This is a genomic window from Paralteromonas sediminis, assembly GCF_003820355.1.
GTDB classification, from domain to species: Bacteria; Pseudomonadota; Gammaproteobacteria; order Enterobacterales; family Alteromonadaceae; genus Alteromonas_F; species Alteromonas_F sediminis.
Genome location: NZ_RPOK01000004.1, coordinates 517,381 through 631,654, shown reverse-complemented (window position 1 = coordinate 631,654; position 114,274 = coordinate 517,381). Strand labels below are relative to the sequence as shown.

Here is a 114,274-nt window from a genome sequence, read left to right as displayed (position 1 = left end):
AAAGACGCGATTCAGGCCATATTAGCCGGTGATATATGGCTACCCGAAAACATCTCAGATAAGGTGGAGTCGGTAGACGAGTCCTTCTCGCAACTGGCCGAGCAGGTGGCTAGCCTGACCCCCTCTCAGTATAAAGTACTGTGCTACATGCGCGACGGTCTACTCAACAAGCAAATTGGCTACAATCTAGATATTGCTGAAGCGACTGTAAAGGCCCATGTCACGGCTATTTTCAGAAAACTAGGCATCAACAACCGCACACAGGCGGTACTTATCGCCTCTCAGTTAGAGCTTGAACCTCCCGCCCATTAACAGTTTTCTACTTTATTGCCATGCTCAGACGCTGCAGTAATGCCCTGAGCTTGGCGGGCTTCAATGGTTTGTGAAGCAGGTGGATGGTAGACGCCTCACAGCGTGCTTTTAGATCTTCTTCCTGTGAGGCAGTTATCATTACGGCTGGAACCGCAAGCCCGAGTTTCTCACGGATAGCATTGGTCAAATCAATGCCGTTCTCATCCGGACTCAGGTAGTAATCTACGATAAGTACATTGGGTTTAAATGTCTTAACCGTCTCCAGCGCCTCGTGTTGAGAGGAGGCCAGAGCAACCTTGACCCCCCACTTAGTCAGCAAGGTTTCCAGTGCGTCCAGATTTTCGCGCTGATCGTCAACACAGAGAATTTCAAATTGCTCGAAGGCGGCCGTCTTACTGATTATTGAACGACTCGGTTCAGCCGCGGCCTGTGCGATGGGTAATTCAAAATGAAATGATGTGCCTTTTCCTTTGCGTGAGCGCATGGTTAACTGAATACCCAACTGCACGCAAAAACGTTTAACAACACCCAGCCCTAAACCTACACCTGTTTCACCTTGACTATCACAGCGGTAAAAGTCTTCAAAAATATGACTTTGCTCTTCATCAGTTAGCCCTACACCGGTATCCATAATGCTAAAGTGGGCGCGATTATGACGTTTTCTAACAAAGAATATAACTTTGCCACTTGGTGTGTATTTTACTGCATTTGACAGCAAGTTAAGTACAATTCTATACAAATAAGTGCTATCTGAAGAAACTGAAAGCGCGTGCATTTTGCCTTTAAATACCAGGCCTTTCTCGTTGGCTCGCAGGGTAAATTCATGCATAAGTGGCTGCAGGAGTGTGTGCAGATTAACCGTCTCAATAGATGGCTGCATTCTCCCCTGATCAAGACGAGCGATATCCAATAACGTACCTATCAGTGTTTCACTGGCATTTAGGCTTTGTGAGAGCTTTTCTACGGTAGCGTGAGTATCGGCTTCCAATGGCGTTTCAATGAGCGAAGAGGCATACAGCTTCGCGGCATTGAGCGGTTGCAATATATCGTGGCTAGCCAATGCCAGGAAACGGGTTTTACTGTCATTGGCAAACTCAGCAGCTTCGCGGGCCCGAATAAGTTCAGCTTCTACTTCTTTACGCTTCTCAATTTCCAAACGCAGCTCAGCATTAATAGAGTGGACTTCTTCGGTGCGCTTTTTCACGCGGTGTTCCAAATCAATTTTGGCCTCTTCAAGGGCTTTTTGAACCTCCATATAGCTAGTAATATCGGTAAAGCTGGCAACGAATCCACCGCCCGGAAGGGGGTTGCCTACCATCTCGACGACCCGACCATCCGCTCGTTGCCGTGTAAATCGATGATGGTTACCAGCGCGAAGGTGTTTCATACGCTTTTCAACGTGCTCCTCAACAGGTCCAGGTCCAAATTCTCCGTTTGTGGCATTGTGACGGATAAGTTTTTCAACCGGCGTACCCGTTGCCAAAAGGTTATCAGGATATTGATAAAGGGCGGCGTATTGCTTGTTCCAGGCGACCAGCTCCAAGTTCTTGTCAATCACGATAATGCCTTGGTCGATGTTCTCCAGCGAGGTGATCAATGCGGTCATGTTTTGCTGAACGGTTTGGGCGGTGTCGTCAAAAAAGCTGATCACGTCTGTGAAGTCTAACTTTTTACTTTTCAACACACTGTCGATGAGTGTTTTCGCACTGGCCGCACCAATAACTCCGCCCAGTGCTCGCTCACAAAAGGCCAAAAACGCAGGTTCAGGATCACCTTCTTTATTCAGTGTGTAGTTGTTATGTCGCTCGAATTCATTGATAAGCTGGTCACAGCGCCCCGTGCCCATGAAGGTTGAAAGCAATGTAACCAGGTCGCCAGCGGTAACATTAACTCCCGGCGATTTTTTAAAGGCCGCAGTACGGGTTTCATTTGGAGAGACAAACGCAGCGGCCTGGAGGCGGTCGATCAGTCTAGGCTGGGCAAAGTAGGAAAAGGCAATGTAAAAAATGATGTTGACAGCCAGGCTGAGCATCGCCCCTTGGCTAAGTAGCATGCCCTGCTGCATACCGGGTTCAGCTTCTATAATAAGCGGCAATACCAGCCAGCTAAACCACACAACCAAGCCCGCAAAAAGCCCCGCATACACGCCCTGAGCATGACCGCGTTTCCAATAAAGCCCCCCAATAATAGCGGGCAAGAGTTGAATAACTAATGAAAATGCAATCAGTCCAATTGAATGCAAAGAGCGGGTATTGGCTAACTGTTCATAATAAATAAATGCGAATAACAAAATAAAGCCAATGACCACGCGACGAATAAGACGAATATTTCGGCCTAGATCTCCGCTTTTTACCCGCTGATTAGAGGTTAAAAAACGCGGCAATATTACATCATTGGTTAGCATGGTGCTTAAGGTCAATGTAGCGACAATAATCATGGCCGTTGCCGCTGACAAGCCGCCCACAAATACCAGAACTTGTAAGAACAAGGAATCTACATAGCCGGCCAGCGCAATCACATAGGTGTCGGGTTCAATACCCTGGCCGGCAAAAAGCGCATCACCACTGGCCGCAATAACAGGGATCATGGTTGCAATAGCAATGAGATAAACCGGAAACAGCCAGCGTGCCGTTTTTAAATGACCGAGATCTAAGTTATCAACAATCGCGATGTGAAATTGCCTGGGTAAACAAATCACCGCGGCCGCGGCCATGATCGTCTGAAAAATAAAGTTTGTACTGGAAAATTGAGCAATGGCTTCCTGCGTAACGAAACTGGCTAACGCATTACCTTGATGTTGCGCTTGCCATGTCAAATAGCCGACAAATGCTATGCATACTAAAGCAAGTAGCTTAAGACACGACTCAAAAGCAACCGCCAGTATCAGCCCTCTGCGGTATTCGGTGACATCAGTTTGCCGGGTACCAAAAAACATCGCAAATAAGGCCATCCCTACTGTTGTTACCATAGCGATAAGCGCACCGTTTTCACTTTGCGTTAATACCATAAAGGTCGAACCGATGGCTTTTATTTGTAGGGCGATATAGGGAATAGTGGCTAGTAATGCCAGCAGCGTCACAACTAAGGCAACCGTTTGACGTTTGCCGTAACGCGACGCAATAAAATCAGCAATAGTATTAATGTGCAGTTTTTTACTGACCAGTGTCATTTTAAAAATAAACCGGTAACCAAACACATACACTAAAACCGGCCCTAGCAGAATAGGTAAATACGCCCATTGATCACGAGAAGCTTGTCCTACAGAGCCCAAAAATGTCCACGCTGTACAATAAATAGCAAGGGCGAGTGAATACACCATAGGGTGCGACGTAATGCGCCTTGCAAGGGGAGTATCTTTGTCTCCCCAGGACGCGATATAGAACAGTAAAGTTAAGTAAACTAGCGCGAGCGCTATCCATCCAAACGTCATTGATTACCAACAATTAATTTACATTTCACAGGCAGTATAACCGCCAGTACGACCTAAGCACTACGACTATAGTCTCATTTTAAGCTGTGCTCATGCGGTCTAGAGTGATATTACGCAGCAAGAGCACAGTGTGCAGGGCGCTGTGATGAAAATGTTAAAAATTCGAATCATAACCTGTGAGGAGCGAACAATGGCATTTAAGAACGAGACAGATAAAAAAGCCTATTGGCGGGAAAACCTCCGCCTGCTTTTAATATTATTAACGATTTGGTTTGTGGTGTCATTTGGCGCTGGCATTCTTTTTGTTGATGCCTTGGATCAAATCCAGTTTTTCGGTTTTAAACTGGGATTCTGGTTTGCACAACAAGGGTCAATTTACGTATTTGTAGCGCTGATTTTTGTATATATGAGCAAAATGAATGCACTAGACAAAAAATACGGCGTAGACGAGGACTAAGACAATGGACGTACAATTACTCACATTTATTATTGTCGGTGCCTCCTTTGCGCTGTACATAGGCATCGCTGTTTGGGCGCGTGCTGGATCAACGAACGACTTTTATGTTGCAGGTGGCGGTGTACCACCTTTCATGAACGGTATGGCTACAGCGGCCGACTGGATGTCAGCAGCATCCTTTATTTCTATGGCTGGCCTTATCAGCTTTATGGGTTACGACGGTGCGGTTTATCTAATGGGATGGACCGGCGGTTACGTGCTGTTAGCCTTGTGCCTTGCACCCTACTTGCGCAAGTTTGGAAAGTTCACCGTGCCAGACTTCATCGGTGACCGTTACTACTCACAAACTGCCCGTACAGTTGCCGTGTTCTGCGCCATCTTCATCTGCTTTACTTATGTGGCAGGTCAAATGCGTGGTGTAGGTGTGGTATTTAGCCGCTTCTTGGAAGTAGACATTGTTACCGGTGTTATCATAGGTATGGGTATTGTGTTCTTCTACACAGTACTCGGTGGTATGAAAGGCATAACCTATACTCAGGTAGCACAATACTGCGTATTGATTTTCGCTTACATTGTGCCTGCGGTATTCATTTCAATGATGGTTACCGGTCACATTCTTCCGCAAACTGGTTTTGGAGCAACGCTGGCTGACGGTTCCGGTGTTTACATGTTGCAAAAACTCGATGGGCTATCTACACAGCTAGGCTTTAATGAATATACTTCCGGCACTAAGAGCACGGTGGACGTATTCTTCATCACTTTCGCTCTGATGGTAGGTACAGCAGGTTTGCCTCACGTTATTGTGCGTTTCTTCACAGTACCTAAAGTCCGTGATGCGAGAAAAAGTGCTGGTTGGGCGTTGTTACTGATTGCTGTGCTTTACACTACTGCACCGTCTTTGGCTTCTTTCGCTCGTGTGAACATGATTGAAACCATCAATGGTTCAGAAATGACAGGTACGGAGTATGCATCAGCCCCATCGTGGATTAAAAACTGGGAAAAGACCGGCTTAATCGCGTGGGATGACAAAAACAACGATGGCAAGATGTTCTATTCAGGTGATGATCGCAACGAAATGAAAGTTGACCGCGACATCATGGTATTGGCCAACCCTGAAATTGCGAACTTACCTGCGTGGGTTATTGCATTAGTTGCAGCCGGTGGTGTAGCGGCGGCGTTATCAACGTCTGCAGGCTTGTTATTGGTTATCTCCACCTCAGTGTCACATGACCTGTTGAAAAGGACATTTGCGCCAAATATCAGTGATAAAGCCGAACTGGGCTATGCCCGACTCGCTGCTGCGATTGCCATTTTAATAGCGGGTTACTTCGGTATTAATCCGCCCGGCTTCGTGGCCCAGGTGGTGGCATTTGCCTTCGGATTAGCAGCGTCAAGCTTCTTCCCGGCCATTATCATGGGTATCTTCTACAAGCGTATGAATGATAAAGGTGCTGTAGCAGGTATGTTAAGTGGTATTACGTTCACTGCTGCTTACATCATTTACTTTAAATTCATCAACCCAGGTGCGAACGTACCCGCTAACTGGTGGTTTGGTATTTCACCTGAAGGTATTGGTACACTGGGTATGCTGGTTAACTTCGTGGTTGCCTTTGCGGTCTTTAAAGTAACCGAAGAAGCACCAGAAGAAATCCAACAGCTTGTTGAAGACATTCGTTATCCCAAAGGTGCAGGCGAAGCCTCAGCACACTAAATGGAAACTTGTGTTTTTCGATTAAGGCCCGCTCGCGGGCCTTTATTCGTCCTAGCGTAAATTGTCTGGAGAGATAACATGACAGCCTTGCCAACCGCTATCGATACCTTGTTGAACGACACAGCGCCGTTTGACCAGTTGTCTGCAGAGCGCAAATACAAAATAGGTACAGAATCTGATTGGGTGTACCTGGCCAAGGACAGTTTGGACGAGTTTATCGCGACACACAGTAAAGATGTTTGTGTGATCCACAGTGGTCAGTTTCTGGTGGATGACAACGAGTCAGGTGTGCGTCATCTAAGTGAAGGTGATATTTTTGGGTTTGCCCAACACATTCAGAACACGCCTCACCCATTGCGAGTAGAGGTTGATGTGGCGGGGCTCATTCTGTGCATACCGCCAGAATTGTTCGCCTTGTGTATGCAGCAAACGATGTTTGCCCGATTCTTCAAACAAGGGCAAGACGATGCGCTCACTCAGTCACCGGTTAATGATGCACAAGCGATGTGGATGTACCGCACTTTGGGCGAAACACAACATCACGAGCCCATCTGTATCGATGTATCAGCGAGTATTTTTGATGCTTCAAAACGCATGACTGAGTCAGGGGTATCGTCTCTGCTTGTCACCGAAGAGGGGAAACTGGTCGGTATTTTAACTGACAGAGATCTTCGCAGCCGTGTGCTGGCAGCCCAGCGTAACCCTGACGACCCTGTTACCACGGTGATGACGGAAAACCCCCACAAAGTTCAAAATGACAGAACCGTGTTTGATGCCATGTGTGTCATGAACGAGCATGCTATTCACCATTTGCCCATAGTGGCAGAAGACAACATCACCCCGGCAGGTATAATCACAGCCACAGACGTAATCCGCTTGCAACGCAGTAATGTGTTGTATTTGGTCAGTGAACTAGGTAAAGCAACAAGCCTGTATGCGTTGTCGAACGTCGCCTGGCAAATCCCACACTACTTTGCGTCAAATGCCAAACGTCCAAGCGATTTTGATATTGCAGGCAAAGTACTGTCTCAAGCCACTGACATTATGACCCGTAAGCTGATTGGATACTTTGAGCAGGCAAATGGTCCAGCACCTATGGCCTACGCGTGGTTGGTGTATGGGTCGCAGGCGAGGGAAGATCAAACGTTAGGCTCTGATCAAGACAACGCTTTGTTACTTGCAGAGGAACCCAATGAAACACAAGCTAGCTATTTTGCGCAGATGGCCAGTTATGTCTGTGAAGGCTTGCACAAATGTGGCATTAAGTTGTGCAGTGGCAATATTATGGCCTCTAATCCACAACTCAGAGTGTCGCTAAAAGGTGCCATAACAGAAGCGCAAAAATGGGTAAGAGAGCCCACCTTGCAGGCTATTTTGCATTTTAATATTTATCTGGATGTACGCCATATCGCAGGCAATAAGCAGCTTTTTGACCAGCTCGCTGAAGCCCGGTCACCCTTGCTGAAACAAAAGCAATTTGTGGCAGCCTTGGCCAGGCAAACCAATGATGTGACAGTTCCACTTTCCTTGTTTAATCGGTTCGTGTACACCAAGCACGGTGAGCACGAGCACTGTATTGATGTGAAAACACAAGCGGTGGCCATTATTAACAGTATTGTGAGGAATTATGCATTGTCAGCAGGCGTTCGCGAACCCAGCACGATTGAAAGACTGAAAGTTCTGCCTGAGCTAACCACGCTGTCAGCACGCGATGCTAAAAATTTAAAAGAGATATGGCTCTTTCTGAACCGGTTGCGTTGGCGTCACCAAATTCAAAATAGCGTGACAGACAATTTTATTCGTGTGGACGATTTGTCTTCCATTGAAAAGCATCAGTTAAAGCAAGCATTTAAAGCCATAGAACGCGCTCAGCAGGCAGCGCTTAATCACTTCGCGGGTGGTATGGGGTAGGGCGAGATGGGGTTAATATCACGACTAAAACAATGTTTCGGTCAACAATCACTGCCTGCAAAGTGGGCCAATTTACCAATCAGAGATATTCCTTTGCTCGCTCTTGATTTGGAGCTCACATCACTAGATACAACGTCGGCTAAAATCACCTCAATAGGCTGGCTTTGTGGAAAGCACCTTCATTGTTATTTGCATTCGGCACGTCATCACGTGGTCAGAGCGTCTGGCTCTTTGCAGCAGAGTCCGGTCATTCACGGAATTACGCAGGAAAAGCTATGGCAAGGTGAAAAGTTGGCCGATGTTATTGAAACCCTAGTCCCCCTATTACCCGATCATATTCTTGTACTGCATCATGCTCACTTAGACATGGCTGTCATTAAACGCCTTGCAACGAAGCTTGAGCTTAACGTTGACGAGGTATGGGTAATCGACACTCTGATACTATGTAAGTACTTACTTAGCAAAACGTCTTTGGTGATAAAACCCGACAGCTTAACGCTTACTAATTGCCGCGCCCGATACGCGTTGCCGGCAATTAACGCACATAATGCACTCGACGATGCTATGGCAACATTGGAGCTATGGTTTGCCTGTCAAAGTGCCATGAACATAAAGCCAAGCGATACACTAAGAAGCCTTATGCACACTGGGGCACTAAAACCATATCGCCTAATTCATCCGAATTGATAGCATAAGCTCAGTCAAGCGTTTCTTCCATGCCCTCAACGGTGAGTTCGTGTTGCTCTTCAACTACAGGCAGGCGCTTTACCACATTGATTTTTCGCAGGTCTTCAATTTTAAACAGCATTTCGCCTTGGTAGGTATCATCTTCATAGGGATGAACAGCATTGTCAGACCAATAGTGCACGTCTGTCAGGCGCAGAAAACCCTTATCAACTTCATTTGCATAAATGGCCTTATATAGCGTTTCAGACATGCGCCCATAATACCAATAAGACTCCATGGCCTGATCTTCTTCTGGCACATTGAACTGAGAAAATACCCAAATTAGCTTTTCGGGAGGCGTTGGCGCGGGTGGGTTTTGTGTCTCTTGATTACAGCCAATTAACAAAACGCTGAGCGTCAAGACTAAAAATAGCGTCCTTAACATCACTTTGTCCTTTTATTTTCGTTTTCCCCGTTTGTGAAAACGCTATGTATGTTCCCAAAAAGTATCTGACTTTTCTATTGTTATTTTCTCATTAAATCAATGGTACATAGACACGGTTATTGGTCACAATATCCGCCTAACGCTTTCTAGCCTTCTTAATATTGGTGTCAAAGCGAAAATCGGTTTAGGCTCACATACTAGTGAGACGCTTACGCCAGTTTCCCTGATGCTGCCTATTACAGTCTTCTTCTGTGTCGAACAGAATATGCTTCTTAGGGTTTTTTAATGAAACACCAATATCGTTTAGTGCCCTCGCAATTGAACTTTGCAACGTCTGTTTGTTGTCAGAACGCAGATATTCTTGGAGGTGCTCATCCGTATCAAAAACGCAAATTACACATAAACTTTGAGGAAAATGGTCGTAATTAACAGTGTGAGTAAGCCACCGAAAACCAGGTATGTCTTTCAGGGCAAGCTCACACACCTGCGTGAGCGATAAACGAATAGCGTTGTCTGTCTTTTTATCAGATTTACGCATTAAGACAGTTTGTTTATTTGACTGCTGATTTTAATGGTTTTAAAAGCTCCCCAAGCCATAATAATGGCACCAACCGCCAGCATAAAGTTCACCGTACTTGGGTCATTTAACAGAGGCAAAAAGGCGTCACCATTGGCACCAAACTTTCCATACAAGCCTAAACCAACCATGATTGCTCCCGGTGCCTCGATAAGCTGGGTTTTTATCAAGCTGGCTTTCAGTGCTTTAATTTGTTCGCTATTTTTTTGTGATGACATCTTTTGCTCCTGCAATGTTTAATCCCGAGTAATACCGGGGCGGTAATCTCCCAATGACCACAACAACAAGCCCAATGGTAACAAGCCTATCAGCAAGGTCGTTTTTAGTTGCTGTACCGTAAACTCAATACCAAGCAGTGCCAATGTTTCAGCCTCTCGACCTGAGCTTCGGATGAAGTCAGTGTCTGCGCCTCCATAGAGCACAGCGTAGGCCCAGTAGCAGATACAACACACACCGGCTATCCGCCATAGTATAGGAAACATAGTGTAAGCCCATAAATAAAAACTACTATCCTAACGTGCTTGATTGACGATCGCGACTCACAGGCCCGGAATTATTCATCAAACGCGGCGCTAGACCGTCTAATAATATTTACTTGTAAAGGCTTCTTACGGAGTTGCCATTTCGGTCTTTCAATACCCGGTTTTTAAGCGTCGTCTTATGTCCTTAATACACACTAACTCTTGTCACTCTGGTTGTTATTGCGTTCTTGCTCAAGAATATGAGAAATCTTTTTATTTTCCCAAGAGGCGCCAAAGGGTTGAAATACAGTGATGGCATGACCACAAATTAAGATAACAAATGAAATGAATACCACAATCAAAGGGCCTAAATTTTCACCGTCATTGTAGTTAGGCACCATAAACAATACAAAAATCGCCGTTAAAAATGTAGAAGAGAGATAAAAATACTTAATCGACTTGGCTTTTTCTCGCGCTTTTTCGCGTTCCGTATCATCAATTCGGGTATTATCTTGTACTGATTCTGGCGGGAGGCCCTGATCTTTAATCGACTGAATAAGCGCGTCGGTGGAAATTTCAAAAACGGCCGCCAAGGCTTTGAGACTTTCAATGCCGACACTTTCCCCTTTTTCTACACGTTGGATAGTACGCACATTCAGTCCGCTAAGCTGTGCCAGTTGCTCCTGAGACCAGTGTTTCTTGACTCTCAATGATTTCATTAGGGTAACCTTTATTTATAGAAAGCCCAGTATTCTATAGTACGCCTTTGGTGTCGGTAGTGACAAACACATGACAGCGGCCTGACAGATGCCAGACATCCCGTTGCGGCTTACTGTGCGTTGGTTGACTACCTTCGTTTTGCTCGGAAGAAATAAACCAACTGCAATACTCTTAAGCCTCAATCGCGCTATGTTTCTCTACGCTGAGGCTCCAGTCCATGAATAAACGCGCCGTACCCGTCTATTGGGTGAGGCACCCTGGCTAAGTCTAATGCATGAGCAATGTTTCCACGATGGTAAGACCCATGATTAATAATGTGAAACAAAATTTCACCAACTGACATTTTTCCTCTTTGACCATCAACAAAAACAAAAGAGATTTCTGGTGTTAAGTCTTCGCAGCTGGTAATAAATTCTACATACCAAGTACCGGATGCGATGAGCCTGCGTTGCAGTGTGTCGAATGAGGGGATGTGTGCACTATTTGTAGCCGAGTGAGGAGAGGGTAAGGCGCACAGCCTGCTTTTAAACAATTCTTCGACGATCACCATATGGCTTATTTGTTGAAGCGAAAAAGAGTAAGCATTAGCAAACATCGTTCGGTCAATACTGCTTATGGCGTCAAGGGTACGTTGATCAGCCCATTGTTTATATTGATACGTTTTTACATCCATTACATGCTCCAGAAAATCGAGTGCTTTATTTCGTGCTTGCTCGTATTTTTGCTGCTCTAACCTCTAATCCCCTATCTATTTTTGTAATTCGAGCGTTCAAAACGAGGGAGCCTTGCATGTCTGCGTCCCAGCTCAAGGGTTGGGCGACTTGAGCGCCTATATTTAACCAAATGAAGCATAAAGAACAATTCCCTCTTCGTTAAAGTTTATATTACAGCTAGCCAAGCGAAGAACAAGCCAACTACTGTGAGATATGCTTTTACCCGCTTGATTATCTGCCAGTTTATACGAAGACAGTTTTGCTGTGTCTAGCTGTGAACGCACACTAGAGAGTGATATGCCTTCTTTAAAGTTGCCACAGAGGAAATAGATCTCTTTTCTTGCCTCATTGGAAAAAAAGCCCAGAATTACTAGCGCCAACACGCAGGTAAAGCTGATGATAACTTTTCGGTTTAATAAGGTTTTACCATTCATTTTATCGATGCTTCTAAGAAACTTAACTTTAAGCTAAAGGGTGAAGCCGCAGCGCGTTTGTGTCCCAAGGCACGAAGTGAGTGACTTAAGGGCTTTGTTATGCGCCATTGACTTACGGAGTGCATGTACCATAATTAGGTATATATTGGTATTTAAGGCTTTCGATATGGCTAAAAACACAAGCATTACTCTTGGTGATCACTTTGACAGTTTTATAGCAAACCAAATCCAAAGTGGCCGTTATGGCTCCGCAAGCGAAGTTATTCGCAGCGCATTACGTTTATTAGAGGCACAGGAAACCAAAATTAACACATTGCGTCAATTATTGGTTGCTGGTGAGCAAAGTGGTGAATCTGATTATGATTTAGATAGTTTAATTGCAGAAATTGATAGCGAATCCAAAAATTGAAGCTATGCAAACTGTCGGTGCTGGCAAAACAGGACTTAAAAGATATTGCTATATTTACGCAACAAAAATGGGGCCGAGAGCAAAGAAATAGTTATTTAAAGCAGTTTGATGATTCGTTTAGGTTGCTGGGAGAAAACCCCGATGTAGGAAAAGCGTGTGATGAGCTTATGCAAGGCTACAAGAAATTCCCACAAGGTAGTCATATTATTTATTACAAGCGAATGAATGGCTATGTCTTAGTGATTAGAATTCTTCATAAAAGTATGGACGTCAATCCTGTTACTTTTGGCGCATAATGCCCGCATTTTCGGCTGTTTTGTAGTGCAGCGGATAACCACTCCGACAACATGCGCTTGTTAGCAACCTTTCTTCATAGCATTTCGGATCCGAGCCTTTACAGATGGAGCGTCATCACGCATGGCCATTTCGAAATATTTCTTCGTTTCAACGACGTACTTTGAGTGCTGCCTACTTAACTCATAAAAGCCGTTGTATGACCAAGCACGTACGAATTTATTTGGAACAGTGAGCGAGATTCTCAAGAAGGCATATAGATTACCACTCACGGCATCAGTGATTGGCATTAAAGGTATACTTTGAAGTACATGCAACTTTGCTTCCCAGTGGTTCAATTGGTCGATGGAACCATATATTTTTTGACCTGGGCTTGCTCTAACTCATTTCCAGCTTCAAGCCATGCCTTTAGCAACCAAGTGGCTCCTTTTTCACAGTCTTCTATTAATGAAAGAGCTATTAATGTGTCGGAAAAGTTATCTTCTGCATTGTGCGCATCATATATCGCCTTAATATCATCAGCTGATTTTCCGTCCCACGACGCTATTTCTTGTTCAATGTGAATAAGTCTACCATGGGTTTCTAACGCTAAGCTAACGGGCAGTGACGTGGAGGTATAATCGCGAAGCGCTGTTGCGTTACTGGCCCAGTGACCGAAGGGAACGTGTTTAGCGCCTTGTTAGAGTGCGTTGCCAGCATGTTATTCAAGATGCTGATATATCCTTTGTAGATTGTACTTTAATACCATCTTGTCTAATGGTGACAGATTGAGAAGATTTATCGTTGAATCTTGAAGTTCGTAGGTCCCGGATTTTTCAATAACGTACTTACTTAAATCTAATGCGTTCTTAAAGTGAGTAAATGTCTTTGATAATTTCTGATCAGTGATTTGTATTTCACTAACAGACCACGACCACTCCTCTCTTTTTATTACAAATAAGTTGCTTAGTTTTGCTGTATTGCCGTTCAATTTATAAGACAGGCCAACCTTAAGATAGTCCTCAGTAAGGAATGGTATCCAGTATTGATTCACTTCTGTTTCAAAACCAATATCTTCGGTTTGTTTGAAATCGGAATTTGATAAAAGAGATACCATAAAAAGGAAATTCTTGTCTTCGCAAGACAAGCCTCGGGTAACAGCTTCATGTTGCGGAAGGAGCTTGACTGGAATACATGACGAAGAAAAGTTACCAGCAGCTAAATCTTCTATGAAAGTTTGTATGATTTCCCTAGCTCTATGGTTTTCACCTAAGAGACTTGCAGACAATAGCAATACAAAAATAGGAAAGACTAAAGTCCCTAGTAGCAAATGTTTCTTATTCAAGTTGTATCAATTCCTTTTGAGCACTCTAACGCAGTTTTAATTTGCCGAATTAAGCGAAGCGGAATTTGGTCAAATTGCAAACTTTGTTAGCTGCAATCTCAAAGTGCAATAGGACCATCAGTTTCGCCCTCCAACTTAGAGGATATTTCATTTAAAGAGATATTTTCTTTAAATATACAATCCTCTAGAAATCCAGAGTTCTTTTTAAAAGCAAACTCTATTGCATCCGAGTATTTGCTTAAAAGGTATTCCTGACGATCTATATCTTCACATTCTACAATATCTTTAACAATTTCTAATGCCACACTCTTATTTAAAGAGTTGCCATCACAAGGAATTATTGCAAGGCTTCTGCAAAATTCTTCGAGACTACATGATCCATAATATTCGTTGACTTCAAACTCACCAACTTTCACTATTTCATTGATCTGCTCTAGTACAGACTCTCTTTCACTCGAATCTGTTTTGGATTCGTATGCCTCCATCAAAGATAATATTTTTTTGTACCTATCTTTCTCTATGTCGTTCATATTCTTAGCTTTTGTAGTTTCAGCTAACGGGCAGTGACGTGGCACGAAAATGGCGAAGCTGCAGCAAGTAGGCGTCCCTGCGAGCGCAGTGAGTGGCTTGAACGGTTTGTTATGTGTCATTCATTCCTCAAGTTTATCTCCTTCAAACTCTCTTATCATTGAATCTCTCCAGACTATCACATTAGTCCATTTTTCATCCGTTGAGCCATTGTGAGACCAATAAACCACTTCTCCTAATTCATTCAAATAATAATAGTCACCATTGTCTTTACAAATTGGCAAGCCGGTTTTTGGAAATCCATCTCTTTCATGGGCCTCTTTTGTCGCAATATAAATGTCAGCATAAGATGGTGGGTCAACTATTTCGAGAGCATCTATCGGTATATCACCTAAATCATAACCAGATTTCAAAAATTCAATATATTCAGGCGGAAATTTGAAATTGAGCTTCTCTTGAGCTTCATCAATCTCATTATCAGTAGGGGGCACAATAGGAAATTCATCCATTAGAAATTCAATCCTCCAAATTATTCAAGACACATAACTTTTCAATAACGGGCGCAGGCACGTAGGGCATAATGACGAAGTCGCGCTGCGTGTATGCGTTCCAGCGAACGAAGTGAGCGAGTTAATTGAGTTGTTATGTACGTTACTCAAAAAGATCTCCTGCTGCGGCTTCTATATCCCCACAATCAGATATTAAGTCCCCATCTTCTCCGAAGATTTTATAGGTTTGTTGATCACCGCCAATTTGAGCACAGCCGTCTAACGCCAGAAGAAATGTATATGCAGTATCGTTTAACATTACTTCCGCAACTTCCCAGAAAGTTTTCTCTTGTTCAGGTGTAAGGTCTAATTTTTGATACAGAGCCTGCACTAAAGACTCTTGATTTGGGTCTTTGTACAGATTTAATGAAGAATCTATTTCTTCTTTCCAGAGGCTGACAAACTTCTTTGCATTCATTTTATATCCTTGAGTACATAACGCTAAGCTAAGGGCCAATTACGCAATGCGATAATGCCGAAGGCGCATTACGTAATTGTCCCAGTGACCGAAGGGAACATGTTAAGAGCTTTGTTATACGAATTTTCCACTCTACACATCACGGCTCATAAAGTGGCTGTTTGGATCTAATTTATAGTCGCTAAATGGTCCACAGTCTGAAAAGCCAAATTTTTTATACAGGTTACGAGCAGCAGAGAAATAATCTTGAGTCCCTGTTTCCAAACATATTGTTTTATACCCTTGGTCTTTTGCAAAATTAAGAACAAACGCTAAGAGTTCTGATGCTACACCTTGTCCTCTAAACTGATGAGATGTACGCATTGATTTAATTTCTGCACTATGTGAGTCAAGGTTTTTAATAGCAATACACCCAGCAAGAGAACCATTTGACCACGCACTGAAAAAAATAATATTGGGAGATTTGAGCGCTTGGACGTCCAAAGCGTGAACACATTCTGGAGGAGAAGTGGCATACATATCAGAGAGATGTTCTTCCAATAATGCAATGACTTTGCTGCCGTTTAAATTATCCCTTTTTATTTCCATCTCAAAACTTCCTTAAAATTTGTATAACACTAAGCTAATGGGCAAATGCGTGGGGCGAAAATGCCGAAGGCGCGCCACGTTAACGTCCCAGCGAACGAGGTGATCGAGTTAGCACCTTGTTATGTTCACTGCATATTCGAAGAGAATCTGACTTTTGGGCCACTAAATTGATTGAATAGTTCTTCATGCGCTGCTTTGCTAAATGTATCGTTTCGGCTTTCGTATTGTCTTATCCAAGTGATGAGCATATTCAAATTAGCATCTTGAGCTTCCTTGGATTCGTATTTATGAGGCTCCCACGGTCTGTCCTTGGCGTTTTCAACACAATGCTCGATTGGAAGAGCAAGGTAAATAGCCTTTGTTGCTTTTTCTAATGGAAATTTGAGCAAATCTGAGTAACAGCCTTCAATTACCCAGTTATCGTTGCTATCCATGAACTGACTAATAGATTCCATTGATTTGGCAATCGTTCGACGAACAGGCGGAGACACTGGCTCCCAAGCTAAAGTATCGAGGTCTAGGTGTGCAAGCGTATTTTCCCCTGGACAATTTAGCTGCCAGTGTAGATTTACCCGAGCCGGAGTTGCCAAAAATAACAATTCTTGTCATGGATTTCCTTGAATTACATAACGCTAAGCTAAGGGGCGCGAACATGCGGCGAAACTGGCGAAGCCGCGCCGCGTTTGCGTTCCAGCGACCGAAGGGAGTGGCTTGAGCGTTTTGTTAGCTGCCACTTGCGATTTTCTTCCATTCAGGATTAATGTTTTGCGACGAAGCATCCACATACTGGGTGAGTTTGGCACCTAGAAACAAGTACTCAATAGAATGTGGTTTAAAGTCCAACTTACCCTCAAATTCTAAGCCGCTTTCTTCAATTCTTGAGTGGCCTTCATAGGGTACGCTTCTTAGATTTTTTAGCATGAAAGCGCCATCTTTCCATTCAAATCTAAATCCTTCGAATGCTCCCAATTCCGATGTTCCCAGAATATGCTTTTTCCCATTCTTTGAAGACTCGATAGTAAGTTAGGGCTCCTTTTTTCTTTGTTAGCGTCGATTCCGAATAAAATAAATTCATGTCTAGCTGCGTTCCATACTCGGTACATTGCGCCAGATTCATTTGATGATTCGAAGTCCAAACTTTTAACTTCTAAAAACATGGTAAAAAAGCAGTCATCATCACAGTACACCAAAAAAGAATTTAATTCAGCTTGCCCAGCTGGAGTGTCGTGTTCTGACGGATAAAGAGTTTGCGCACCAGTAAAGTGCGCAACCAGGCAAAAAATAAACAAAAATTTTTTTACAAATCATCCTTGGGTGTTAGCTGCCACCTACTAGTAATGATAACGACACGAGATAACCGTAACCGCTGTATCATCCACGGCATATACCAAACGATTGGTATCATCTATTCTGCGAGACCAAAAACCTGAAAGATTTTCTTTGAGAGGTTCCGGTTTTCCAACCCCCGCAAATGGAGAGCGCTTAACATCGGCAATTAACTTATTTATACGTTTCAAGGTCTTCTTGTCTTGAGTCTGCCAATACACGTAACTACTCCAAGCTTCATCAGTCCATGATAATAACCTGTCACTCACCAATAAGTTCTCGCTGGGTTGTTTTACCCGCTTTAAACTGTGCTATTGAACGATTTAAGTGTTCAGCGTTCGCAGGGGAACGAAGTAAATGAACAGTTTCCATAAGGCTGTTGTAGTAATCCAATGACATAACAACAGCATCTTCAGAGTCACGACGGGTGATTACAGTAGTGTCCGCATCGTTAATTACATTATCTAAAACGGCTTTAAGTCCATTTCGGGCTTCGGTAAAAGAGACTATTCTCATTTTTCACCTCACATGTACAATATATGGAACAAGTTTAGTTTAAAATTAATTACATGTACAGGATGTTGTGCATTTCTTTGCCGTGGTAGCTAACGCTAAGCTAACGGGCGCGAACGTGGCGCGATAATACCGAAGGCGCGCCGCGCTTGTGTCCCAGTGTGGCACGCAGTGACACACGTGTTTAGCGCCTTGTTAGGCCCCACTACGCAGCTTCGAAGTCGTAAGGCGAAACGTTTAGTTTTTCTTTTTCCATTCTCGTTTGCCAAAGGTCGTATGCATTTTGAACACGTAACCAGTGATCTGCGTTTGGTTTAGAAAACACCAGTTCCAATCTGACCGCCATTTCTGGACTTATTGCTGCATTTCCATTAAGTATTTTGGATAGTGTTTTGCGGCTAACTCCAAGATGTTCTGCGGCGTCAGTAATAGTTACCCCAAGCGATTCTATAACCAATTCCTTTAGAATTTCACCGGGGTGTGCGGGATTGAAAATTTGCATTAGTGATAATCCTCATAGTTAACGATTTCGGCATTTTGACCTTTAAACCGAAAGGTCACACGCCAATTCCCACTGACTCTAACGGACCAGATTTCTTTCCTATTACCTTTTAGCTGGTGCAGGAATAGGCCAGGTAAATCCATATCGTCCGGTGAAATAGCCTGATCCAAGTTGGAGAGAATAAGCCGAAGTTTTTTCTTATGTTTCTTTTGAATCCCAGACGTTTTACCAGTGGAATAAAACTTCTCAAGACCTTTGTGAATAAAGCTAATAATCATAGTTTGATTGTAACCTCTGTGGTTACAATGTCAATGTTTGGTGGGCAAGGGCCAAACTTTTAAATAAGGGGCGCAGACATGTGGGGCATAATGGCGAAGCCGCCCCGCATGTCTGCGTCCCAGCGAACGAAGTGAGTGACTTAAGCGTTTTGTTATCTTCTTCCTTGATTGCCCAAAAGAAGCCCATTTATACTTAAATCCTCATCCAGTTGGGGCCAGTGAATACCTTCCCCATCCCCAAGTATTTCCCAATCTCTGAGTTGACTAGCTGTCGCAGATGACAGAGTTGGAAACCAAGCTAAAGGAACAGATAAAGTGCGCCCGTCTACCAGGCTGACAATAAGTGAATCGGTATCGAAACTTACTGAATGAGCAAGAGGATGATGTTCAACTGCTAAAGTAACCATTCCAAGCCTCCAAAAAAGTATCTTTATTTTCGACCACCAATTGTTCGAGTTCTCTCAACTCTTTTGGTGGAAAGCGAGTAGAGCTAGCCAGCGCGACTGGCTTTAGCCAGAATTTAGCAAGCATCTTCTCGCGTTGAATATGAATGTGAGCAGGCTCACCGTTTTCATTACTATAAAAGAAGAAACGATAAGGTCCTAGTCTTAATACTGTTGGCATAGTTGAAGGTTATCCCAGAAGAGCATAAATGCCAATCGGAAGATAACCTTAAGCTAATGGGCAATTACGCAATGCGATAATGCCGAAGGCGCATTGCGTAATTGTCCCAGTGGCCCGCCGCGCGGGCTACGACTTAAGCGTATTGTTATATGCCATGCTGAGAAGTGCTACGCATTAGATTGCTGTTTCAATGGGGCCAATAGCAAATAGAAGACCCATGCAAACCAAGAGATGAAGATGACTGCTAGTATCCATGCAACTTTTTCTCCTCCATGGGTTCTGTCTGACTTAGCAATCATTATGAGAGGGATGACCCAAAATAAAGCGAGTATTAGAAAAGAAAATAAAAAAGATATTCCCATGACTCTTCCTTGTTCTACTGTTTACATCTCCGATTTCTACTTAGCATAAAATTAAATTTAAAAAATGTCATTTATCTTTGACTATATAGAGGCATATAACACTTAGCTAAGGGGCGCGAATGTGCGGCGAAAATGGCGAAGCCGCCGCGCGTTTGCGTCCCAACGAACGAAGTGAGTGACTTAAGCGCCTTGTTATGTCCGTTTTCCAAAATCGTCCTTGAACCTGCTGAACTTATGCTCGTTTACTACAACAAGGAGCGTCACGTAAACGACGAGCAAAACAACAGCACCTATAATTTGTTGATTAGTTGACCATTCCAGATACTGCATAATTCTGAAAGATATGAATGCAATTACTGCACCGCGTAATATTTTCCACGCTTGGAACTTTTCATTTTTATATTCGTTAAACAGTTCTCTCATTGCTTCCTCAGACTTTTCCTTTTTTTGCGAATCAACCACGTTCGGCTTCGTATTTTGTTTCGCAAGTGCAGCGAGAAGATTCTCATACCTGTCTGGATACTTTTCTTTGTCCAAGCGTTCTTTGATTTCGTTTAACTCTTCCAGAGTATATTTAGAAAAATCAGGTTCCATCTAATCTCCAAGGACATAACGCTAAGCTAACGGGCAATAATGCTGCGCTAAAATATGCGAAGCATAGCGCAGTTTTATTGTCCCTGTGACCGAAGGGAACGAGTTAAGCGCTTTGTTAGGCACGATATTTTTTAAACCTCTTTTTCCAAACGGAAAAAGCACTGCATACGAATAACCACCCGATAACCCCAACAAATATATAAAACATTATCGGATTTTCTTCGCGTAAAAGGCCGTCACCTGAGCGAGTTGGGATTTTTCCAAAATACAAGTATAGAGAGCACAAGATTGCTCCGATAACGAGCGTTAAGATGCCACCTATGCGACCACCCCTGTCCATTTTTTCTCTCTCTTGTTCAGGAATATTATTTATACGCTCTTGTTCTTCTGCGTAGAGAGAATCTAATCTTTCTTGAATTATGGACACTCTTTCTGGATATTTGGAATGGTCAATGCTCCTAAGGCACTCTTCCAGTTCCTCTAAGTCATATTTTGAAAAATCTGGTTGCATCAGTCTTTCCTTGAAGTGCCTAACGCTAAGCTAAGGGGCGCTAATGCAGGGCGATAATGGCGAAGCCGCCCTGCGTTTGCGTCCCAACGAACGAAGTGAGTGACTTAAGCGTTTTGTTGTGTACCATTCTCAAAATATCCATTTGAAAAGATAGGGCAGAAATTCTGGCAAAAATACACCTAGAGCGAAACCCCAAGTAAATCCTTTAAAAACTCTTTCTTTGATTTTTCGTTCTGCTTTTTCCCGCCCAATAGCTTTTATTATTTCCTCAACAGAACCATTTTCTACAGCACTCCTATTTAATTTGAACTTGTACTTTTCAATGGGGAGGCAGTATTCCTTGTTTTCTTTGAAGAACTTTCTGAGTGACTCTTGACTGATGCCAGTCTTCAAGGAGAGAGAAATTAAACCGCTGCCATTTTCTCCGTGCTCACCGAGTGCTTCTATAATAGCTTTGGTATGGTCCGTCATATTAATAGTTACTCTGCTATTAGAACGTCAAGTGGTACACAACGCTAAGCTAACGGGCAGTGACGTAGCGGCATAATGGCGAAGCCGCCGCGCGTTTGCGTCCCAGCGAACGAAGTGAGTGACTTAAGCGCTTTGTTGTGTGCGTTACCCAAAATGAACCACCAGTGACGACAATATGAATCCCAAGCCAATGTATTTAAAAGCAGCTTGAAACTTAGTATTCACTATTTTTTCTACCTCTTGTAAAGAAGGCGAGGTTTGCTTCGCAACAACGCTAGCAATTAAAACATCTATGGTGCTTAGGCCAAGAAGTAGGAAGCCAATTGCCCCAAGCAAATAATTACTTTGATGGCCTTCCAAGAAATCTATGCCGTACTTTGCTGCAATAAATAAGAAGAATAAGCTACTCAGCCAATCGAATTTAACGTGTCCTGTTTTCGGAGGGCTCCAAAAACCAGTGTATTGTGCAGTCAAGAAATATATTCCAATTCCTATTAGCACCCATCCGATGCCACTCGAATATTCAGACACCAACTCCAAACTTCCCAAAACTACTGGGATTAATACGATTAAAATCCTCATTATTAAAAGTTCCTTCTAGCACATAACGCTAAGCTAAGGGGCGTGAACGTGCGGCGAAAATGGCGAAGCCGCCGCGCGTTTGCGTCCCAGCGAACGAAGTGAGTGGCTTGAGCGCTTTGTTATGTGCACGTGCCAACAACTCCAGCTGTTCTGAAATAGAAAAGAGGATAAGTTATCTACTCTTCTTCAATAGTTCGTTTGAAAAATAGTGTGTATTGTGTGCTAAGCCAGTGGTACTTAGTACTTACAAGTTCCCAGCCAATTTTTCCATTGCGCTCGCAAAGATCTTGGCATTTTTCGATATTATGAACTCTGGGCCCAAATAGATTACCAGCATTAACAACTTTGTATTCATACCTTTTCATTGTTTAATTCTTCCTTGTGTACATAACACCCCAATAAGGGGCAGTTGCTTGCCCGCGAAAATAGCGATAGCGCGGGCGAGTAACTGTCCCAGCGAGCGGAGCGAGTGAGCTTGATTGGTTTGTTATACGCATTGCCCACTAGTGCGCACCGCTATTTAGCATTATAAGCATGTAAAGAAGTAGCAAGCCAGTAAACGCCAATGGCAAAATATATAACCAAAGCTTTAGTTTGACTGGAACAGGTTTTGACTTAGCAAAGAGCAAAATACTAGTTGGTACTATTGCGATTAGAAATGGAACGATCGCTATTGCGACCAAGTAGCCGGTTAATTTTGCAATTTGATCTGCTAAATCTCCAATAATCCAGATCTGCAGCAGGAAAGTGAAAAAACAGATAAAGAATATTGATGTAATAAATTCCTTTTTACTCATGGTTTCCTTAATGCGTATAACTTTAAGCTAAGGGGCGTGAACGTGCGGCGAAAATGGCGAAGCCGCCGCGCGTTTGCGTCCCAACGAACGAAGTGAGTGACTTTAGCGTTTTGTTAGCTGCCAACGTTGTAGCCTGCAATTTTATCCCGTGCAAATTTCTGAAGTTCTTCATCTATTTCGTCGTCGAATGAAAAAGAATAAATCACCCAATTTTCTTCGGGTTTATAAAACACAAACTCTAACCTTACTGGTTGGCGCTCATAGAGTGCGAGGTAGGTAATGTGATAAAGCCTTTCTGCAATATGTTCCTCGCCTAATTTGACTTTGCTGTGAAATTTTCCAACCAAGCTGTTTAGGTTTTGAAGTTGAGATTTTACATGTTGAACGTCGTCTTTTTTTTGCAGAATCCATTTGTTGGATGAATAAATAGAATCTACAGCTTCAAGCACTTTCCCTGATTCATAGAGGCTAAAAAATTTATCTATTTCATCCTGATATGCAAATGACACCTGACTGAAACTTAGAAGGCATATAAGCGTAAAAATTTTCGTTTTCATAAAACTTCCTTTTAATTGAATAAAGCAGCTAACTTTAAGCTAAGGGGCGCGAATGTGCGGCGAAAATGGCGAAGCCGCCGCGCGTTTGCGTCCCAGCGAACGAAGTGAGTGGCTTCTTAAGCACCTTGTTAGGTTGCATTCTTTTTAAGTGGTACATGTCCCACCCTAAGTATTTTGGGGGGTTCTTGGCATATTACCTCTAAACATTCGTCGTTTGTGACGAGCATGTGCGACAACTCTTCTTGATGGCCCATGAAAAATGTTAAAGGACTTTCTTTGTGCCAACCATGATTTTTTACTAAGAAAGTATTCATTTGTGGCCTGTTGCTATTCCATATCTCAGTTAAACCATGTTCGTCTAAACAACGAAAACCGTTAACTACGCCATAGTAAACTTTGTACAAAGTTTCCGTATCTTCGTGGAAAATGCGGGCAACTAAGTCACAATCTAAATGGGTTTCCGAGCCACTAATTTCGTATTTCGAACCATCTGGTTTTGTAAGGGACCATGTTTCTGTTCCCCATGATAAGTCAACTAACCAAATTGTTCCGATTTCAAACGGAGTTGACCAAGTTTCGAATTCCATGTGCAACCTAACGCTAAGCTAAGGGGCGCGAATGTGCGGCGAAAATGGCGAAGCCGCCGCGCGTTTGCGTCCCAACGAACGAAGTGAGTGCCTTAAGCGCCTTGTTATGCACGCCTACCACTTAACCATATGACAACCATAACTGCTAATGGTAACGTTGCCAAACTATGAACCCAACCTATAGCAACGCTTTGCCATATTTGGCTGAAACCTGGGTCATTGATCCAGACCGAATGTGTCCACAAAAAGCCTGGTAAAACTGCAACAGCACCATGAATCCAATAAGACTGTGGGCGAAGATAGTGAATAAAGAGTGCAAGAGGAAAAGACAAGACGGTATTTATAATAAAGTCTTGAATGAACAAAAGTGGGCTAAACCATCCCGTTCCAGCAAAATGTTCTAACAGCCAATCCATTGTTGGGTTGTATAAAATAATTGGACGCCAAAACATAACCAATGCAATGTTGAGGTACAAATATCCTACAACTGCGGTTATCAACAAGGATTTAATATTGCTCATCTGCATTGCTCACTCCTTGCGTGCATAACAATTTAATAGATTTAAAAGTGGTGTAAATGCTTGCACCTAAATGGTGTGTTTTGTTGCGGCCACTTCCTTGTTTGGTTTCACTATAGCCGCATTGTGTGGCTTAGTTCAATATTTTGCTGAGGTTTTAATTGGCGTGAAATGCGTCAAACTGACAAGTTAATTTTTTGATTCAATCTGGGCTTTGGTTCAGTAGTGTAATTGTAATCGTTACCGTACATTGGTTGTATCCTCTGGTTAGCTGAATTGAACGGGTAGATGCGCTCAAAGTTTTTAACCTCTGTTCGCGACTTTATGGTGTTTAAACGCTATTCGCGGCGTACTGTAGAGCTCTACTTGAAATGGGTAGCTGACTTTATTCGTCACAATGATTACATTCACCCTAAAAAAATGGGCGACGAAGAGGTTCGCAACTATCTGACTCACCTTGCCGTTAAACGTAATTATGCCGCTAGTTCCCAAGCAAGTGCATTGAATGCACTTGTGTTTCTGTATGCAAAGTATTTGGAAGAACCGCTTAGTCTTGAACTTGATTTTGTGAACAGTTCTCGCCCTAAGAAACTGCCTGTCGTTCTGACCATGTTGGAAGTAAAAAAGTTGCTTGCCAATATCCCATCATCGAAATATCTACCTGTGGCTATGTTATATGGGAGCGGTTTAAGGCTGATGGAGTGCGTTCGTCTGCGTGTCCAAGACATCGATTTTGATTTTCGATGCGTCAAAATTTGGAATGGAAAGGGCGGCAAGCACAGGGTAGTAACCCTATCTGATAGCCTCGTACAGCCCTTAAAAACACAAATTGCGGTTGTACAAGGTATTTTGCAAAACGATTTGGACGTTGAGGATTATGCTGGCGTTTGGTTACCGTCGAGACTGGAAAAGAAGTTTGGCACGGCAAATAAAACGCTAGGCTGGCAGTATCTGTTTCCGTCCATAAAACTGTCTGTCGACCCTGAGTCGAATAAAATCAGACGGCATCATATTGACGAGAAGCAGTTACAGCGAACGGTGCGAAATACGGCCAGAGAAATTGGACTAGAGAAACAGGTTACGCCCCATACATTGCGACACTCTTTTGCTACGCATCTATTACTAAAGGGCGCGGATATTAGAACCGTTCAGGATCAGTTGGGGCATTCAGATGTCAAAACTACGCAAATCTATACACATGTGTTGCAGCGTGGCGGTAACGCGGTAGTTAGTCCATTAGAATCGATAGGCTAACGCAACAAAAAAGCGGGGCGCTTGGCCCCGCTTAATGAGTTAACAATAAGGTGTATTAAACGCGTTCAAAAATCGTCGCGATCCCCTGACCTAAGCCAATACACATGGTTGCAAGGCCAAGTGTCTTGTCCTCAGATTCCATTAAGTTAAGCAGAGTAGTACTGATACGAGAACCCGAGCAGCCTAATGGATGTCCTAGGGCAATAGCGCCACCGTTTAGGTTCACTTTCTCATCGTAATTGTCAATCCAGCCTAGCTGTTTGATACACGACAGAGCCTGCGCAGCAAAGGCTTCGTTAAACTCAGCCAGTTCGATATCATCCATGGTCAAGCCTGCACGTTTTAGTGCTTTTTGTGTCGCAGGTACCGGACCAAAACCCATAATCGCAGCATCACAACCCGCCACGGCCATCGCGCGAATTTTTGCACGAGGCGTAAGACCAAGTGCCTTGGCTTTGTCCGCTGACATGACCAGCATAGCTGAAGCGCCATCACTAATGGCTGAAGAGGTACCTGCGGTTACAGTTCCGTTAACGGGGTCAAATACAGGGCGTAGTGCGGCCATGCTTTCAACCGTTGAGTCTGGGCGTACCACCTCATCGTAGTCTACTTTGACTAGGCGCCCATCAGCATCGTGACCTTCAAGTGCGACAATCTCATTAGCCCAGCGGCCCTCAAGGTGCGCCTGGTGGGCGCGTTGGTGAGAACGTGCACCAAAGGCGTCTTGCATTTCACGGGTAATACCATTTTGGCGCCCGAGTAGCTCTGCAGTCATACCCATCATGCCAGAAGCTTTTGCCGTATATTTGGCCAGCCCAGGATGAAAATCAACGTTAAAGTTCATGGGCACATGGCCCATATGCTCTACGCCGCCGATCATATAAATATCACCGCGGCCAGTCATAATGCCGCTGGTGGCGTCGTGCAGAGCCTGCATAGACGAACCGCATAAACGGTTGACGGTCACTGCCGCAGTTGAGCGAGGAATGCGAGTCATCAACTGAGCATTACGCGCCACGTTGAAACCCTGTTCTTTGGTTTGCTGTACACAGCCCCAAATGATGTCTTCGACTTCCGCCGGATCGACATTGGGATTGCGGTCAAGCAAGGCGGTCATCAAGGCCGCAGATAAGTCTTCTGCGCGTACATTGCGAAAAACACCACCCTTGGAGCGGCCCATGGGGGTACGAATACAATCGATAACGACTACGTCTTTCATGTTGGTCTCCTAAGGGTTAAGCGAAGTAAGATTTGCCATTGGCGGCCATGTCACGTACACCGTCACTGATTTGATAAATCGGTCCCAGATGTGCGTACTTGTCGGCTAATGCAACAAAATTAGCCAAGCCCATGGTTTCAATGTAACGGAAAATACCGCCGCGGAAGGGCGGGAAGCCCAATCCGTACAACAGGGCCATATCGGCTTCTGCCGCACTGTCTACAATGCCTTCTTCCAAACAGCGAATCGCTTCGTTAGCCATTGGGATCATTAAACGAGCTATAATCTCGTCTTTATCAAACTCTTTACGCTCAGCGCTAACCGGGTTGATAAGTGCATAAGCCTCATCAGCGGCGGTTTTGGTGGGCTTACCACGTTTATCCACGCCATAATTGTAGAACCCTTTACCGTTTTTCTGACCAAGTCGGTCGGCTTTGTACATAAGGGTGCTCGGGTCATTATCCAAACGCGCCATACGCTCCGGGATACCTTCAGCCATCACATTGGCAGCGTGATCTCCGGTATCGATGCCCACCACATCCATCAGGTAAGCCGGGCCCATCGGCCAGCCAAACACTTTTTCCATCACCTTATCAACAGCCGTAAAGTCTGCGCCATCGAGTAGCAATTTGCCAAAGCCAGCAAAATAAGGGAACAACACGCGATTGACTAGGAAGCCTGGGCAGTCGTTGACCACGATCGGGGTCTTGCCCATCTTCAACGTAGTCGCCACAACCGCAGCGATGGTGTCATCTGAAGTATCTTTACCCCGGATGATCTCTACCAGTGGCATTTTATGCACGGGGTTAAAGAAGTGCATTCCACAGAAACGCTCAGGTTTTTCCAAGCTTTCGGCTAGCTGATTGATAGAAATAGTTGAGGTATTCGAGCAGATAATCGCATCATCGGCCACCGTGTCTTCTACTTCTTTAAGTACAATGCCTTTTACTTTGGGGTTTTCAACCACAGCCTCAATAACCATGTCGGCATCTTTCAATGTGCTGTATTCAAGTGTGGGGGTAATGGCATTGAGGGTGGCGGCCATTTTGGCTGCATCCACTTTGCCTCTCTGCATGCCTTTACCTAAAATAGTCGCCGCTTCTTTTAAACCTAAATCAAGTGCGTCGCGGTTAATGTCTTTCATGACCGCAGGAATGCCTTTCACAGCACTTTGGTACGCAATACCGCCACCCATAATGCCTGCACCTAACACAGCATTGAGTTTAACGTCTTTGGTTGCAGACTTAGCTTGTTTTTTGCCTTTGCTCTTAACCAGCTGGTCAGCCATAAAAATGCCAATCTGTGCTTTAGCGGCATCCGTTTTGGCTAGCTTTACAAACCCTTGATTTTCAAGGGTAAGTGCGCCATCTCTGTCCAGTGTCGAGGCTTTTTGCACTGTCTCTACCATCATATGCGGAGCCGGATAGTGCTTACCAGCCTGCGCGGCAACCATAGCGGCTGCGGTCGAGAAACTCATCATGCTCTCGTTTTTGTTTAACTGAAGCGGCGCTTTTTTCTGTGCGCGACGAGCTTCCCAGTTCAGTTTGCCTTCTGCCGCATCTTTTAGCATAGCAAGTGCGGCTTCACGTAACTTGTCAGCGCTCACAACGGCATCAACAGCACCTTCTTTCAGTGCTTTTTCACCGTTGCGGTCACGGCCTGTTGTCATCCACTCTAGCGCATTATCTGAGCCAATAACCCGTGGTAAACGAACTGTGCCACCAAAACCAGGCATAAGCCCCAACTTTACTTCTGGCAGACCAATACGAGTAGTGTTGTCGGCAACCCGCATGTCACATGCCAGGGCCATTTCACAGCCGCCGCCAAGGGCAAAGCCATTCACTGCGCATACAGTGGGGAAAGGCAAGTCTTCAAAACGGTCGAATACCCGTGAGGTATTGCCTACCCAAGTAAGCACTTCTTCATCGGGTAGCGCAAATAGGCTGGTGAATTCAGTGATGTCTGCACCTACGATAAAAGCGCCTTTATTACTGCGAACTAATACACCTTTAACGCCGCCATGGCTGGCGAGTGCGGCTGTGGCTTCATCAAGTTCCGAGACGGTTTGGCGGTCGAATTTGTTTACTGAACCTTTGGCGTCAAACACCAGTTCAGCAAAACCGTCGTCGAGCATCGACACGCTAAGACTGTCGCCTGAGTAGATCATAGATTTCTCCTTCGGCAAATGGCCTGAATGCTGTTCCCAAAAATGTAGGGTGAGGAAGCAGCGATGTAATGAGTAGCCGCATATTGTCACGGCTACAGAAAAATTCAATTAAAAATTCAAACAGGCGTTTGAAATGTGTAAGTCAATATGTGGCCTCTTAGGCAGAACACAAGGCATATACTGTTACAGGGAGGTTTTTTCTCATTAACCCAGTAAGAACAAACACCAAAATTAACAATTCAATACTTATCAACCCTACCCATTACGTGCTAATTTAGTGTTTAGCGCACAGAATAAGTTCCAAGGTGAAATGACAACCCAAAATCTGCTCGTTACCTTCATCATTCTGCTTATCGGAAGTACCTTCCACAATCCATCTTATGCGCAAGACACTTCCCTTGAAGCGCAGCGTGAACGTTATGCTTATTTACAAAAGCGCATAAGAAGTGTGCCCGTGAGTCGCCTGCATACACTGGAAGACGATGTTCAGGACATGGCCAGTTATCCTTTGTTTCCGTATCTTTATTATGAACTGGTCAACCGGCAGGTAAGTTACAACAATCGCAAACAAATCCGTGCGTTTTTACGTGATACCAAAGGCGTGCCCGTGCGTCGTCAACTGCTGCGAAAGTGGTTGCGATATCTTGCTAAACATCATTATCAAACGGTGTTTTTACAAGAATATGAGCCTGGGTTAGGCACTGAGCTACTATGTAGGCAGCTTCATTTTACTCGCAAAAAGCATGGTGCAGATGCTGCCTGGCACGAGCAGGTGGAAGTACTTTGGCTAGCAGGGTTTTCCCAACCAGAGGCATGTGATCCGGTTTTGCATTATTGGCGCACCAACGGCAAGTTAACGTCAGAATTGGCGATTCAGCGTATAGGCCTTGCCGGAGAGCAGGGGAAAACTGGCCTTACGCGATATTTAAGGCGCTACGCCCCCGAAAATGCTCGCTTTCTGTCAGACAAATGGGTGGATGTGCACCGCAATTCTGCCACTGTTCTGTCACCGCGTTCCTTGCCTTTTACTCTGCCTGAGCAAGAGCGAAAAATTGCCAAGTGGGGTTTAAATAAAGCCAGCTGGCGTATACCAGAACGGGTTGCTACTAACCTTCCAATATGGGAAGCCTCCGGAAAGTTGCCGCAAAACGATCTTCAGTCGATTACAGAAACACTGGCAATCAGCCTTACTCTCGATGCCCATCCGAGTTCTCAGCAATGGCTAGAGAGAGCGTCTACCGCAAATGCCGGTAATAACGTATGGCGCTGGCATTTGGCCCATGTCGTCAAACAGCAGCAGTGGAAAGCGGTACTTGACGTAGTCGAACAAGCGCCAGTATCGGTAAGAGAAACAGGCGAGTTCCGATACTGGAATGCCAGAGCGCTGGAATCGGTAGGGCGTATTGCAGAAGCCAATAACATCATGACAGCACTGGCTACAGAACGTCATTATTATGGGTTTCTTGCCAGTGCTAAACGGGCGGTCGCACCGTCATACAATCTCGCCGCTTTAGCGGTCGATGAGCAGGTATACAACAACATTATGCAGCACCCTCAGGCGCAACGAGCACGAGAGCTTTTTTATCACAAAGAATACACACCTGCCCGTCGCGAATGGTATGCACTGAACAGAGAGCTCAACGTTAATGAAAAGCGCGCAGCGGTAAAACTGGCGTCAGAGTGGGGGTGGCATGATCAGGCAATTGTGGGAGTGCTGAGAACCGGCGACCGCGATGCCGTCGACCTCAGGTTTCCGCTAGCTTTCGCAGATGAAATGGTGGAGCAGGCCAACAGGTATAACGTGGAGCCCGCCTTTTCACTGGCCATCGCCCGCAGAGAAAGCTCCTTTATGGTTGATGCTGTATCCAGCGCCAACGCGCGTGGACTCATGCAGGTATTACCCTCAACAGCGACCTATCTGGTTAAACACGCAGACGTGTTGTCACAAAGGTTGCAGAGAAAGCTCGACAGCGGGCCAATACAGCGTTATTTGTTTAACCCCGAAACCAACATCGAATTGGGGTTGGGGTACTTAAAATATCTAGAACAAAAGCTGGGCACAAACCCGGTATTAATCGCAGCTGCCTATAATGCGGGCTGGCATAAAGTGATCGAGTGGCTGCCGCGCGACAAGCCCGTTCCTATGGATATTTGGATAGACAACATTCCGTTCAAAGAAACCAGAGAATACGTAAAAGCAGTAATGGCATATCAACAAATTTACGAATGGCAACTTGGCCACAATAGTCATTTGTTTGCCAATCTGTCGGCTATGCAAGTGCCAGTTTACACGCAGTAAGGTCTGAACACTTTTACACAGTGCAATTCAGGCCTTACACTGTGCGCCTCAATTAACGAATAAAAAAGAGCCCTATGCAAAATCAGCCATCTGTTTCTGAACTGTATCGCCAGCATATCGACACCCTACAGCAACGCACGCGTGAGGCCATTGAGCGTGAAGGTATTGACGGTTTAGTTATTCACTCTGGTCAAGGCAAACGCTTATTTTTGGACGACAATCATTATCCGTTTAAGGTAAACCCTCAATTTAAAGCCTGGGTACCGATTGTAGACAATCCAAACTGCTGGCTGGTGGTAAACGGCACAGACAAGCCCACGCTGATCTTCTATCGCCCTGTTGACTTTTGGCATAAGGTACCGCCAGAGCCTTCCGATTTTTGGGCTGAATTTTTCGACATAAAGTTTTTAAAGCAGGCCGATGCAGTGGAAAAGTTACTGCCATTTGACAAAGCCCGCTATGCGTATATCGGTGAGTACTTAGAGGTGGCCAGAGCGTTAGGTTTTGACAATGTAAATCCAGACAGGGTCATGCATTACTTGCATTACCACCGAGCTTATAAAACCGACTACGAACTCATGTGCATGCGCATGGCCAATGACAAAGCCACTGCAGGCCATGTGGCGGCGAGACAGGCGTTTGAAAACTTCGAAAGTGAACTCAATATTCATTTGGCATATTGTCGTGCGGCGGCGCAGTCAGAAAACGATCTGCCCTACACCAGCATAGTCGCGCTAAATGAAAATGCCGCTATTTTGCATTACATGTTTTACGACAATCAGGCGCCCATTCAGCACCGCAGCTTTTTGATTGATGCAGGCGCAAGTTACAACGGGTACGCAGCCGATATTACTCGTACATACACGCCTAAAGGTACCTTGTTTGCGGAACTTATCGAACGCGTCGACAGGGTCACACTGTCGCTAGTGGATGCACTAAAGCCCGGCACCTTGTATTCCGATCTTCAGTTCTTCGCCCATGAAGGTATCGCGCAAATTTTGCAAGACTGCAACATCGTCAACCTAGATGCGCAAGCCATCGTCGATACGGGAATAAGCCGGACTTTCTTTCCCCATGGCATTGGCCATTATCTCGGTTTACAGGTGCACGACGTGGGCGCGCTGGTGGCTGATGACAGGGGCACTCCAAACCCTGCACCAGACGAGCATCCGTTCTTGCGCTGCACACGTCCCATAGAGTCAAAACAGGTGTTCACGATTGAACCTGGCCTATACATTATCGACTCGCTGCTTAAAGAGCTGCGCGCATCTGAAAACGGCAAGTATGTGAATTGGGACCAAATAGACGTGCTGCGTCCGTACGGCGGTATTCGTATAGAAGACAATGTCATTGTGCACAGAGACCGCAACGAAAATATGACGCGCGAAAGAGGCGTTTGATGATCTGAGCGGATAGGGGTACGTATTGCTATGCATTAAACACAAAACGGGCCCTAATTATGTTTGGATTATTTAAATCAGACCCCAACAAAAAACGTCGTAAACAACATGCGTCATTGCAAGAGCAAGCTATGCATGCCCAGCGCAATGGCGACATGAGAAAGTTTGCGGAGTTGACGTCTCAGGCCGAAGCCCTCTGGGCAGAAATAGAAGCCAGTGAAAAGAAAACGGGATAAGGTTAACTATCCCGTTTTGCTGCGATTTTTGCCAGTGCGATAAGGGCGTCTTTGTAATCGGAGTCAGGCACAGGAGACAGCGATGAAATCGCGTGTTCAGCCGCTTCATCGGCTTTTTTCTGTGTGTAAGTTAACGCATTGGTGTCGTGCATAATGCGCTGGATCTTTTCCAGGTGAGGCAGGCCATCGGCATTTTCTATTGCGCTTCTTATCAGTGCGGCATTGTCATCACTGGTATGCCACATGGCATAAAGTAGAGGTAAAGTCGGTTTACCTTCTGCTAAGTCATCGCCTGCGTTTTTGCCCATGTCGCCGCTCTGGGCGGTGTAATCGAGTATGTCATCAGCAAGCTGAAAAGCCGTGCCCAGATACTTGCCGTAATCCAACATGGCTTTTTCTACTTTTTCATCTTGCCCCGCAAGTACGGCTGAAAGTTGTGTTGCCGCTTCAAACAAACGCGCGGTTTTGCCGTAAATAACGTCAAAATAGCTGGCTTCTGTGGTGTTGGGATCGTTACAATTCATTAGCTGTTGCACTTCACCTTGGGCAATGCGGTTAGTGGCGTCAGACAGCACTTCCATCACTCGCATAGAATGTAAACTCACCATCATTTGAAAAGAACGAGAATATAAAAAGTCGCCAACTAACACACTGGCCTGATTACCAAAACGTGCATTCGCGGTTTCTCGACCCCGACGTAATGTAGACTCATCCACCACGTCATCGTGAAGTAACGTTGAGGTGTGAATAAATTCTATAATAGCGGCAAGCGTGTGATGGTCGTTGTTCTTTATTCCGGCTGCCCGTGCTGCCAACACTGTAATAAGCGGACGCAAACGTTTACCACCGCTGTTAATGATGTAAAATCCAAGCTGGTTGATTAACGCAACATCAGACGTAACTTGTTGTTGAATAAGTGAATTAACAGATTGCATATCTGCGTTTGCTAAATCACGTATCTTGGCAAGGTCCATCATGCAAAAACATTACCCGAATGAAGTGTAAATGATTGGTCGTGATTGTACCGAAAATGGCTGCGTAAGCCACCTATGGCTGTAACTTTTAGGCATTTGTTAGAAGAAACTTGTAAAAAGGGTAAAAAATAATCATTTTTCTATGATATCGGGCTTGTTATCGAAAATCCTTTCACGTACAATTCGCGCCCTGTTTTTGAAATGAAGCGTCAAGAGACGCAGAGCGGAGTAAGATATGTACGCGGTTTTCCAAAGTGGTGGTAAACAACACCGTGTGGCCGAAGGTCAAACCGTTCGTCTGGAAAAGATTGAAGTTGCCCCGGGTGAAACTGTTGAGTTCGACAACATCCTGATGGTAAGCAATGGCGACGACGTTAAAATCGGTACACCTGCTGTAGCGGGTGCTAAGGTAACAGCTGAAGTTGTTACGCACGGACGTGGCGATAAAGTTAAAATCGTCAAGTTCCGTCGTCGTAAGCATTCACGTAAACAAATGGGTCATCGTCAGTGGTTCACTGAAGTGAAGATCACAGGCATTAGCGCATAATAGGAGCACGAACACATGGCACACAAAAAGGCTGGTGGTAGTACCAAAAACGGTCGTGATTCAGAAAGTAAACGTCTTGGCGTGAAGCGCTTTGGCGGTCAATCTGTGCTTGCAGGCAACATCATCGTTAGACAACGTGGTACTAAGTTCCACGCTGGTGACAACATGGGTATCGGTAAAGACCATACTTTGTTTGCACTTAAAGACGGCAAGGTTCAGTTTGAAGTGAAGGGTCCTAAGAACCGTAAATACGTAAGCATCGTAGCTGAGTAATTTGGTTCGGGGTTTCCCTGAAAGAATTGAAAAACCCCGCTGATGCGGGGTTTTTTATGCTTGTCTTATTTTAAGGCATAGCTAGACTTTAATAACTTGTTTTGGCTGTTTGAATAAACACGCACTAAATAGGAGAAGGGTTTTGTTTTCTGCCACGCCGTGCACCCATCCATGGGGGCTCCGCTTCGGCATCCATGCCTTAGAGGGGCAGAAAACAAAACCCTTCTCCCATTCAGTGCTTCGCAAGCAGGTTTGCCAAATTTCTTCGAAATTAATTATAGAGTTTGGCTAATGGTAGATTTGTGAATCTATGCTTTTTAGCGAGCGCAGAACATGGTTAGATCGAGGATGTAAGAGAAGGAGCATTTTTATTACCCTTCCGAGGCATGGATGCCGAGGCAGAGCCCCCATGGATGGGTTTATGGCGTGGTAACAAAAATGCTCCTTCTCTTACATTCTTGATCGGATTCAAAACAATCAAGCGAGCAAAAAATGAAGTTTGTTGATGAGGCGGATATCCGCGTAGAAGCGGGCGATGGTGGTAATGGTACTATCGGTTTTCGTCGTGAAAAGTATATTCCCAAAGGCGGCCCTGACGGTGGTGATGGCGGTGACGGCGGCAGTGTTTATCTGCAAGCTGATGAAAACCTGAATACCCTGATCGACTATCGGTTTGAGCGATTCCACCGTGCTGAACGTGGACAAAACGGGCAGGGCAGTAATTGTACTGGCCGAGCGGGTGCCGACCTCACTATTAAGGTGCCTGTAGGAACCCGTGCTACCGATTCCGACACAGCGGAAGTATTGGGTGACCTGACCAAGCATGGACAACGTCTTAAAGTCGCACAAGGCGGCTATCACGGTCTGGGTAACGCCCGGTTTAAAAGTAGTGTAAACCGGGCGCCTCGACAGAAAACGAATGGCACGCCTGGTGAAATCCGCAACTTAAAACTTGAACTTATGCTTCTAGCTGATGTTGGTTTGCTGGGGTTGCCCAACGCAGGAAAATCAACCTTCATTCGTTCAGTGTCAGCAGCTAAACCTAAAGTTGCCGACTATCCCTTCACCACGCTAGTGCCTAATTTAGGTGTTGTAAGGCAAGATGCACAACGTAGTTTTGTGATAGCTGATATACCTGGTTTGATCGAAGGTGCAGCTGATGGTGCCGGGCTGGGGATTCGTTTCCTTAAACATCTTGAACGCTGTCGTGTACTATTGCACTTGGTCGATATCATGCCAGCTGACGGCAGTGATCCCGCACAAAATGCGCAAACCATTATCTCGGAGCTTGAGCAATATAATCCTAAGTTGGCTGCCAAGCCTCGCTGGCTAGTATTTAACAAGATAGACTTGATGCTTGAAGAAGAAGCAGAAGAGGTCTGCCAGCGCATCATAGAGGCACTTGAGTGGGAAGGTGAAGTGTTTCACATTTCCGCCTTCCAAAAAATCAATACTGACGAATTGTGTAAGCAGGTTATGAATTATCTGGAAACCCTGCCGGCAGAAGATACTACAGGCGAAGACGCTAAAAATACCGAATTCCAGTGGGATAGCTCAGCGCATGAGTCAGTTGACGATGGCCTTGACGACGACTGGGACGACGATGATTGGGATGACGAAGACGACGACGGTGTAGAGGTTATTTACCGCAAATGAGTAAACTGGCAATGATAGCCGCCATGGCGCACAACCGCGTGATTGGTGCAAATAATGATATGCCGTGGCACATGCCAGCTGACCTGAAACATTTTAAGCAGGTTACACTCGGCAAGCCTGTGATCATGGGCAGAAAAACCTATGAGTCTATTGGTAAGGCTTTGCCAGGGAGGCAAAATATTGTGATCACCCAACAGGCTGAATTTACGTTGCCCGACGCACAGGTGTTAAACAATATTGACGATGCAGTGACATTGGCCAGACAAAGTGACGCAGAAGAAATCATGATCATTGGCGGCGGTACGTTATATCAGGCCATGCTGCCCCACGCCGACAGGTTATATCTGACTTTTATCGACCTCGATGTCTCAGGAGACACTTACTTTCCTGACTATATGTCTGCTGCAAAGTGGCGTGAAACATCTAAAGAATCCCATCATGCGGATGAAAAAAATCCACACGATTATACCTTTGTTTGCCTGGAAAGAGCCTGAATTTACTCTTGGTTACGTTTTTTATACAGTGCCAGTGTATACAGGTAACCATATAACCCACTGAAAAATATCGAAGGCGCGACAGTGAGCCATAAATTAGGGGTGGCGTTAACCACGTTTACGCCTACGACCAAGGTAGATTGAATAAGCAGAGGCAAAAGAGGCGCAACAAAAACGGCTGGCCAGCATGTGCCCTTAAACCAGTTTGCAGCGTCGCTCAGTACGCGATTGAAGCTTTGTCTTATATAGTGAGCATGCTCAGAAGGGCTGTGCGGCAGGCAAACCAGAGGCACCACAAAAGCAAAAGAGAAATGCCGGGTGCCAACCTTTGCATAGGTAGTTTCCAACAGCCAGGTAAACAACAGCGTCACACCCCCGCTATACAAGCCTTGCACCAGCGCTGAGCGGATTACCAATTGCAGGTCGTTGCTAACAAGTTGGTTGGCGAAAAAACTCCAACCACCATAAAAAACGGTTGCAACAATGCCTGACAGCCAAAGTCGTCTAACGCGTTTACGGGGTGGTGTCATGCGTAATGCTCAAATAAAAAACCGCGCCTGAGCGCGGTTTCAATCTAAACACTCATGCGGTCAAACAGACTCTCTATACTGAGACCTTGATGGCTCAGAATATCTTTAAGGCGACGCAGTGCTTCTACCTGAATTTGTCTTACTCTTTCCCGGGTCAGGCCAATTTCTGCCCCCACATCTTCAAGGGTTGAGGGCTCGTATCCCATTAGGCCGAAGCGCCTTGCCAGCACTTCCCGCTGTTTGGGGTTGAGTTCGCCTAGCCATTTTACGATATTACTCTTGATGTCGTTTTCTTGAAGATTATCTTCAGGGCCACAGTCGTGCTCGTCGGCAATCACATCAAGCAAGGCTTTGTCGTTTTCACCCCCAATAGGTGTGTCAACAGAAGTAATACGCTCGTTCAGTCGCAGCATTTTGCTAACATCATCAATTGGCTTGTCTAATGCTTGTGCTATTTCCTCTGCAGAGGGCTCGTGGTCGAGCTTTTGTGACAGTTCACGCGCAGTTCGCAGATACACATTCAGTTCTTTTACAACATGTATGGGTAAGCGTATGGTACGTGTTTGGTTCATGATGGCGCGTTCTATGGTCTGGCGTATCCACCAGGTTGCATAGGTCGAGAAGCGGAAACCGCGTTCTGGGTCGAACTTCTCTACTGCGCGGATGAGGCCTAAATTGCCTTCCTCAATTAAATCTAACAGTGCTAGACCACGATTGTTGTAACGGCGTGCAATTTTCACCACCAGTCGTAAGTTACTGACAATCATTCGTTTGCGGGAGGCTTCACAGCCTTTCAATGCGCGTCGGGCAAAATATACTTCTTCTTCTGCACTTAGCAGCGGAGAATAGCCAATTTCACCTAAATAAAGTTGGGTAGCATCCAGATTTTTACTGTTTGCTTCTTGATTGAATAGAGAGCTTTGAGATTCTTCGACAGTGTCTGCCTCTGATGCAGTTTCACTTTCTTTGAACTCGTCGAGGCCTAAATCTGCCTCGATAGACTTATCGTTTGGTACAGCTTCGATCACAGCGTCTTGGTTTTTCACAACTGCATCTCCTGCTCAAATTTTGTTAATGTGTTATTGCTCCTGTCATTTCTTATTATTATTTCTTGTTATTGTTGTGACGGTAGGTAACGCATAGGGTCAAGTGACTTCCCGCGATACCGAACTTCAAAGTGAAGTTTTACCAAATTTGTTCCGCTATTCCCCATGGTGGCAATCTGTTGTCCGGCTGCCACCCACTCACGCTCGTTAACCAAAATGCGGTCATTGTGAGCATAAGCGCTCAAAAATGTATCGGTGTGTTTTATTATTATTAGATTACCGTATCCACGTAATGCACTGCCCGTATAAACTACCCTGCCAGCTGCAGCGGCAACGATGGGCGAGCCCTTGGAAGCTTGAATGTCAATTCCCTTGTTTACATCACCTTTAGCTTTAAAGCGCTCAATAACTTTTCCTTGAGCGGGCCATGTCCATTTGGCTACCCTTGCGGGGAATTCGCCTATCTTTGGTGTTGTGGTGGCAGCGTCATTCGGAACAGATGTTCGTTTATTAACCACCTCTTGATTTCCACCATACGCCTGCTTTTTAGAACTTGCAACAGGTGTTTTATGAGATTTTTCGCTGGTACGACCACTGGGGTTTTTTGCTACTGTTTGCGCCTCAGGAGGCCTTAATTGCAATTTTTGTCCTATTGAGAGGGTGTATGGAGGATAAATATTGTTCCATTTCGCCAGATCGCGATAATCATTCCCGCTGTACCACGCAACGGCAAACAAAGTGTCGCCTGCCACAACTTCATAGGTCTCTACGTCGAATGCTGAAGGAATGTGCTCTGGTTGGCTATTGAGAATGGACAATGGCGCAGGCGCTTTTCGGCTGCTGCACCCTGATACTATTAGAACAGTGGCTAACGCTAAGAGCCAATGTTTCACAATTACCAACGCAGTGTGGAAGCGATCATTGAATGGCACCTGCCACTAGGGGAACAAACCTTACCGCTTCGATTGTGTCAGTGCTTAGCTCGCCATCAATTTTGTCAATACATAACAGAGATTGCTGCATTTCACCCACGGGTACAATCAAGCGTCCGCCCTCATTCAATTGATCACATAAGACTTCAGGAAGTGCAGCAGCAGCTGCCGTTACGATGATGGCATCGTAATTGCCCTTGCTGGGCCAGCCTTGCCAGCCATCACCATGCTTCATTGAAACATTGTGGAGGTCTAGTTGGTTCATACGTCGTTTGGCTTGAAACTGCAGCGATTTGATGCGTTCTACACTGAAAACCTGATTAACGATCTGTGCAAGAATAGCCGTTTGATATCCAGAGCCGGTACCTATTTCTAGCACTTTTTCTGGCTTTTTGGCGGCATTTAGCAATAGTTCGGTCATTTTGGCTACAATATAGGGCTGAGATATAGTTTGCCCTTGGCCAATCGGGAGTGCGGTATTTTGGTAGGCCTTGTGTTTTAGTGCCTCTGGCAAAAATAATTCCCGCGGTGTGCTCGCAATGGCTTTAAGCACAGCTTGATTACTGATCCCTTCTGTAGCGAGCACTTGCGCAAGTGACTCACCTCGGCGTGTTATTCTCATTTACTGTCCAGCCAATTACTTAAATCACTGAGGCTATCGTAAGCCGTCATATCAACACTTAGTGGGGTAACCGACGCGTAACCGTGGGTTACCGCATAAAAATCTGTTCCTTCTCCAGCGTCTTGCTCACTGCCAACTGGCCCATACCAGTAGAGCGGTCTGCCAAAGGGGTCTGTATCACGTACCATGGTTTCTGCGCGATGACGGCGACCCATGCGCGTTACCTGTACGCCCTTTAGTGCCTCATAGGGTACGTCAGGAACATTCACATTCAAAATTTGATTCGCAGGCAGAGGATGTGCCGGTAGCTTTTGAACGATGTCAGCGACTACCCTGGCTGCAGTCTCAAAATGTTTGCCTTGCTTACTGGCCAAGGAAACTGCGATGGCAGGCAACCCCATATAGCGTCCCTCTGTTGCAGCTGCAACGGTACCAGAATATATCACATCATCACCCAGGTTGGCGCCGTGGTTAATACCAGATATGACCAGTTCAGGGTCTTCTGACATGAATTGGTTTATACCTAAATGTACACAATCTGACGGAGTGCCGTTCACGGAATAAAAATTATTATGCATTTTTTGAATTCGAAGGGGAGTGTGCAGTGATAGTGCATTACTGGCACCACTGCAATTGCGGTCGGGGGCAATAACGGTTAAATCATGGCTGCCGCTTAGCTGCGTGAATAGCACGCTCAGTCCGTGGGCAAATACACCATCGTCATTACTTAAAAGTATGCGCATTCTATTCGTTTCCCGATTCCTGTGTTTCATTGAGGTTGATACATTCTCGTAACACTGAAGTAGCAAAGCACCCAGACGGTAACCCAAAACCCACAATTAGGGTGTCATTGTCACGCTGCCAGGTGAGGTTTTCAGGCCACACTTTAATGGCCCGTCTAAGCGTTTTTACGCCTGCCGCTTTGAGGCTGTCTGCCAGTCGTTGGTAGCGTTCGATGATACTGCTTTCCCACTCACCAACCATCTCTTTTGTTGGGTTTTCACCTTCACCTACGAGTGGCGCTGAAGGCGATAAATCTTTGGCAATATAACGGCTATTGCTGTCAGAAAGAGTGTCTTCGGTAGCGATAAAAAAGCTGTTTGAACCCTGCAGCGAGCAAGCATCACCTAGGTAAACCTGATCAAACATACCGGCTTGAATACGTTCGCTAACCAAGGTGTTGAACAGGGCACTTCGCAGCGCTGAAATGGCCATGTTGCGTTTATTGCGGTTGCGAATTACTTCGCCCTCAACCATTCGCATAGCCAGTGTCAGGGTACCTCCCATAGAAACCGTTCCGTCATCGTTTCGGCGCACGCCAAAACGTTGATCGCCAAAGTAATTGGGTACACCTTGATGTTTGACTGTTTCCAAGCGCGCGATGGTGGCATCGATATCGTCAATGCCGCGCAAGGTGAGTGAAAAATGATTGCCTTTTAATCCGCCTACGCGCAGTTTTTTGTGATGTCGCGTGTGTGACAATACGGTAACGCCTTCAATGCGAAGCGTCTCTGGCGACATGGCTATGCCTTTGGGCGCGTGCAAACCAAACCACTGTCGGGTGAGCGCAAATTTATCTTTTCGCCCTGCATAGGTTACATTACGCAGCGGCAGACCGGTTTGTTTTGCCAGTTGTTCGGCCACAAATGCGGTGTTCTGGCCTTGCTTTTCTACCCATAAAAACACGTGTTCGCCGTCGCCACTGGGAGCATAACCCAGGTCTTCAGTAACAACGAAGTCTTCTATGTATTGTTTAAGTAAGCCAGAGGCAACAGGGCGCCCCAAGTTGTGCTGCCATTCTGAAAATGTCATGGCTGTCACTGTATTAACACCACCGCATGTGCTGCGATGCCTTCTTTGCGACCTGTAAAGCCAAGTTTTTCTGTGGTGGTGGCCTTCACGTTAATCGCATTGAGTTCAACCTTACAATCTTGTGCGATCTTAGTGCGCATGGTTTCAATATGCGGAGCCATCTTAGGCGCTTGTGCAATAATGGTCATATCAGCATTGACCAGCTGATAATCATGTTGTGCCAGTGTTGCGATCACATGGCGAAGTAACGCGCGGCTATCTGCGCCTTTGTAGGCGTCATCGGTGTCGGGAAAATGTTTGCCAATATCACCTAACGCGGCTGCGCCCAGCAAGGCATCACACAATGCATGTAGCAGCACATCGCCATCAGAATGAGCCACTAAGCCCTGATCGTAGGCAATGCGTGTGCCACCAATGGTGATGGGGCCCTCACCGCCAAAAGCGTGTACGTCATATCCGTGGCCAATTCGCATTAGTCACTCTCCTGTTGTAAATAAAATGCGGCAAGCGATAAATCATCGGGATGTGTAATTTTTATATTGCCAGCGTGTCCGTTAATCAGCTTGACCTTGTGCCCTGCGAGCTCCATGGCTGAAGCCTCATCGGTCACGGTTAAATGATTCAGATGAGCTTGCCGGTATGCATTCAGCAGGGTATGAGCGTGGAAAAACTGTGGGGTCAATGCCCGCCAAAGTTGGCTGCGGTCAACGGTATCAGACACATACCCATCGCTACCCCGCTTGAGTGTATCACTCACCGGTGAGGCCAGAATTGCACCGATTGTTGGACTTAAATCTTCGGTGTCAATAAGGCGTGTGATGTCTTTTTGGCAGACGCATGGCCGAGCGGCATCGTGTACCAGAGCCCAACTGTCATGTGGCAGCGCTTGCAACGCATTGCTCACAGACTCACTTCGCTCACTGCCACCTGTTACTGTGCTGATCTTAACATGCCGTGAAATGGGCAAATTAAAAAACAGGCGGTCATCGGGATGAATAGCAACCACAACAGAATCAACAAGCGAATGAGAGGAAAGCCTTTCCAGTGTGTGTTCTAAAATAGTTTTGCCGTGCAGTGTCAGATATTGCTTGGGTATGTCTGATTGCATACGGGTGCCGATGCCTGCTGCGGGGACAACGGCGACGATATGACGTGAATTCATGGTTAGTCACTGGGTAAAATGCGGTAAAACGTTTCGCCTTGCTTAATCAGTCCTAGTTCACTTCTGGCCCTTTCTTCTATTGCGTCCATGCCAAGCGTTAAATCTTCAATGTCAGCTTTTAGCAACGCGTTGCGCTGTGTAAGGTTGGCATTTTGCTGTGCTTGTTGGGCCACTTTATCAGTCAGGTTTTGATAGTCGGGCACGCTGTGTTTGCCAAACCACAAACGAGCTTGGAGAAGGATAAAACAAGTCACCAGTAGAATATTCACCCACTTATCGCGCAACATAGCCTTTGCTAACAGTTAAACAGTTTAGAACGTATTATGCCTCTATACCTTCCATTGTTCAGCAGTTTACCGCGTTGCGCAACTACTTCCTGTATGCCTGAGCACTGCTGTGTACTTTTATCTTGCTTTGGCACCTTCGTGATTGATAGTTCAAAAAGCTGTACGCTCTTTCAACATTATGACCTTACTGTCGAAAGACTTCTCTTTTAACCTCTTGTTTTGTTGGTACAATGCGTGATTGTTGAGGAGCACTAAAACAATAATAATCAACAAGACAATGAGGCCTAGGTGTTGGCGTTGAGTTGCGTTTCTTGAACGTATTCTTGAACCCTCCGAAGCTAATGTTTTTTTAAAGAAAAACCTACGACGTTATCGGACATAAAATGCTTTTAAACGACGAAATTTTGCACGCAACGCCATTGCGTCAAACCATTCGGGACTATTACCGCATCAGCGAAGAAAAAGCGGTTGATACAATCCTGCCAGAAGCCGAAGTTAACCCGCGAGCTCGCAGTCGTGCCTGGGAGCGTGCGCGTAAAATGGTGCTCAGGATCAGACAAGAGCAAGAAGGACATGGCGGTGTTGATGCCCTGTTAAACGAGTATTCGTTATCTACTGCCGAAGGCGTTGTGCTTATGTGTTTGGCCGAAGCCTTGTTGCGTGTACCCGATAAAGCGACGCAAGATGAGCTGATCCGCGACAAGCTCTCCCAGGGACAATGGACACCGCATTTAGGCAACAGCGACTCGTTGTTTGTAAACGCGTCGTCTTGGGGCCTCTTGTTCACCGGCAACATGGTGAATTATTCCGATAAGCGAAAGAAAGAGCAGTTCGGATTGTTGAAAAAAACCCTGGGACGCTTGGGTGAGCCGGTCATACGTCGCGCGATGAACATTGCTATGAAAGTAATGGGGCGTCAGTTTGTCATGGGAGAAAACATTCAGGATGCGGTGAAGCGTGCTGAAGAGAAAGAGCAAAAAGGTTATGTGTATTCCTATGACATGCTCGGCGAAGGTGCACGTACCATGGAAGATGCCAACCGTTATTACGACGCTTACATGAAAGCCATCGACGTTATCGGCAAGGCGGCCAAATCAAAAGGACCCCGCCTTTCTCCCGGCATTTCGGTAAAATTATCGGCGATACACCCAAGGTATGAGTGGACCCACTACGAGCGAGTCATGACAGAGATACCCGCTCGGCTTAAAGCATTGTGTCTCAAAGCCAAAGAGTACGATATAGGGCTGACCGTGGATGCGGAAGAAGCCGATCGCCTAGACATTTCCTTAGACATCATCGAAACCGTATTTCGTGACCCAGACCTGGCAGGGTGGGACGGTTTTGGCTTGGCTGTGCAGGCTTATCAAAAGCGCGCGCTCTACGTAATCGAGTGGCTGCGAGAACTCTCTCTGGATGTGGGGCGGAGAATAATGGTGCGCTTGGTGAAGGGCGCATATTGGGACACAGAAATTAAGTTAACACAGCAAGCTGGTCTTGAGGATTTCCCTGTATTTACCCGCAAATCATCGACCGATGTCTCTTACCATGCCTGTGCGAACCGGTTGCTTGATTACCGTGATTCAATCTATCCGCAGTTCGCAACCCATAACGCATACACGGCGTCTGTGATTATCGAGCTGGCCGGCGATGACAAAGAAGGTTTCGAATTTCAGTGTCTGCATGGCATGGGAGATACCTTGTATGATCAAGTGGTTTCTGATGAAAAAATTCAATGTCGCGTGTATGCGCCTGTAGGCATTCACGAAGATTTGCTTGCTTACTTGGTCAGGCGTTTACTTGAGAATGGTGCGAACTCTTCTTTTGTTAACGCTATTGTGGACGACACCAAAGCGGTGGAAACTTTGCTTGAAGATCCCGTAGAAAAGACGCAACGTCTGACGCAAAAAGCGAACGCGCAAATCAGTCAGCCTATTGCGTTGTACGCGCCCGAACGGGATAACTCCAAAGGCATTGATATTGCAGATATCAATGCAATGAATCAGTTAAAACAAGACGTCACACGCTTCGCAACTAAACATCAACAGGACATCAACAGCGTCCCCGAGTCAGCAGTGCCCGTCTTAAACCCGGCAAATCTTAGCGATGCAGTAGGTTTTCACCAATACGACTCTGAAACTTCAATGGTGGAAAAACTTGACAAGGTGAGTGAAGGGTTTAGCAGCTGGTCTCAGCTGAGTGTTGAAGAACGCGCTGCGATCCTCAACCGCACTGCCGATGCGCTTGAGCGCCATATGCCTGAGTTGATTACGTTGTGCATCCGTGAAGCGGGCAAGGTAACCCAAGACAGTATTGATGAAGTTAGAGAGGCAGTCGACTTTTGTCGCTATTACGCGGTGAGAGCAACAGAGCTTTCTGCTGATGACAGGTTAGCACCTCGAGGCGTCATTCTTGCTATTAGCCCGTGGAACTTCCCGCTGGCTATATTTTTGGGGCAGGTGGTGGCTGCATTAGTCACTGGCAATACGGTCATTGCTAAACCTGCTGAACAAACCAGTCTCATTGCACTTCGTGCGGTGGATATCATGCGCGAGGTGGGGTTACCTGACAACGCATTGCAACTCATTGTCGCGCCCGGTAAAGGGGTTGGAGAACTGTTACTACCTGATCAGCGTATTCAGGGTGTAATGTTTACAGGTTCAACCCAGACCGGAACATTGATTTCGCAGACGTTGGCCAAACGAGGTACCGAGCAGCTTCCGCTCATCGCTGAAACCGGTGGCCAGAACTGTATGATCGTTGACTCTACGGCCTTACCAGAGCAGGTCGTCGACGACGTGGTTCACTCTGGCTTTCAAAGTGCAGGGCAGCGGTGTTCAGCCTTACGCGTTTTGTTTTTACAAGAAGAAATAGCAGACCATGTGATTACTATGCTCAAGGGAGCAATGAAAGAGTTGCACATTGGCGACCCCAGTGTGTTGTCGACGGATATTGGGCCGGTTATTGACGAAAAAGCGCTGCGAGCATTATTGGCCCATGAGTCAAACATGAAAGACAAAGCCAAACTGCTTTATCAGTGTCCGCTGCCAAAAGCATGTGAAAACGGGACTTTCTATCCTCCGACCTTGTATGAGATAGACAGTATCGATGTGTTGCAAAAAGAGGTATTCGGCCCTGTGGTACACGTTGTGAGGTTCAAGGCTAAAGACCTAGACAACGTGGTAGACGCCATCAACGGGACAGGTTTTGGCTTGACCATGGGAGTTCATTCAAGAATTGAAGAAAGAGCCACCGACCTAGCCAGACGCAGCCGTGCGGGTAATGTGTATATTAACCGCAATATGATAGGCGCTATCGTTGGTGTACAACCGTTTGGCGGTAGAGGCTTGTCAGGTACAGGGCCGAAAGCGGGCGGCCCTAACTATCTCACACGTTTAATGGTGGAAAAAGCCACACCACAGCCTACACAGCTGGCGTCTGGTGATGATATCGATGATGCCTTATCGGGCGACCAGCGTGCGGCCGACGACGCTGCAGCAATGATGCTGGAGGCGCAGCATGCTGATAATGGCTGGCGTGGCAAAAAACTCATTGATCGCATATCCATGGTAAGGCAATTGCTCGCCAAAGTGGCACAGGTTGATATTGTCGAAGAGTTGGCAGACGACTTAAACCGCACCCTAGCAACTGCGCGTGGGCAGTTAATAGCCGTAGAAAAGCGCATGGCTAAGCCCAAAGTACTACCAGGTCCCACTGGCGAGAGCAATATGCTGTATCTTGAGCCCAGGGGCGCCTTGGTGTGTTTTGCTGACAGAGAAGTTACCTTTGAATACTGGACCTTGTCTATTGTAACCGCGCTGGCTACGGGCAACACAGTGGTAGCTGTTGTGTCTGACTTGTTTTACGAAGAAGCCAAAGCATTCCGAGACAAGTTTGTAGACGTGGGAGCAGAAAAAGGGGTATTTCAGGTCGCGCGACTTGCGCATTTGGAGGCTTTACTTCGGGATCCCAGCTTGGCCGGTGTAGTGGTAGACAGTAATACGCAAAGGACAGCGGATATCACGGCCATGCTCGCTGACAGAGAGGGTGCTATCTTGCCAGTAATCACGGCAGAATACAGTGACAAACTTATTATGCGCTTACTAACGGAAAAAACTGTGAGTATTGATACTACGGCGTCAGGGGGGAACACCTCACTGATGACGTTAGATGAGTCAGAGGAATAAGCGATAAAAAAGTGGCATTAACAATGCCACTTTTTTTTAACTGTAAATTTAGTTCATCCAGTTATCGCTTCGTTTGCGTCGTTTGGGTAAATAGGTCAGTAAAATACCCAAGATAATGCAGCCTACTGCTAGCCCTCCACCGTTGAGCAACCATTTCATTTGCAGGGCATCTTCGGCGTCCGACTGGGCCGATTGTAAAGCGGTAATGCGTTCGTTGGCGCTATCAAGTTCAGACTGTAATTGCTTAGTGGTGGCGTCTTTTGCTCTTACTTCTTGCTCTAGCGATGAAATACGCTGTTGCAATGGCGCAACCGATGCAAGGGCTTCGGTCAATTGCTCCTGAAGCTGAGGGAGTGTTTCGCGAAATGAAGGGGTAGTCACCAGATATTCAGACTCGATCCAACCTGTTCTACCTTGCGAGTCAATCACTTCCACAAAGTCGCCGGTTTCATCACTGTCGGTACGGGTTACGGGCATACCTGCAGCTACACTGCCAAGAATACGGTAATTTCTGCCTGGGCCAGCGTGCATAAAAATGAAGACTTCTTCGCTGATAAAGTGTGTCGCCGTATTGGGGGCTTGCTCACTGTTTTGCTGGGCAAAGCCAGTCGTCACGACGCACCACCCTAATATGACGGCAGCTAAAGCTCGCATAAAAAAACCTTTGTTAATTTACTCTTTTCCGATGGTAGGGAAGCAGGGCATAGAGTGCAAGTATAACCTTGCCCGAATTGCACTCCTAAGGCCAGCTAGGGTATTGTGACGACATAAAAAGAAACCTGCTAAAAATCATGTCAGAAATTGAGTTAGAACTAAAGTTTGTCGTCGGCCAGCCTGCTAGTTCTCTGTGGGATGATGCCCTTAGGCGCGCCCTGGAAAAAAACGACTTCACAGTTGTTGGTACGCAAAAATGCGAGTTGGAAAATACCTATTTTGATACAGCCAAACACATTTTTGAGCAGCATAAAGTAGGGATGCGAGTCAGAGGCAGGGACGGCCAGTATGAACAAACACTCAAAACACAAAAAGAAATAAAGGGTGGGCTTCATGAGCGCAACGAGTTTAATGTTGCCTTAGCCGATGCAACACCCGACTTAAGTGCATTTCCCGCACACATCTGGCAGGACCTCAGTTTTGCCATGCCGCAAAATGACGAGCTGGAGAGGCAGTTTACTACACATTTCACACGGCTAACTATCTACCTCAAGCATCCTTTGGGAGAGTGTGAGCTAGTGTTCGATGAGGGCAGCATTGCTTCAGACTCCGCCAAACAAGCATTGAATGAAGTGGAGATTGAACTGGTCAGCGGCAGTGCGGCGGTATTGCTGCAGGTGGCGCGGTTGTTCACAGACAAGCAGGTGCGCCTGAGTGATACATCAAAAGCTGCCCAGGGCTATCAGCTATTGCAGGGGCTTACTAACAAAACATTGCCTTTACCGTCACACTTGATGCTAGACGATCGCATGTCAACCGAAGCTGTATTTTGTTTGGGTTGTGAAACCGCTATGGCCCATTGGCAATACCATGAACATCGCTTCTTTGCCGCTGATTCAGCAAAAATGTTGCCTGAGATTCAGATGAGCTTGCGCTTGTTATTGCAGACATTGTCGCTTTTTCTGCCCGTATTACAGTGCCAACCCTTGTTGGATTTACAACAAAGGGTATTGGCATTTTCAGATAAATGGATATGGGTAGACGAGTTACAAAGCACGCGCTTTTTACTCTCAAAGAAAGGGCCGTTTCACAAAACGCTTGGTCGGCAAGGGGCAGTGGTGAGCTATTTACAAGGGCGCCAGACAGGCCTAATTAACTCACATATTCCCGAAAAGCTGCTGTGTAGCAAAGACGCGAATGAGATCAAGCTGGCCGTCATTGACATGCTGCTAACCAAGCCTTGGCGTGAACATGCGCAAGGGGTTGAGCAGCCCGTTATTGAGCATGCAAAAGGTTGGCTTTCCCAGGGGCGGCAGACGCTCCATCAGTCATTGCAGTCTGCAAGGCCATTGCCCGCTGCCAATTACATTGCGATAGAAACCTTACTCCGACAAACCTTGCTTAATGGCTTTCTATTGTCGGATTTATTCATGCATAGCCGGGCAGGTAGAGCGCCTTGGCTTGATATTTTGATAGGCATTGATGAAATTCGTGCGCTAGTCTTATTGAAACAGGCGTTGTGCGATGCTGAACTAGACTATGAGGAAGGGTTAATAGAATGGGTGGACGAAAAAATGAACCACTTGTTGCAAATAATGGAGCGTACGCGTCAGGTCGCGCTGAGCAAAGATGTTTATTGGTAAGGCAGCGCGTGTGATTTTAACCAGCGCCTATTTTATTATTCTGTTACTTTTGGTGTTCTGGCTCTACATTATTTATGTAGGTTGGCAACATACAGACAAACAGCAAGGCTCAGAGCAGTTGTATGCGGCCATTGCGCTGTGGCCGATGGGTCTGGTAGACAGCATTATTCGGGTGCTTTCCATTGAGGCATGGTTCCCTGTAGCGGGCGTTTTTCACTTTATACCCGTGGCTGTTGCGGGCGCCTTGCTGCATCATTTACATAACAAGACACAGCCTAAATACCGACGCGCCGGATGGATTACGGCTCTACTGGTTATTGCTAGCATAGGCGCGCAGGTCCCGCTATTGCTGCACCCTGTAAATGCCGAAAATTGGATAAGCACCGACCTGGCGGGCGCACCGATTCAGCTGTGGTGGATATACCTGCCCTACCTGGTGACACTGTGTTGTTTGCTTATCCTTTCTGGGCAAATGCTAGACATTGGACGGCGTTATCACAAGTATCTTCCCTGGCAATCAGTGGATATTCACAGGTATAAAATTTCCGTCATTATGCTGCTGGCGGGTTGTCTGTTAGCCGTGTCATTGACAGGGCTACTGATACTGGTGGTGATTGGTGCCGGTGGCGTTGCCATTGAGGGCTGGACCTTGGGTATTGACCTATTCTGCAACATGCTTCTGTTGTTTTTACTGTGGAGTACGGTGGTTGCTGTGCATGTGTTGCCATCGCCGATTGAATATAACCGCGTGTTTTCTGCCAGCATGAAAGCCACGGAAAGGGATACGGAAACCCTGAATCGGGCCGACAAAGTCATGATTTCTGGCAAGTGCTACAAATCCATTGGTTTGACCATTACTGAGTTTGCCAGAAAAGCGGGCGTAGAGCCTACCGACTTACTGATCGCACTAAAAAGAATCAAGAAACACGATTTTCGTGGCTATATTTTTCACTATCGAATGGAGTACGCCCGAAATGTAGTAATGAATACAGATACATCCATTGCAAATGTGGCCAAACGTTTGGGTTTTAACTCTGAAAAATTTCTCTCCGGAGCCTTCTTGCACTACCTTGAAAAACGTAAATAAAGCTGCTGCTATCAGTGCGATGTGAGTACGGCAAATTTTGGCTCTGTTAAACTGCTGATGTAGAGTTGTTCACCGACTTCGATTACCCCTGTTGTCATTCCATATTTGCCAGAGGGATCTTGCAGGCTTAGTTTGACAGTGCCCGCATCATCAAAATTGACCACATGCCCATAGCGCACAGGCTTGGGGCGCAAGGTGGCAGGCAAACGCTGAATAATTTTGCGCAGTTCAGGCCAGCTGGACAAGCCATCTAACAGCGTATTTCGTGGAGACGCCAGTCCCAGCCAATACGTGTTGTCGGAGCCTCTAGATAGGTTGTCAGGAAAGCCCGGTAGGTTGTCGATCAGAATACTTTTTTGGCCGAAGTTGTTATCGTCAATGGCCACACGGGTAACCCGGTAACTTCCGGTTTCTATGACCAGTACTGATGTTTGCTCATGCGAAACGGCAACGCCGTTGGCGAAGTTAAGGCCGGTAGCTACTAACCGGGTTGTCCCTTGGGCTGGATCATACTCCAGCAGTCTGCCATTACCGCTGTGCTCCATGATATCTAAAACACTTGCGGCTAGCGTGCCGCCATGCTCTGCAGGTGAAAAGCGCGTTGATGCGTCACTAAAATACACCTTGCCGTTGGCGGCAATATCAACATCATCTGCATACAGGATCGGCGTTCCTGCCATGTCAGTGGCCAGAGCCTGTATACGTCCCTCGGGTGATATCGACAGTAGCCCTTGGTACGCATCAGCGACAAGTAAATTGCCCTTTGCATCGAACTCAATACCAAGTGGTCTGCCCTTAGTATTCACCCAGCGGCTAAATGACTTTGTCGTGGGATTGAATATACCAATAAACCCTGAGTGCAAAGACATGAATATACGACCGTCGGGGTGCAGTGCAAAGTCTTCGGGGCCATGATCATCTTTGGTAGCATAAAACGTCGCATCAGAAAGTCCTTGGTTTTGTGCAAAGTCACCGGTTAATCCATTGTCTACAGGTGCTTCCCAAGCAACAGGTTGAATACTTACCGGCCACAAAAGTAAATACAATACACTCAAAAAAAGTATGAACAAAAGGGCTCGTTTTCCGGTTATCCGCATTGTCACTCCTGCTGATAAAAAGCGCGATGTAAAATGGCCTGTGTAAAGGTCTTTCGTAAATAATAACCCCGCGGTCGCGTTTTAATGCGTTGTCCTTCTTCACCAATGGCATCTGTAAGTACCCGGCCATTTGCGGCTTTCGGCCTCAGTTGCAACACTTGTCCGTGACGAGAGGTAATGCGTTCGATCTGACCGGCAATGATCAAATCGTTTAGCTCATTCCAATCCTGTTCAAGCAAACTGAGTTCTTCTTCTGTGGGCGACCAGAGCACAGCCGAGCCCACCCGTCTGTGTTCTACAGCAAGCGTACGTTCACCCTCTACCGGCACCCAAAGTACACAGCTGAGCTTGTTACGCACATTACTGCGTTGCCAGGATGAGCCAGGCACAGGCAATAGTGGGGTGTAACAGACATAGGTGGTTTCAAGCGGATTACCCGCCGCATCAATAGGAATCGTTTTTAGCTCGACGCCTAATTCGGGAAAGTCCTGTTGGGGTTTAGAACCGGCTGTCGCTCCAAGCCATAACTCGATAAGCTGTCCCGTCCAGCCTTTGTGCCGTTTGAAGTGCTTAGGTATCTCAATACCGGCCATAATTGCCAGCTCTCCAAAAGACCAGCCAGCAATACTGCGGGCCCGACTTAAAAGGTCCGATAGGTCGTCGGGGGGAGTAACGGGTGGTTGCACACTCAACCTCTTTGTAACATTAAAATATGTGGGCTATGAAAGATGCCAAGCTTATGCCAGAATGCAATTACATAAAAGTTTTGTATGCCCTGGAGTCTACGTGATAGATGCAGACGGATTCCGTGCGAATGTGGGCATAGTGATTTGCAACAAAATGGGACAAGTATTTTGGGCAAGGCGTTATGGTCAGCATTCATGGCAATTCCCTCAAGGTGGTATCGATGACGGGGAATCGCCACAGCAGGCAATGTATAGAGAGTTACATGAAGAAGTTGGGTTAAGCCCCAAGGATGTAACTTTGCTAAGCGTAACCCGCAACTGGGTGCGCTATAAATTGCCTAAGCGGTTAATCAGGCAGGGTTCTAACCCTGTGTGTATCGGCCAGAAGCAGAAGTGGTTTTTACTACAGCTAACCTGTGCCGAAAAAGACGTTGACGTACTCAAAACCGGTCACCCTGAATTTGATGACTGGCGCTGGGTAAGTTATTGGTACCCCATCCGCAATGTAGTGTCGTTTAAACGCGATGTTTACCGGCGGGTTATGAAAGAGTTTGCGCCTGTTGTGATGTCTGCGCAAACACGCCCACAGCACAATCAGAAAAGACACAGGCGACGTAAGCGAGGGTAAATAGCGATGAGCGTATTAGAAAAAAGCAATATGCTCGCCGTGCTCAAACGGTTGGTTCAGGAAGTAGCCAGAATACCGCATTTGGAGCAAGCTTTGTTACACCTAACCACGCAAGTAAAACAAGCTGTTGGTGTGGATTCCTGTTCTTTGTATCTTGCTGATTATGACAACCAGGCCTTTGTGTTGCGTGCTACAGACGGCCTGTCTGTGAATGCGATAGGTAAGGTATCAATTGGCTTTGCCGAGGGTCTCATAGGTTGGGTCGGACAGCGTGAAGAGCCGGTTAATATTGAAGACGCACCAAAACATCCCCGCTTTAAAGTCATCGATGAAGTGCAGGAAGAACACTATCACGCCTTTTTAGGTACGCCTATTATCCATCACCGAAGGGTGTTAGGCGTGCTCACGATGCAACAGGCAAAAAAGCGAAAGTTTAGTGAAGACGAAGAAGCTTTCTTAGTCACGCTTGCCGCACAGATTGCCCTTGAAATTGCCAATGCAGACATGCGTGGCGCATTAAATTTTGAACACTCAGGCACCGCGCAACAGCGACGACTCAATGGTATTGCAGGGTCGCCAGGTCTAGCCATTGGTAAAGGTGTCACTCCGGAATTAGCGACGAATTTGCGCAACTGGAGCTTGCGCAGAAGTACAGAACACGAGCAGGAAATTGGCTTCTATCGTAAAGCGGTAGAACAGACCAGAGAACAAGTGCGCTCGCTGTCAGGCGAACTTGAAGACGCTATACCTGACGACGTCAGAGCAATATTTCAGCTCTACCATCATCTGCTTGATGCCAACAGTCTCGGTAGAGAAGTGGAAGCGATGATCAAACAGGGGTGGGATGCAGCATCGTCATTGAAACAGGTAGTGGAAGATTATGCGGCCCGCTTCAGAGCGATGGAAGACAGTTACATGCAGGAACGGGCCATCGACATTATCGATTTATCCGATCGCATACTGGTAAATATTCTCGCCCTTGTTGAGGGCACAAAACCTTCAACATCAACGGTGAGTGAACCCAGTATTCTAGTAGCTGAAGAAGTTTCCGCGACTATGCTTGCTGAATTTCCAAGAGAATTTTTAAACGGTATTTTGTCAATCAAGGGCTCGAATAACTCCCACGCTGCCATTCTTGCCCGCGCAATGGGTGTACCCGCTGTCATGGGGGTGCAAAATGTGTCCCCCAGTTTGCTCAACGAGAAGCTCATCTTGTTGGATGGCTATTCCGGCGACGTCGTTGTGTCACCGCAAGGGGTGATACTCGAAGAGTTTGAGCAGCTAGTACAAGAAGAGCAGGTACTGGCTGAACGCATTGATGCAGAGGCAGGCAAGCCAGCCCAAACTCGCGATGGTCATGCCATCACACTCTTAATCAATGCAGGGCTATCGGCACAATCTGAAGAATTTCTGGCCAGTGATGCCAAAGGGATTGGGCTTTATCGAACAGAGATCCCCTTTATGTTGCGGGATCGCTTTCCTTCAGAAAGTGAGCAGATAGCACTCTACAAACGCATTTTTAAAGCGCAGCCCAACGCTGAGGTCACATTAAGAACATTAGATGTTGGTGGTGACAAACCCTTGCCCTATTTCCCAATTATTGAGGAGAATCCCTTTCTGGGATGGCGAGGGGTGCGAATGACCCTGGATCATCCAGAAATATTTCTGGTACAGGTTCGTGCTATGTTGCAGGCCAGTATTGGTCTGAAAAACCTCCAGATCATGTTGCCCATGGTTACGTCTGTCAGTGAAGTCATTGAAGCGAAGCGACTCATTGGACAGGCATTTCATGAGGTCTCAGAGGAAGCCAAGCTGCAGGGTAACACCCTGTATCAGCCTCGGGTGGGCATCATGCTTGAAGTACCCTCAGTGTTGTATCAACTGCCACAGCTAGCCAAGCTCGTTGATTTCTTCTCTGTTGGCAGTAACGATTTAACGCAGTATTTACTGGCTGTAGACAGGAACAATCCGCGTGTCGCTGAGCTGTTTACCAGTTATCATCCGGCAGTGTTGTCAGCATTAAATAGCATTGCCAAACAGTGTAGGGCAATGGGTGTGCCTGTAACCGTATGCGGAGAGTTTGCCGGTGAGCCCGGTGGCGCTTTACTGCTCATGGCGATGGGATTCACTAAACTCAGTATGAGTGCGCACAACTTGCGTAAAATTAAATGGGTGATGCGTAATATCGTATTAACTGATGCACAGGCTGTGTTGGAGCATGCCCTTCAGGCAGATACACATCTGCAAGTCTTAGAATCAACAAATTTCTACCTTGAGTCGCGCGGGCTAGGCGGATTGGTTAGAGCAGGAAATTAGCATTTGGATCCCATAATTTTGTTAGTCATAGCATGTCTGTTGACAGGCATCGCTGTGGGTTGGTTAGCCGGTTTACTGGGCATTGGTGGAGGCTTGATAGTCGTACCTGTGCTGGTTTGGTTATTTATCGAAAAGTTGGATATTGCATTGTCACTTGCCATGCCAATGGCCATCGCTACCTCACTTTCAACGATTGTCTTTACTGGTTTTTCTTCAGCGCGCGCCCATTATCAGCTGGGAAATCTAGACCGTTCATTAATCATTTTTTGTGGTTCTGGAGTGGCATTAGGCGCGGTTTTTGGTGCCATAGTGGCCAGTAAAATGAGTGGTGAGGTGTTGTCTTATATCTTTGCTGGGCTGGTCTTGTTGGTGGCACTTTATATGTTGTTTGGTAAGATACGTCACCGTGACCACCAGCCCGGAAGTGCGCTGTTAAGCGCGATTGGGACAGGTGCCGGTGGGCTGTCTGCACTGATGGGTATTGGTGGTGGTGCCATTTTAGTGCCTTGGTTGTCTTGGTTTGGTGTTCCTATTCGAAAAGCCATAGGGTGTGCGTCAGCCTGTGGTTTAGTCGTTGCGATATTTGGCGCGGCTGGATTTATTTATACGGGGTTAACACTCACGACGCGTCCAGACTTTAGTGTTGGCTATATTTATTGGCCTGCCACGATAAGTATAGCGGCCACCTCGGTGATGTTTGCGCCCATGGGGGCAAAGTTTGGGCAGAAGTTAGACACCGCAAAGTTAAAGAAGATCTTTGCTGTTTTCTTAATTCTGGTCAGTATTCGAATGATTTGGGGAATAAGTTAATACATGAATACATCTGACTATCTGGTTTTTGCCGGTATCGATCCGGTTATTTTTAGTATCGGCTTTTTAAGTGTGCGCTGGTACGGGTTGATGTATTTGATTGGCTTTATTGCTGCCTGGTATCTCGCACACCGTCGCTTGTCTCGAACGCCTTGGTCTAAAGAGCAGTTGGGTGACTTGCTATTTTGGTGTTTTGTGGGCGTAATTGTGGGAGGGCGCGTTGGCTATGTCCTGTTTTATCAGTTTGGTCTGTTTCTCGATAATCCGGCTTACCTATTCCAAATTTGGACCGGCGGCATGTCATTCCACGGTGGCTTATTAGGCGTATTAGCCGCGATGTTCTGGCGTGCCAAAAAAATGGGTGCGACCTTTCTCGAAGTGGGTGACTTTATTGCACCTCTTGTCCCAATTGGTTTAGGGGCGGGACGTATAGGTAATTTTATTAATGCCGAGCTATGGGGCCGGCCTACAGAGGTTGCCTGGGCCATTGTATTTCCCAACGCGGGGCCAGAACCCCGTCATCCTTCGCAGTTGTATCAGTTTGCGCTGGAAGGTGTGGTGTTGTTTTGTTTACTGTGGTTTGCCTCGGCAAAGCCCAGACAGCGCGGGTTTATCAGCGGACTATTTCTTATAGGCTACGGTATCTTTAGATTTGTCGTTGAGTTTTACCGCCAGCCAGATGCCCATATTGGCTTGTATGAAAGCGGGTTAAGCCAGGGCCAGCTATTATGTGTTCCCATGATTATTGCGGGCGCATTTCTAATGTGGCGTTCAAAAAGCCAGCCAGTCAGTAAAGCAACAGGAGGCGCTAAGGCATGAAAGAATACCTAACCCTTTTACAACACGTCCGTGACAACGGCATCAAAAAAGAAGATCGCACCGGCACGGGTACCCTGAGTGTTTTTGGTTATCAAATGCGCTTTAATCTTCAGGAAGGTTTTCCTTTGGTGACAACCAAAAAATGCCACTTGAAATCGATTATTCACGAGCTGTTGTGGTTTTTACAGGGTGACACCAACATCAGGTACCTGAAAGATAATGGAGTATCTATTTGGGATGAATGGGCAACCGAAGAAGGAGAGCTTGGACCCGTATATGGACAACAGTGGCGCAGTTGGCCCTGTGCGGATGGCACAACGATTGATCAGATCAGCGACGTCATTGAGCAGATTAAGCATAACCCTGATTCACGGCGTTTGTTAGTCAGTGCCTGGAACCCAGCGGTGCTGCCAGATTCGTCAATCTCACCTAAAGCCAATGCAGCACTTGGTAAACAGGCGTTACCGCCTTGCCATACTATGTTTCAGTTTTACGTGCTCGAAGGCAAACTGTCTTGTCAGCTGTATCAGCGCAGTGGTGATATCTTCCTCGGAGTGCCTTTTAATATTGCCAGTTATGCATTACTGACCATGATGGTGGCGCAGGTGTGTGATTTAGCGCCGGGAGATTTTGTGCATACATTGGGCGATGCGCATTTATATCTGAATCATTTGGAGCAAACCGACATACAACTGGCTCGTACGCCGTTTCCGCGCCCCACTATGCAGATCAATCCGCAAGTAAAGGACATCTTTTCTTTTTCATACAGTGACTTTACACTAGAGAATTATCAGGCCCATCCACACATAAAGGCGCCAGTTGCAATATAACGACAAAACACATTAGGCTCGGTATGACCACTCCTGTATTAATTTGTGACGACTCGAGTTTTGCTCGTAAACAAATGGCCCGTTCCATCCCAGACAGCTGGGATGTCGAAATTAGTTACGCTGAAAATGGTCAACAGGCTATTGAGCTGATTAAGCAAGGCAAAGCGGATGTCATGTTTCTCGACTTAAATATGCCTGTGATGGATGGCTATCAGACCATGCAGGTCATTCGAGAAAACGATTTACCTTGCCTGGTGATCGTGGTGTCTGGTGATGTTCAGCCACAAGCGAGGCAACGCATGCTTGAAATGGGTGCGCTGGACTTTATTCGCAAACCGATTGATAACAGTAAGCTGGTCAGCCTATTGCGTCAGTACGGTATTTATTCGGGTGAAGGTAGTGCAATAAAACGTCAGACCGAGACGTTAAAAGCACAGCCTGTAGTGTCAACCGAAGAACAATTTGACGCGTATCGCGAGTTGGTTAATGTAGCTATGGGACGTGCAGGTGAGAGCCTTGCCAAGCAACTGAATGAATTCATTGAGCTTCCCATTCCAAACGTGAATGTGATTGAAACCAATGAGCTGCAAATGGCCATTAACGATATTAATGTTGATGACAGAGTATCAGCCGTATCAAAGGGGTTTGTGAGTGCTGGGATCAGCGGCGAGGCCCTAGTTATTTTTAGTGACGCCAATGTAGACAGTATGGTGCGCTTGCTAAATTACCAAAGCGCCAACACAGAAGAGCTGCAAATTGAAGCCCTGATGGATATTTCCAATATCCTAATTGGCGCTTGCCTGAATGCGTTATCGGACCAACTCAATGTTAACTTCAGTCATACCTCGCCGATTATATTGGGCAGGCATTGTGACCTCGAAGCATTGATCAGCAACAATATTTCCCGCTGGCGCAAAGTCATGGCCATAGAGATTGCCTATGCAATAAAAGATCGCGATATTCACTTTGATCTTCTGCTGCTCATCCCTGATTACGCCATGGAGCGTGTTTATACTCGACTTACCGACGTTATGGAGCTTAGCGAATGAGCAGTGAACAAGCGATCGCCGCCCTCCACTGGCAACATGAACTCCTCAGCTCTCTGGAAGTAGGTATTGTGGTGCTGGATAAAAACTTCAAAATCGAAGTGTGGAATCAGTTCATGGAAAATCACAGTAACAAGCTGCCGCGAAGTGTTATCGGGCAGTCACTGTTTTCTCAGTTTCCTGAAATTGATGAGGGATGGCTTAGAGCGAAAGCTGAGCCTGTATTTTCTTTGCGCAGTCCCACATTTATTGTTTGGGAGCAACGACCCTATCTGTTTAAGTTTGCCAGCAATCGTCCTATTACGTCAGCAAGCGACACTATGTACCAGAATGTCACCTTGTTTCCTCTGACTAATACCCATGGTGACATCGATCGTATTTGTTTGTTGGTATACGATGTTACTGATCAGGCTCTGGCAAAAATTCGGGTCGAAAACCTCAATAAACGCTTGGAAGTCATGAGCCGAATTGACGGTTTGACGGGGTTATATAATCGGCGATACTGGCAAGAGCGTTTTGACAAAGAATACAAATTGGCTCGGCGTAGAGAGCGTTCAGTGACTGTGGTCATGCTCGATATCGACCACTTTAAAAAGGTCAATGATACCTATGGTCACCAGGCTGGAGATAAAGTCATTCAATCACTGGCTGACGTGGTGAAAAAATCCATTCGAGAAACAGACTTGGCAGGTCGCTATGGCGGAGAGGAGTTTGTCATTGTCTTGTCAGATTCTAACGCAGAAGGCGCTTATCTAGTAGCAGAAAGAATACGCGAGGTTGCTAAGCAGCAACGGGTCGAGCACGACGGCAATCATATCAGCTATACGGTGAGTATCGGGCTTTCAGAGCACAGTATTGCTTGCCCTTCTGCGATGGCATGGTTGGAAATGGCCGATCAGGCCTTGTACAAAGCCAAGGAGAGCGGCCGGGACCAAACCGTTGTGGCCAATATATAAGGCGAGTTAGGCATTCATCGACAATACTAGCTTCAGTGTGTTGTTGAGTTCTTGAAACGGCACAGGCTTGAACAAGTAATACCGTATTCCCGCTTCTTGTGCCGCTTGTTTTGTCGATTCCTCTGTGTCGCCACTTAGCGCCACAATTTCAGCAGGGTACTCACGTTGCTTTAACTGGCGGGCTACCTCCAGACCGTCAATGTCTGGTAGGTGAATATCCAGCAAAATACAGTCAAAAGTATAATTGGTGCAAAGGGTTAATGCGGTTTGTCCATTGGCAGCTATTTTCGTTTTGTAGCCCATTGATGTGAGCATATGCCCCAGCATTTCCGCATTAATTTGCTCATCTTCCACTACAAGAATGGACGCGTTAGCCTGCGCAACGGGCTCCCCTGATGCTTCAGCCAGTTTTTGTAGTGCATCAACAAAACGCGGTTCCATAATGGGTTTAGTGAACACCTGCCAAGGTTTCACCGGACCATTGCTAACAATATTGGCCACGTCGGGTGACGCTGACACCATAATAACCGTTGGCATTTTATCACCCAGCATGGCAGATAGGGTGATCACCAATTCCTCGCCATTGAGTCCGGGCATGTAGTAATCAACAATTAAACCTGTGTAACTGCTAATGCGGTCTTTATTGTCAAAGAAGTTAGTACTGGAATCATACAAATCGCAACTAAAACCGGCACTGCGCACGAGTTTTTGTAGATGTTGGCGGCTTATTGCTAGGTCATCAATAACTGCGAATTTCACTTCCTCATTCACGGATCTGCCTTGAATGCCTTCTGTGCTGACCTTCTGCAACGGAAAACGCAGGTTAAACGTAGCGCCTTGCTCTAATGCACTCTTTACTGATATTTCGCCGCCAATGCCATCAATGCACTCCTTAGCGATGGCTAACCCTACTCCTGTGGTGAAATAAGTGTTGGCCTGAGTGTCAAATAGTTGGGTGAAGCGCTTAAAAATAGCCTGGTGATACTGCTCATCAATACCTACGCCCGTGTCTGTAACTGAAACCGTTAAAAACACTTGTTCTGCCTCTTGTGAAATCGAGAGCGTTAATGTGATGCTGCCTTTTTCGGTATATTTAACGGCATTGTTAAGCACATTCATCATGCTCTTTTTCATGGCTTGAGGGTAACCAATCACTTCGCCCGGCAATTCATCTTCGCAGTGCATATGGAATACGAGGCCTTTGAGTTCTGCGGCATTCACTGCTTTGGCGATAACGTCATCCAGTAAAGCGATTAAATCAAAATCACGACGGCTACCATAATCCGCGCGATCCTTAATAATGTCGGACAGTGCATCGGAATATTTAAGCAATCTGAAACAGGCTTCCTCAGCGTGCCTGATAAGTGTTTTACTCTCTCCTCTACTATTTGGGAGTAATTCAAGGATGGAAATGATAGCGCTTATTGGACTGCGTAGGTCATGGGTCAGTTTAGCTACATACAAATTTCGCTGTTTTTCATTAATGTCTGCACTGGCTTTGGCTGCGGCAAGGGCTGTTTCCGTTTCTTGTTGAGAGGCTTCCTGGGCACTCACTCTGGCTTTTAGTGGTTTGAAGGTGCTACGCAATACCAGCGCAATCAAACACATAAGCAAAAACCAAATAATGTAATCAACTATTTGCTCCTTTCGCCGTTGTTCAACACTGGCTTGTTCAAACAGGGCAACGACCTCGTCGAGCTTAAACAGTAGGTTGGCACTTTGTGCCGGGGTGTAAAACGTGTAGCTGTTTTCTGTACTCGTAGCCGTTTGCTGATTAATCTGGATAAATTCCCGCACCAGAACATCGACGCTCGACGCGCCATCAAAGTAAGCACTTCGAACAGGAGCCGGTAGACGCAGTGTAAAGGCCTCTGAAAATGGGAGTTGTGCGCTTAGGCGTTTATGACTGGAATCAAATTCCTTTATTAGACGGGTCATTTCACTTTGCCACTGTCTGACATAGTGCGATTTACCATCGGTAACGACTAAATGTTGTAAATAACTGATGCGTTGCGACAGCATGCGCTGCTTTCCCGCAATATTGATAATGGTCGGATAATAAAGGCTTTGCTGGGCTCGTGATTGTTCGTAAATAAAAAGCAATGCGATTAACGCAGAGACTGCAACGATAGCCAGTGTCTGATAGTGATGGGCATTGATTGTGCTTTTTGTGTTACTCATGGTGCCGGAACACTCCCTGTTGAGCCTGTCAGTTAGTCAGCCAGAACAGCAACGCGAGAGCGTAAATGGCGAAGTAAAATTAAAGCAGGTATAACCATAATAGCCGTTATTACGAAAAATACCGACCAGTTCCCGTCAAGTGCATCGACCATAATACCACTTGTGCCGGCTAAAACGGTTCTACCCAGCACACTCAATGATGCCATGAGTGCGTATTGAGTAGCCGAAAATGTATGATTACACAGTAGAGAAATAAAGGCGACCATCGCCACAGTACTCCATGCCGCGGTAAACCCGTCAACAATGACAGTGGCGATAAACAGGCTTGGATCTGGCCCTACTTGTGCCATCCAGGCAAACATCAAGTTACTCGCCGCCATAGCGATACCCGCAACCATCAGGCCACGGTAAATACCGAAGCGAATGGTAAATGCCCCCCCAATAACAGCAAAAACAATGGTTACCCACCAATTAATTAGCTTTGAATAGGCACCAATTTCACTGTTACTAAACCCAATTTCTTTATAGAAAACTATGCTCATACGTCCCAGAAAAGCTTCACCTATTTTGAAAGAAAAGATAAACAGCAAAAGTGTCAATGCGACCGATACGCCGTTGCGGGTGAAAAATTCCTTAAATGGCATTATCAACGTATCAAAAAGCCAGTTAGATAATGTAGACGTTCGTTTTGAAGCCTGAAAAACTGTTGTTTGGCTGGAGGTAGGCTCTGGGGAAATTAGGGTAAATGCCATTAATACGGCAACCATAATACCCAGCACAACATAAACGGTTTGCCAGCCCCAACCCGGTAGGTCAGCGATAAAAAACGGAATCGCGCCAAGGCCGCCATATCCGGTCCACCAGCCTGCTGTGGCCATTGACGAAGATGCCGCCATGGCTTCTTTATCACCACCTATAATATCAATGCGATACGCATCAATTGCAATGTCTTGTGTGGCAGAAAAAATGGCAATACACAAGCCCAAAAATGCGAGCCAGTAGAGTTGACTGGACAGGTCCAGCGTGGCGATGAGCAGACAACAACAGCAAATAAGTGCCTGCATACTGACAATCCAGCTTCTTCGCCTGCCCAGACGGCCAACAAAGGGAAGGACGATTTTATCGATAAACGGCGACCACAGAAAATTCACAGAGTAGACAGAAAAAATTAACCCAAACAGACCAATCGCCGAACGGGACAAGCCTTCATCTTTTAGCCAGGCCGATAGCGCAGAGCCAATGAGGATCCAGGGAAACCCACTGGCGATACCAAAACAAAAAATAGTGACTAGGCGTTTATCTCGGAAATGAGCAAGGGTGTGAGTGATCGAAGACAAGGTGGATTCCTGATATTGCGATTGCCTTCATTGAACACAGTAATGAATGAAATAACAACCCCAGTGATTCTTAAGGGCGAATACCTACACAATCAAATGGACAAAAACCACCGTTTTCTAAAAAGTTGACGCAGCGGTTCAATTCTTCTTTAAGTACGGCATCGCTAAGTAACGTATCTTGTGGCCAAAAGTGGATTTGGTGCATTAAGTGCCAAAACACGCGCTCTTGAGAAGAAATGGGGGTAGCGTTACGGTTGGACATGTTGATCCATTCTTCCAACGTATCCCAAAAAAATAGATTGACCTCGCGATAGGGGAGATCGCCGCGCCAGAAGGCCTTGATATAGTATGCTAATTGACGTGCTTTTCTTTCAATGAAGGCGGCGACTGTCATACTGCTACCCCGGATGATGATAAACTAATCCAAGTATAGACAAGAATTTTGAAAATGCCTGTTACCAGCCCAAAGAACGTGTCCAGCCTACAATTTCGCCAGATAACCAGTCTGCAGCCTGTCGCCCGACAAGGCGTGGAAGTTGTCGCTGTCTGTAATGCATTTTTATTTGAACATTAGCCTGGATTAGCCTGGCAATATTGGTAGCGCGACTCCAATTATTGGAGGAACTGTACGCAACGTCCAACACAGGGGCCGGATACTGGGCGCTGAGTTCTGGTAGGGTATCGTTGACTGTTGCTTCAGGCCAGAATGGAGACACTATGGTCAGTGCGTCAGGTATAGGCGTGTTGAGATCCTGGCCTAGTGCCAATAATAAAGAAGCTGCCATTCCTTCCGCGATAAACATTCGAAAGCCTGCCTTGTCCCGGCTCAAGTCTACGAGTTGCGGCAAAAAAGACTGTAATTGAGCACGCGCGTCAGGGAAAGCAATACTGGCTGTTTTGACACTTTGCCACGGCTGGATGGGGTCAGTTGCTATATTTTCGTTGTTTTGAGATTGTGCAGACGTAACTGCAGGCGAACTTGTCATCCATGAAGGCGAGACCATTACCACATGCCACCCTTTGTGGGAAAGCTCATCGGCAAGACGTCGGGCTGCCGCAAAGCTCAGTTTACCTTTCCCGTCTGTTACGAATAACCAACTCACACCAATGGGCAGTGGCGTTTTGGCATCTACCTCATAGGTATAATGCACTTGCTCGCCGAGCATGACCGCGTTCAAGTCGTCTGAATGCAGCTGCCGGGTAAAGTCATCAGCCCAGGCTTGGAAGCCCAGTAAGATAACAAAAAGACCGAAAAATCGCATAAGCTATATAGTCAGGATAAACGTTTATTCTAATTTATCGGTTGCACCGAGCAAGTCTTTAGCATAGCCATAGGTTTCTTCTAGCGATTTAGGTTGATAGTCAGAAAACGGAATAGGGGCAGAATACATCATTTTTTGCGCTGTTAGCGGATGCACAAACTGCAAACACTGTGCGTGTAACTGAAGCTTGTCTACCGCCTCAACCGATGCGGGTGGCGAGTACAAGCGGTCACCCAAAATGGGTGTGCCCAGTTCTCTCATATGCATTCTAAGCTGGTGGGAGCGGCCGGTAATGGGGTGTAACTCAACCAGCACGCCGTGCGCCTCCTGCTGAATCACCCGAAAGCAGGTAACGGCTTCTTTACCCGATTTCCAGTCTACTTTTTGTTTTGGTCGATTTGGGTAGTCGACGCTCAAGGGAATATTAATAACGCCACTGTGCGATGTGGGCGTCCCATACAACCTGGCGTAATAACGCTTTTGTGTGATGCGCGAAGCAAATTGATAGGACAGGTGTTGATGGGCAGCTTTACTTCTGGACAGCACCATAACGCCAGATGTTGCCATATCCAGGCGATGCACAATACCGGCCTCTGGATAGACGCGACTGACCCTGTAGGCAATCGAGTCCTGATGCGCCTCTACACGACCTGGCACACTCAATAGGCCACTGGGCTTATTTACCACAATAATGTGTTCATCAGCGTGTAACAGGGTTAAATAGGGGGCCTGTGGTGGGTCATAGATAAATGTCATGGTCATAGTTTACTGATTGGTGAAAGCCATCATGCTCAGTGTATGATGACTGAGCGATGATGGAAAACTGCCTAACGATTAGGGGTTGTTAATAACTACTCTGACCGCATCTAAATGAATATCAGCATCTTTGAGCAACTGACTGAGGGCAGCCTGCTGCTGTTCAAAATACACAATCTCACTTTCCCGTACAGAGGGGTTAGTTTGTCGCAAATCTCTTAAGCGTTGTACTTCTCCGCCTACCTGAGTATTCATCAAGACCAAGGCATCGTGTTGGCACTGATTTGCTATTTGATGGGCTCGCTGTTTAGCGGTAGCCAAATAATGTTCTATGGGGGTTTGCAATGCGCCAATCAGCTGCTTTGCCATTTTCCGCGGTACTTTACGGGTTACATCGAAAGTTAGGTCGCAAGCTTGTCCGTTAGCATCAATAACAACTCTGATGGGGGTTGGCGGTAAATAGCGGTCAACCTGAAGTTCTGCTGGTGCATTAACTTGTAATAAAAATACGGCTTCAACCCAGTATGCGCCTTTAGGCAGGGACAAGTCTGCCATAAAGCCCATAGCACTTTTTCCATGTACGTCCAAAAGCACTGTGTCTAATGCTGAATGCACCAGAGGATGGTCCCAAGACAAAAAGTGCACATGTTCCAGTGCAGTGGCTGTATTACGTCGATAGGTGACAGTCATGCCGTCAGGATCAAGCCCAGGTAAATGATTAACCATGGTTTCTGTAGGTGTGAGGATAAAGGTCTCACTGTCTCTCTCTTCCTGCTGAACGCCAATGGCGTCAAACAGTCTGCCCATGAGTCGTGCCAGCACAGGTGAGGTGTCCTGCTCAACAATGGCGTCTAGTAGGGGATCAACGCGATGCAATCCAGAGGCACTTAATTCCAACAAGCGATCTCTGCCTGCTTCAAGCTGTGCTTTAAGTGTGCTATTCAGAGCATGCGATTCATCAACAAGTTGATTCACAAGGGTCGCGTCAGCAGGGTTATTTAGCGCCTTTTCGAGGACATCGCCAAGCTTGTCAGACACCGCTCGGCCAGTGGGACAGGTTTCCTCAAACGCATTGAGACCATCATGATACCATTTTAGAAGCGTTGCCTGGCGTGAATTAGGAACAAAGGGCACGTGAATATTCACGTCTTTCGTTTGGCCGATTCTGTCCAGGCGGCCAATGCGTTGTTCCAGTAAATCAGGGCTTTCTGGCAAATCAAACAACACTAAATTATGTGCAAACTGGAAGTTGCGTCCCTCACTGCCAATTTCTGAACACAGCATGATTTGAGCGCCTTGCTCAGGATCAGCAAAATAATGCGCCGATTTATCACGCTCTACAATGCTCATTCCCTCATGAAAGACGGTATAACGGATCCCTGTTTTTGTGCGTAGGGTTTCACCCAACGCGATTGCTGTTTCAGCATGCTGACAGATTAACAACACCTTTTCAGGTTTTAACTGTTCTACATGTTCAATCAGCCATTGGACGCGCAGGTTATAGTCACCAGTCTCAGCTGGCAGAGGATGAGCGAATAGGTGGCGTTGTGGAAAGCCTTCTATATTGGCGCGTCGGTTTCTGAATAACAGTCTGCCCGTACCATGACAGTCAATTAACTGATGCAATAACGCATCGCGCTGCGCTGGCGTGTCGACAGTCGGGTGATGTGCTAGCACTTCCGGCGCAAGCGTTTGCAAGCGTTCTATGTCCTCTTGTGCAAGCGTGTCATTAGAAAGCAATGGCAGGACAGCATCGGCTAGCGCGCTATATTGCTTTTCTTCCTCAAGGAATGCCGCATAGTCATAAAAACGGTCAGGGTCGAGCAAACGCAAGCGTGCGAAATGGCTTTCATGCCCTAATTGGTCTGGGGTAGCGGTCAGTAATACTAGACCCTTGGTATGCGCTGAGAGTAGCTCTACCGCGCGATAGGCCTCAGAGGGCGAGTCTTCTGACCATACCAGATGATGCGCCTCGTCAACGACAACTAAGTCCCAACCGGCTTTGGCACAGGCTTGAAGTCGCTTTTCAGAAGCCGTAAGAAAACTAGTACTGCACAGCACTAATTGTTCACTGTCGAATGGGTTTTCAGCGAGTTCGTTATCGTCATCTGTCATTGCCTCCCAACGACTCTCATCGAACAGCGAAAATGCCAGGTTAACACGCCGCAACATTTCAACCAGCCATTGGTGAACAAGCGAATCGGGCACCACTATCAACACACGCTGTGCCCTGTGGGTAAGCAGTTGTTGATGAATGATTAATGCGGCCTCGATTGTTTTGCCCAGTCCGACTTCATCTGCCAGAAGCACCCTTGGTGCATAGCGAGTTGCAACCTCAGAGGCAATGTATAGCTGATGCGGGATCAACGAAATGCGCGCACCGGTCAACCCACACACGGGAGAAGTGGCATGGCTGTGACGCTGCTGCCAGGAAGCCAGCCTCAAATCGAACCATTTGGGACTGTCCAGTTGCAGATTGAACAAGCGTTGCTCGGGCTTGTCAATTTGCAGTGAGTGGTCAAGCTGCGTTTCTGGCAGTAAGGCATCAGATTTATCATCTTCTCGAATACCTGAATAAATCAGTAGGCCGTCTTGCTCAAGCACTTCAGTGATAGCCAGTTGCCATCCATCTGCACTTTTCGCAACATCGCCCACTGACAGGGTGAACCGGGTCAACGGTGCATCGTTTTTTGTATACAGTCGGCTGTCATTGGCCGCGGGGAAAAGCACTTCAATCGTGCGAAAGTCGACGCTGGTGACAATGCCTAGTCCCAGCTCACCTTCTGTATTGCTCAGCCATCGTTGGCCTGTTGAATATAAATTAGTCTTGCTCATAGTGTACTCAGCCGTTAAAGCGGCGCGTATTGTAGGAAAGCGTGGTTTACATTGCAAAAAACTGCAAGAAAGCCGTGCGAATAAATGAAAACTACATTAATGTGAGTATGTAGACTAAGCAGGAGTGACGGATGCCCAGAAAAAAAGCCGCAGATACCAAAATCTACGTTCTAGATACTAATATTCTTCTTCATGAACCTCTCGCCTTTATGTCCTTTAAAGAACACGATGTCGTTATCCCGATGACAGTGTTGGAAGAACTCGACTACATAAAAGACAGTAAAAAAGACGTTGCACGCGATGCGCGCGTGTCCATCCGATCAATGGAAGACTTGTTGCGTGACGCTTCCCCTGATGACATGGTTGAAGGCGTGTCAATGAAAGGGTTGGGGTCGGGACCTTCGGCGCCTACCGGCAGTTTGAGTATCTTTACCGATCTGACTATGCCTGAAGGTCAACAGGTATTCACCAGCAACGAAAACGACAACCGAATTATCAATGTCGCCTTGAACCTACAGGCCTCACATAAGCCACAACAGGTTGTTCTGGTGACTAAAGACCTCAATATGCGCCTTAAAGCTAAAGGCGCAGGTCTAGCGAATGTTGAAGATTATCGCACCGATCAGCTCATTACTGACATCAAATATTTGTCTAAGGGCTATCACAAGTTCGAGGGCAATTTTTGGGATAAGGTCAAATCGGTTGATAGTCAGACGGAAGGGCGTGACACCGTTCATACGATTGACAAAAAAGTTTTGCCCGAAGCGTACATCAACGAATTTTTAATTGATGAAGAAGGCACTTTTGCTGGCCTGGTTGAGCATATGACCGACGAGCACCTTGAGGTGCTTGATTTAGGCGTCGAGCGCATGATGGGGCGCCACGCTTGGGGGATCAGCCCTAAAAATATCGGCCAGGCAATGGCAATGCACGCATTACTCGACCCGCATATCGACTTGGTGATCCTCACCGGACCAGCCGGCAGTGGTAAAACACTGCTAGCCTTGGCGGCGGCACTGGAAATGGTGGTTGAGCGTAATATGTATGACAAAATTATTGTTACCAGAAGTACACCAGAAATTGCCGAATCTATTGGGTTCTTACCGGGTACCGAAGAGGAAAAAATGGCGCCTTGGCTTGCCGCTATTACCGATTCGCTGGAAGTGCTTCACAAGAATGATGAAAACGTCAAAGGGTCCATGAACTACATCATGGAGAAAGCCAATATTCAGTTTAAATCAGTAAACTTTATGCGTGGCAGAAGTATTCAAAATGCCATTGTTATACTGGATGAGTCACAAAACCTGACCGCATCTCAGTTAAAGACCATCATCACTCGCTGTGGGGAAGGCACCAAATTGATTTGTGGGGGAAACCTTTCACAAATAGACAGCAATTACCTCAGTGCAGTGACGTCGGGTTTGACCTATTTGGTTGAGAAGTTTAAAAACTTCTCCGGCAGTGCGACGATTAATTTGGATGGTGTTGTGCGCAGTAGGCTCGCTGAGTTCGCCGAAAAAGAGCTTTAAGGCACCTCTTCTAATACATACAAGTCGCGGGCAATATCGGCCCGCGATGTTTCTGAAATCTCACCAAATGCAAAAGGGGCCGGCCCCGTAGGTTCCATCAGTACTAGTTGTAAGCCGTTTTCATTAATGATCTCATCGCCATTCGCCTGGCTGATCGCTACCCCTAAAAGCGCATGCTTAGGGAGCAGAACTAACCGAATCGGTACTGTCGGTAAAAACGCCCGAATCATAGCCGCCGCCAGCACACTCTTGCTGTCACAGTCACCGCGATTTGCATTCAATAGCTCAACGGGCGGCGAGAATCCAGAACCATTGCTTTCTGAACGGTTGCTCAACTCACTGTAGGGAATACTTTGGATCCAACTGAGTAAGAGATTGATGTAATCACGCGCATCTGTGCCTTGCCCCAACTTTTCATAGAAAGCTTGAGAGGCGGGAATGAGCGCTTCAGTATAAACTTGCACATACCTGGCATGATCGGGCTTTATAGCGTCTTGCCCGTATGAGGTTTTGAAGCTCATGTAGTAGTGATCATAGAGGTATTTTGCGAACGCTTGTTCTTTTTTGTCCATAAACTCTGCACGCAGTTGGCTGACTAGACGAGCATCCTGACTGCGCACTCCCACGTCTATTTCTTCACCCATTTGACGAATGGATATTCTTGCTTGGCGTGGGTCCACGGTCTTTGCGTGTTTGAGGAGTTCCGTCGTGACATAACGCATGGCCATACGCGGCCGATAATTTGCCTGCTGATTTGGCAGTTGGTTCATGTTCTCAGCTGTTAGGGAAAACGCAATGGACTGTGCATTATTCTGATGATCATGCCATTGGTAATTAAACTGGACATCGCCATTTTCAATGGTACGACTGAATGTTACTTGTTCACTGGGGGCGGCATGAACCAAAATGGTAACCCCCATCAGCAAAATAAACAGTTTCGTTCGCATAATACCACCCCGATGTTGAGGTGGTGTTATCGGTACCAGTTCAATGTATCTCTTAATGATACTACGCCACCTACAATAATTAACGTAGGTGGTTTCACGCTTTCAGTCAATGGGTTAGTAGTGATATCGGACAATGTGCCGATTACCACATTTTGCTGTTCCAGTGTCGCTGATTCAACAAGTGCTATTGGCGTGGACGGGGCCAGACCGTGTTCAATGAGCTTCTCACAGATGATAGGCAGACCGGTCAATCCCATATAGAAAACAATGGTTTGGTTCTGCTGCGCCAGACCCTCCCAGTTCAGGTTGATCGTATTATCTCGCAGGTGCCCAGTGGCAAATACAACAGACTGAGCATGATCTCTGTGCGTTAATGGAATACCAGCATAACTGCCAGCACCAGCGGCAGCGGTAATACCTGGCACTACCTGAAAGCCCACGCCAGCTTTCACCAACGTTTGAATTTCTTCACCACCTCGACCAAAAATAAAAGGGTCACCACCCTTAAGGCGCACAACGCGGTTGCCCTTTAAGGCTTCCTGTACCATCAAGTCATTAATTTGGTCTTGTGGTAGCGTGTGATTGCTCTTTGCCTTACCGACATAGATTTTCTCTGCGTCCCGGCGAACCATCTCCAAAATTGCAGGCGAGACTAAGCGGTCGTATATCACAACGTCTGCTTTTTGCATGAGTCTTAACGCTCGAAAGGTGAGTAAGTCTGGGTCGCCGGGGCCTGCGCCAACTAAGTATACCTCGCCTTTTGTTTGTGCTTCGTGAGTCGCGGCTTCAAGCGCTTCTTCAAATTTAGCTTCGGCTTTGTCTTCCTGACCTTTGACTATAGCTTCTCCAATGTCACCGTCTAATACATCTTCCCAAAAGTAACGTCTGGCAGTGACGGATGTTAAGGCTGACTTTACCTGATCTCGAAAACGTTCTGAAAATGCCCCTAATTTACTCACTTGTTGTGGGATCACTGACTCCAGCTTTTGTCTTAAATACCGCAGCAAAACAGGCGCTACGCCACCACTGCTCATCGCAATAATGACGGGAGAGCGATCAACAATGGAGGGAGTGATAAATTTACACAAGGGCGTATTGTCAACCACATTAACTAGGATGCCGCGTTCGGTAGCCAAATCATGGATTTCCTGGTTGACCAATTCGTCGTCAGTCGCCACAAACACCAAGTTAATACCATCAAGATCACTGACCTCAAAGCGGCGTCTGTAAAGCGTAAGTGTGTGTTCACTAATTAGTGCTTCGACAGTGGGCACAACCTCTGGGGACACCACAGTGATCGTTGCAGGCGTTTTAGTGATCAGTTCTAACTTGCGTGCGCCAACTTCACCGGCACCAACAACCAGGCAACGGATATGTTTTGCATCTAAAAAGACGGGAAAGTAATTCATAAAGCCTCGCACGATAATGACAGGGCTAATTGTGAAGGATTTTTATATAAACTAAAAATCACAAAAAATGATTTTTAAGTCCATTTGGTTATTAATGATATGTGCATGCCAATACAGCCCAAGAAGAATGCCTCTTGGGCTTAATGGCATCGTAACTTAATCTTTGGGTTTACGTCGCTTAGGTGGCGTGTCTGACCATTCTCTGATGTTTAGTCGCTGGCCGGCAACACGGGCGTTCTTCAGTACATCCTGAGTTTCTCTTGGCATACCTTCGGGTAAATCAACCGTACTAAAATTATCAAAGATTGAAATTTGACCGATATGTTTGCTGTCGATATTGGCTTCGTTTGCAATTGCGCCCACAATATTCCCAGGCTTGACCCTGTGATTATGACCCACTTCAATGCGATAACGCTGCATGCCCGCTTCGGTGGCTTTAGGACGGCGATCTCTTTGTTCTGAACGCTTGCCACCTCTTTCTCGTTTATCACCACGCTCGTTTCTGTCATTTCGGGGCGGGCGTGCATCGAGATTAGGGCGGTCAGACTCTTTAAGTAATAGCGGCTCATCGCCCTGAGCAAGAGTAATCAATGCGGCCATGATAGTCTCGGGGGAAGCCTCTGACTCTTGCTGGAGCATTTCTACAATTGGCATCAGGCCTTCCAGTGCGTCACTGCTGGTTGCCTCTATGACTGCCTGTTTGAACTTGCTAAGGCGGGTTTCGTTAAGCTCATTAATTGTCGGGATCGGCATGGGAGCAATGGTTTGCTTGGTCGTGCGTTCAATAGTATTTAGGAGACGCTTTTCTCTGTGCGAAATAAATAAGATTGCATCGCCCTCACGTCCGGCTCTACCCGTGCGCCCAATTCTGTGAACATAAGACTCAGTGTCGTAAGGGATATCAAAATTAACCACGTGGCTGATGCGTTCAACATCCAACCCACGGGCAACAACATCCGTGGCGACCAAAATATCTATTTTACCGGCCTTGAGCTTTTCGACTGTGCGTTCGCGATTTTGCTGAGGAATATCACCGTTCAAAGGCTCAACATCATAGCCACGCGCAGATAGCTTATCTGCTAATTCCTGTGTTGCTGTTTTGGTTCGCACAAAGATAATCATGGCGTCAAAAGGTTCAACTTCCATAATCCGCGTTAACGCTTCTAGCTTGTGATGCGCATTTACTTGGCAGTAACGCTGTCTGATCGTACTTGCGGTAGATACTTTTGACGCAATTTTTACTTGCTTGGGATCGTGCAGATACCGCTTGGTAATTTTGCGAATTGGTTCTGGCATAGTGGCCGAGAACAACGCGGTTTGTTTCTGTTCTGGTGTTTGCGCCAAGATTTTTTCTACATCATCAATGAAGCCCATGCGCAACATCTCGTCGGCTTCATCCAGCACCATAAACTTAAGCTGGTCGAGCTTTAATGTGCCTTTGTCGATATGGTCAATAATGCGACCCGGCGTACCAACAACCACATGCACACCGCGTTTTAACTGTCTGATTTGGTTGCTGTACGACTGTCCGCCGTAAATCGGCAATACGCGAATGGCTTTAGAAAAGCTCGCATAAGTTTGAAACGCTTCCGCAACTTGGATGGCCAGTTCTCGGGTTGGTGCCAATACCAAACATTGCGTGTAATTAGCTTCAATGTCTAGGTTGTTGAGCATAGGCAAAGCAAAAGCAGCGGTTTTACCCGTTCCCGTTTGTGCCTGGCCAAGAAGGTCATGACCTTCTAACAATAAAGGGATACTTTGCGCCTGGATAGGGGAGGGTTTTTCATAGCCTACTTTTTCAAGTGCTTTTAGCAGGTTGTCATTAAGCCCAAGGTCGGCAAAAGTCATGTCTGTAGAATCAGTCATTCAGTGTCCAAAAATAAGTTTTAGTACGGTATCTGGCAGAGAGCTGGCGAATGCGTTCGGGTGCATCGAGAAAGTCTGTGCAAACAGTGCAATTTCCCAATTATATGACATCATGGCAATGGTTGCCATGATTGTGAATTTGAGAGACACTTTGAAGACAAAAATATCAGGAGGTCAGGGAAGTATGTTGAAAGTCGTATCGCGTCTCGCGGTTGCTGGTTCTGTGTTGGCACTTGTTGCCTGTTCAGGACAAACATCCGAAGAACACTTAAACGCCGCCCGTCAATTTATACAAGCAAATAATAATAATGCAGCGGTTTTAGAATTAAAAAATGCGCTTCAAAAGGATCCTTCATCCGCAGTGGTGAGATTTGAGTTGGGCCGTATATATGTGGAGCAAGGCCAATTTGAAGGCGCAGAGAAGGAGCTTAACAGAGCCCTAGAGCTCGGATACGACTCCGCTGAGATATTGCCTTTATTGTCTGTGGCTTATAAACGTACTGGGGCGCAAAATGCGTTGGCAGACCTGAACCACGCTGAGACGGGTTTATCATCAGAAGAATCGGCAAAGGTTGGTTATTACAAACTTTTAGCATTGGTAGATTTGCAGAAAAACGATGAAGCTAACGCACTTATCGACGAGGTGGCTGCGTTGTCTACGTCATCTGTTTACAAGGGACTGGCAGAATCTTACCGCGCAATATTAAATGAAGACTTTGCTGGTGCGTTAGAGCAGGTTAAGGCGTTACGCGCACAGTCTCCGGATAATGAAGATATTTTAGACCTCCTAGTAAAACTGCACTTAAGCCAGCAGCAGCAAGAAGAGGCCGTGTTAGTCTTCGAAGATATGCTGCGGGTAAACCCAGACAATGTCGAAGTGCAATTTACGTTTATGGCCTTGTTGATGGACATGCGTCGATTTGAACAAGCCAAGCCAATCATCGATAAACTGATTGCGCTAAGTCCTGACAATGGCCTGCTAAATCAGTTTAAGGGCATTGTTTTGTCTAGTGACGAGGACTATGAAAATGCCCTTGTTCATCTTGAAAAAGCATTATTAAACGGCAATGACAATAACATTGTGCGTCTCCTCGCAGGTTTTGCTGCATATAAGACAGAGCTTTATGAAGATGCTGTGAAACACCTAGGGCTGTTGGTGAATATACTCCCTGCTGACCATCCTGGTTTGCGCGTGTTAGCAGACAGCCAGCTCCTGTTGGGACAAAGCCAAGATGCGACCAGTGTGCTTGACCGTATTGGCGGTGAGGGGCAAAGCGACGCTCAGTTATTCACCCGCGCAGGCTACCAGCTGGTACGCCAGGGCAATCTTGCTGATGCCAAGAAAATGGTAGAGAGAGGCCAAGAAATTGGTGCCAGCTCTGAAGAGCTTTTGCAACTTGGTGTGCTTCAGCTGTCGCTTAACGACTTAAGTGGTTTGATTAACCTTGAACAAGCCGCAGAAAAAGCTCCCGAGTCGGTTGTCACCCAGCAAACTTTGGCATCAGCTTATCTGCTTTCTAGTCAGTTTGACAAAGCGGCACAACTGGCTGAAGAGTGGAAGGCCAGTCAGCCAGATACCATGAAACCCTATCTGCTCGCCGGTGAAGTGGCGATGAAGACTGATAATCTGGAACTTGCCGAACAGGAGTTTATTAAAGCGGGTGAGATAAGCCCAGACCAGCCTGAGCCAAAACTGGCGCTGATCAGCCTTGCTGTTGTAAAAGGCGACAAGCAAAAAGCAACTCAGGATATAAAAAGTGTCTTAGCTGAACACCCAGATAATCCAACGGCACTGACCTTGAATTACTTGTTAGCTAAAGAAGCAGGCGACACCTCCGATGCCATCAATACTGCTGAAAATAGCCTAACAGCATTTCCTGACAACGAAAAAGTCAGACTGACACTGGCCAATATTCAGCTCTCAGAGCGTGCGTATAGTGATGCCGTTGCAACTCTAGACCCTATTGAAGCCGATGGGAATACTTCCATTGAATACTGGGCTTTGAAAGGTCAGGCTTTGCTGCGTGCAAACCAGCTTGACAACGCACTGGCGCATTACACCCAGTGGCGTTCCATTGCCCCCTTCAATAAAGACGCGACCTTGGGTCAACTATTGATCTTGGATACACAATTGAAGTTCGCCGATGCGCTTGAAGTGACCGAGGGTTTTCTTGAAAAACGTGCCGATACACAATTAGATGTTTTGCATGCTTACTTCCTTACTATGACCGGACAAGTAGAAGAAAGTCGTAAGAAGATTGACGGTTTGCCCACAGAGGTCAAAGCATTGCCGTTTATCCGTGGCGTAGAGGCAAGAATTGCGTTTCAGGATAATCGCTTTGCCGATGCCGCAGAGCACGCTGAAGTGGCTTATACCGCAACGCCTAATCTACGTAACTTAGCATTGTTTGTTCGCGCTCTGGAAGCCAGCAAACAAGGAGAGAAAGCGTACTCCACGCTGTCAGCGTACACAGAAAAAAATCCGAATGATCCTAGTGCTCGCATGATGCTTGCGGAGCGCATGATAGGTCGGGATGTTGATAATGCGGTTACCTTGTACCAGGAAGCGCTTGAGGTAATGCCGCAAAACTTCATCGCATTAAATAACCTTGCCTACTTGTATTTAGACAGAGGCGATTATGAAAAGGCGCTGCCTCTGGCCCAGCGTGCGGTAGAAATCCGCCCTAGTATGCCTGAAGCTGTCGATACGTTGGCACAAGTGTACGTGGCGCAGAATGAGTTGAAACGCGCCCGCGATCTGTACGAGACGGTTATAAACAACAACGTCCGCAATGACGAAGTGGCTCTGCATTACATTGAACTGTTAGTGAAAATGGGTGAGACAGTGTTGGCAGAACGTCGCGTTAAAGACCGCAAATGGCAAAACCTGGAGTTTAAAGCCCAAGCTGAGGCATTATTTAGCAAATCATAAAAGCGGGTTTGAGTATCAGAAGGCCTGACGTTTTATCAGGCCTTTTTTATTTCTACTGCTTTTTCAGATTATCAATGTCTTTTCGCAGTGCATGAATTTCATGCATCAGATCTTTCATCGTCGGCTCGTGATTGGCAAGATCTTGTGCTGCTTTAACCTTTGCACTCTCTTGTTCCATAACATTCACTACTATGCCTATCACCATATTTAAAAACGCAAAAGCCGAGAGAAAGATAAAGGTTAGATAGAATATCCAGCTTAATGGATAGACGGCCATAGTCTCATACATAACGTCGGTCCAGTCTTCGAACGTCATCACTCTGAACAATGTCAGCAGAGATATGGAGATGTTACCCCATAAGGTTGCATTAACTTCTGCAAACAAGGTACTGCCAATTGCGGCATAGATATAAAAAATAATGAACAACAGCAGCATGACATAGCCAAGTTGAGGCAGGGCCTTGACCAGAGAGACCAACAAAAGGCGCAGCTCTGGAATAAATGAAATCATCCTGAGTACCCTAAATACTCTCACCAGACGCGCTATAACCGCCATATCAGCATTTTCGGCTGGAACCAGGCTGACCAGTACGATCAGCGTATCAAACCAATTCCAAAAACTGTGGAAAAAGCGCCGCTTGTTTTCCTCTGCCATGAAGCGGATCGTTATCTCTGTTAAAAAGAAAAGACTGATAAACCAGTCCATATAGCGCGTAATTTCGTTTATAAGGGGCTGGTTGTAGGTTTTTGCTCCCACCAAAAGTGCAGACAGAATAATGACGGTGATGACAAAGAGTTCGAAGACTTTGTTTGAACGGATTTGCTCAAATTTGGCTTGTAACACGGAGGCTTTCATAAACGCGTACTGGCTCTAATGTAAAAGTTAAAAATCGCAGGGATTCTGGCTAAAGTCCCTACTGAGTGCAAGAAGTAAAAGTGTCGTTTTGTAAGGGTATGTGAAAGCGGAAAAGTTTTATCTGCGTGTTCGGGGGGTAAAGCGACATACCCAAAACCTTCCGCGAAGATAAAGGGCATGCCGCAGCAGAATTAGGACTGTTGCGGAGACAGTCCTTTGTTGATTCGTTCTAAGTCTTGTTTGGTTAAGTTCCCTGCAGCGCGTTTTAAGCTAATTACTGACTCAATGAAGTCATAGCGCGCGCCTGCCAGGTTGCGTCGTGCGTCAAACAAGTTTCGCGTGCTGTTTAACACGTCAACAATGGTACGTGTACCTACATCAAATCCGGTTTCTGTTGCTGCCAGTGCGCTTTCAGCAGACACTACCGCTTGCTCAAGTGCGCGTATACGTGAAATAGCAGCTTTGATATCGTTGTACGAGCTGCGCACGCGCTGAACGGTTTGACGATAGGTTTGCTCCATTTGCTCGGAAGCAGACACGTAAGCAAATCGCGCTTGATCAGTACGAGAAGTGACACTACCGCCTGAATAGATAGGAACGTTTAGTGTAATTCCCAACGTTTTGGTATCTAGGGACGGCAAATTCGTGGTTGTACCTTGGCTGTCGATATCGCGTTTATTGCGGTTGAAGCGGCCGTTTAACGACAATGTCGGGTAGTGGCCTGCTCTTGTCGCTTCAATATCATCCTTGGCGATATCTTTCGCTAATCGCTGAACCAACAGTTCAAGATTTCTTTCCTGAGCAATATTCAACCAGTCGTCCACTTGAGCAGGTTGAGGCGGTGTCGCAGTAAAGCGCTCTGTATTCAATACATCCAGGTCAGAGTGATATTTGCCTGTAATAACGCGAAGAGCTTCGAGAGCCACTTCAACATTGTTTTCGGCAAGAATTTCCTGGGCCAGGGTATTGTCGAAATTGGCTTGTGCTTCATGGACATCGGTACGTGCCGTTAAGCCTACTTCAAAGCGCTGTTTTGTTTGCTCCAATTGACGTTCAATAGCGCGCTTTTCAGCGCGTACGAATTCTACCTGGTCTTTGGCGCGCAGCACGTCAAGGTAAGCGTTCACCACGCGAACAATCAATTCCTGCAGCGCCGCACCGTAGCGGCTATCACTCTGTTGTGCGACTTTCTCTGCTCGGCGTAAGTTGACCCAGTTGCTGTGGTCATAAAGCGACAACCCTAAGTCAAGCGTCATTGATTTTTGATCGACATCGCTCTCAAATACCGCAATGTTCAAGCCTGTGTCTGTTGCAGTGAAATCAGTCTGGTCAGATGTTGACATTGAATAGCCAATGGAACCTGAGATAGAGGGCAATAGACTCGCTCTACTCAGCGAGATACCTTCAAACGCAGAGTCTCGGTCGGCTTTGGCTCTGTTCACAACAGGGTCATTACTCAATGCCAATTCATATACTTGCGTTAAGTTGTCAGCCCATGCTGTGCCGGTAAGGGTAAAACCAACCATCATGGATATCAGTGTCTTTTTCATTTGGGCGCCTTATTACTGTAAGTGAGTCCGTTGTCGCCAATAGGAAGCGGGATTTTATCTATGTTGAGTCGAAGACTATAAAAATCAACGTACATAGAACAAGTTAAATAATGTTAACCAGACTACACAAGTGTAACAGAATATGTGATCGTGCCTACGGTAGATCACACAATGCTTGCGACCAGTGCGAAAAAAGGAACCCGAAATGCCCGTATTACCACAAAAGTTTACCCATCAAGATGTCGTCATTGAACAGACCGAGTCGCTGTATCAGGGGTTTTTCAAAATGGTGCGTTATCAAGTAAAGCATCGCTTGTACGAGGGAGGCTGGAGCGACAGTGTGCAGCGGGAGATATTTGAACGGGGGCATGCGGTGGCAGTATTGCCTTATGATCCAAATACTGGCGAGTTTGTACTCATAGAACAGTTTCGCGTTGGCGCGATAGAAACTTCATCAACCCCTTGGCTGATTGAAGTGATTGCGGGTGTGATTGATGAAGGGGAAACTGAGGAAGGGGTTTGTATACGCGAGGCCGAAGAAGAAGCTGGGCTACACATCACCAATCTGCACAAAGCCTGTAGTTACCTGGCTAGCCCAGGGGGGACCACGGAGCGCATCCATATTTTTATGGCCAAAGTGAATGCTGCGCAAGCCAGCGGTGTGCATGGATTGGATAGTGAGTCTGAAGATATCCTAGTGCATAGAGTGAGCGAACAACAAGCGAAAGTCTGGCTTGAAGAAGGCATAATCGACAACGCCGCAGCGATTATTGCGCTACAATGGTTTTTTATGAACAAAAATATCTTATTGACTAAGTGGAACGGCAGCGAGAAATAACCTGTGAAGAAGTACGTACCTCAGTTAGCATCACTACAAGCAGTTTGTTCGGCCAACTATGCGCGGCTGATGACCTTGCTGCCTGATTGTGACACCGATGATTTATCCTATCGGTTCGTTGTGAAAGCGGGCACTGAGTACGCCATTACTATTTTGGAATCGGCACCCTACACAAGCACGGTAAAAATGGAGCAATTAGGAGACGGTCCGGCTTATTTGCATCCCGTTATGGAAGTGAGACTTTATCACGATGCTAACATGGCTGAAGTAACCAGCAGTCAGCATGCTGGAGCGATCGCCCCTTCATACGACTACCCCAATCCTGACATGCGGCACAGAGATGAAAAAGAGCGGGTAAACAGTTTTTTGGCTGAATGGTTGGTTTACTGCTTAAAACACAGAGATAAAATGTCTGAAAGCCCAATGGCGTAGAGCGAAGTTCAAAAAGCCACGGGTAATGCAATGCGGATAATTCAAATAAGTGACTGTCATCTTTTTGCCGATAAAGATGATGAGGCCTATGAAGTAAAACCGTACGCCAGTCTGCGTGACGTATTGGTAGCTGCGGCCAAGCTTTCACCAGACGCCCTATTGATAACGGGCGATATTAGCGGTGACAATAGCGAGCAAAGTTATCAACACATCAATCAACTGATAACTGATTATTGCCCGAATGTACCTTGGCGTGTGTTACCGGGAAACCATGACAATAATGCACATTTCATGACGGTATTGGGTCACAAAGGGCTTAATGCGAGCCAGCTTTGGGAGCATGAGCATTGCGTCATTGGTGGGCTGGATACGCGCTGGCGAGGGGCCAGCGGTAAGCTTTACCCATCCCAGCTGGTTACGCTCTCAAAGTCATTAGCGCAAACCAGTAAGCCCGCTATTTTAGCGCTGCATCACCCTCCATACCCTTTGCAAGGATGGATGCAAAAACATCAGGTGATAAACAGTGACGTCTTCCCACCCTGGTTGGCCTTGCAGCCTAGGATTAAACTTATTGTTCATGGCCATCTGCACGCTGAAACAAGTACTCAAATTGCACAGCGCCCTGTGTTAGGTGTGCCTTCCACGTGTTGGCAATTCACGTTGTCAGCCAACTTCGGCACGTCGAATCTGGGACCAGGAATGGGCCTCATTACTATTAACGATACTGGTAAAATTACCACCGAAACTGTCAGGATTTCAGTATGACAACCATTATTTATTTACACGGATTTTTAAGCTCTCCACAATCTGAAAAAGCGCAGCTCACTCGAGCTTATTTTGCCGAACATCACCCTGAGTGTCGCGTAGTCATTCCTGAGCTGCCAAATCAGCCCAGTTTGCTCAGAGGTACTTTGGAACAACTCATTACACAAGAAAAACTGGCATTAGGCGATGGGGTAAAGGTGATTGGCAGCTCAATGGGCGGGTTCCTTGCCACCTGGCTTGTGGAAACTTGCGGGGGAAAAGCCGTGTGCATTAACCCTGCTGTAAGGCCCTTTGAGCTGTTAATGGACTATCTGGGCACCCATGTGAACCCCTACACTCAGGCTGCATTTACCATCGAAGCATCAGATATGGCGCTGATCCGCACTTTTGATACACCCACTTTACGCCGTCCGACGGACTATAAAGTGTTGCTTCAGACCGCTGATGAAACCCTGGATTACCGTGAGGCAGAAGCAAAATATCTGGGGGCTGACTTGGTCATTGAGCAAGGGGGAGACCATAGTTTTGTCGGGTTTAAAGACCACTTGCCGGCTATTGCAAAGTTTTTGTTGGACTAAGTCTCTCGAGCATTGCGCGCGGTCAACGGGCGCGCTAACATCAGTTTTACAAAGCAAGAATAAAAACCTGCGCAAAGAGAATATATGTCTACCCAGTATAATGCCGAAGCGATTGAAGTCTTAAATGGTCTAGAACCGGTTAAACGCCGTCCGGGCATGTATACGGATACAACCCGACCTAATCACCTTAGTCAGGAAGTGATCGATAACAGTGTGGACGAAGCGCTGGCCGGCCACGCAAAAAATATCAAAGTGATCTTGCATGAAGACCAGTCGCTCGAAGTGGTTGATGACGGGCGGGGAATGCCGGTAGATATACACCCTGAAGAAGGAATAAGCGGTGTGGAGCTGATTATGACTAAGCTGCATGCTGGTGGTAAGTTCTCCAATAAGAATTACACCTTTTCAGGCGGTTTACACGGTGTAGGTATATCCGTAGTGAATGCACTTTCTAATCGCGTTGAGGTGAATATTCGTCGCGACGGCAATGTGTACAATATTGCCTTTGCCGATGGTGACAAAGCTTCAGATTTAACGGTGGTGGACACCTGCGGTAAACGAAATACCGGTACGACAGTACGTTTTTGGCCCGACCCACAATATTTTGATTCTGCAAAGTTTTCTGTTTCACGATTAATGCATATATTGCGTGCAAAGGCCGTTTTGTGCCCTGGTCTGCGAATTCGTTTTGACAACAAAATCGCCAAAGATTCAACCGAGTGGTACTACGAAGACGGGCTCAAAGACTACTTGCACCAGTCGGTAAAAGAATTTATTACGGTTCCCGACGATACGCCCTTTGTGGGCGCGTTTGCCGGTAACGAGGAAGCGGCAGACTGGGCCGTTATCTGGTTGCCCGAAGGCGGCGAACTGGTGACCGAAAGTTATGTCAACCTTATTCCCACTGCTCAGGGTGGAACCCATGTAAATGGTTTGCGGCAGGGGTTGCTGGAGTCCATGCGCGAATTTTGCGAATTTAGAAACTTGTTGCCTCGAGGCGTTAAGTTGGGTCCCGATGATATTTGGGACCGTTGTGCATACATTCTATCTACGAAAATGCAGGATCCGCAATTTGCCGGGCAAACCAAAGAGCGTTTGTCATCTCGACAAGCCGCGGCATTTGTATCCGGCGTTGTCAAAGATGCGTTTAGCTTATGGCTGAATCAGCATACTGATGTTGCTGAAGCGTTGGCGGAAATGTGTATTGCCAATGCGCAGCGTCGGCTGCGTCAGAATAAAAAAGTGGCTCGTAAAAAAGTGACTCAGGGGCCAGCTTTGCCAGGAAAGCTGGCAGACTGTGCATCACAGGATCTTAGCCAGTCAGAACTTTTTTTAGTGGAGGGTGATTCAGCGGGTGGTTCAGCCAAACAGGCGCGTGACCGCGATTTTCAAGCTATCATGCCACTTCGCGGCAAGATTCTGAATAGTTGGGAAGTGGATTCGTCACAGGTGCTTGCGTCACAAGAGATCCATGATATTTCAGTTGCCTTGGGCATCGACCCTGACTCTAGTGATCTAACCGGCTTGCGCTATGGCAAAATTTGTATCCTTGCCGATGCAGATTCCGACGGATTACACATTGCCACTTTGTTGTGTGCCTTGTTTGTGAAACATTTCCGTACGCTGGTTGAGAATGGGCATGTGTTTGTTGCCATGCCACCTCTGTTCAGGATCGATGTAGGTAAAGAAGTATTTTACGCCCTGGATGAAGGAGAAAAACAAGGTATTCTCGATCGCATCGAAGCAGAGAAAAAGCGCGGTAAGGTGAACGTACAGCGATTCAAAGGTTTGGGTGAAATGAACCCTCTGCAACTGCGCGAAACCACGATGGATCCTAACACCCGCAGGCTGGTGCAGTTAACCATCGACGACGCTCAGGATATGCTTGAAATCATGGATATGCTTTTGGCGAAAAAGCGTAGCGGTGACAGAAAGCAATGGCTCGAAAGTAAAGGTAACCTTGCTGAAGTCGTTTAACCTGATACCTTAAATATCGCCGCGACGCTTAACCAGTTCTGCCTTTATATCATGAGCAGTTTGCTCTGTGAGGTCGTAACTTCGCATAACTAATATGGCGAAGAAGGCGGTGCTTGCAGGTATCACAATATCGGCTATCCGCAATTTGGTCATGGTATCCGCAGTTTGTGTTGCCAATCCAGCATCGAAACCCACAAATTTAAGCACAACGCCACCCAAGATCATGGCGAGGGCCATGCCCAGCTTTACCATTAGCCAATAAATTGCACCGAAAGTGCCTTCTTTCCGAGGCATACCATTTTTCAACTCATCTAGGTCGCACACATCGGCTGTCATGCTCAGCATAAGTGTAAATAATCCGCCTATCCCAAACGACATAAGCGGAATAGGCATAAAGACGAGCCAGGGGTTTTCAGGGTTAAAGCCGAACCACTTTAGTCCATAACCAAAAATAGACAGTATGGTTGAAATGATGAACGCATTGCGTTTACCCCATTTCCCCGACATCCAGTTTACGATGGGAATAACAAACAGTGCAGTCATAACGGCACTCATGGTAGCAAACCAAGCAGGCCAAGTGCCCGCGGCACCATAATCACCGTCAAACATGTGAAAAACAATAATGAAATAGCTGAAAGAAGACACCAGCTGGAAACCATTGAAGACTAAAAATGTGGCGGCACACAATTTAACAAAAGCCGCGTTTTGAAAGGTTTGAATGATATTGGCGACCACGCCTTTGAGGTTTTGCCAAATAGTGCGGAACGAAATTTCTGCACGGTTTTCGATTTTTTCGCTGTCTATACCTTTGCAAAAAAGCCCGGGTATTAAGCCCGCAAGAATACAACCACCGGCGACGTAGAGCGACAAAGTCTGCACCCCTTCTGCCTGCGTCGAAAACAAGTCTGGGTCGGCGATTAACACCCAGAACCAAGGCACGATCATCCAGGCGATCTGGCCCATAAACTGGGAGAAGGCCATCAATCGTGTGCGCTCATTATAGTCAGAGGTAATTTCGTATCCCAAGCCCACAAATGGGGTGGCATACATGGTATTGCCTATGGTGAAGGCAAGTGAAAACAGCAAAAAATACCAAAAGGTATAGTCTTGTGACCAGTCGGGGTTGAGTTGCCAAAGTAGTGCAAAAAAGCATCCGCTTAAAATAGCCCCAATGACAATATAGGGGCGGCGGCGTCCCCACCGGGACTTTGTGTTGTCGGTAATAAACCCCATTATGGGGTCGGTTAATGCGTCGAAAATACGTGGCAAGCCGGTTAAAAGGCCGGCTAAAACAGGGTCGACACCAAAACCTGTGATCAGAAAAAATGCAAATATCGCGAGCGAGGAGGGCAGTAAATTAAGTACAAATGTGCCCGTTCCGTAAGCGGCTTTTTGTCCTAAAGGGACTCTGTCTCTGGCTGCAGTTTGATAGTGCGACATGACACCTTTCGTCTGATTGTGAATAAAACGTTAATGTAATGCATTTGGTATTCCTGTTGCGACCTTTTCCTGAAAATATAAGCTGATATGTCCCTGGCATGCGGTAATCTGGACAAGTAACGCCGTTGATATCACGGCACTTTAAACACTTTTTTACATCTTTAGACGAACTAATCCCTGTTTTCGTTGTTAGATACAGCATGGAAATTTCAGGAAGAAAAACATGAAGAGATGTGTACAAGTATTGTTGTTTATCGTCATAGCCATTGCTACGCCCGCAAAGGCCAGTGAACCAAATTCAGCAATGCAATTATTTAAGCAGGAAAAGTACCAGGCAGTAATAGACATTCTGTTATCTAAACCAGACAAAAGTTTGAACGACTATCGGCTTCTAATTAACGCGCAATTGAAGATAGATTTGGATGATGCTGAAGAAAGTGCAGAGTCAATGAAATCCGCTTATCAAGACGATTTTCGGTCTCATTTAACGTATGCCAGTGTAATGGGAGCGCAAGCCTCGGACAGTATTTTTAGCGCGTTGGGTTACGCTAAGAAAGCAAAAGGCAGTCTAATTAAGGCGGTGGAATTGGATAACACTAACCCTGCAGCATTAAACGCGTTGTTCAGCTTTCACTTAGCAGCACCTTCTATTGCGGGTGGTGATAAGGAAGAAGCGCGTCGACTAGTCCAACGCATTAAAGCGGTTGACGTCATTGAGGGCGAACTTGCACAAGCGCGTTATTTATTATCAGAAGAGAACACTGAAGGCGCAAAGGCAATTCTGGTGGCGTTGAGTCAGCAGCCCAATAGTGCCCTGAGAGCCAATATGCAGTTAGGGCATAGATACGTTAGTGAAGAAAACTTTGGTAAAGCGATTGAAGCATATCGCCTTGCGGCGAGTGCAGAACTTGCAGCGCCAAATGAGCATGCTGATGACCAGATAAAAACCCGTTACGCTGAATGGCAACAAACAAAGCTCTTTGCCCACTATCGCATTGGTTGGGTAGCCGTCGAGAGCAAAACTCACTTAGAAGAGGGCGTTGCTTCGTTGAGAGCTTACATTATGGCTTATCAACAAGCTGAACAGGTATTTAATCTGCCAAGCCTGTCATGGGCGAAAATTCGTTTGACGGAATTGTTGTTGGAACTCGAACAATTTCAGGAAGCGAAGGTGTTATTTAGCACTATCAATGAGCTAGATGAAAGCGATTTTAAAAAGCACGTTAGACGTTTGAAAAAGCGTTTACGCAATACATAAAAAACGGGGCGCCTATGAAAGCGCCCCGTTACATGCTGGTTGATTTGTTTACAGATCGAATCTGTCCAGCTGCATCACTTTTACCCAAGCATCGACAAAGTCGTTAACGAAGTGTTCATTTGCATTGTCGAAAGCATAGACCTCTGCGATAGCTCTCAATTCAGAATTAGAGCCAAAGATGAGATCTACTGGTGTCGCAGTATATTTCACTTCACCTGTTTTGCGATCAAAGCCCTCATAAAGACCGGCTGTATCTGCCTTTCGCCATTGCGTTGCCATGTCGAGCAGGTTAACAAAGAAATGGTTATTTAGCGTACCAGGGTTGTCGGTAAAGACGCCATGACTGCTGCCATCCCAGTTGCCACCCAGTACTCGCATACCACCTATGAGTGCAGTTAGTTCAGGTACTGTCAGATTCAGTTGATCAGCTTTGTCCACTAGCATCTCTGTTGGTGGACGGTAGCTATTCGTCTCGTCGTAGTAATTTCTGAACGCGTCAGCGGTTGGTTTGAGTAAGTCAAATGAAACCACATCAGTATGCTCTTGCTTAGCATCGCCACGACCAGAAACAAAAGGCACAGTAATGTCTACACCCCCTTTCTTCGCAGCCTGTTCGATGGCAGCAGCGCCGCCCAGTACGATGAGGTCAGCCAAAGATACGGATTTCTTGCCTGAATTGAAGCTACGTTGCACGTCTTTCAGCTTGCCCAGCACCTTGTTAAGTTGATCGGGATTGTTAACGTCCCAACTGTTTTGTGGTGCAAGAGCAATGCGTGCGCCATTTGCGCCACCACGCATGTCACCAGCGCGGAACGTAGATGCAGACGCCCAAGCGGTTTGCACTAACTCCGCAGTTGTGAGACCCGTATCCAGGATCGCTTTTTTCAGCTTTTTAACCTCACCACCACTTAGTGGTTTTGCCGTGTTCTCGGGGATAGGGTCTTGCCAAATCAGCACCTCCTCCGGTACCTCTTTACCCAGATAGTTGGCTCTTGGGCCCATATCACGGTGGGTGAGCTTAAACCAAGCTTTTGCAAATGCTAGGCGGTATTCTTCTGGGTTAGCAAGGAATCGCTCAGCAATTGCCTTGTAGGCTGGGTCGGCTTTCAGCGCCAGGTCTGCTGTAGTCATTACGGGCGGATTAAACTTCCCGTCTACGTGAGCATCAGGTACTGACTTGTGCAATGATTCGTCAGTTGGGATCCACTGAATTGCGCCAGCAGGACTGCGAGTTTGCTTCCACTCAAAGTTAAGCAGGTTAGACAGGTAGAGTGACGTCCACTTGGTTGGAGCCTGTGTCCAGGCACCTTCTAACCCACTGGTGACAGTGTCTTCCGAATGGCCCTTACCGCACTTGTTTTTCCAGCCCAGACCCTGTTCTTCGATACCTGCTGCACCTGGCTCTGCGCCTACACAATCACCAGGCTTATGGGCACCATGCATTTTACCAAAGGTATGACCGCCCGCAATAAGGGCTACGGTTTCTTCATCATTCATTGCCATGCGGCCAAAAGCTAGGCGAATGTTTTTGGCTGAGCCTGCGGGGTCAGGGACACCTCTTGGACCTTCAGGATTTACATAAATCAAACCCATGTGCGTGGCCCCTAATGGACGCTGTAGTTTACCGTCTGCATCCTCACGGTCACTGGCCAGCATAGCCACCTCTGGTCCCCAATAAACCAAGTCCGGCTCCCAATCATCGTTGCGTCCGCCTGCAAAACCGAAAGTCTGAAAACCCATGTTTTCAAGCGCAACATTACCCGCGAGTATCATAAGGTCAGCCCAAGACAAACCCTTGCCATATTTCTGTTTAATAGGCCACAACAATCGGCGAGCTTTGTCTAGGTTACCGTTATCTGGCCAGCTATTGAGTGGGTCAAAACGCATTTGACCGCCGTCACCACCACCTCGGCCATCGAGTGTTCTGTATGTGCCTGCACTGTGCCATGACATACGGATAAAGAAGGGGCCGTAGTTGCCAAAGTCGGCTGGCCACCAGTCTTGTGAATCGGTGAGAACGCTATCGATATCCTTTTTGACTTGGGCTAGGTCAAGCTTGTTGAATTCCTTGGCATAGTCAAAGTCTTCTCCAAATGGGTTGGAACGATTGTCATGGTCGCGCAAGGGTGAAAGGTCGAGTTGGTCTGGCCACCAGAAAGTATTAGGCTTAGCCTGTCCTGCTTGGACACTGCCTTTGCCCATCGCTCCCTGTGGTTTAGACATTTCTTGACTCGTCACAGGGCTGTTTATCATTAGAAGTACAGCACCTGCAATGAGGCTTTTACTGAACTTAGTTATTGTTTGCATGGTGTCCCCTTTTGATCAAGGTTCGGTTTCGGGTTCAAGTAACCGACTTTGTTACTTAAGTTAACTAACTGTTAAAACGTAGCAGCCGGATCTAAAAGGTGATAATGAGATATTACGATTATTAAAATCAGTTTTATCAATTAAGCCGTAAAAGTTAATCGCCTAAACTGTTTTTGCACGCGTCCCAATAAGGGTTGTCGCCATAGTAGTCACTTGCAAAATCGATGAAATGTCGAACTTTACTTGCCAGCAGTTGCCTGTGTGCATAAATAGCATAGAGCCACATGGTAGGGGGAGCATGATCGGGGAGTACCGATACTAGATCACCCCGTGCTAACGCATTGGCACAAATAAAAGTGGGTTGAATAGCAATACCTGCCCCGCGAATTGCCATGGCAGTGAGCACGTCACCATTGTTGCACACAAAGCTCTGCTTACCATTTTTACGCGCGAGGTCTATCCATGCCGCAAGGGCTGTTGGCGGTGAAGTCTCATGACTATAGTGAAGGTAATGATGCGATTTCAACGCGTCCAGGTTATCTGGCATACCGTGTTTCGCGATATAATCCGGCGATGCACAGAGGACCATTTTTATCGGAGTGAGTCGTTTGGCAATGTAAGAGGTATCCTGTAAATGCCCGATGCGTAGTGCAATATCAAATCCTTCATCTACGATATCGATACGCCGGTCATTGAGCTGCAAGTCGATTTCAACCTGAGGATTGGCGCACTGGAAATCTGACAGTAAGGAGGCCAAGTGACGCTCTGCAAATGATACTGGCGCATTGATCCTCAATCTCCCTGTTGCTTGAGATTGGAGCTGCCCCATTTCATTTTCCATATCATAAAAATCAGCAAGTATTTGTTGTGCTCTGACTAGGTATCGTTCCCCGCCCTCTGTCAAACTCACCTTCCTTGTGGTTCGGTTGAGTAATCGCCCGCCTATGCGCGCTTCGAGTTGTGCGACATATTTGCTCACCAGCTGTGGCGATATATCAAGCCTGTCTGCTGCCGCTACAAATGAGCCCAAGGTTGCTACTTGCACGAATGCGTTGATGGTGTCGAGTCTGTCCATGTTAATTATCAATATTTTATTTATAATTAAACAATAAATTCGATCTTAATCAATATCAAGTTTGTCTCTACTATTAACTCATCCTTTGATTGGCAAGTTCAAAGGCGCTGAATAATCAATATGACCTGAATTTTATTGGAGAGAGACAATGAACAAGCAATTTCTACAAAAACTATTTTCAACCACAGGTGGCCATGGTGCATTAGCCTTACGTATTCCACTGGGTATTATTTTGGCCGCGCACGGCGCACAAAAGCTGTTTGGCTGGTTCGGTGGCTACGGTTTGGAGGGAACAGGGCAGTGGATGGCAAGTATCGGCCTTGAGCCTGGCTTTTTGATGGCGCTTTTAGCTGGAAGTGCTGAGTTCTTTGGTGGTATCGCATTGATAATAGGGGCGTTCGTTCGACCCGCTGCTTTGGTTTCTGCGTTTACCATGCTAGTGGCGATATTTGCGGTACATTTTCAAAACGGATTGTTCATGTCAAACAATGGCTATGAATTTGCACTGGCATTGTTTGCCGCGTCTGTGGCACTAACTTTTCAGGGAAGCGGCAGTGTGGCCGTAGATAACCTAATTGCCAACAAGTTGTCAGGAGAATCTAGCAAGACAAGCACTGCTTCACAGACTGTAGGCTCCCATGCCTAAAAAATGAATTGGGGCTGTTACGGGCAGCCCTTTTATGCAACTGATCGCTCGCCTTATCGTTCAAAATCATACAAAATAACTCGCCATCGTTCTGACCTTTAGCAGCTGCACAACCGTATTTTTTGTTAAGATGCTACCAAAAAAGGTTTTATTTTCATGGCCAATGCAAAACCAGCAACCCACACACCGCTAATCACCGATTTTGGCGAGCTGGCAGCACACGCAGACTATTCGCTGCTTAACACCCTTAATGCCGATCCAGAGTCAACAGAAAGCGGCGATGACTATTATCCTCGTCAGGTGTTCTCTGGCCATTATGTCCCTGTAAAACCAACACCACTGAATCAACCCGTTTATGTTGCACACAGTGCCACTTTGTTCAATGAGTTGGGTTTTGATGAGCGTCTTGTTCAGACAGACGCGTTTACCCAGTTCTTTTCCGGTGATGTGTCAAATGTACCAGCATCAATGAAGCAATATGGCTGGGCTACAGGCTATGCATTATCCATCTATGGTACAGAATACACAGAGCAATGCCCATTTAGAACGGGCAATGGTTATGGCGACGGTAGAGCGATTTCTGTGTTGGAAGCTGTTTTGAATAATCAGCGTTGGGAGATGCAACTTAAAGGCGCAGGTCGTACTCCTTATTGCAGGGGCGCTGACGGTCGGGCTGTGCTGCGCTCAAGCGTGCGAGAATTCTTGGCCCAAGAACATATGCATGCTTTGCATGTACCCACCTCCCGCTCGTTAAGCTTGTATGTTTCAAAGACAGAAACGGTAGAGAGACCCTGGTATTTTGAGGGATCACAGTCTGCCGATCCCGAGATCATGGTATCTAATCCTGTTGCCATTACCACCCGTGTGGCTCCCTCTTTTTTGCGCGTTGGTCAACTTGAGTTGTTTGGTAGGCGGACCCGGAAAAATGAATATCCTGAGGCACGTCATGAATTAGAGATGATCGTTAAGCATTTGATCGAAAGAGAGTATGCCACTGTCATTGACCGACAACAGCCCCTGCAAGAACAAGTATTACAGCTGGCTGCTGCATTCAGAGATAGGCTTACTTCGTTAGTCGCAGACTGGGTTCGTGTTGGCTTTTGTCAGGGCAATTTTAATGCTGACAATTGTGCCGGTGGTGGTTTTACCTTGGATTATGGTCCTTTTGGCTTTTGTGAAATGTTTGATCCTGTCTATCAGCCGTGGACCGGTGGTGGACGCCACTTTGCTTTTTTAAACCAACCCGTTGCAGCGGAAAAAAACTTCGGTATGTTTTGCTCAGCCGTTAGCCATTTAATGAATAACAATCAGCAAGCTTTAGACCAATTATCACAAATCAGGCTTGGCTTTAGCGAGTATATGGACACAAAAATGGCCAATATGTGGGCGGCGAAATTAGGGCTGGATACTTATCATTCCGATTTGGTCATGCAGCTTTTGCGACTCATGGTGAAAACATCGGTTGACTACACTATTTTCTTCCGAGAGTTGTCTAACGTGCCCACTGAGTTGGCTCCACTTGAGAAAAGCTTTTATGCAATGCCTGACTCGAGCATTCTTGAACAGTGGAACCAGTGGCTTGAAAGTTGGCATGTTGAACTGAAGAAAAATCAAAATAATGGCCATCTTAGTGAACGTATGAAAAAGGTAAATCCAAAGTATACTTGGCGAGAATGGTTAATCGTTCCAGCTTATCAGCAGGCCGCGTCAGGGAACTTTACATTGATTGAAGAATTACAGCAGGTATTGAATCATCCCTACGACGAGCAGTCAGCCGATGTTGAAAGTAAGTTTTATTGCAAAAGGCCCAACGAATTTCTCTATGCTGGTGGTATTTCTCACTACAGTTGTTCATCTTAAGAACCAGGTAAATACAAAATGAGATTACCCAGCGCAATTTTTTTCGACCACGACGGCACACTAGTAGACTCTGAGGGCGTACATTTTTCTATTTGGCGCTCCCTGCTCGAAGAGCATGACTGTGAACTTACATCGCGGCTTTATGCAGAGATGATGGCGGGTATTCCATTGCGTCAAAATGCTATTGATGCAGTTAGACATTTTAATATGAGTGTATCAGCAGACTATCTGGAAGAAGAAAAACTCGCCCGTTTAAAGGCGTTCCTCGCTCAAGGTGCTCTTCCGCTCATGCCGGGTGCGAAAGAGGTCATTGATCAATGCGCTAACTTGCGTATACCTATGGCGATTGTCACAGGAGGAAGTGGTTTTGCTGCGAGGCGTACTCTTGAGACGTATGGTTGGACAGACAAAATACGGTTAATCATTGCAGCAGAAGACGTTGTCCACAGTAAGCCTGCACCAGATTGTTACCTTGCAGCAATCGCAAAGTTAAATGTTGATCCCACAACCGCTTGTGCTGTTGAGGACACGCAGCCCGGACTACAGGCAGCAGTTTCTGCTGGTCTGCCTTGCGATGTTGTGCCAACCGGTTTATCTTCTTCACAGGATTTTAGTGTAGCAAGAGCGCGATACTCCTCGTTGTCAGCGTGGAGCCATGCGGTGCTCAGCAATTAATATAGCGATAAAGCTGAATGATTCGTTTTGTCAAAGTAATGGCAGTCTTAGTACTGCTGGCTTTTGTTGGCATGGGAAGTGTTGCGTTACTTGTTTTTGAAGACGCTCCTCGGGTAATGAGTAATACCGCTCAGCAATTGGATAATGCAGAGGTCGTCGACAGCCTGCTAAAACAAGTTCAGGACAGTATCTCAAACAGAGACTATCCATCACGCATTAAAGTAACAGATTTGCAGTTAGAGAGTCTTCAGGGTGCATTGCGCAGGGCAAGACTCGACGTCAATGGAGACGTAAATACCACGTCCGAGTTGTCCATTTTGCGAGGTAGCCTTGCCTTGGGGAACGACGCCAATTCGCACTTCATCAATGTAGAAATATGGCTAAAAGAAGGAGAGGGGCTGACCGTAGATCAAGTGACGATAGGCAATTTAACTCTACCGGGTTCCGCAGCCTTATTTTTCTTTGAGCAAGGCGTAAATCTGTATACAAACAGCAAAGCGGGAAGCGAACTGATGAGCAGTGTGCAGCGAGTGGACCTAGAGGTTGGCGAAATCAATGTTGGCTTGAAGCCGCTTGCGCCTTTACTCGCTGAATTGCGAAAGATGGATACAGGCTCATCTTCACCAGAAGATACCTTGTTGGCAGAGCAAACCGCCATGTATTTGAGAGTGCTGGAAGCGTTCGAGAAAGAGAGAGGGGTAAAAGCCCGTTCATTGTCCGACTACTTACAACGCGTCTTTGAGGTGGCAGCACAGCGCAGCTCGCCACAAAATGCAGCCATACATAATAAAGCGGCTATTCTGAGTTTAGCTGTTTTTGCAGGGCATTATCGCATAGGAAATTTTATTGGTGATATTCAACCCAATAAAGACAAGCCTCTGTCACCTAATCACTGGCCCACATTGGCCGGCCGGGTAGACCTTACACGGCACTTTATTATTTCTGCTGCATTAAAGTTACTGTCTAAACAAGGTGTTTCACTGGCAATTGGAGAGTTCAAAGAACTCATGGACAGAGCGGAAGGTGGCTCCGGCTACAGTTTTGTAGACTTGGCGGCAGACCGAGCCGGGGTTCGATTTGCGGTCGAAGCTGTTGATGTTAATAGGGCATGGGCATTTCAACAGCACATGAAGCAAGCCGTGACAGAAGACTTGTTTTTTCCGTCTATATCCGGGCTTCAGGAAGGTTACTCTAAACAGGCATTTACTGAAAAATTCGGTAGCGTAGACAGTAACGCCTACTCAGATGAAGTGGCTAAAATACAGGCACGCATTGATGCTTTACCTATTTATATCAGCGTAAGTGCTAAGGCAAATTAACTTGCAATAACATGCCCACCGCAATCAATAACTGGGCAACATAATAGGTTGCGAGCAATACGGGTTCGTGCCATGCCTTAGCACCAATAAATCGTTTAATGGCAATTATTGAATCAGAGAACGCGAAACTCATTGCGCCCACCAAAACCAACAGGCTTGATAGGTTGCTCGCGCCAACCCACAACTGAATAGCAGCCATCAGCATAAGCATAATAACGCTGCTGTATAGCATAACGGCAATACGCATTTCGCCAAGAGAAGGCCAAAGCTTAAAGAGCAAAATGGTGGCATAAAGAAACGCTAAAAAAGGAAAGACAGTGATACTAAAGTCAGTGATGAGCAAAGAGAAAACCCCCACGTAAACCAGGTGAGCAAGTAAAAAACTCGTCAGCCCCGGTAAAAACTTATCTGACGGCAGCATTAAAAAAATATCACCACACAGTGAAAGCAGCAGTGCTGCTAACACCAAGTAACTCACAACCGACCAATTCTCAACATGCCAGCAAAAAAATGCAGTGATGAGTACTGTGGTTAACGGTTTAAAGACATAGCACAGGCGTGTCTTACCCAATTCCTCTGCGCTGATGTGCGCGATTGCTGAAAACGCAATCGCGGTAATCCAAGGGAGTGAGAACACGCCGAATACTTAATTCGCGAAGTATTTGTCTGGGTTTCTAAAAAAGTTTACTAACACTTTAGTGTTGGCGTTCAGCTGCTGTTCTAAACGGCCAGGAAACTGGGTTTGTAAAAAGGGAAGCTGATCAAATTCTTTGTGCCAAATATGGCCCCATTTCGTCTCTTTTTCTCTGTCGCAAGCAGTCATGGTTGCCGTGTCAAAACAGTCCCAAAGAGCGGGGTTGGTAGTCTGCGAATAACCGTCGAAACCGTCCTTTCCATTTATTGAAAAATTGGTTGCTTCCAGTTGCGCAACGGGAATACCACTGCAGGCAAACGGGGCGTGATCTGACCATCCACCCGTCTCGCCAGCAGGAAATCCTGGAAAGGGCGGGTGGATTTGGTGAGCTGTTTCATCAAAGCTGTCTTTTGAGGCCGCCAGAAGTGCGTCCCGCATCATAGTGTCAAATGAATAGCGCGCTTTGTCAGCACAGCGACGATAAGGCGTGCTATGTGCACTGTGTATATAGAGCACGTCGCCTCCAGCAACCGTGTCTAAATTTATCATGCCAAGGATTTTTTCAATTTCACCAGGCTGCTCATTGAGCTTACTAACGTATTTGTTTACCCCAACTAAACCGATCTCTTCGGCACCAAAAGCCAAAAAGCGTACGGTATAGGGCAGCGTCTTTATCGTACTCAACTGCTCGGCTACGCTGAGCAACACGGCGATACCTGAACCATTGTCCACAGCACCATGAGAGCCAAGCGTCTTCGCAGTAGAGTCGTAATGGGCACCAAGCACGATAACCTTGTCAGAATCGCCCTTGATTTCAGCGATGACATTGCTGGAAGTGATAAAACTGTCTTTGTTGTTTAATTGGGCATGTTTAAATGCGTGGATACTGACATCAAGCCCCATTTGTTCGAAACTGTCCTGAATGAATTGTGCAGTTTTCCGTTCTTTTTCACTGCCTGCTTCCCGAGCACCAATACCTTTTTCGGGAAGGGCGACTGCTTCTAGGTAAGCCAGGGGCGTCTTTCCCGAATATTCAGAAGAAGTAGCCTGCGCAGTCAATGTGCCAGTGAAAAGCGTGATGAAGCAAAAACAACGTAGAAAAAAAGTCATAGTTGGATAATTCTATTTAGCGTGATTGATATGAGCTTAACGCGCAAAGTGGGCGAAAGCGATACCAACAATAGTGATTTTTTCGGTATAGCGCTTATTAAACCGACTTAAATGTCGTGAGTGTGCGCAACATCACTTCCATTTTGTTCACCAACTTGGATAAATCCGCCTTAAACGCTTGTTCGTCTGATGTTGAAAGCGCTTCAAAGTCATTGGTTAGTTCTTCAACGTAGGGCAAAAAGCGCTTCGCTGAGGTAGTAAATCCGGCCTGCTGTTCAAAAATGGCCTTGAATTTTCCTTGTTGCTGGCTTTGCAAAGCATCGAGTTTTGCATCAGCGTCAACAGCTTTTCTGTAGATGTCTTGTAGGGTAGCTTTTATTTGTTCTTGGATAGCGTGCATAATTTCTCTTAAAGTTACTCAATGAACTGCCGATATAGACAGAAGCAGGTTATTTTGCCTGTAAACAACTATTTCTTTCAAGTTAATGAAATAAGGACTCGGTATGGATATCCAAAACAATGGAACATCCGGTGCGTCGCTTGAGTTGGCCTCTCTGAAGCTTGCTAAAAATCAGCAGCAGCAAGAGGGACAAGCGACGCTTCAGTTGCTGGAATCAGCCGCTGACGTACCAAAAACGGCTTCATCAGACTTAGCAAAGGGCGCCAACATAGATACCTATGCTTAAGTGTCGATGATCCGTAAGTCAACAGGCGTTTTGCCAGGCTGGCCGCCAATTTCTCTGACGAGTTTTGGTACTAAAAAGCCCGGCAGGCGCTTGATGACTTGTTTCATCAATTGCCTTGCATCATCATCTTGCACCAAAAAATGCCCTGCACCTTGAACCTTATCTAGCAAGTGCAAGTAATAAGGCAGCACACCACATTCGAACAAAGTTTCATTCAGTTCAACTTGAGCGTCCAGGGTGTCATTAACGCCTCGCAATAATACGGCCTGGTTCAGTAAGGTGATCCCTGCCTCGCGCATTTGCTGACAACGTTTTTTCAATGCATCATCAATTTCGTTTGCATGATTAATATGTAAAACCATGACTTTTTGTAAAGGCAAATGACTAAACCAATGAATAAAATCCGAATTGACGCGCTGCGGGATCACAACGGGTAAGCGCGTGTGAATGCGAAGGCGTCGGATATGGTCAATCTCTGCAATTTGTGCACCAAGCCAACCTAAAAACTCATCTTTAGCCATGAGAGGATCGCCACCAGATAAGATGACTTCGTCCAGCTCAGTATGCTCTCGGATATAATCCAGGGTTGGGGCCCAATCGGCTCGCCTAAGCGCATTATCCTGATAGGGGAAGTGTCGCCTGAAGCAATACCGGCAGTTTACCGCGCAGCCTCCCCGCACAATGAGTAATACGCGACTTTGATATTTGTGCAGAAGTCCCTTTGATGCAGTGTCATGCTCTTGCAATGGGTCAGCACTAAACCCGTCTTGTATTTCGAACTCGTCAGATAATGGCATTACCTGCCTTAACAAGGGATCATTAATATTGCCCTTTTGCATTTTTTGCGCAAATGGACGCGGTACACGCATGGGAAACAGCCGACGTGCTTTAGCGTGTTGCGCTAGTCTGTCATCATCAATTTCAAGGTGAGCTAGTAGCTGATGAAGGTCGGTAAAGACTTGCGCTAATTCTTTTTGCCACTCAGGCTCTACTTGTACGTGATTTTTCGGTATGATTTGCGCCAATTTTGTTAATAACCTTATTCTTTTGAGGCACTATGGCTACTGTAAGCACTAACGAATTTAAAGGCGGTTTGAAACTCATGCTCGACGGCGAGCCTTGTACTATTCTTGAAAATGAATATGTCAAGCCTGGTAAGGGGCAAGCGTTTAACCGCGTCAAGATCCGCAAACTCATTTCCGGCAAGGTTTTGGAAAAAACCTTCAAATCAGGCGAATCGTTTGAAGCGGCCGATGTAATGGACACTGAACTCGCCTATTTGTATACCGATGGTGAATTCTATCACTTTATGAATAACGATACATTCGAACAAATCGCCGCTGATGAAAAAGCCGTTGGAGACAACCTTAAGTGGTTAGTTGAAAACGATGTGTGCACCATCACGCTGTGGAATGGCTCTCCCATTGCTGTGACGCCGCCTAACTTTGTAGAGTTAGAAATTACTGAAACTGACCCTGGTCTTAAAGGTGATACGGCAGGAACCGGCGGTAAGCCAGCAACGTTGAGCACAGGTGCTGTAGTACGTGTACCGCTGTTTGTACAAACGGGCGAAGTGATCAAAGTCGATACCCGAAGCGGCGAATACGTGTCTCGCGCTCAAAAATAAGCCATGTGGCAACCCACAGCCCCGCTTGACAATCTGCGCAAGCGGGCAGCACTACTGACCGCTATCAGAGACTTTTTTTCCGAGCGTAACGTGCTTGAAGTCGACACCCCGCGATTGTCCAATTCAGGTGTCACTGACGTACATTTGGATAACTTCACTGTTGCGTTTGAACACGGTAGTCACAATCAACAAAAACTCTATCTGCAGACTTCACCCGAGTATGCCATGAAGCGTCTTTTGGCCGCCGGCAGTGGCTGCATATACCAGATTACGCCCGCGTTTCGTCATGAAGGTGCCGGGCGTTTGCACAATCCTGAATTTACACTGCTTGAATGGTATCGAGTAGGGTTTACTATGCCAATGTTAATCGATGAGGTTAAGGCCTTGCTCATGACTACATTGCATTGCTCTGAGCCTAAACAAATAACCTATCAACAGGCATTCTTAACGCATACTGGCTTGGACCCACTTTCCGTCAAAAAAGACGGCCTGGCTCGCTATTGTGTGGCGAATAACATTCCGCTTTATGATGACGAAAATAAGCTGAGTCACGATGACTTGCTGCAAATGATCTTCAGCTGGGTTATTGAGCCCGTAATTGGTCGCGAAGTACCCTGTGTGGTTACGCATTTCCCGTCGTCTCAAGCCGCATTGGCTAGGTTGACCGAAGATGACCCACGCACTGCTGAGCGCTTTGAGGTATATTACAAAGGCATTGAACTGGCGAATGGCTTTGACGAGTTAACCGACATCCATGTTCAAAAAGAGCGATTTGAAGGGGACAATGAAAAGCGTCTTAAAATCGGTAAACCCTCTATACCTTTGGATCAACATTTTCTATCTGCGCTGCAGGCGGGGCTACCAGCCTGCGCGGGCGTTGCGCTCGGTATTGATCGTTTACTGATGCTGGCTCTCGAGGCAAGCTGCATTGACGAAGTGCTTTCTTTTCCAATCCCACGAGCATAAAAAAAGCCGGCTTTCGCCGGCTAAACACACACAAAATTTAGCGGAGAGAAAACAATCACTGCAAAAAAGCAGTAGGTTGTCTTCAGGATCCATCCTGTTGCTTCCTGCAAAAAGTGAAAGAGTCCTGCCTTTCACTGATTTAAAGTCATGATTTTGACTTTCAAAAAAGCATTTCATACCTTTGAAATGCATTTGGTACTACGGAGAACAACATAACCATAAGACCAAATTGGGTACTAACACTCAACGCCGCATGACCAGCATGTCTGAATGTTCAATTGTTCGTCGAGCAGCAACATATCTGCGCGCTTGTTTACTGCTAGTTGTCCAAACTCTTCGCCTAATCCCATATAGGCAGCGGGCGTTTCAGCTGCCATTAAGATTGCGTCTTGTAACGTGCAGTTAAGTTTTTGGACGGCAAATTTTACTGCACTCAGCATGTCCAAGTTTGAACCTGCCAATGTGCCATCTGGCGTAGTCAGTTTGTCACCAACCCTTATGATTTCGGTATCAAAAAAGGGTAATGTGTCGAGCTCCTGACCGATATGTGCCATGGCATCAGTAACCAGTATTAGCCTATCAACACCTTTGCATTTGAGAGCTACCTGGCAAACAGTGGCGTCGACATGATGACCATCAAGTATAATACCGGCATAGGTATGCGCTGTGGCCAAGGCTACACCGACCATGCCCGGTTCTCTTGATGTCATCGGTGACATGGCGTTAAACAGGTGAGTAAACCCATCAGCTCCGGCTTCAATTGCTGCAAATGCAGTGTCAGAATCGGCGTTGGAATGGCCTAAACAAACCTTTACACCGGCTTGTGTAAGTTCTCGAATAATGTCGGGAGACACGGTTTCTGGAGCAAGTGTGATTAATACCTTGCCCAAATCCTTGCGCATTATGATGTCGAGCTCAGCGTCGGTAGGAGGACGAATGAAATCTGCACTGTGCACGCCTTTTTTGGGTTTACTTAAATAAGGCCCTTCAAAGTGAACACCAACAACGGGGGCGTATTGTTCGCTTATGGCTTCAGCGATTGCATCGGCGGCGTTGGACATGACGTCTGCCTGATCCGTTATTAAAGTCGGCAACATGGCCGTTGTACCAAATTGCCTGTGCGCTTCAGCCATCGTCTTAAGACTGGCCAGAGTGGGAGTGTGATTAAATAAGGCTCCACCGCCACCATTCACCTGGATATCAAAAAATCCAGGCACCAAGCTGCCTTGACGCTGCGGTATAGGGCCCATTTCTGAACGGTACGCCAACATACTGCCGATTTTCCCGTTTTCGACAGTAATAACCTGGTCGCTTTGCCATCCAGCGGGTGTTAATGCACGCTCGACACGGATTTTCATACTAGACAGTTTCCGTCACCTTTTTCAGACCCGGAGGCTGGTCTGGATCATAACCTAAATCCTGCGCTGCTTGCTCAATATCGAGATAGAAACGCTGTAATGTTAACAAGGGTAGCAGGCGAGGGTGTAAACCCTCTACATACTCTTCTAAGTGATGGAGTTTTGCCCCGCGTTTTGATACCTCTTCTATCTGTAAGAGGTGCTGTTCAGTTGACTCGTCACGCACCGCCACATTGACAATATTGAGTTTGCGTTCAACCAGTGTCACTGGCCCGTGCAGAAACTCTGCGCTGCTGAACGCTTCTGCATGAATGCTGAGGACTTCTTTCAATTTTAACGCAATTTCTTTACTGACTGCGTAACCGAATCCACGTCCCAATACAACGCAGTGACGAACGTCGGCTAAGGAGGATGAGGACAATTGCGGTGGACGTTTTACAACCTCTTCCATTGCCGCAGGTAAGGCTTCTAATCCGCTCAGCAGCGCCTCATCTGCTTTCCAATGGCTAACAAGCTGACATATTGCACTTAGTGTTGCTAAGTAACTCTTTGTGGCGGCAACTGCTTTTTCTTCACCTGCACTCAAAGGGATAACCGCATCGACAATTTCACCTAGCGGTGAGGTCTCATCATTGACTAGCGCAATACAATAAGCGCCCCCCTTTTTCGCCATTTCAACCTGGCGAATAATGTCTGGGCTACGACCAGACTGAGAAATGACAATCACAACCCCGTTTTTGAACGACAACTGACTACCATAAACACCTGTTACAGAAGGTGCAGCAGCGGCGACGGGAATGCCTACTTCAACTTCGATTAGGTACTTCGCGAAAACGCCAGCGTGATCAGATGATCCTCTGCCAACCATCAATACAAAAGCAGGATCCAGCTCTCTTAAGTGCGCAGCAACCTGTTTGCACACATCGCTGTTTTTTGCCAGTTGATGCTTAATAACACTGGCGGATTCTCTGGCCTCTTTTGCCATGATACTAGTTTGCATTCTGCAGTTTCCTATGACTTAAATTTGTTTTGCAAAAATGAATTGCCCCCCACTCCGGGCTGTGATGAGGATCGTTCAGGCGAGCCCTGATATCGTCATCCAACCACGCGGATAGAGGTAAAGACAAGCCGCCTACCAGGCATAATTTGAGGTCATTGTCTGCGAGTAACAAGCGGCATAGCTTGCTAAGGTAACCTGCGCCTGAGACGATAATCTCTTGTGCTTGTGATACGCCCTCGAGCGCAAGTTGCAGTACTTTCGGCGCGATATGCGCAAATTCTCTGGGCAGTGCACCATTCATCTTGTCAACCAGCTCGGCTTGCGTTTTAATGCCGAGGCTGTGAGAAATGAGTTCAAACAGCTCGTCTTTGGGGTAAATACCATCCATCTGGCAAAGAACCCTTGATACTGCTTCTCGGCCTGTCCAAGCGCCGCTACCCTGATCGCCTAAGGCGAAGCCATGACCGCCAAGTTGAACCACTTTGCCATTCATAATTCTGGCTGCACAAGAGCCGGTACCCACAATTAATGTTGCACCGTCCTCACCCTCGTGAGCGCCGATACACGCTGTGTGAAGGTCGGTGGTGAAATCAAAAGAAGCAAAGGGATGTTTCCACTGTGCCAGCTTTCTCTGAGTAGATGCTAATCCTGCACCAGCGAGCCCAGCACCGACTCTTATATTTTTTAGTTCTTCTTTATCTATACCCGCGCTTTCCAGTGCTTTAATACTTGCTTCAACAATGGAAGATGATGCTTGATCAAAATCTCTGGAAACATTAGCAGAGCCGGACAGACCTTTTCCGAGAAGGCTACCGTCTTCTGCCATTAAGGCTGCGCGGCACTTAGTACCGCCGCCATCTAATCCAAGATAAAGTTGCCCTTTATCTGTCATATTCCTACCTCAATCAATGCGGGTGCTAATAAGCTTGTGTTCACATTACTGAAACCACTGGCAAACTTATTAAGCAGACTGCATCTCTGTTGTTTTTGTTTATCTACTTGATAGCGTTGTCATTTTATTGGCCAATTCCTTTATTCTGTGGTATTGGAGCTTTTTGACAGCGTTGTCATTATTTATTACTTTACACGACGACCAAACTTCATGCAAACTTTTATTAACATTAGCTATACACACCGGTAGTGTGGGTATGGGAAACTGCAGTAATAAGTCCTTAATAATCGTAAATTAAGGCCCTAGGGATCAGATTTGAAAAGCACAATAAAAGACGTAGCAAACCTGGCAGGCGTTTCGTTTAAGACCGTCTCAAGAGTGATTAATAAAGAGTCGTCCGTTAAACCCGAAACCGTCGAGAAGGTCAATAAGGCCATTGAACAGCTCAGATACCAACCCAATACGTCGGCCCGCAACCTCGCGGGGACCAGTGCCTATGCACTTGCCTATGTCTATGATAACCCGAATGCTTACTACGTTATTAGCATGCAAAACGGTATTTTGAACGAATGCAGAGAAAGAGGGTATGAACTCATCATTCACCCCTGCAATTCTAGCGATGCAAATGTGCTTGAAGAAATCATCGCTATGATCAAAAAATCCCAATTGGCGGGAATTGTGTTGTCGCCACCACTTTCTGAAATGCAGTCGGTTCTCGACGGATTAGATGAATTGAACGTTAACTATGTGCGTATAATCTCGGGCAGCAAAGCAGGCGATGAGAAAAAACCTTGTGTTTTTGTTAATGACCGTGCGGCCGCGCAAAATATTACTCGCCATCTAATTCAACAGGGGCATCGGCGCATTGGTTTTATTTGTGGTGATAAAGGCCACAAATCTACAGATGAACGCTTGCTGGGGTATAAAAATGCATTGGCCGAGGAGGGGCTTGAGTTTGACAATGCTTTAGTGGTTGACGGGACCTACTCTTTTGAAGCAGGGGTAAATGGGTTTAAAACACTAAGTGCTTTGGATAATAAGCCCACGGCTATATTCGGTTGTAATGATGAAATCGCGTCAGGCGCGTTGTTTGCCGCACGCCTCAACGAAGTCGATGTGCCTCGTGAATTGGCCATTGCTGGCTTTGAGAACAGCCCGTTTTCTCGTCAGACTTGGCCCAAATTAACCACGGCGGCCCAGCCAAACGATATGATTGCCAAAACAGCGGCATCGACACTCATTGACTTCATCAAAAAGAAAAAGAGTGAGCCTTCTGCAGCCATCAATCATCAGATTTTTGAACCTGAGTTGGTGGTGCGAGAATCGACCCAACATAGCTGATGATGAAAGGCACACTGACAAGCTGGATACAGCGCGTACAGAGTAACGACATACTGCTGGGTTACGGCAGTTTAATGAGTGCCGATAGTCGAAAACGACACAGTGCCATCGTACATGAGGGTATTCCTGTTACTGTGCAACATTTTGCACGCGGTTGGGTAACCCGTGCGTATCACGAGCAGCAGACGTACGTGGGGGCATGGCCTGAACAGCAAGCCTCGTTGAATGCACAGTTAGTGCCGGTCACCTTTAATCCTGGCTTGCAGCAACGAGAACAAGATTATCAATTTGAGTCTGTCAGCTTTTCACAGTTGGTGTTTGATAGTGTTCAAGTGTCAGAAAGTGACCTGGCGCAGCTCAAAAGCAAACAATTCTGGATTTGCCATACACTGGACATTGTTCCTGCTGACGGTGAGTATCCGGTTAATGCCAGCTATCTTGCAACCTGCCTCCAAGGTTGCCTTGAGGCAGGTGGGGCCTCTGAAGTGGAGCGCTTTATTAATACCACTCAGTACTGGCCTGACTGGATCAGTGATGACCTGGACCAGCCTCTCTATCCCAGAGCAGCGTGCCTCAGTCACGACGATAAAGCACACTGCAGAAAGGTTATTGAAAAATTAATGTCCCGGTCTGCGCCGCAACATGCCCATCGCAGTGATAGCTAAAAGCAGGTAGGCAGGGAGACTCCCACCTCCTGAACTGTTTGAAACAGGGGGTTCTACTTTAGGCGCAGGGGCGCCATCTCTGGATGCATCTAGTGGATAAACATCGCTGGTATCGGGAGTGCCATCATTGTCATCGTCCTGATCTGCATTGTTACCCACGCCGTCGTTATCGGTATCGATCCATTCTGCCGGGTCATAGATAAATGCGTCCTCGCTATCCGGATAGCTGTCATTGTCGTTGTCCGTATCCTGATCATTTGGAATGCCGTCATCGTCCGCATCCTGGACTTGACCACTATCAGCGCCAAACGCAAAGAAACCTCTTAAATGTTGAACAGTTTCACCACTATAGCCATAGGTAAGCCGTAAATCTGCAACGTGATTACCATCAATCAGCGGTAGCGAAAACGACTTGGCGTCATTGCTTTCTACAATACTTCCAAACAACTCCTTCCATTCAGAGTCCTGGATTTTGTAATCCAGTCTGAGTGTTTCCAACATTTCTATCGACGCGTTAACCACAATGTTATTACTGATTTTATTAAGGGCATGATCGAAAGGTATCTGACTATTTTTTTCCAGTGAAATACCGTTTATCGCCTCGATATAAATACTCTCAATATCCGTAATGGTATAGGTGAGAGAAGAGGAATAGGCCTCACCCTCAAGATAGTTGTCATAGGTAATTTGCAGTGTTCTTCTATTGCAGGGTAATTCTGGTATTGAGTAGGTCACCATTATATCTGCGACTATGTCCTGAGACTGGTGAACTTCATCGTCGCACAACCAGTGTAGCCTGTTATTTAACCCCGACGCGTAGTAGTTTACTCTGTTATTGGTCAGGTAAGCCTCATGCCGACCAATACTTCTTATCACGAGTCTGTCGTCTTGCTCGTAGACCAATCCCGACCATGATAGAGATGATGGTAACAAGGTGATATCGGGCAGCAACAAATCCAGCGCATTACCCGACACATCAACGGTTTTTCGCAGTTCACCATCACCAGGTACAAACTTGCCGGAACTGGCAACCAGATCGCCGCGCTCTGATTCAGTTTGGTCAAGAATTGCAAACGCGCTTATACCGATTTCTGGTTGGTTTTTTTGTGTATACAACACACCTAAATCACTGTTTTTGGGTGTCGCCCAGGCGGTACTGACACCAAAATCATTAATAATATCTTGTTTGATCAAAGGATTGTCGACCTCAAATGGCAGTGAAAAATTGAGTTCGACTGTTTCTGCTGTGGCCAAGTCCATGCTATACATTTGAGAGGTTAAATCATCGGGTTGATGACTGAAATTAAAATAGCGCGCCACCCCTTCTTCTGATAACCCGGCCAGTTTTCCGCCAAAGTTAAACTCCAAATCTGGAGTGAAATTGTCTGCGCCGACCACATGGAAATGTTTTCCTACATCGAGCATGATGTTGATGGTGTTTGTGCGATCGCTACCTATATAAGCAATCGAGTTATAGCTTTCCATTTGCTCAAAGCTGAGTGTATTGCCGTCTTCGTCAATGAGGTTATCAAGCCCAAAAGCGGCATCAAGACTATAAATATCAAATGCATAATTCTGGTCGTCGGTTAAACTGACGCTGGCCCATAATGACGTAGTGATAAATGCGTCACCCAGCTCATCAAGGCCAATATCCGATGGAGTGAGATTGTATAATTGCGCAGACATGGTTAAGTCACCAGGCGGCGCATAGACCGATACTTCTTGCCCTGAATTGAGGAAGAAGCTTCTAAAAAAGTCGCCCTCCTCATTGAGGACTAATACAAGGCCAAATGACGGAGAGTTATGCGATACGGTCAGGCTAACCGACTTTTCCAACACAATGGGTATGTGCAGATCCTGATTATCACTCACCAGATTAATGCTTGAGAAGTGAACGGGAGACCCGTCTTCAGGGTAAGGAATTGACGCCATATCCTCAATGTTAGCCGTGACTGGAATAGTCAAAGATTGTCCGCCGGTTACCGTAAACTCATTGGTGTCTCCCCAGTTAACGTCAATCCCTTCAGGTAACCCAGGCATGAGTGCAATTGAAAACGTCTGTTCGATGTCACTGGTGTTTATTACTGTTAATTGCGTGTCTATCGTATAGCTGCTCTGCGAATTGTCTATTTTACCCAAGTTAACTAAACCGTCTGCTATCAGTAAATCCGTACTTTCAATGCGTAAAAAGTCGAGCCGCCCAAACCCTTGCTCATAAGGACTCACCCCCAAATTAACCGACGCTGCCATCAGTTTCATTTCGACTTCTATCGGGCTGAGATCGGGGTAAGCCTGAAGCAATAAAGCGGCGGCTCCTGCCACATGAGGTGCAGCCATGCTGGTGCCACTTAATGACTGTTCGCCTTGGGCCAGATAGGGCGCAAGGATGTCGCTACCAGGTGCAGTGATCTCTGGTTTAAGCCCGTTCGGATATTCTCTTGAGCCCTTCGAACTAAAATCCGAAATTGTGTCTGACTTTGTACTTGAGGCGACCGTAATCGCTTTTGCAGCGGAGGCCGGCGACGACGTCCTGATATCGTCGTAGTCACCTTCATTCCCCGCTGCGACCACAACAACTATACCTGCATCTACCGCTGCGTCGACCGCTCGGGAAAGTGGGGCGTCTGCGTCGCCACCACCACCTAAACTCATGTTGATAACGTCGATAATGATATCATCAGTGGATGGGTTGCCATCGGGATCTACGGCATATTCTAAGGCGGCAATAATATCAATGTCAGAGCCGAAGCCTTCATCATTCAACACTTTATAGGCGTGTAGTCTGGCATTAGGCGCTATACCTTTCATGGTGTCGCTGTTTGCGGCAACAATGCCAGCAACATGCGTACCATGGCCGTCTAAATCCATAGGATCGTCATCTTGGTCAACAAAATCATAACCATCGACAACTTTGCAGCCCTCTCCTAGGCAACCACCTAAGGCTGGGTGGGTATAATCAATACCTGTATCCAGAATCGCAACGTCAATATCATCGCCTAATACAACGTTGTCATTTTTGTCCTTTAAGGACCACATAAAGGGCGTATTGATCAATTCAACACTTTGACTAAGTGATTTGGCGTAAATTTTAGGCTGTGAGATTGATTTTACGCCAGGTACAGCGGCAATGTGTTTGATTGTGGTCTCGTCTGCTTCTATAACAAAGCCGTTGATAACATTGACGAATTGTTTTATTGGTGCAGCCTGAACACCCATGCTTTTAAGCGTTGAAACGACCTGAGTTTGTTGCTGCGCAATAACGTGTTGATGCGCGACAACTCGCGAGCGTAGGTTTGCACCGACGCGGCTGTTCTCGCGTAACGCGACTCGTTTATCCATTAACGATGGTTCGGATAATTCAACTATGACCTGTCGCTGAGTTTTTGCATCGTAGGTAAGGTGGAATTTCCCATTATAAAGCGTGACTTGCTTAGCACCGGACACTATGTCCAAGTTTATATTGGTGCCATCTTGAAGCGTGATTTGTGCCGAACTTGCAATTATAGAACTGGCGAACAGTGCTGAACTGATCACTATGTAACATAATGCCCGAATAAGCATGTATACATCCTTGTAGTGTGTGCGAGTAGAAAACCTTAAAATTACACTACGCGCTTTTTTTCTCCGTGTAAAATATAAACAACATATAACTTATAGCTCAGGTAGCAATACAACATTTTCTAATATTATGGGCTCTTTGGGGACGTGTTGCATGCGTAATAAAGGACGATAATGGGTTTCCACTTGATTGATTTTATCTAATATTTCAGTCCCCTCAATAACCGTTCCAAACACAGTATAGCCCCAGCTTCTGCCTGGATTTAAGCCATCATTGTCATTCATATTGATAAAAAATTGGCGATTGGCGGAATGCGGGTCAACCTGACGCGCCATTGCCACTGAATAGTAATCATTTTTTAGCCCGTTGCCCGATTCATTAAAGATATCGCCAAAATCTGGCTTCTCTTTCATATCAACAGTGTAACCGCCACCCTGAATCACATAATCAGATTCCACTCGATGAAAAATCGTGTTGTTAAACATGCGTTTATCTACATAACGTAGAAAGTTGTTTACCGTGATAGGCGCTTTGTACCGATTTAACTCAATGACAAACTTACCCATTGAGGTGTGCATTGCTACGCGCGGATATAAGTTATCCGGTTGAATATGTGAGCCGTCCTCTTCCTTTTCATCGGCAATCGCTGGTGCTGAAGCTGACAAAAAGGAGAAGCAGAGTAAACAGATGAAAAAACGAACTAAACGGTGTGAATGCATAATAACTCCTATCGACGAACAGCCAATAAAATAACGAATTTCGGTTCACTTGCAAGTACCTTCACACCACCAAACAGCCGTTTTAGCTTATCGTGATAGCCCAAGTGTCTGTTACCAACAACAATCAGTCTGCCGCCTTTTCTAAGCGTTTGTTTGGCGTCGGAAAACATTTGCCAAGCGATGTGGTCAGTTACGGTGTTTTGTTGGTGGAAGGGCGGATTGCACAAGACGGTATCATAGGTATGAGGGATAGTGCCAGATAGGTGCTTCTCTAAACAGTTGTCTACCACAAATGTACAGTTTTCCTCGGCATGCGCCGTATTATTGCGCACATTTAAACGGGCGCTTTCTACTGCCATAAAAGACTCATCGACAAAGGTTATCTTGCTACCCGTAGTGTTAATCAGCACGGAGAGGCCTAAGATGCCATTCCCACACCCTAAATCCAATACCCGCTCATTGTCATTAATACGCAGATGTTTGAGTAAAAAGCGAGCACCAATATCAAGCGTTTGTCCGGAAAATACATTGGCAAGATTAGTCATATTAACCGGTCCATCTAACCCCTCCGCATCAACCGTCCATTGATGTGTCGTGGTTTGGTTTTTTGTCGAAGACAGTTTACTGGGATCAGGATGACAGAAGATAAGCCTGGCTTTTTTTACCGCCAGAGAGGTGTGAGTTTTACCCAACACAGATTCAAATATCTGCAGAACATTCGTTGTTACTGCTTTCACTTTGCCAAAAGCAAGCACGCGACTGTCATCGTGAAGATGTTGCCTGAGCATCTGCAATTGGTGTCGTAGGTAGTTGAGGTTTCTCGGTAATTTAATGAGTACCGTATCATAAACACCGTCAAGAGGCTTGGTGCTGGGCAGTGCAGATACCTGTGACTCGAGGCTATTTCGCGATATGTTTTCTTGCAGGGCGCAATGTGCAACATAGGAATCCTGTTGCCAAGTTGGCGCCGCATTATTTAGCAGGCAACCGATTACACCAAAGTCGTCATTGAGGATCAATATTTTGCCTAACGCTTGCTGCTGTTGCAGAAGATGATTCATCACATATTCATCCTCAGCGCCCCAAGCTTGTAGGGTCTTATGTTGATGTTTTGCGGGATAACGATAAAACTGGTAAGTCTTTTCGTTATACAATAATTCAGTTTTCATAAACTCCTTGCACACTCTTCACGTAGTATGGTCTATGCAGTACGAACTATTCCACTCTCACCGCACGCCGATAGCTCAACGGATACCTCTCGAGCAGGGAGACGTTAGCTACTATCCAGACTGGTTAACGACCCGTGAAGCAGATGCGCTTTACGATCAATTATTACAGGATATTCAATGGCGTCAGGATACCATTAAACTGTTTGGCAGGTGGGTGAAAATTCCGCGTCTTCAGGCTTGGTATGGTGAACAGCATTGCCATTACGGCTATTCTGGGTTGTCTTTGGCACCTTTACCTATGCCCGCATCACTTGAATCTATTAAACGTAAATGCGAGAAGACCGCCAAGGCACCATTCAATTGTGTATTAGCAAATTGGTATAGGGATGGGCAGGACAGCATGAGTTTCCACGCTGACGACGAACCCGAACTGGGTGAGCGCCCTGTTATTGCATCTGTTACGTTCGGTCAAAGCAGACCATTTGATTTTAAACACAAGCTTTCTTCTGAAAAGCACAGAGTGTTGTTGCAACACGGCAGCTTACTGGTGATGGCAGGTGACACCCAAACCTATTACAATCATGGCGTTAATAAATCAGCACGCCACATGGCTTCCAGAATCAACCTGACTTTTCGTTACATACAAAAAATATGACAAACATACACGAATTTATTACTACGACCCTCAATACAGCACTACAACCTGTGCATTTGCAGGTGGTAGATGAAAGTTATCAACACAATGTACCAGAAGGTGCGCAGAGCCATTTTAATGTCACCATTGTGTCTTCTCACTTTGACGGAAAACGCTTAATCCAGCGGCATCGAATGGTTAATGAACTGTTGGCTGAAGCATTACAGGGGCCAGTACATGCACTGGCACTGCATACTTTTACCCTGGATGAATGGGAAAAGCGGGGGGGACAGGTTCAACCATCACCAGCCTGTTTAGGTGGATCAAAGCTCGACTGAGCGCGCGACTATAAAAAAGCAATTATCAGCATGTACAGCGGTAAGCAGAGCACCGTAGTGAGCGCAATTGCATCGGCTGCCAGCACTTTGTCACCGCCCAGTTGTTGGGTTGCCGGGAAGCTGGCTGTGGCCGTGGGAGCCACACTCAGTAACAGGAGCACAACAAGGGCGTTGTCTTCAAGCGCAAACATCAGGCCAAAAAACAGAACAATGGCAGGATAGGCAAAGCACTTTGCCAGCGTGATGACAGTGAGCAGGCGGACCCGCTTACGCATATCGCCAAATTTTATAGTAGCACCAATGCATAACAGGGCCAGCGGCAAGGTAACCTGACCAATTAATTCGCCCGTTTTAAGCAACACCGTTGGAATAGGGATCGCAAGCAAAGAAACTGGAAGCGCTAGGCAAACAGCAATCACTAGGGGGCTTTTAAAAACTTCCTGGAGGATCTTCCCTTGGCTTATATAAGTCGTGGAAAAAAGCAGCAGTACCCAAACCGCCAAAAAATTAAACAGGGGTACAATAAAACCTAGGTATACACTTGCGAGGGCCAGACCGCTGCTACCCAATAAACCCTTGCAGATAGCAAGCCCGACTATGCCCATGTTTGCCCTGAAGCCGGCCTGAACAACCACACCTCGCTGCAGATGCGGTACCTTCATCCACCCGGTTCCAATTAGCAATAGTAAAAATGACAGTAATGAGCCCAGTAGGCCCGCTAGCATCATTTTGCTGTCAAATAGCGAAAACATGTCTGCCTGACTAATGGCAGTGAACAGCAAACCCGGTAAGGTTACCTGATAAGCCAGTTTATTTGCGGCGGTAACAAAGTCTGGCTGAATGACATTTAGCTTGGCTAGTAGCTTCCCCAGACAAATTAGGAGAATAACTGGGGCGACTACGGTAAATGCGGTGTGAACAGATGACATAAAAAAATCCCCGGTCTGACCGGGGATATCACATATTCGTTAAGGCTGTTGAGAGAGCCATACCAGGAGGTTGATGATATCGTCAGTGGTCATGTTTCGGGTAAACTGAGCCTGGTATTTACCGTTCACGATAAAATTAGGGACACCGTTGATGTAGTTCCGATAATCGTTTATCTGCATGTTATTTTTCTTCAACATGCTGTTTACGCCAAAACTAGCGGCCAATTTATCAAACTCTGCTGCATCGACACCATTCGCGATAAAAATGCTACGCAAGTCGTCTAACCCGGTAATTGAGGTTCTTTGTCTGTGAATAGCGTTAAAGATAGCGGCATTCAGCTTATCTTCCTGCTTAACGGCACGAGCAATCACCATGGCTCGTGTGGCAGCATCTTGTATTTCTGGTGTGGTAAAACGCATAAAATTGACGTGTACCTTATTGAAACTGACATCCTCAGGCATCTTTTCCTTTATTTGGGCTATCAGTGGTTCAACACCAAAACAAGCAGGGCACCAAAAAGAGAAATACTCACGGATCTCTGGTTTTTCCGTTGCGGGTTTATCAAGTACGGTATAGTGCTTGCCTTCCTCCCACTGTTCTACAGCAAAAGCCTGTAAAGGGAGTAAAAAAGCGAGAATAAACAAGGTACAAAGTTTTTTCATACGTCTTCCAATTCAGTCATTACAACGATATTACGCGCTAGACTACCACAGCATAAGCCATGAAGCATCGCGCAATATCGCAATTTGTTGATGATTAGACCGATATTAATGGCGATAACTTACACTGAATAAGGCACTCAATGGTCTGCCTGCATAACTCACCACATCTTGGTAGTCAGTATCTAACACATTCTCTAATCTCAGCGAAGCTAGCCAATGGGCATTAAATTGATACTCAAGGTTAGCACTGAGGAGCGTGTATGGCCTCAGGTTGACTTTGGTTGCGGGCCAAGTAGCAAAGGAGTCGTCTTGCCTGCTTCCTGTATAAGCCAATTTTATATACCCAGACCAGTCGCTGTCTTTCAAATCAGAGTAAAGCGTCATCGCACCCTGATGACTGGCTCGGCGAGTTTCGTCAACACCAGAGGGTTGTTTGGCATCCAAATAACCGTATGTTAGCTGAAGTTTTGCCCCTGGTAATGTTGCTGTCGCACTTAGGTCAAGGCCTTCTCGGTTACTATCGCCAGCCATGTTTTCTGCCGTAGATAAGCCTAGATCAGCATTAAAGGCAAACCCGTTTATTTCATCGGTAAGTTTACTGTTAAACCAGCTGACATCAACAGAGAGCGCAGGGGTTGGCTGCCAGCTGAAGCCCAGCTCCCAGTTCTGACTCTTTTCTGGTCGTAGGTTGGGGTTACCAACAAAGGAGGCGGCGAAGAAACCGAAAAGCTCCGTAAATGAAGGTGCTCTGACAGCTTCTCCGGTGCTGGCAAACAGGCTAATCTCGGTATTTATCGCCTGAGTAATGCCAACGCGCCAGCTGGTGGCGTTGTCAAACCGACTATTGTTGTCAAACCGGGCCGATGCACTGACATTGGTACTGGTCGTTAGATGTCCATTCACTTCGGTTAATACAGAGCGCGTCACATCGTCCTGTTTTTGGTTTGGGTCGCCCCAATCGCTCGCGGTGCCTCGTTGTTGGAACAAGCGTTGTACCCACTCTGCGCCGGCGGCGATTTGCCAGTTGTCATTAACATCGTAAACGTTTAGCCAGGTTGCCTGAAGTCGATTACCCGTTGTCCCGCCAGTGTTTAGTCCACTATTCACGCTATTGTTGTCGTCTTCACTGCCAATGAGTTGCAATGAAGTATGATAGTTGGTGTCTTTTGGGGTGAATTTCCACAATATCTGTAGATGTTGACGGCTGCCGTCTGTCACATTATCCGCGTCAACCTGTACGCCGCCATTACTGCTGTCATACTCTACTTCATAATCGGAATGGCGGGCAGAGAGGGTGAGTGTGTTTTCATCGTTGAGTTGAGTGCTGAATTGCACCCCCGCGGTAAGATTGTCATATCCATCATCCTCTTCACCCTGCAGTGCAACATTGGAGCCCTGTGTATTCAGTGCGGTGATATAAGCACCCAACTGACCATAGGAAACTGGTTTGGCTGCGCGAGCAGAGAATTGTTTGGTATTTTGTGTGCCAGCCGAAAGGGTGCTTTGAAATTGGTCGCCCA

The 114,274-nt window shown here is 46.4% G+C and carries 116 protein-coding genes and 1 pseudogene (2 of these 117 running past the window's edge); 44 read left to right on the top strand and 73 right to left on the bottom strand.

The genetic code is table 11. The features are described from left to right. Positions 1 to 312 carry the 3' portion of a response regulator transcription factor gene (locus DRW07_RS14940; RefSeq protein ID WP_124028726.1) on the top strand. Its footprint begins 333 nt before the window's first position, so the window shows 312 of its 645 coding nt (coding positions 334-645); its start codon lies beyond the left edge, outside the window; the stop codon is at positions 310 to 312. A gap of 7 nt (positions 313 to 319) precedes the next feature. Here DRW07_RS14940 and DRW07_RS14935 read toward each other — a convergent pair whose 3' ends face one another. After that, positions 320 to 3,742 carry a PAS domain-containing hybrid sensor histidine kinase/response regulator gene (locus tag DRW07_RS14935; protein ID WP_124028725.1) on the bottom strand — a complete coding sequence of 1,141 codons (3,423 nt, stop codon included), beginning with the start codon at positions 3,740 to 3,742 and terminating at the stop codon, positions 320 to 322. Between the two features lie 190 nt (positions 3,743 to 3,932). Here DRW07_RS14935 and DRW07_RS14930 point away from each other — a divergent pair, with 190 nt between their 5' ends. The 4 genes from DRW07_RS14930 (at position 3,933) to DRW07_RS14915 (ending at position 8,508) form a co-directional block, all read left to right on the top strand. Then, positions 3,933 to 4,199, top strand: a complete 267-nt coding sequence (locus DRW07_RS14930) for a DUF4212 domain-containing protein (protein WP_124028724.1) — start codon at positions 3,933 to 3,935, stop codon at positions 4,197 to 4,199. A 4-nt stretch (positions 4,200 to 4,203) separates the two neighbouring features. Then, complete coding sequence (locus DRW07_RS14925; protein WP_124028723.1) at positions 4,204 to 5,910, top strand: sodium:solute symporter family protein; 1,707 nt, start codon at positions 4,204 to 4,206, stop codon at positions 5,908 to 5,910. Positions 5,911 to 5,988: 78 nt separating this feature from the next. Further along, positions 5,989 to 7,821: a putative nucleotidyltransferase substrate binding domain-containing protein gene (locus tag DRW07_RS14920; protein ID WP_124028722.1), complete on the top strand. Its 1,833-nt coding sequence runs from the start codon at positions 5,989 to 5,991 to the stop codon at positions 7,819 to 7,821. A gap of 6 nt (positions 7,822 to 7,827) precedes the next feature. Continuing rightward, the gene (locus tag DRW07_RS14915; RefSeq protein ID WP_124028721.1) at positions 7,828 to 8,508 is read left to right on the top strand and encodes an exonuclease domain-containing protein; all 681 of its coding nucleotides are present in this window, start codon (positions 7,828 to 7,830) and stop codon (positions 8,506 to 8,508) included. 10 nt (positions 8,509 to 8,518) lie between these two features. On the opposite strand, the gene DRW07_RS14910 is transcribed toward DRW07_RS14915, so the two are convergent. From DRW07_RS14910 to DRW07_RS14880, 7 genes are all read right to left on the bottom strand, one after another. Beyond that, positions 8,519 to 8,932 (bottom strand): hypothetical protein, encoded by a 414-nt coding sequence (locus DRW07_RS14910; RefSeq protein ID WP_124028720.1) that lies wholly within the window; start codon positions 8,930 to 8,932, stop codon positions 8,519 to 8,521. A gap of 190 nt (positions 8,933 to 9,122) precedes the next feature. Further along, positions 9,123 to 9,470 (bottom strand): Fis family transcriptional regulator, encoded by a 348-nt coding sequence (locus DRW07_RS14905; RefSeq protein ID WP_124028719.1) that lies wholly within the window; start codon positions 9,468 to 9,470, stop codon positions 9,123 to 9,125. Further along, a complete protein-coding gene (locus tag DRW07_RS14900) occupies positions 9,470 to 9,727 on the bottom strand; it encodes a hypothetical protein (protein ID WP_124028718.1) in 258 nt (85 codons plus the stop codon). Before DRW07_RS14900 ends, DRW07_RS14905 begins: the two co-directional genes overlap by 1 nt. An 18-nt stretch (positions 9,728 to 9,745) precedes the next feature. Next, complete coding sequence (locus tag DRW07_RS14895) at positions 9,746 to 9,991, bottom strand: hypothetical protein (protein ID WP_124028717.1); 246 nt, start codon at positions 9,989 to 9,991, stop codon at positions 9,746 to 9,748. 194 nt (positions 9,992 to 10,185) lie between these two features. Continuing rightward, positions 10,186 to 10,689 (bottom strand): XRE family transcriptional regulator, encoded by a 504-nt coding sequence (locus DRW07_RS18360; protein WP_165870519.1) that lies wholly within the window; start codon positions 10,687 to 10,689, stop codon positions 10,186 to 10,188. Between the two features lie 188 nt (positions 10,690 to 10,877). Next, positions 10,878 to 11,363, bottom strand: a complete 486-nt coding sequence (locus DRW07_RS14885) for a DinB family protein (protein WP_124028716.1) — start codon at positions 11,361 to 11,363, stop codon at positions 10,878 to 10,880. A gap of 162 nt (positions 11,364 to 11,525) precedes the next feature. After that, on the bottom strand, positions 11,526 to 11,837 hold the full coding sequence (locus DRW07_RS14880; protein ID WP_124028715.1) for a hypothetical protein: 312 nt from the start codon (positions 11,835 to 11,837) through the stop codon (positions 11,526 to 11,528). Between the two features lie 166 nt (positions 11,838 to 12,003). On the opposite strand from DRW07_RS14880, the gene DRW07_RS14875 reads away from it, so the two are divergent. Both DRW07_RS14875 and DRW07_RS14870 read left to right on the top strand, forming a co-directional pair. After that, positions 12,004 to 12,246, top strand: coding sequence for a type II toxin-antitoxin system ParD family antitoxin (locus DRW07_RS14875; protein ID WP_124028714.1), 243 nt, complete (start codon positions 12,004 to 12,006; stop codon positions 12,244 to 12,246). 17 nt (positions 12,247 to 12,263) lie between these two features. Beyond that, positions 12,264 to 12,542 (top strand): type II toxin-antitoxin system RelE/ParE family toxin, encoded by a 279-nt coding sequence (locus tag DRW07_RS14870; RefSeq protein ID WP_377923158.1) that lies wholly within the window; start codon positions 12,264 to 12,266, stop codon positions 12,540 to 12,542. A gap of 698 nt (positions 12,543 to 13,240) precedes the next feature. Here the strand turns inward: DRW07_RS14870 and DRW07_RS14865 are convergent. The 23 genes and pseudogenes from DRW07_RS14865 to DRW07_RS14760 form a co-directional block, all read right to left on the bottom strand. Beyond that, positions 13,241 to 13,864, bottom strand: coding sequence for a hypothetical protein (locus DRW07_RS14865; RefSeq protein ID WP_124028712.1), 624 nt, complete (start codon positions 13,862 to 13,864; stop codon positions 13,241 to 13,243). A gap of 98 nt (positions 13,865 to 13,962) precedes the next feature. Beyond that, on the bottom strand, positions 13,963 to 14,394 hold the full coding sequence (locus tag DRW07_RS14860) for a hypothetical protein (protein WP_124028711.1): 432 nt from the start codon (positions 14,392 to 14,394) through the stop codon (positions 13,963 to 13,965). Positions 14,395 to 14,514: 120 nt separating this feature from the next. Next, complete coding sequence (locus tag DRW07_RS14855; protein ID WP_124028710.1) at positions 14,515 to 14,901, bottom strand: SMI1/KNR4 family protein; 387 nt, start codon at positions 14,899 to 14,901, stop codon at positions 14,515 to 14,517. A gap of 142 nt (positions 14,902 to 15,043) precedes the next feature. Then, complete coding sequence (locus DRW07_RS14850) at positions 15,044 to 15,358, bottom strand: hypothetical protein (protein ID WP_124028709.1); 315 nt, start codon at positions 15,356 to 15,358, stop codon at positions 15,044 to 15,046. A 132-nt stretch (positions 15,359 to 15,490) separates the two neighbouring features. Continuing rightward, a complete protein-coding gene (locus DRW07_RS14845; RefSeq protein WP_124028708.1) occupies positions 15,491 to 15,946 on the bottom strand; it encodes a GNAT family N-acetyltransferase in 456 nt (151 codons plus the stop codon). Positions 15,947 to 16,071: 125 nt separating this feature from the next. Beyond that, positions 16,072 to 16,555 (bottom strand): annotated as a pseudogene (locus DRW07_RS14840) (AAA family ATPase). A 114-nt stretch (positions 16,556 to 16,669) separates the two neighbouring features. Further along, positions 16,670 to 16,867, bottom strand: coding sequence for a hypothetical protein (locus tag DRW07_RS14835; protein ID WP_124028707.1), 198 nt, complete (start codon positions 16,865 to 16,867; stop codon positions 16,670 to 16,672). A 410-nt stretch (positions 16,868 to 17,277) separates the two neighbouring features. Then, complete coding sequence (locus DRW07_RS14830) at positions 17,278 to 17,541, bottom strand: Txe/YoeB family addiction module toxin (protein ID WP_124028706.1); 264 nt, start codon at positions 17,539 to 17,541, stop codon at positions 17,278 to 17,280. Further along, entirely contained in the window at positions 17,534 to 17,788 is a 255-nt protein-coding gene (locus tag DRW07_RS14825; RefSeq protein WP_124028705.1) for a type II toxin-antitoxin system Phd/YefM family antitoxin, read from the bottom strand. The genes DRW07_RS14830 and DRW07_RS14825 overlap by 8 nt, the downstream gene beginning before the upstream one ends. Before the next feature lie 202 nt (positions 17,789 to 17,990). Beyond that, complete coding sequence (locus DRW07_RS14820) at positions 17,991 to 18,287, bottom strand: HigA family addiction module antitoxin (protein WP_124028704.1); 297 nt, start codon at positions 18,285 to 18,287, stop codon at positions 17,991 to 17,993. Next, positions 18,287 to 18,565 carry a type II toxin-antitoxin system RelE/ParE family toxin gene (locus tag DRW07_RS14815; protein WP_124028703.1) on the bottom strand — a complete coding sequence of 93 codons (279 nt, stop codon included), beginning with the start codon at positions 18,563 to 18,565 and terminating at the stop codon, positions 18,287 to 18,289. Before DRW07_RS14815 ends, DRW07_RS14820 begins: the two co-directional genes overlap by 1 nt. 152 nt (positions 18,566 to 18,717) lie before the next feature. After that, positions 18,718 to 18,972 (bottom strand): DUF2442 domain-containing protein, encoded by a 255-nt coding sequence (locus DRW07_RS14810; RefSeq protein WP_124028702.1) that lies wholly within the window; start codon positions 18,970 to 18,972, stop codon positions 18,718 to 18,720. After that, on the bottom strand, positions 18,953 to 19,189 hold the full coding sequence (locus tag DRW07_RS14805; protein ID WP_124028701.1) for a DUF4160 domain-containing protein: 237 nt from the start codon (positions 19,187 to 19,189) through the stop codon (positions 18,953 to 18,955). Before DRW07_RS14805 ends, DRW07_RS14810 begins: the two co-directional genes overlap by 20 nt. Positions 19,190 to 19,356: 167 nt before the next feature. Beyond that, a complete protein-coding gene (locus DRW07_RS14800; RefSeq protein ID WP_124028700.1) occupies positions 19,357 to 19,551 on the bottom strand; it encodes a PLDc N-terminal domain-containing protein in 195 nt (64 codons plus the stop codon). 192 nt (positions 19,552 to 19,743) lie between these two features. After that, a complete protein-coding gene (locus DRW07_RS14795; RefSeq protein WP_124028699.1) occupies positions 19,744 to 20,145 on the bottom strand; it encodes a hypothetical protein in 402 nt (133 codons plus the stop codon). A gap of 115 nt (positions 20,146 to 20,260) precedes the next feature. Then, complete coding sequence (locus tag DRW07_RS14790) at positions 20,261 to 20,656, bottom strand: hypothetical protein (RefSeq protein WP_124028698.1); 396 nt, start codon at positions 20,654 to 20,656, stop codon at positions 20,261 to 20,263. 129 nt (positions 20,657 to 20,785) lie between these two features. Beyond that, positions 20,786 to 21,127 carry a hypothetical protein gene (locus tag DRW07_RS14785; RefSeq protein ID WP_124028697.1) on the bottom strand — a complete coding sequence of 114 codons (342 nt, stop codon included), beginning with the start codon at positions 21,125 to 21,127 and terminating at the stop codon, positions 20,786 to 20,788. A 144-nt stretch (positions 21,128 to 21,271) separates the two neighbouring features. Beyond that, positions 21,272 to 21,709, bottom strand: a complete 438-nt coding sequence (locus DRW07_RS18355) for a hypothetical protein (RefSeq protein WP_165870518.1) — start codon at positions 21,707 to 21,709, stop codon at positions 21,272 to 21,274. A gap of 176 nt (positions 21,710 to 21,885) precedes the next feature. Continuing rightward, positions 21,886 to 22,074 (bottom strand): DUF4177 domain-containing protein, encoded by a 189-nt coding sequence (locus DRW07_RS18620; RefSeq protein WP_124028696.1) that lies wholly within the window; start codon positions 22,072 to 22,074, stop codon positions 21,886 to 21,888. A gap of 138 nt (positions 22,075 to 22,212) precedes the next feature. Beyond that, on the bottom strand, positions 22,213 to 22,506 hold the full coding sequence (locus DRW07_RS14775) for a hypothetical protein (protein WP_124028695.1): 294 nt from the start codon (positions 22,504 to 22,506) through the stop codon (positions 22,213 to 22,215). A gap of 113 nt (positions 22,507 to 22,619) precedes the next feature. Then, entirely contained in the window at positions 22,620 to 23,063 is a 444-nt protein-coding gene (locus DRW07_RS14770) for a hypothetical protein (RefSeq protein ID WP_124028694.1), read from the bottom strand. A gap of 128 nt (positions 23,064 to 23,191) precedes the next feature. Continuing rightward, a complete protein-coding gene (locus DRW07_RS14765) occupies positions 23,192 to 23,650 on the bottom strand; it encodes a hypothetical protein (protein WP_124028693.1) in 459 nt (152 codons plus the stop codon). Between the two features lie 104 nt (positions 23,651 to 23,754). Then, positions 23,755 to 24,177 (bottom strand): hypothetical protein, encoded by a 423-nt coding sequence (locus tag DRW07_RS14760; RefSeq protein ID WP_124028692.1) that lies wholly within the window; start codon positions 24,175 to 24,177, stop codon positions 23,755 to 23,757. Positions 24,178 to 24,456: 279 nt separating this feature from the next. Between DRW07_RS14760 and DRW07_RS14755 the strand changes: the two genes are divergently transcribed. Then, a complete protein-coding gene (locus DRW07_RS14755) occupies positions 24,457 to 25,422 on the top strand; it encodes an integron integrase (protein WP_124028691.1) in 966 nt (321 codons plus the stop codon). A 55-nt stretch (positions 25,423 to 25,477) separates the two neighbouring features. Here DRW07_RS14755 and fadA read toward each other — a convergent pair whose 3' ends face one another. After that, the gene (gene fadA, locus DRW07_RS14750) at positions 25,478 to 26,641 is read right to left on the bottom strand and encodes an acetyl-CoA C-acyltransferase FadA (RefSeq protein ID WP_124028690.1); all 1,164 of its coding nucleotides are present in this window, start codon (positions 26,639 to 26,641) and stop codon (positions 25,478 to 25,480) included. A 16-nt stretch (positions 26,642 to 26,657) separates the two neighbouring features. Continuing rightward, entirely contained in the window at positions 26,658 to 28,808 is a 2,151-nt protein-coding gene (fadB, locus tag DRW07_RS14745) for a fatty acid oxidation complex subunit alpha FadB (RefSeq protein WP_124028689.1), read from the bottom strand. A 310-nt stretch (positions 28,809 to 29,118) separates the two neighbouring features. On the opposite strand from fadB, the gene DRW07_RS14740 reads away from it, so the two are divergent. The 3 genes from DRW07_RS14740 (at position 29,119) to DRW07_RS14730 (ending at position 32,743) form a co-directional block, all read left to right on the top strand. Next, positions 29,119 to 31,107: a transglycosylase SLT domain-containing protein gene (locus DRW07_RS14740; protein WP_124028688.1), complete on the top strand. Its 1,989-nt coding sequence runs from the start codon at positions 29,119 to 29,121 to the stop codon at positions 31,105 to 31,107. 74 nt (positions 31,108 to 31,181) lie between these two features. Next, positions 31,182 to 32,507, top strand: a complete 1,326-nt coding sequence (pepQ, locus tag DRW07_RS14735) for a Xaa-Pro dipeptidase (protein WP_124028687.1) — start codon at positions 31,182 to 31,184, stop codon at positions 32,505 to 32,507. 59 nt (positions 32,508 to 32,566) lie between these two features. After that, complete coding sequence (locus DRW07_RS14730; protein WP_124028686.1) at positions 32,567 to 32,743, top strand: DUF6435 family protein; 177 nt, start codon at positions 32,567 to 32,569, stop codon at positions 32,741 to 32,743. Positions 32,744 to 32,745: 2 nt separating this feature from the next. Here DRW07_RS14730 and ispB read toward each other — a convergent pair whose 3' ends face one another. Further along, the gene (gene ispB, locus DRW07_RS14725) at positions 32,746 to 33,717 is read right to left on the bottom strand and encodes an octaprenyl diphosphate synthase (protein ID WP_124028761.1); all 972 of its coding nucleotides are present in this window, start codon (positions 33,715 to 33,717) and stop codon (positions 32,746 to 32,748) included. A 235-nt stretch (positions 33,718 to 33,952) separates the two neighbouring features. Between ispB and rplU the strand changes: the two genes are divergently transcribed. The 4 genes from rplU (at position 33,953) to folA (ending at position 36,687) form a co-directional block, all read left to right on the top strand. Then, positions 33,953 to 34,264: a 50S ribosomal protein L21 gene (rplU, locus tag DRW07_RS14720; protein ID WP_124028685.1), complete on the top strand. Its 312-nt coding sequence runs from the start codon at positions 33,953 to 33,955 to the stop codon at positions 34,262 to 34,264. Positions 34,265 to 34,279: 15 nt separating this feature from the next. Beyond that, positions 34,280 to 34,537, top strand: coding sequence for a 50S ribosomal protein L27 (rpmA, locus tag DRW07_RS14715; RefSeq protein WP_124028684.1), 258 nt, complete (start codon positions 34,280 to 34,282; stop codon positions 34,535 to 34,537). Between the two features lie 492 nt (positions 34,538 to 35,029). Further along, positions 35,030 to 36,193, top strand: a complete 1,164-nt coding sequence (cgtA, locus tag DRW07_RS14710; RefSeq protein WP_124028683.1) for an Obg family GTPase CgtA — start codon at positions 35,030 to 35,032, stop codon at positions 36,191 to 36,193. Continuing rightward, the gene (gene folA / locus DRW07_RS14705; RefSeq protein ID WP_124028682.1) at positions 36,190 to 36,687 is read left to right on the top strand and encodes a type 3 dihydrofolate reductase; all 498 of its coding nucleotides are present in this window, start codon (positions 36,190 to 36,192) and stop codon (positions 36,685 to 36,687) included. The genes cgtA and folA overlap by 4 nt, the downstream gene beginning before the upstream one ends. A 2-nt stretch (positions 36,688 to 36,689) precedes the next feature. Here folA and DRW07_RS14700 read toward each other — a convergent pair whose 3' ends face one another. The 9 genes from DRW07_RS14700 to ftsB all read right to left on the bottom strand — a co-directional run bounded on the left by DRW07_RS14700 (position 36,690) and on the right by ftsB (position 43,078). Further along, entirely contained in the window at positions 36,690 to 37,217 is a 528-nt protein-coding gene (locus DRW07_RS14700) for a hypothetical protein (RefSeq protein ID WP_124028681.1), read from the bottom strand. A 44-nt stretch (positions 37,218 to 37,261) separates the two neighbouring features. After that, positions 37,262 to 38,263, bottom strand: a complete 1,002-nt coding sequence (gene rpoS, locus DRW07_RS14695; protein WP_240630651.1) for an RNA polymerase sigma factor RpoS — start codon at positions 38,261 to 38,263, stop codon at positions 37,262 to 37,264. Positions 38,264 to 38,331: 68 nt separating this feature from the next. Then, positions 38,332 to 39,156, bottom strand: a complete 825-nt coding sequence (locus DRW07_RS14690) for a peptidoglycan DD-metalloendopeptidase family protein (protein WP_240630649.1) — start codon at positions 39,154 to 39,156, stop codon at positions 38,332 to 38,334. A 25-nt stretch (positions 39,157 to 39,181) separates the two neighbouring features. Continuing rightward, a complete protein-coding gene (locus DRW07_RS14685) occupies positions 39,182 to 39,817 on the bottom strand; it encodes a protein-L-isoaspartate(D-aspartate) O-methyltransferase (RefSeq protein WP_124028680.1) in 636 nt (211 codons plus the stop codon). Next, positions 39,814 to 40,560, bottom strand: a complete 747-nt coding sequence (surE, locus tag DRW07_RS14680) for a 5'/3'-nucleotidase SurE (RefSeq protein WP_124028679.1) — start codon at positions 40,558 to 40,560, stop codon at positions 39,814 to 39,816. The genes DRW07_RS14685 and surE overlap by 4 nt, the downstream gene beginning before the upstream one ends. Before the next feature lies 1 nt (position 40,561). Then, complete coding sequence (truD, locus tag DRW07_RS14675) at positions 40,562 to 41,629, bottom strand: tRNA pseudouridine(13) synthase TruD (RefSeq protein WP_124028678.1); 1,068 nt, start codon at positions 41,627 to 41,629, stop codon at positions 40,562 to 40,564. A 5-nt stretch (positions 41,630 to 41,634) separates the two neighbouring features. Further along, complete coding sequence (gene ispF, locus DRW07_RS14670) at positions 41,635 to 42,102, bottom strand: 2-C-methyl-D-erythritol 2,4-cyclodiphosphate synthase (RefSeq protein ID WP_124028677.1); 468 nt, start codon at positions 42,100 to 42,102, stop codon at positions 41,635 to 41,637. Continuing rightward, positions 42,102 to 42,791 carry a 2-C-methyl-D-erythritol 4-phosphate cytidylyltransferase gene (gene ispD / locus DRW07_RS14665; RefSeq protein ID WP_124028676.1) on the bottom strand — a complete coding sequence of 230 codons (690 nt, stop codon included), beginning with the start codon at positions 42,789 to 42,791 and terminating at the stop codon, positions 42,102 to 42,104. Before ispD ends, ispF begins: the two co-directional genes overlap by 1 nt. Positions 42,792 to 42,793: 2 nt before the next feature. After that, positions 42,794 to 43,078, bottom strand: coding sequence for a cell division protein FtsB (gene ftsB, locus DRW07_RS14660; protein ID WP_124028675.1), 285 nt, complete (start codon positions 43,076 to 43,078; stop codon positions 42,794 to 42,796). 383 nt (positions 43,079 to 43,461) lie between these two features. Here ftsB and putA point away from each other — a divergent pair, with 383 nt between their 5' ends. Beyond that, positions 43,462 to 47,262, top strand: a complete 3,801-nt coding sequence (putA, locus tag DRW07_RS14655; protein WP_124028674.1) for a bifunctional proline dehydrogenase/L-glutamate gamma-semialdehyde dehydrogenase PutA — start codon at positions 43,462 to 43,464, stop codon at positions 47,260 to 47,262. A gap of 48 nt (positions 47,263 to 47,310) precedes the next feature. On the opposite strand, the gene DRW07_RS14650 is transcribed toward putA, so the two are convergent. Further along, positions 47,311 to 47,877, bottom strand: coding sequence for a TIGR04211 family SH3 domain-containing protein (locus DRW07_RS14650; RefSeq protein WP_165870517.1), 567 nt, complete (start codon positions 47,875 to 47,877; stop codon positions 47,311 to 47,313). Positions 47,878 to 48,053: 176 nt separating this feature from the next. Between DRW07_RS14650 and DRW07_RS14645 the strand changes: the two genes are divergently transcribed. Both DRW07_RS14645 and DRW07_RS14640 read left to right on the top strand, forming a co-directional pair. Then, positions 48,054 to 49,559, top strand: a complete 1,506-nt coding sequence (locus DRW07_RS14645) for a CYTH domain-containing protein (protein ID WP_124028672.1) — start codon at positions 48,054 to 48,056, stop codon at positions 49,557 to 49,559. 10 nt (positions 49,560 to 49,569) lie between these two features. Next, a complete protein-coding gene (locus DRW07_RS14640; protein WP_124028671.1) occupies positions 49,570 to 50,646 on the top strand; it encodes a helix-turn-helix transcriptional regulator in 1,077 nt (358 codons plus the stop codon). A gap of 11 nt (positions 50,647 to 50,657) precedes the next feature. On the opposite strand, the gene DRW07_RS14635 is transcribed toward DRW07_RS14640, so the two are convergent. Both DRW07_RS14635 and mutH read right to left on the bottom strand, forming a co-directional pair. Beyond that, entirely contained in the window at positions 50,658 to 51,743 is a 1,086-nt protein-coding gene (locus DRW07_RS14635; protein WP_124028670.1) for an SMP-30/gluconolactonase/LRE family protein, read from the bottom strand. A gap of 2 nt (positions 51,744 to 51,745) precedes the next feature. Beyond that, positions 51,746 to 52,429: a DNA mismatch repair endonuclease MutH gene (gene mutH / locus DRW07_RS14630; protein WP_124028669.1), complete on the bottom strand. Its 684-nt coding sequence runs from the start codon at positions 52,427 to 52,429 to the stop codon at positions 51,746 to 51,748. A gap of 100 nt (positions 52,430 to 52,529) precedes the next feature. Between mutH and rppH the strand changes: the two genes are divergently transcribed. The 7 genes from rppH to DRW07_RS14595 are packed head-to-tail and all read left to right on the top strand — an operon-like array spanning position 52,530 to position 59,834. Next, positions 52,530 to 53,057: an RNA pyrophosphohydrolase gene (gene rppH, locus DRW07_RS14625; RefSeq protein WP_124028668.1), complete on the top strand. Its 528-nt coding sequence runs from the start codon at positions 52,530 to 52,532 to the stop codon at positions 53,055 to 53,057. 30 nt (positions 53,058 to 53,087) lie between these two features. Next, positions 53,088 to 55,373 carry a phosphoenolpyruvate--protein phosphotransferase gene (ptsP, locus tag DRW07_RS14620; protein WP_124028758.1) on the top strand — a complete coding sequence of 762 codons (2,286 nt, stop codon included), beginning with the start codon at positions 53,088 to 53,090 and terminating at the stop codon, positions 55,371 to 55,373. Between the two features lie 39 nt (positions 55,374 to 55,412). After that, positions 55,413 to 56,183, top strand: coding sequence for a sulfite exporter TauE/SafE family protein (locus DRW07_RS14615; RefSeq protein WP_338067771.1), 771 nt, complete (start codon positions 55,413 to 55,415; stop codon positions 56,181 to 56,183). A 3-nt stretch (positions 56,184 to 56,186) separates the two neighbouring features. Then, on the top strand, positions 56,187 to 57,002 hold the full coding sequence (gene lgt, locus DRW07_RS14610) for a prolipoprotein diacylglyceryl transferase (RefSeq protein ID WP_124028666.1): 816 nt from the start codon (positions 56,187 to 56,189) through the stop codon (positions 57,000 to 57,002). Next, positions 56,999 to 57,832 (top strand): thymidylate synthase, encoded by an 834-nt coding sequence (locus tag DRW07_RS14605; protein ID WP_124028665.1) that lies wholly within the window; start codon positions 56,999 to 57,001, stop codon positions 57,830 to 57,832. The genes lgt and DRW07_RS14605 overlap by 4 nt, the downstream gene beginning before the upstream one ends. 23 nt (positions 57,833 to 57,855) lie before the next feature. Beyond that, on the top strand, positions 57,856 to 58,881 hold the full coding sequence (locus tag DRW07_RS14600) for a response regulator (RefSeq protein WP_124028664.1): 1,026 nt from the start codon (positions 57,856 to 57,858) through the stop codon (positions 58,879 to 58,881). Then, positions 58,878 to 59,834 (top strand): sensor domain-containing diguanylate cyclase, encoded by a 957-nt coding sequence (locus DRW07_RS14595; RefSeq protein ID WP_124028663.1) that lies wholly within the window; start codon positions 58,878 to 58,880, stop codon positions 59,832 to 59,834. The genes DRW07_RS14600 and DRW07_RS14595 overlap by 4 nt, the downstream gene beginning before the upstream one ends. A 6-nt stretch (positions 59,835 to 59,840) precedes the next feature. On the opposite strand, the gene DRW07_RS14590 is transcribed toward DRW07_RS14595, so the two are convergent. The 6 genes from DRW07_RS14590 to rapA all read right to left on the bottom strand — a co-directional run bounded on the left by DRW07_RS14590 (position 59,841) and on the right by rapA (position 68,205). Next, positions 59,841 to 62,015, bottom strand: coding sequence for a response regulator (locus tag DRW07_RS14590; protein ID WP_124028662.1), 2,175 nt, complete (start codon positions 62,013 to 62,015; stop codon positions 59,841 to 59,843). 32 nt (positions 62,016 to 62,047) lie between these two features. Continuing rightward, positions 62,048 to 63,343 carry an AmpG family muropeptide MFS transporter gene (locus DRW07_RS14585; RefSeq protein WP_124028757.1) on the bottom strand — a complete coding sequence of 432 codons (1,296 nt, stop codon included), beginning with the start codon at positions 63,341 to 63,343 and terminating at the stop codon, positions 62,048 to 62,050. A gap of 79 nt (positions 63,344 to 63,422) precedes the next feature. After that, the gene (locus DRW07_RS14580) at positions 63,423 to 63,746 is read right to left on the bottom strand and encodes a hypothetical protein (protein ID WP_124028661.1); all 324 of its coding nucleotides are present in this window, start codon (positions 63,744 to 63,746) and stop codon (positions 63,423 to 63,425) included. Positions 63,747 to 63,807: 61 nt separating this feature from the next. Further along, the gene (locus DRW07_RS14575) at positions 63,808 to 64,614 is read right to left on the bottom strand and encodes a DUF3530 family protein (RefSeq protein WP_124028660.1); all 807 of its coding nucleotides are present in this window, start codon (positions 64,612 to 64,614) and stop codon (positions 63,808 to 63,810) included. A gap of 24 nt (positions 64,615 to 64,638) precedes the next feature. Continuing rightward, positions 64,639 to 65,376: a pseudouridine synthase gene (locus DRW07_RS14570; protein ID WP_338067770.1), complete on the bottom strand. Its 738-nt coding sequence runs from the start codon at positions 65,374 to 65,376 to the stop codon at positions 64,639 to 64,641. A gap of 72 nt (positions 65,377 to 65,448) precedes the next feature. After that, entirely contained in the window at positions 65,449 to 68,205 is a 2,757-nt protein-coding gene (rapA, locus tag DRW07_RS14565) for an RNA polymerase-associated protein RapA (RefSeq protein ID WP_124028659.1), read from the bottom strand. 131 nt (positions 68,206 to 68,336) lie between these two features. Here rapA and DRW07_RS14560 point away from each other — a divergent pair, with 131 nt between their 5' ends. Further along, complete coding sequence (locus tag DRW07_RS14560; RefSeq protein ID WP_124028658.1) at positions 68,337 to 69,734, top strand: PhoH family protein; 1,398 nt, start codon at positions 68,337 to 68,339, stop codon at positions 69,732 to 69,734. Here DRW07_RS14560 and DRW07_RS14555 read toward each other — a convergent pair. The 3 genes from DRW07_RS14555 to DRW07_RS14545 all read right to left on the bottom strand — a co-directional run bounded on the left by DRW07_RS14555 (position 69,731) and on the right by DRW07_RS14545 (position 73,956). Beyond that, positions 69,731 to 70,681, bottom strand: coding sequence for a transglutaminase-like domain-containing protein (locus DRW07_RS14555; RefSeq protein WP_124028657.1), 951 nt, complete (start codon positions 70,679 to 70,681; stop codon positions 69,731 to 69,733). The two genes, DRW07_RS14560 and DRW07_RS14555, sit on opposite strands and share 4 nt — an antisense overlap. Before the next feature lie 26 nt (positions 70,682 to 70,707). Beyond that, positions 70,708 to 72,090 (bottom strand): siroheme synthase CysG, encoded by a 1,383-nt coding sequence (cysG, locus tag DRW07_RS14550; protein ID WP_124028656.1) that lies wholly within the window; start codon positions 72,088 to 72,090, stop codon positions 70,708 to 70,710. 156 nt (positions 72,091 to 72,246) lie between these two features. Continuing rightward, positions 72,247 to 73,956 (bottom strand): DEAD/DEAH box helicase, encoded by a 1,710-nt coding sequence (locus DRW07_RS14545; protein ID WP_124028655.1) that lies wholly within the window; start codon positions 73,954 to 73,956, stop codon positions 72,247 to 72,249. Between DRW07_RS14545 and prsT the strand changes: the two genes are divergently transcribed. Further along, on the top strand, positions 73,937 to 76,888 hold the full coding sequence (prsT, locus tag DRW07_RS14540) for an XrtA/PEP-CTERM system TPR-repeat protein PrsT (RefSeq protein ID WP_124028654.1): 2,952 nt from the start codon (positions 73,937 to 73,939) through the stop codon (positions 76,886 to 76,888). The genes DRW07_RS14545 and prsT overlap by 20 nt on opposite strands. A 52-nt stretch (positions 76,889 to 76,940) precedes the next feature. Here the strand turns inward: prsT and DRW07_RS14535 are convergent, their stop codons facing one another. After that, positions 76,941 to 77,744: an ion transporter gene (locus tag DRW07_RS14535; RefSeq protein WP_124028653.1), complete on the bottom strand. Its 804-nt coding sequence runs from the start codon at positions 77,742 to 77,744 to the stop codon at positions 76,941 to 76,943. Positions 77,745 to 77,935: 191 nt separating this feature from the next. Beyond that, positions 77,936 to 79,294 (bottom strand): outer membrane channel protein TolC, encoded by a 1,359-nt coding sequence (tolC, locus tag DRW07_RS14530; RefSeq protein ID WP_124028652.1) that lies wholly within the window; start codon positions 79,292 to 79,294, stop codon positions 77,936 to 77,938. Positions 79,295 to 79,499: 205 nt separating this feature from the next. Here tolC and nudF point away from each other — a divergent pair, with 205 nt between their 5' ends. From nudF to parE, 5 genes are all read left to right on the top strand, one after another. Continuing rightward, positions 79,500 to 80,132: an ADP-ribose diphosphatase gene (nudF, locus tag DRW07_RS18385; protein ID WP_205665404.1), complete on the top strand. Its 633-nt coding sequence runs from the start codon at positions 79,500 to 79,502 to the stop codon at positions 80,130 to 80,132. Positions 80,133 to 80,135: 3 nt separating this feature from the next. Beyond that, the gene (locus DRW07_RS18380; protein WP_240630646.1) at positions 80,136 to 80,564 is read left to right on the top strand and encodes a DUF1249 domain-containing protein; all 429 of its coding nucleotides are present in this window, start codon (positions 80,136 to 80,138) and stop codon (positions 80,562 to 80,564) included. 30 nt (positions 80,565 to 80,594) lie between these two features. Further along, a complete protein-coding gene (locus tag DRW07_RS14520) occupies positions 80,595 to 81,329 on the top strand; it encodes a metallophosphoesterase family protein (protein ID WP_124028651.1) in 735 nt (244 codons plus the stop codon). After that, on the top strand, positions 81,326 to 81,907 hold the full coding sequence (locus DRW07_RS14515) for a YqiA/YcfP family alpha/beta fold hydrolase (protein ID WP_124028650.1): 582 nt from the start codon (positions 81,326 to 81,328) through the stop codon (positions 81,905 to 81,907). Before DRW07_RS14520 ends, DRW07_RS14515 begins: the two co-directional genes overlap by 4 nt. Before the next feature lie 84 nt (positions 81,908 to 81,991). Next, positions 81,992 to 83,884, top strand: coding sequence for a DNA topoisomerase IV subunit B (gene parE / locus DRW07_RS14510; protein ID WP_124028649.1), 1,893 nt, complete (start codon positions 81,992 to 81,994; stop codon positions 83,882 to 83,884). Positions 83,885 to 83,893: 9 nt separating this feature from the next. On the opposite strand, the gene DRW07_RS14505 is transcribed toward parE, so the two are convergent. After that, a complete protein-coding gene (locus tag DRW07_RS14505) occupies positions 83,894 to 85,324 on the bottom strand; it encodes an MFS transporter (RefSeq protein WP_124028648.1) in 1,431 nt (476 codons plus the stop codon). A 223-nt stretch (positions 85,325 to 85,547) separates the two neighbouring features. Between DRW07_RS14505 and DRW07_RS14500 the strand changes: the two genes are divergently transcribed. Beyond that, complete coding sequence (locus DRW07_RS14500) at positions 85,548 to 86,582, top strand: tetratricopeptide repeat protein (protein ID WP_124028647.1); 1,035 nt, start codon at positions 85,548 to 85,550, stop codon at positions 86,580 to 86,582. Positions 86,583 to 86,630: 48 nt separating this feature from the next. On the opposite strand, the gene katG is transcribed toward DRW07_RS14500, so the two are convergent. Next, a complete protein-coding gene (gene katG / locus DRW07_RS14495; RefSeq protein WP_377923165.1) occupies positions 86,631 to 88,835 on the bottom strand; it encodes a catalase/peroxidase HPI in 2,205 nt (734 codons plus the stop codon). 208 nt (positions 88,836 to 89,043) lie between these two features. Then, positions 89,044 to 89,964 (bottom strand): LysR family transcriptional regulator, encoded by a 921-nt coding sequence (locus DRW07_RS14490; RefSeq protein WP_124028645.1) that lies wholly within the window; start codon positions 89,962 to 89,964, stop codon positions 89,044 to 89,046. 148 nt (positions 89,965 to 90,112) lie between these two features. Between DRW07_RS14490 and DRW07_RS14485 the strand changes: the two genes are divergently transcribed. From DRW07_RS14485 to DRW07_RS14470, 4 genes are all read left to right on the top strand, one after another. Then, entirely contained in the window at positions 90,113 to 90,610 is a 498-nt protein-coding gene (locus tag DRW07_RS14485) for a DoxX family protein (protein WP_124028644.1), read from the top strand. 156 nt (positions 90,611 to 90,766) lie between these two features. Continuing rightward, entirely contained in the window at positions 90,767 to 92,470 is a 1,704-nt protein-coding gene (locus tag DRW07_RS14480) for a protein adenylyltransferase SelO (protein ID WP_124028643.1), read from the top strand. A gap of 18 nt (positions 92,471 to 92,488) precedes the next feature. After that, on the top strand, positions 92,489 to 93,145 hold the full coding sequence (locus DRW07_RS14475) for an HAD family hydrolase (RefSeq protein WP_124028642.1): 657 nt from the start codon (positions 92,489 to 92,491) through the stop codon (positions 93,143 to 93,145). Positions 93,146 to 93,162: 17 nt separating this feature from the next. Further along, a complete protein-coding gene (locus DRW07_RS14470; protein ID WP_124028641.1) occupies positions 93,163 to 94,464 on the top strand; it encodes a YfiM family lipoprotein in 1,302 nt (433 codons plus the stop codon). On the opposite strand, the gene DRW07_RS14465 is transcribed toward DRW07_RS14470, so the two are convergent. The 3 genes from DRW07_RS14465 to DRW07_RS14455 all read right to left on the bottom strand — a co-directional run bounded on the left by DRW07_RS14465 (position 94,451) and on the right by DRW07_RS14455 (position 96,608). After that, positions 94,451 to 95,101, bottom strand: coding sequence for a lysoplasmalogenase (locus DRW07_RS14465; RefSeq protein ID WP_124028640.1), 651 nt, complete (start codon positions 95,099 to 95,101; stop codon positions 94,451 to 94,453). The two genes, DRW07_RS14470 and DRW07_RS14465, sit on opposite strands and share 14 nt — an antisense overlap. A 9-nt stretch (positions 95,102 to 95,110) precedes the next feature. Further along, on the bottom strand, positions 95,111 to 96,208 hold the full coding sequence (locus DRW07_RS14460) for a M28 family metallopeptidase (protein ID WP_124028639.1): 1,098 nt from the start codon (positions 96,206 to 96,208) through the stop codon (positions 95,111 to 95,113). 97 nt (positions 96,209 to 96,305) lie between these two features. After that, entirely contained in the window at positions 96,306 to 96,608 is a 303-nt protein-coding gene (locus DRW07_RS14455) for a hypothetical protein (protein WP_124028638.1), read from the bottom strand. Positions 96,609 to 96,711: 103 nt separating this feature from the next. Between DRW07_RS14455 and DRW07_RS14450 the strand changes: the two genes are divergently transcribed. Beyond that, complete coding sequence (locus tag DRW07_RS14450; protein WP_124028637.1) at positions 96,712 to 96,894, top strand: hypothetical protein; 183 nt, start codon at positions 96,712 to 96,714, stop codon at positions 96,892 to 96,894. Here DRW07_RS14450 and epmB read toward each other — a convergent pair. Next, the gene (epmB, locus tag DRW07_RS14445) at positions 96,891 to 97,919 is read right to left on the bottom strand and encodes an EF-P beta-lysylation protein EpmB (protein WP_124028636.1); all 1,029 of its coding nucleotides are present in this window, start codon (positions 97,917 to 97,919) and stop codon (positions 96,891 to 96,893) included. The genes DRW07_RS14450 and epmB overlap by 4 nt on opposite strands. A 32-nt stretch (positions 97,920 to 97,951) precedes the next feature. On the opposite strand from epmB, the gene efp reads away from it, so the two are divergent. Beyond that, a complete protein-coding gene (efp, locus tag DRW07_RS14440; protein WP_124028635.1) occupies positions 97,952 to 98,521 on the top strand; it encodes an elongation factor P in 570 nt (189 codons plus the stop codon). A gap of 3 nt (positions 98,522 to 98,524) precedes the next feature. Beyond that, positions 98,525 to 99,487: an elongation factor P--(R)-beta-lysine ligase gene (gene epmA, locus DRW07_RS14435; protein ID WP_124028634.1), complete on the top strand. Its 963-nt coding sequence runs from the start codon at positions 98,525 to 98,527 to the stop codon at positions 99,485 to 99,487. Positions 99,488 to 99,723: 236 nt separating this feature from the next. Here epmA and nagA read toward each other — a convergent pair whose 3' ends face one another. The 3 genes from nagA to DRW07_RS14420 are packed head-to-tail and all read right to left on the bottom strand — an operon-like array spanning position 99,724 to position 102,737. Then, the gene (gene nagA / locus DRW07_RS14430) at positions 99,724 to 100,845 is read right to left on the bottom strand and encodes an N-acetylglucosamine-6-phosphate deacetylase (RefSeq protein WP_124028633.1); all 1,122 of its coding nucleotides are present in this window, start codon (positions 100,843 to 100,845) and stop codon (positions 99,724 to 99,726) included. Between the two features lies 1 nt (position 100,846). Then, entirely contained in the window at positions 100,847 to 101,845 is a 999-nt protein-coding gene (gene nagB-II / locus DRW07_RS14425) for a glucosamine-6-phosphate deaminase NagB-II (RefSeq protein ID WP_124028632.1), read from the bottom strand. After that, complete coding sequence (locus tag DRW07_RS14420; protein WP_124028631.1) at positions 101,835 to 102,737, bottom strand: glucosamine kinase nucleotide-binding domain-containing protein; 903 nt, start codon at positions 102,735 to 102,737, stop codon at positions 101,835 to 101,837. Before DRW07_RS14420 ends, nagB-II begins: the two co-directional genes overlap by 11 nt. A 315-nt stretch (positions 102,738 to 103,052) precedes the next feature. Between DRW07_RS14420 and DRW07_RS14415 the strand changes: the two genes are divergently transcribed. Both DRW07_RS14415 and DRW07_RS14410 read left to right on the top strand, forming a co-directional pair. Continuing rightward, the gene (locus DRW07_RS14415) at positions 103,053 to 104,078 is read left to right on the top strand and encodes a LacI family DNA-binding transcriptional regulator (protein ID WP_124028630.1); all 1,026 of its coding nucleotides are present in this window, start codon (positions 103,053 to 103,055) and stop codon (positions 104,076 to 104,078) included. Next, positions 104,078 to 104,743, top strand: a complete 666-nt coding sequence (locus tag DRW07_RS14410; protein WP_240630644.1) for a gamma-glutamylcyclotransferase — start codon at positions 104,078 to 104,080, stop codon at positions 104,741 to 104,743. The genes DRW07_RS14415 and DRW07_RS14410 overlap by 1 nt, the downstream gene beginning before the upstream one ends. Here the strand turns inward: DRW07_RS14410 and DRW07_RS14405 are convergent. The 3 genes from DRW07_RS14405 to DRW07_RS14395 all read right to left on the bottom strand — a co-directional run bounded on the left by DRW07_RS14405 (position 104,696) and on the right by DRW07_RS14395 (position 110,190). Further along, positions 104,696 to 108,304: a S8 family peptidase gene (locus tag DRW07_RS14405; RefSeq protein WP_124028629.1), complete on the bottom strand. Its 3,609-nt coding sequence runs from the start codon at positions 108,302 to 108,304 to the stop codon at positions 104,696 to 104,698. The two genes, DRW07_RS14410 and DRW07_RS14405, sit on opposite strands and share 48 nt — an antisense overlap. A 90-nt stretch (positions 108,305 to 108,394) precedes the next feature. Continuing rightward, entirely contained in the window at positions 108,395 to 109,021 is a 627-nt protein-coding gene (locus DRW07_RS14400) for a peptidylprolyl isomerase (RefSeq protein WP_124028628.1), read from the bottom strand. 8 nt (positions 109,022 to 109,029) lie between these two features. Then, positions 109,030 to 110,190, bottom strand: coding sequence for a methyltransferase (locus DRW07_RS14395; protein WP_124028627.1), 1,161 nt, complete (start codon positions 110,188 to 110,190; stop codon positions 109,030 to 109,032). 34 nt (positions 110,191 to 110,224) lie between these two features. On the opposite strand from DRW07_RS14395, the gene DRW07_RS14390 reads away from it, so the two are divergent. Both DRW07_RS14390 and DRW07_RS14385 read left to right on the top strand, forming a co-directional pair. Then, entirely contained in the window at positions 110,225 to 110,845 is a 621-nt protein-coding gene (locus DRW07_RS14390; protein WP_124028626.1) for an alpha-ketoglutarate-dependent dioxygenase AlkB family protein, read from the top strand. Continuing rightward, positions 110,842 to 111,162 carry a BolA/IbaG family iron-sulfur metabolism protein gene (locus DRW07_RS14385; protein WP_124028625.1) on the top strand — a complete coding sequence of 107 codons (321 nt, stop codon included), beginning with the start codon at positions 110,842 to 110,844 and terminating at the stop codon, positions 111,160 to 111,162. The genes DRW07_RS14390 and DRW07_RS14385 overlap by 4 nt, the downstream gene beginning before the upstream one ends. An 8-nt stretch (positions 111,163 to 111,170) precedes the next feature. Here DRW07_RS14385 and DRW07_RS14380 read toward each other — a convergent pair whose 3' ends face one another. The 3 genes from DRW07_RS14380 to DRW07_RS14370 all read right to left on the bottom strand — a co-directional run. Next, the gene (locus DRW07_RS14380) at positions 111,171 to 112,091 is read right to left on the bottom strand and encodes an AEC family transporter (protein ID WP_124028624.1); all 921 of its coding nucleotides are present in this window, start codon (positions 112,089 to 112,091) and stop codon (positions 111,171 to 111,173) included. 39 nt (positions 112,092 to 112,130) lie between these two features. After that, positions 112,131 to 112,754, bottom strand: coding sequence for a thiol:disulfide interchange protein DsbA/DsbL (locus tag DRW07_RS14375; protein ID WP_124028623.1), 624 nt, complete (start codon positions 112,752 to 112,754; stop codon positions 112,131 to 112,133). Positions 112,755 to 112,859: 105 nt separating this feature from the next. Continuing rightward, on the bottom strand, positions 112,860 to 114,274 hold the 3' portion of the coding sequence (locus DRW07_RS14370) for a TonB-dependent receptor plug domain-containing protein (RefSeq protein WP_124028622.1). The gene runs 475 nt beyond the window's last position; only the last 1,415 of its 1,890 coding nucleotides appear in the window; its start codon lies off the right edge, out of view — the gene reads right to left on this strand; it ends in the stop codon at positions 112,860 to 112,862.

Excerpts from the sequence above, each read along its gene's own strand:
- DRW07_RS14395 (WP_124028627.1), bottom strand. The coding sequence starts at position 110,190 with ATGAAAACTGAATTATTGTATAACGAAAAGACTTACCAGTTTTATCGT.
- ispF (WP_124028677.1), bottom strand. The coding sequence starts at position 42,102 with ATGCGAATTGGCCACGGATATGACGTACACGCTTTTGGCGGTGAGGGC.
- DRW07_RS14910 (WP_124028720.1), bottom strand. The coding sequence starts at position 8,932 with ATGTTAAGGACGCTATTTTTAGTCTTGACGCTCAGCGTTTTGTTAATT.
- nudF (WP_205665404.1), top strand. The coding sequence starts at position 79,500 with ATGCCCGTATTACCACAAAAGTTTACCCATCAAGATGTCGTCATTGAA.
- ftsB (WP_124028675.1), bottom strand. The coding sequence starts at position 43,078 with ATGTTGCGCGATAAGTGGGTGAATATTCTACTGGTGACTTGTTTTATC.
- pepQ (WP_124028687.1), top strand. The coding sequence starts at position 31,182 with ATGCAAAATCAGCCATCTGTTTCTGAACTGTATCGCCAGCATATCGAC.
- DRW07_RS14375 (WP_124028623.1), bottom strand. The coding sequence starts at position 112,754 with ATGAAAAAACTTTGTACCTTGTTTATTCTCGCTTTTTTACTCCCTTTA.
- surE (WP_124028679.1), bottom strand. The coding sequence starts at position 40,560 with ATGCGCATACTTTTAAGTAATGACGATGGTGTATTTGCCCACGGACTG.
- DRW07_RS14555 (WP_124028657.1), bottom strand. The coding sequence starts at position 70,681 with ATGCGAACGAAACTGTTTATTTTGCTGATGGGGGTTACCATTTTGGTT.
- rpmA (WP_124028684.1), top strand. The coding sequence starts at position 34,280 with ATGGCACACAAAAAGGCTGGTGGTAGTACCAAAAACGGTCGTGATTCA.
- truD (WP_124028678.1), bottom strand. The coding sequence starts at position 41,629 with ATGACATTTTCAGAATGGCAGCACAACTTGGGGCGCCCTGTTGCCTCT.
- DRW07_RS14875 (WP_124028714.1), top strand. The coding sequence starts at position 12,004 with ATGGCTAAAAACACAAGCATTACTCTTGGTGATCACTTTGACAGTTTT.
- DRW07_RS14845 (WP_124028708.1), bottom strand. The coding sequence starts at position 15,946 with ATGGAAATAAAAAGGGATAATTTAAACGGCAGCAAAGTCATTGCATTA.
- ptsP (WP_124028758.1), top strand. The coding sequence starts at position 53,088 with ATGCTCGCCGTGCTCAAACGGTTGGTTCAGGAAGTAGCCAGAATACCG.
- DRW07_RS14385 (WP_124028625.1), top strand. The coding sequence starts at position 110,842 with ATGACAAACATACACGAATTTATTACTACGACCCTCAATACAGCACTA.
- DRW07_RS14935 (WP_124028725.1), bottom strand. The coding sequence starts at position 3,742 with ATGACGTTTGGATGGATAGCGCTCGCGCTAGTTTACTTAACTTTACTG.
- DRW07_RS14805 (WP_124028701.1), bottom strand. The coding sequence starts at position 19,189 with ATGCCAACAGTATTAAGACTAGGACCTTATCGTTTCTTCTTTTATAGT.
- rplU (WP_124028685.1), top strand. The coding sequence starts at position 33,953 with ATGTACGCGGTTTTCCAAAGTGGTGGTAAACAACACCGTGTGGCCGAA.
- ispB (WP_124028761.1), bottom strand. The coding sequence starts at position 33,717 with ATGGACCTTGCCAAGATACGTGATTTAGCAAACGCAGATATGCAATCT.
- DRW07_RS14915 (WP_124028721.1), top strand. The coding sequence starts at position 7,828 with ATGGGGTTAATATCACGACTAAAACAATGTTTCGGTCAACAATCACTG.
- DRW07_RS14460 (WP_124028639.1), bottom strand. The coding sequence starts at position 96,208 with ATGACTTTTTTTCTACGTTGTTTTTGCTTCATCACGCTTTTCACTGGC.
- DRW07_RS14755 (WP_124028691.1), top strand. The coding sequence starts at position 24,457 with ATGCGCTCAAAGTTTTTAACCTCTGTTCGCGACTTTATGGTGTTTAAA.
- epmA (WP_124028634.1), top strand. The coding sequence starts at position 98,525 with ATGTGGCAACCCACAGCCCCGCTTGACAATCTGCGCAAGCGGGCAGCA.
- DRW07_RS14600 (WP_124028664.1), top strand. The coding sequence starts at position 57,856 with ATGACCACTCCTGTATTAATTTGTGACGACTCGAGTTTTGCTCGTAAA.
- DRW07_RS14835 (WP_124028707.1), bottom strand. The coding sequence starts at position 16,867 with ATGCTAAAAAATCTAAGAAGCGTACCCTATGAAGGCCACTCAAGAATT.
- DRW07_RS14815 (WP_124028703.1), bottom strand. The coding sequence starts at position 18,565 with ATGATTATTAGCTTTATTCACAAAGGTCTTGAGAAGTTTTATTCCACT.
- DRW07_RS14855 (WP_124028710.1), bottom strand. The coding sequence starts at position 14,901 with ATGGATGAATTTCCTATTGTGCCCCCTACTGATAATGAGATTGATGAA.
- DRW07_RS14790 (WP_124028698.1), bottom strand. The coding sequence starts at position 20,656 with ATGCAACCAGATTTTTCAAAATATGACTTAGAGGAACTGGAAGAGTGC.
- DRW07_RS14810 (WP_124028702.1), bottom strand. The coding sequence starts at position 18,972 with ATGGTTACTTTAGCAGTTGAACATCATCCTCTTGCTCATTCAGTAAGT.
- DRW07_RS14455 (WP_124028638.1), bottom strand. The coding sequence starts at position 96,608 with ATGCACGCTATCCAAGAACAAATAAAAGCTACCCTACAAGACATCTAC.
- cysG (WP_124028656.1), bottom strand. The coding sequence starts at position 72,090 with ATGAATTACTTTCCCGTCTTTTTAGATGCAAAACATATCCGTTGCCTG.
- DRW07_RS14410 (WP_240630644.1), top strand. The coding sequence starts at position 104,078 with ATGATGAAAGGCACACTGACAAGCTGGATACAGCGCGTACAGAGTAAC.
- DRW07_RS14475 (WP_124028642.1), top strand. The coding sequence starts at position 92,489 with ATGAGATTACCCAGCGCAATTTTTTTCGACCACGACGGCACACTAGTA.
- DRW07_RS14535 (WP_124028653.1), bottom strand. The coding sequence starts at position 77,744 with ATGAAAGCCTCCGTGTTACAAGCCAAATTTGAGCAAATCCGTTCAAAC.
- DRW07_RS14905 (WP_124028719.1), bottom strand. The coding sequence starts at position 9,470 with ATGCGTAAATCTGATAAAAAGACAGACAACGCTATTCGTTTATCGCTC.
- DRW07_RS14685 (WP_124028680.1), bottom strand. The coding sequence starts at position 39,817 with ATGAGAATAACACGCCGAGGTGAGTCACTTGCGCAAGTGCTCGCTACA.
- DRW07_RS14800 (WP_124028700.1), bottom strand. The coding sequence starts at position 19,551 with ATGGGAATATCTTTTTTATTTTCTTTTCTAATACTCGCTTTATTTTGG.
- DRW07_RS14580 (WP_124028661.1), bottom strand. The coding sequence starts at position 63,746 with ATGACAGTCGCCGCCTTCATTGAAAGAAAAGCACGTCAATTAGCATAC.
- DRW07_RS18360 (WP_165870519.1), bottom strand. The coding sequence starts at position 10,689 with ATGAAATCATTGAGAGTCAAGAAACACTGGTCTCAGGAGCAACTGGCA.
- DRW07_RS14880 (WP_124028715.1), bottom strand. The coding sequence starts at position 11,837 with ATGAATGGTAAAACCTTATTAAACCGAAAAGTTATCATCAGCTTTACC.
- DRW07_RS14590 (WP_124028662.1), bottom strand. The coding sequence starts at position 62,015 with ATGAGTAACACAAAAAGCACAATCAATGCCCATCACTATCAGACACTG.
- DRW07_RS14920 (WP_124028722.1), top strand. The coding sequence starts at position 5,989 with ATGACAGCCTTGCCAACCGCTATCGATACCTTGTTGAACGACACAGCG.
- DRW07_RS14765 (WP_124028693.1), bottom strand. The coding sequence starts at position 23,650 with ATGGAATTCGAAACTTGGTCAACTCCGTTTGAAATCGGAACAATTTGG.
- DRW07_RS14595 (WP_124028663.1), top strand. The coding sequence starts at position 58,878 with ATGAGCAGTGAACAAGCGATCGCCGCCCTCCACTGGCAACATGAACTC.
- nagB-II (WP_124028632.1), bottom strand. The coding sequence starts at position 101,845 with ATGCAAACTAGTATCATGGCAAAAGAGGCCAGAGAATCCGCCAGTGTT.
- putA (WP_124028674.1), top strand. The coding sequence starts at position 43,462 with ATGCTTTTAAACGACGAAATTTTGCACGCAACGCCATTGCGTCAAACC.
- DRW07_RS14450 (WP_124028637.1), top strand. The coding sequence starts at position 96,712 with ATGGATATCCAAAACAATGGAACATCCGGTGCGTCGCTTGAGTTGGCC.
- parE (WP_124028649.1), top strand. The coding sequence starts at position 81,992 with ATGTCTACCCAGTATAATGCCGAAGCGATTGAAGTCTTAAATGGTCTA.
- DRW07_RS14470 (WP_124028641.1), top strand. The coding sequence starts at position 93,163 with ATGATTCGTTTTGTCAAAGTAATGGCAGTCTTAGTACTGCTGGCTTTT.
- DRW07_RS14605 (WP_124028665.1), top strand. The coding sequence starts at position 56,999 with ATGAAAGAATACCTAACCCTTTTACAACACGTCCGTGACAACGGCATC.
- DRW07_RS14930 (WP_124028724.1), top strand. The coding sequence starts at position 3,933 with ATGGCATTTAAGAACGAGACAGATAAAAAAGCCTATTGGCGGGAAAAC.
- DRW07_RS18620 (WP_124028696.1), bottom strand. The coding sequence starts at position 22,074 with ATGAAAAGGTATGAATACAAAGTTGTTAATGCTGGTAATCTATTTGGG.
- DRW07_RS14505 (WP_124028648.1), bottom strand. The coding sequence starts at position 85,324 with ATGTCGCACTATCAAACTGCAGCCAGAGACAGAGTCCCTTTAGGACAA.
- DRW07_RS14760 (WP_124028692.1), bottom strand. The coding sequence starts at position 24,177 with ATGCAGATGAGCAATATTAAATCCTTGTTGATAACCGCAGTTGTAGGA.
- DRW07_RS14820 (WP_124028704.1), bottom strand. The coding sequence starts at position 18,287 with ATGCAAATTTTCAATCCCGCACACCCCGGTGAAATTCTAAAGGAATTG.
- DRW07_RS14480 (WP_124028643.1), top strand. The coding sequence starts at position 90,767 with ATGGCCAATGCAAAACCAGCAACCCACACACCGCTAATCACCGATTTT.
- DRW07_RS14645 (WP_124028672.1), top strand. The coding sequence starts at position 48,054 with ATGTCAGAAATTGAGTTAGAACTAAAGTTTGTCGTCGGCCAGCCTGCT.
- DRW07_RS14560 (WP_124028658.1), top strand. The coding sequence starts at position 68,337 with ATGCCCAGAAAAAAAGCCGCAGATACCAAAATCTACGTTCTAGATACT.
- cgtA (WP_124028683.1), top strand. The coding sequence starts at position 35,030 with ATGAAGTTTGTTGATGAGGCGGATATCCGCGTAGAAGCGGGCGATGGT.
- DRW07_RS14405 (WP_124028629.1), bottom strand. The coding sequence starts at position 108,304 with ATGCTTATTCGGGCATTATGTTACATAGTGATCAGTTCAGCACTGTTC.
- nagA (WP_124028633.1), bottom strand. The coding sequence starts at position 100,845 with ATGAAAATCCGTGTCGAGCGTGCATTAACACCCGCTGGATGGCAAAGC.
- rapA (WP_124028659.1), bottom strand. The coding sequence starts at position 68,205 with ATGAGCAAGACTAATTTATATTCAACAGGCCAACGATGGCTGAGCAAT.
- lgt (WP_124028666.1), top strand. The coding sequence starts at position 56,187 with ATGAATACATCTGACTATCTGGTTTTTGCCGGTATCGATCCGGTTATT.
- DRW07_RS14795 (WP_124028699.1), bottom strand. The coding sequence starts at position 20,145 with ATGGAACCTGATTTTTCTAAATATACTCTGGAAGAGTTAAACGAAATC.
- folA (WP_124028682.1), top strand. The coding sequence starts at position 36,190 with ATGAGTAAACTGGCAATGATAGCCGCCATGGCGCACAACCGCGTGATT.
- DRW07_RS14785 (WP_124028697.1), bottom strand. The coding sequence starts at position 21,127 with ATGACGGACCATACCAAAGCTATTATAGAAGCACTCGGTGAGCACGGA.
- DRW07_RS14545 (WP_124028655.1), bottom strand. The coding sequence starts at position 73,956 with ATGACTGATTCTACAGACATGACTTTTGCCGACCTTGGGCTTAATGAC.
- DRW07_RS14700 (WP_124028681.1), bottom strand. The coding sequence starts at position 37,217 with ATGACACCACCCCGTAAACGCGTTAGACGACTTTGGCTGTCAGGCATT.
- DRW07_RS14825 (WP_124028705.1), bottom strand. The coding sequence starts at position 17,788 with ATGAGAATAGTCTCTTTTACCGAAGCCCGAAATGGACTTAAAGCCGTT.
- DRW07_RS14390 (WP_124028626.1), top strand. The coding sequence starts at position 110,225 with ATGCAGTACGAACTATTCCACTCTCACCGCACGCCGATAGCTCAACGG.
- DRW07_RS14635 (WP_124028670.1), bottom strand. The coding sequence starts at position 51,743 with ATGCGGATAACCGGAAAACGAGCCCTTTTGTTCATACTTTTTTTGAGT.
- DRW07_RS14730 (WP_124028686.1), top strand. The coding sequence starts at position 32,567 with ATGTTTGGATTATTTAAATCAGACCCCAACAAAAAACGTCGTAAACAA.
- DRW07_RS14900 (WP_124028718.1), bottom strand. The coding sequence starts at position 9,727 with ATGTCATCACAAAAAAATAGCGAACAAATTAAAGCACTGAAAGCCAGC.
- DRW07_RS14520 (WP_124028651.1), top strand. The coding sequence starts at position 80,595 with ATGCGGATAATTCAAATAAGTGACTGTCATCTTTTTGCCGATAAAGAT.
- efp (WP_124028635.1), top strand. The coding sequence starts at position 97,952 with ATGGCTACTGTAAGCACTAACGAATTTAAAGGCGGTTTGAAACTCATG.
- DRW07_RS14770 (WP_124028694.1), bottom strand. The coding sequence starts at position 23,063 with ATGAAAACGAAAATTTTTACGCTTATATGCCTTCTAAGTTTCAGTCAG.
- DRW07_RS14515 (WP_124028650.1), top strand. The coding sequence starts at position 81,326 with ATGACAACCATTATTTATTTACACGGATTTTTAAGCTCTCCACAATCT.
- ispD (WP_124028676.1), bottom strand. The coding sequence starts at position 42,791 with ATGAATTCACGTCATATCGTCGCCGTTGTCCCCGCAGCAGGCATCGGC.
- DRW07_RS14490 (WP_124028645.1), bottom strand. The coding sequence starts at position 89,964 with ATGGACAGACTCGACACCATCAACGCATTCGTGCAAGTAGCAACCTTG.
- DRW07_RS14485 (WP_124028644.1), top strand. The coding sequence starts at position 90,113 with ATGAACAAGCAATTTCTACAAAAACTATTTTCAACCACAGGTGGCCAT.
- DRW07_RS18355 (WP_165870518.1), bottom strand. The coding sequence starts at position 21,709 with ATGAGGATTTTAATCGTATTAATCCCAGTAGTTTTGGGAAGTTTGGAG.
- tolC (WP_124028652.1), bottom strand. The coding sequence starts at position 79,294 with ATGAAAAAGACACTGATATCCATGATGGTTGGTTTTACCCTTACCGGC.
- DRW07_RS14860 (WP_124028711.1), bottom strand. The coding sequence starts at position 14,394 with ATGAACGACATAGAGAAAGATAGGTACAAAAAAATATTATCTTTGATG.
- prsT (WP_124028654.1), top strand. The coding sequence starts at position 73,937 with ATGTCTGTAGAATCAGTCATTCAGTGTCCAAAAATAAGTTTTAGTACG.
- DRW07_RS14895 (WP_124028717.1), bottom strand. The coding sequence starts at position 9,991 with ATGTTTCCTATACTATGGCGGATAGCCGGTGTGTGTTGTATCTGCTAC.
- DRW07_RS14740 (WP_124028688.1), top strand. The coding sequence starts at position 29,119 with ATGACAACCCAAAATCTGCTCGTTACCTTCATCATTCTGCTTATCGGA.
- fadA (WP_124028690.1), bottom strand. The coding sequence starts at position 26,641 with ATGAAAGACGTAGTCGTTATCGATTGTATTCGTACCCCCATGGGCCGC.
- DRW07_RS14420 (WP_124028631.1), bottom strand. The coding sequence starts at position 102,737 with ATGACAGATAAAGGGCAACTTTATCTTGGATTAGATGGCGGCGGTACT.
- DRW07_RS14850 (WP_124028709.1), bottom strand. The coding sequence starts at position 15,358 with ATGAATGCAAAGAAGTTTGTCAGCCTCTGGAAAGAAGAAATAGATTCT.
- DRW07_RS14775 (WP_124028695.1), bottom strand. The coding sequence starts at position 22,506 with ATGAGTAAAAAGGAATTTATTACATCAATATTCTTTATCTGTTTTTTC.
- fadB (WP_124028689.1), bottom strand. The coding sequence starts at position 28,808 with ATGATCTACTCAGGCGACAGTCTTAGCGTGTCGATGCTCGACGACGGT.
- DRW07_RS14400 (WP_124028628.1), bottom strand. The coding sequence starts at position 109,021 with ATGCATTCACACCGTTTAGTTCGTTTTTTCATCTGTTTACTCTGCTTC.
- DRW07_RS14500 (WP_124028647.1), top strand. The coding sequence starts at position 85,548 with ATGAAGAGATGTGTACAAGTATTGTTGTTTATCGTCATAGCCATTGCT.
- DRW07_RS14575 (WP_124028660.1), bottom strand. The coding sequence starts at position 64,614 with ATGCGATTTTTCGGTCTTTTTGTTATCTTACTGGGCTTCCAAGCCTGG.
- DRW07_RS14885 (WP_124028716.1), bottom strand. The coding sequence starts at position 11,363 with ATGGATGTAAAAACGTATCAATATAAACAATGGGCTGATCAACGTACC.
- katG (WP_377923165.1), bottom strand. The coding sequence starts at position 88,835 with ATGATAAACAGCCCTGTGACGAGTCAAGAAATGTCTAAACCACAGGGA.
- DRW07_RS14380 (WP_124028624.1), bottom strand. The coding sequence starts at position 112,091 with ATGTCATCTGTTCACACCGCATTTACCGTAGTCGCCCCAGTTATTCTC.
- DRW07_RS14570 (WP_338067770.1), bottom strand. The coding sequence starts at position 65,376 with ATGACCATGACATTTATCTATGACCCACCACAGGCCCCCTATTTAACC.
- DRW07_RS14925 (WP_124028723.1), top strand. The coding sequence starts at position 4,204 with ATGGACGTACAATTACTCACATTTATTATTGTCGGTGCCTCCTTTGCG.